This window comes from Nonomuraea cypriaca, from assembly GCF_015645445.1.
GTDB lineage: Bacteria > Actinomycetota > Actinomycetes > Streptosporangiales > Streptosporangiaceae > Nonomuraea > Nonomuraea cypriaca.
The window spans coordinates 1-86,216 of the sequence record NZ_JADOGI010000013.1 but is presented as its reverse complement, the minus strand read 5'-3'; the positions used below and the strand labels follow the sequence as shown (position 1 = coordinate 86,216).

Here is an 86,216-nt window from a genome sequence, read left to right as displayed (position 1 = left end):
CGCCCGCACCGCCCGCGCCGCCGCCGGGGATGCCGGTGCCCAGCCCCGTGCTGGGGCCCGTGGGCGTGGTGTACCCGGTGTTGGGGTGGGCGAGCGAAGGGTCATAGTTCGCGAGGTTCGTGGAGGGGGAGTCCGGGAGATTGGCGGAGGGAGAGGCGGCCGCCGGAATGCTGGGGTTCCCCCCGAGCGTGGGGTCCGTCAGGCCGGAGGGGTTGGCCCCGCCGTACGGGTTGTTGTCCAGCCCGTCGATCCCGGATCCGTCGGGGTACTGCCCGGACGGATAGGTCGCGCCATCCGGAATCTGGCCGCCCGGAATCTGCCCGCCCGGCATGCCCGGCATGGAGCCCGGGTTGAGCCCGGCCCCGTTGTACGCGCCGCCCCCCGGCCCGCCCGTCGGCATGGTCGGGTACGTGCCGCCGCCGTTGCCGGTGTTGAAGTCCGGCATGTCAGGCATGACAGGCATCGGGAGCGCCTGCTGCACCTCGGACGGCAACTGCTGATAGTGCTCGAGGATCTTCTCGTTGACCGCTCTCAGATGGTCGGCCGCCCGGTCGTTGCCCCGGTGGCTGCTGTTGAACGGATTGAGTGCGGCGGCATAGTCGATGTCCCGGTCGGAACGCGAGTCACGATAGGCTGACTCCACGACGTTCTGCTGGGCCCACCTCAGCGTTTCCCCGTACCCGACCAGTGACCTGCCCATGGCGCCGAGCTTCCTGCCCAGCTCGCGGGCGCTGGCGGCCAGACTCCGCAGCTGCAACTGCGTCTCGTACGCCGCCGGCCCCTGATAGTGCTCGGCCAGGGACCCCGCCTTCTCCTTCAGACCGTTGGCGAAGCTGTTCAGCAGCGGCTCGGCCTCTTCGTAGTAACGCCCCGCGAGCCGTACGGCGTCCGGGTTCGTGGCGTCGATCTGATTCTTGATCTCGTCGATGTGGTCGACGAACGTGCTCTCCAGCCACCCCGCGTCGTGCACGGACGTGTCCAGTTGCGTGTCGTTGAGGTGGAGCTGGTGGGTCTGCGTCTCGGGTTCGGCCATGGATGTGCTCCGTCTCAGGCTTGCTGCCGCGCGGCGGCTTCCTCAGTCGCGGACTCGGCGTTCGCCGAGGTCCGCGCGATCTCCAGCAGTCCGTCGAAGGACCGTTCCGCGCTGTCGACCAGCGTCGCGTAGAAGCCGCCGAAGGTGCCCGGCTCACCGACCAGCATCCTGTAGGCCGACATCGCCGCCGTCGCGTACTGCATCGCGGCCGGCCACTCCCCCATCTGGTTCTGGCTCACCGCGCAGAACTGCTGGAGGTCGGGCAGGGAGCCGGCGCCCTCGAGGGGCTCGGCCTGGGGCGCGTCGCCGCCCGGCGCGGTCGCGAACTGCGTCGCCGGGATGCCCGTCGAGGTGGTGAGCATCTTGAGCAGCTCGTGCATCTCCCCCGCGACGCGGCGTATCTCGGGGCGATCGGCGTACGGGTCCTCGGTCTCATCGTTGTCCGAGGCACCGGGCCAGTCGCCTTCGGTCTGGAGTGCCATGTCGCCTCCTTCAGCTGCCGATCACCGGCGTCGTGGCGCTCTCCTCCGGGTCCCACATGTCGCGGTCCTCCCTGAGGTACGTCGAGCGCTCCTGGTCCTGTCCTTCCTCACCGGCGGCCCCGCCGGCGCCCATCGGCATGAACGGCATGCCACCCATGCCGCCCACGCCCGCCCGGCCCACCGGTGCGACCCCGCCGCCGCTCACCTGGCTGTACGAGCCACCCCCGCCGATCACCGCCGGCGCGTTCGCCTGCGGTGTGGCGTAGCCGGGGTGGGGCTGCGCCGTGGGCGTGGTCCCGACGGGATAGGTCGGCAGGCCCGCCGACTCGGTGCTTCGCGGATCGAAGGTCTCACCCGGTGTCCGCGTCTGCCCGTCGCCGCTGGGGCTGTCGCCGATCACCGGCGGAGCCGTGGCATCCCGGTCGTTCCCGGACGGCGACCCGTCCTGGTCCCCCGAGTCGCCGGGCCCAGGGTTGTCCGTACCGGGAGTGCCGGAAGGGCCCGGGCCCTCCTGGTCCGGCCGCCCACCGGAGTCCGGGCCCGACCCGCCGGTGCCGCCAGGACCACCGGACGAGCCGTACGAGCCGGAGCCGGACGAGCCCGAGCCAGGCCCGCCGCCGTTCCAGTAGTCCCCCTGCCGATAGGACGACTGGTCGCCGAGCGGCATGCCGCGCACGGGCGCGGGCTCCGTGGCCGGCGACACCTCGGGGAGATCGACGGTCACACCGGCGGGGAGGGAGTCGTACAGGCTGATGATGCGGCGGTTGAGCTTCTCCAGCGCCTGCCTGGCGGCGGCGTCCTTCGCGCCCGGGTCCGCGCCGGGCGAGGGAGAGGGCTCGGCGGTCGACGAGTCGATCGTCGGCGGCGCGTACGTCCCGGTCGCCGACGGCGACGGCTCGGGACGCGGCGAACCCCCCGACTGCTCCTCCCCCGCTGCGCGTACCTCGGCGATGGCCGTCGGCAGGTAGTCACGCCCGTAGAGGGTGAGCGCCTGGCTCATCTGGTCCATCGCCTCCGCCAGGTTGGCGCCGCTCGCGTTGAGCATCCGCAGCGCCTTCTGGACCTGGGCGGAACTGCTCGACCTCCACCCGTCACGCAGGTTCGTCCCGATGTCGGGCAGGGCGTCGGCCACCGACCTGATGGCGGACGCCACGTTCCCGTACGTCTCGCCCCTGCGGTGCACCTCGGTCGGCGAGGTGGCCGCCAGCCACGCCTGGATCTCCTCGCGCGAGGCGGCGATGCATGTCTCCGTCGGCTGGGCGGAGGAATCGCGGATCTCAACTGTCCGCTCGGCCACGACTTCTCACTTCCCGGCGTCGCCCTGGACGGGATTGGTGTTCTCGTAGACGTCGGCGCTGTCCCTGATGGCCTGGATGACCTGCCGGCAGCACTCGACGTACTCCCGGTAGAGGCCCGCGAGCTGCTGCCCGCGCCCCAGGTAGTACGGGCCGTACGTGCTCGTGTCGGGCACCAGGGTGCTCACGCTCCGCGCGAACGCGCTCGCGGCGGGCCACTCCCCGATGTGCTGCTCGTCGAGCGAGAAGTCCCCGGTGACGGCCTCGACCGAACCCGTGCTGCCCGGACCCTGTGTGGGGACCAGGGCGGTCTCCAGGGCCTCGGCGACCGAGCGCATCTTGCTCACGTCGTAGAAGAGCTCGTCGTCGCTGTCATCGAGCCCCGGCCACGGTTGCGGATCGAGCCCCGCCATGTTCCCCCTCCACGGTCCCCCCGTTCACGTTTTCCCCGTTCACGCGTTTCGGCCACCGCGCCGCGGTGGCCGAGAAGCAAGGCGTCCCGTACGGGTCAGCCGTCGGCCCAGATGGACTTGTTGCGGTTCTCGGCCATCCGGTAGTTCTCGTTCGCGATCCGCAGGGCCGTGCGCAGCTCGTCCAGTTGCGTACGCATCTGGTCGGCCGCGGCCTGCCAGCGCTGCTCGTGCTGCCTGAAGTACTCCTCCGCGCCACCGGGGCCCTCCCAGTGACCGGTCAGTTCGTTCTTCAGCTTGACCAGCAGCTCGTCGGTGGCCCGCTCGAACGAGCCAAGGATCTTGACGTAGTCGCCTTCTGCCATCTCCATCTGGCCGAAGTTGACCTTGGTGAAGTCGAGCTCAGCGGACATCGAGGTCCCCCCTCCTACTTGACGTCGACGTTGAGTAGCGATTCGACGCGGCCCACACCGGCCTGGACGTCCTGGTCTGCCGCGCTGTAGACGACCGAGTTGACGCCCATCTTGTCCGCGATGCCCTCCAGGTCGGTCCGCACGGCCCGCATGGAGTTGTCCCAGGTGGTCATGGCCGTCCTGAACTTGGCCGCCGCCGGGCCGAGCCAGCCGGTCGTGAGCAGGCCGTTCGCGGTGGTCTCGACAGAAACCCGCAGACCCTCGACGTACTGTGCCGTGTCGACCACATGGCCAGATGCCTTGGAGATCTGGGACGGGCTCGCCCCAAAGAATTCGGACACTTGTCGCCTCCGTGCATTTTGGTTTGGCTCATCTATATAAGCACCATTTGACTCACGAGTAACAGGCGTTCCGTATGACACGCCTCATTGACCGGCGGCTAGCCGCCCAGACCGCGTACCCAGGCGTACACGTCCAGGACTCCGAGTGCCAGCGGCACCAGCGCGACGATCAGCAGCCACTCCACGATGTCGGCCGCCCGGCCCCAGAACGGCGACGGCCGCCCGTTGGGCAACCAGACGCCCATGCCGACGACCACCATCGCGGTCCACAGCAGGCCGAGCACGGCGGCGACGGCGGCCACCCCGCCGACCTGGGTCGCGATCTCGACGGCCACCGCGACCAGCCCGGCGAACCCCGCGAGCAGCAGCCACAGCCGCTGCCCGACCCCCTGGAACACCCGCGCCCGCATGAGCTGCGTGAACGACAGGACCAGGGACATCGCCACCGCGATCCACCGGCCCTCGGCCACGAGCAGCGCGTTCGCCCCGATCCCGGCCAGCGTGATCCCGATGACCATGCCGGTCGCGTACCGCTGCGCAGCACCCGTGCGCTCCAGCACGGAGTCGCTGTCGAGCTGCTGGTTGTCGCCGCGCAACTCCTCGGCGTTGGCCGGCATCGGCGGCAGCGGCACCCTGGCCAGCTTGAACGACAGCACAGGGACGAGCGGACCGAGCGCCATCACGACGGCCACGCACACGGCCGCCACACCCGCCGCGGACGCCCCTGTGACCATCACCACGGCCGCGCCCACGGCCCCCGCCATGGAGGCGATGGCCGTGCCGAGGAATCCCGGCACGCCGTCGGCGATGGCCGTGCCACCGAGCGTGGCCACGAGCGCGGTGCAGGCCAGCGCCCCGAGCAGCTGCGCCGCCCCCAGGTCCGCCAGGCCGCCGCCCGCCGCGGGTGCGAGCAGCCCGGCCAAAAACGCGTACGGCAGCGCGGCGTAACCCACCAGAGCACCCGCGCCCGAGTCCCCGACGGCCCTGGACATGGCCATGCCGACCCCGGCGAGCACCACCGCCAGCGCGCCCGCCACGATCGCGGTGACCATCGGGGTCAGCCCGCCGGTCGCCAGCACCACGGCCCCGGCCACGAGCAGCCCGGAGGCCGCCCCGCCGCCGAGCGCGCGCGTGTGCCTGGCCTCCCACTTGCCCCTGCCCTCGCGCACGCCCGTGGCCACCACGTCAGCCACGTCGTCGTATCTGGCGGGCGGCAGCGCCACCTCACGCGGCCGCAGGTAGAGGATCTCCCCGTCGAGCACGCCCAGCGCTCCCAGGCTCTGCCCCAGGTCGAAAGGCGCCCCGCCGAGCCGCTGCAGCGTCCAGCCTGGAGCCGCGATCGCGTCGCCGCCCAGCTCTCCCATGGCCCGCAACAACCCGGGCAGCACGTGCGGCAGCGGGATGTCCGCCGGAAGCGCCAGGTCGGCCCTCCTACGGGGGCCCACCACCGTGACATGGCACAACGGCGGTAGCGGAGCGGGCATCTGGTGCAGCCCGCCCTGCTGTGCGGGCGGGATTTCGGACAACGAAGTCACAGCCACAACATAGCGGGGAGGAGTTAACTCATCCCTCAACTGGGGCGTATGGCCCATCTGGTAAGAATGTGCTTTTCGAGCATCAGAAGGGCCTGTCAAAGGGTGAGCAACGTCGTCGTTCGGCGCCCCGAGCGCCGCCCCAGCCCTCAGCCGCCGCGCGGCGAGATCCTGCTGGAGTCACCTCCGGAGATCCCCGAAGTGCAGTCGCAGGGCATGATGGCGGTGCTCACGTATCTGCCGATGGTGGCCGGCGCCGCCGCGATGGGCCTGATGTTCACCGCCGGCGGCACCAACGCCAACCCCATCATGTACGTCGCCAGCGGCCTGTTCGCGTTCTCCATGGTCGGCATGACGATCGGCCAGATGGGCCGCCAGTCGGGCGAGCGCAGGAACCGGCTGAACGGCTCCCGCCGCGACTACTTCCGCTACCTCGCCCAGACCCGCAGGAAGGTGCGCAAGGCCGCGGTCCAGCAGCGCGAGGCGCTCGAATGGAGCGGCCCCGCCCCCGACACGCTCTGGTGGACCGCCATGGGACCGCGCCTGTGGGAGCGCCGCCCCCGCGACGAGGACTTCAGCACCGTACGCCTCGGCACCGGCGTCCAGAAGCTGGCCGTCCAGCTCATCCCGCCGGAATCCAAACCGGTCGAGGACCTGGACGCGCTGGCGGCGGGGGCGCTGCGCAGGTTCATCAGGACGCATTCGACGGTCTCCGGCCTGCCCGTGGCCGTCGCGCTGCACTCGTTCGCCCGGATCAGGCTGGACGGGGACCCGGTCCTGGTCCGCGACCTGGTCAGGGCGATGGTGGCGCAGATGGTGGTGTTCCACTCGCCGGACGACATGCGGATCATGGTGTGCGCGAGCAGGGAGTGGATGTCCCACTGGGAGTGGGTCAAGTGGCTGCCGCACGCGCTGCATCCCGAGGAGACCGACGGCGCGGGGCAGGTCAGGCTCATGGCCGAGAACCTCGCGCAGCTCGACCGGCTCGTCGGCGGTGAGCTGAAGGAGCGGGCCAGGTTCAGGCCGGGGGCCTCCGCGGACGCGCTGCCGTACCACGTGCTCATCCTGGACGGCGGGCACGTGCCGCAGGACTCGCAGCTCGGCGCCGACGCCATCGACGGCGTGACCGTCATCGACCTGTCGGACTCGTCGGGCGTGGTCGAGGAGCGCGGCACGCTGCGGCTGCGGATCACGTCCGAGGGGTTCCACATGGTCAAGCTGGACCACGCGGGCAAGGAGAGCACGACCAGGCTCGGCGACCCCGACGCGCTCGACTATCTCAGGGCCGAGGGGCTGGCCCGTCAGCTCGCGCCGCTGCGGGCGTCGACGGCCAAGAGCGGCGACACGCAGGACGTGCTGTCGGCGAACACGACCCTGACCGACCTGCTCGGCGTCGGCGATCCGACCATGCTGGACACCGCGCAGACCTGGCGGTCCAGGGCGGGCAGGAACCGGCTGCGCGTCCCCATCGGCCTCGGCGCCGACGGGCGGCTCGTCGAGCTGGACATCAAGGAGTCCGCGCAGGGCGGGATGGGGCCGCACGGCCTGGTCATCGGCGCGACGGGATCGGGCAAGAGCGAGCTGCTGCGCACGCTCGTGCTGGGCCTGGCGGTCACGCACTCCTCGGAGATACTCAACTTCGTGCTCGTCGACTTCAAGGGCGGCGCGACGTTCCTCGGCCTCGACGGCCTCTCGCACGTCTCGGCGGTCATCACCAACCTGGAGGACGAGCTGCCGCTGGTCGACCGCATGCATGACGCGCTGCACGGCGAGATGGTACGCCGCCAGGAGCTGCTGCGGTCGGCGGGCAACTACGCCTCGCTGCGCGACTACGAGCGCGCCCGCGAGCAGGGCGCCAACCTGCGGCCGATGCCGACGCTGTTCGTGGTCCTGGACGAGTTCAGCGAGCTGCTGACGGCCAAGCCGGAGTTCATCGACCTGTTCGTGATGATCGGGCGGCTCGGGCGCTCGCTCGGGGTGCACCTGCTGCTGGCCTCGCAGCGGCTGGAGGAGGGGCGGCTGCGCGGTCTGGACACGCACCTGTCGTACCGGATCGGCCTGCGGACGTTCTCGGCCATGGAGAGCCGGGTCGTGCTGGGGGTGGCCGACGCGTACGAGCTGCCGTCCTCGCCGGGCAACGGCTACCTCAAGTTCGACACGAGCGGGATGACCAGGTTCAAGGCCGCGTACGTCTCCGGCGCCTTCCAGCCCCACTCCCGGCAGGTGGCGGGCACACCGGCCACCATCAGGGAGGTCGTCCCTTACGGGCCCGAGTTCGTCCCCGTGCCGCTCGTCGAGGAGCCCCCGGGCGCGAGCGCGGCGCAGGAGCCGGGCAGGTCGCAGCAGAGCCTGCTCGACATCGTCGTGGGCCGCCTGGCCGGCCAGGGCCCCGCCGCGCACCGCATCTGGCTGCCGCCGCTGGCCGCGCCCCCCACGCTCGCGCACCTGCTGCCGCCGCTGTCGATCACGCCTGACCTGGGGCTGACGACTCCCGGGTGGCCGGGGCGCGGCAGGTTGCAGGCCGTGGTGGGGATCATCGACCGGCCGTTCGAGCAGCGGCGGGATCCGTACTGGCTGGATCTGTCCGGGTCGGCGGGGCACGTGGGCGTGGCGGGCGGGCCGCAGAGCGGCAAGAGCAACGTGCTGCGTACGCTGATCACCAGCATGGCGCTCACCCACACGCCGCGCGAGGTGCAGTTCTACTGCCTGGACTTCGGCGGCGGCACGCTCGCGTCCCTGGAGGGGCTGCCGCACGTCGGCGCCGTGGCCAGCAGGCTCAACGGCGACCGGGTACGCCGTACGGTGGCCGAGATCGCGACGATCATGCAGCAGCGGGAGCGGCAGTTCACCGAGAACGGCGTCGACTCCATGGTCACCTACCGCAGGCGGGTGGCCGACGGCTCGCTCCAGGGCGACGGCTGGGGCGACATCTTCCTCGTGGTGGACGGCTGGCTGACGATCAGGCAGGACTTCGAGGCCCTGGAGCCGGTCATCACCGACCTGGCGGCGCGCGGCCTCGGCTACGGCATCCACGTGGTCGCGGCGACGAACAAGTGGTCGGAGTTCCGGCCGGGCATCCGCGACCTGTTCGGCACCAGGGTCGAGCTCAAGCTCGGCGACGCGTACGAGTCCGAGATCAACAGGAAGAAGTCCCTGGCCGTGCCCGAAGGCGTGCCAGGACGCGGCCTGACCAAGGACGGCCTGCACTTCCTGACCGCGCTGCCGAGGATCGACGGCGTGCAGGACGCCGACGACCTGGCCTCCGGCGTGCAGGGGCTGGTGAGGGCCGTCAGGGACTCCTGGCAGGGCCCGCCGGCCAGGCGCGTCAGGCTGCTGCCTTCCTTGCTGCCCGCCGCGTCGCTGCCCACGGCGGAGGAGACCGGCAGGAGCCGCATCGCGATCGCCGTGGACGAGGCCACGCTCTCGCCCGTCCTGATCGACTTCGACGCCGACCCGCACTTCGTCGTCGTGGGCGACACCGAGAGCGGCAAGAGCAACCTGCTCAAGGTCATCGCCGAGAACGTCGTCGCCAGGTACACGCCTCCCGAGGCGATGCTGATCGTCATCGACTACCGCCGCTCGCTCCTCGACACGGCCGTCAGCGAGCACCGCATCGGCTACGCGGCCTCCAGCTCCGCGGCCCTCGAACTGATCAACGACGCCCGCAACGCGCTGCTCAAGCGGCTGCCACCGGCCGACCTCACCCCCGAGCAACTCCGGGCGCGCGACTGGTGGAAGGGCTCCGACCTGTACGTCGTGGTCGACGACTACGACCTCGTGGCCACCTCGAACAACCCGCTGCTGCCCCTGGTCGAGCTGCTCCCGCAGGCCCGCGACATCGGCCTGCACCTGGTCATGTCCAGGGCGATGGGCGGCCTGGGGCGGGCCATGTTCGACCCGGTGATCCAGCGGATCAAGGACATGGCCAGCCCGGCGGTCATCCTGTCCGGCAACAAGGACGAGGGCTTCCTGTTCGGCAACGTACGCGCCCAGCCGCAGCCGCCGGGACGCGGACTCATCGTGGACAGGAAGTTCGGCTCACGACTGGCGCAGACGGCGTTCTGGCCGCCTCCTCCGGAGGGCTGACGGCTCCGGGGGGTTGACGGCTCCGGGGGGTTGACGGCTCCGGGGGGTTGACGGCTCCGGATGGGACGGCGGGACCGAGTCCCGCCGTCCCATCCATCCCGTCCCGTCAGCCGCAGTTGGCCCAGCCGGCGCTGGTGCTGCCGGAACCCGCGCTCCCCGAGTACCGCACGCACTTGCCCTTGGCGGTCAGCGTCACCGGACCTGCGTAGTACTCGTAGCTGCCCGAGTCCGTCTTGCTGGAGCCGCCCTGAACCTCCAGCGTGGCCTTGACCGGAGTCTTCTTGCCGACGTCCGCGCCCGACTTGAGGGTGACCACGCAGTTCTGACTGCTGCTGTTGTTCCAGAGCTGGTACGTCGTGCCGCCGTCGAACGAGCTCTGCCGCTGGACGCTGAAGCCGCTGCCGCACACCTGCGTCGCGCTGTAAGGGTTCTTCTTGGCGACGGGCTGCGAGGTCGTCTTGACGGGCGTGGGCTTCGGCGTGTCCTTCTTCGTCGGCGTCGGCTTCGGGGTGTCCTTGGTGGGGGTGGGGGCCGGTTCCTCGGTGGGCTTCGTCGGCGTGGGGGTCGGCGTGGGCTGGACCGTCCTGGTCACCGTCGCCTTGGGCTTGGGCGTCTTGGACTTTCGCGGGCCCTGGGTCGGCGTGGCGGTGGCGGCGGGCGGGGTGTTCGTGGGGACCGCGACGGGCTGCGTCGGGAGCGCCGACGGCGTCGGCACCGACGTGAGCACCGGCACCTCAGGCGAGGTGCTGGAACCGTCGGTCGGGAGCGTCATCGGGCCCACGCCGCTGTCGTCGGGGCTGGGCGTGGTGGCCCACGGCGCGGTCACCTCGGCCTGCGGCTGCGTGGGCGGTACGGTCACCGCGCCCTGAGCCGAGGAGGCGTCACCCTCCCGCGCCGCCGCCTCCCCGGTGCTCGCCGCGACCGGAGAGAGTTGCACCTTGGACGAATACTCGCTCGCGCCCCACAGTCCGAGTCCCGACAGGAGCACGACCGCGGTCACACCCGCCGCCAGGCCGATGGGGAACGGTTTACGCGCCGGCCCATCGTTCTGCCTGGGTATGGTCGGGGGTTGGGACGGGTTCTGCGGCGCGGCCGGAGGCGGTCCCCAGACCTGCGGGACGGGCGCGGGCCCCTGCGGGTACATGGGAACCTGCGGAGGCACCGGACCCTGCGGGTGCATCGGCCCTTGCCCCATGGGACCGGGCTGCGCGGGCCCCTGGTTCATCGGTCCCTGATACATCGGACCGGACTGCATGGGGCCCTCCTGCATGGGGCCTTGATGCATCGGAGCCTGGTTCATCGGGCCGGACTGCATCGAACCGCGCTGTATGGGGCCGGGCTGCGTCGGGCCCTGGTTCGTCGGGGCGGGGTGTCCGGGGGGCTGCCACGTCGGCGCGGGAGGGATCGGCGTAACCTCGACCGCCAGTTGGATGGGCAGGATCGCGGGCGGCGCCTGGCCCGCGGGGGACGCAGGCGCGGGCGGGGGCACCGGCACGCCCTCGATCGGCGACGCCGGCTCGGCCGCGCCGCTCCCGCCCTTGGCGGCGTCGCTCCCACTCTTGGCCGTGTCGCTCCCGCCGAGCAGTCGCAGCAGCGCCGTGGACGTCGTCGGCCGTCCGGCCACGTCCTTGGTCAGCGCGGACAGCACCACCTGCCGCAGCGGTTCCGGCAGCTCGCCGACCACGGGCTCGCCGTTCAGCACCGCCTGGGGGTCCTGTCCGAACGGCGCGGCGCCGGTCGCGGCGAACACCACGGTCGCGGCCCAGGCGAACACGTCCGCGTGGGGGCCGTACCGCAGCCGGTTGATCTGCTCGGGCGCCTGGTAGCCGGCCTCGCCCGCCGGATCGCCGATCTCGATGTCGGTGACCCTGAGTCCCTCACCGGTGAGGATGACGTTCGACGGCGTGAGGCCGCGGTGCGCGAACCCGCCGAGGTGCACCGCGGTCAACGCGGTCAGCATCCCGACCGCGACCCGCTCCAGCGCGTCGCCGGTCAGTGGCCCGTCCGCGGCGACCGCCTCGGCCAGCGAGCGGCCCTCCACGTGCTCCCTGACGACGTACGCGAGGCCGTTCTCGACGCCGGCGTCCATCGTGCGGGCCACGTACGAGCTCGACACCTGCGCGACGCCCTTGAGCCTGGCCACGAAGTCCGGATCCGCGACCGGGTCGACCCTCAGCGTCTTGATCGCGACGCGAGGCCCGCCTTCGGCGTCTTGTCCGAGCGGAACACCGAGGTGGACCCCCAGGTAGACAACGCCACGCGGTCCCTCGCCGAGCCGGCCGACGACCTCGTGGCCGCCGATCCGTTCGGGCTGTGAGGAGTTCGTCTCCGCCATGACCGTCCTTCCGGGATTCCGTCACGATCAGAGGACATTTAACCAAATATGCCTCATACGCATCAGTAGTTTCGGTTCGGACACCCTGACAAGCAGCCGTCAATCCGCGCCGGATTCGCCGGACTGACCAGCGCGCCAGCCCCTCCTGCGTCCCATCGGCAGGAACACCCAGGCGGCGATCACCACCCCGGTCAGCCCGAACCCGGCCGCCGCGACGACCGTCGCGACCTCCATCGACCGCTGGTCAGGAGGCACGGCCTTGCGCACCACGGTGGCAGGGAGCGGCGGCGGCACCGGCGGCGCGACCGCGACCTGCTCGGACGGCAGCACCATCGTGACCGCCAGCAGCGGATTGACCATGCCGGCGCCCGTGCCAGAGCCGGTGGCGCCGTCCGCGGTCAGCGTGATGCGCCGGCGTACCCGGAGTTGGTCGAGGTCGGGGTGGCGGGCGCGTACGAGGGCCGCGACGCCCGCCACGTACGGCGCCGCGTAGCTCGTGCCGTCCAGCTTGCTCTGGTAGCCCTTGCCCGTCCACGTGGAGCTGATCTCCTGCCCTGGAGCCAGCACGGCGACCGCGACCGGGTTGGAGAACGTCGAGCGCCCCCCGTCCGGCGTCGCCGAGCCCACGGCGAGCACGCCGTCGTAGGCGGCGGGATAGGAAGGGGTGGACGTGCCGTCGTCCTGGGTCCGGTTGCCCGCGGCCGCGACGATCACGATGTCCTGGCTGAGCGCGTCGTCGACGGCGGATCTGAGCTCGGGATGGTCGTCCGTCTCGACGGAGACGTTGATCACGTCGGCGCCCTCGTCCGCGGCGGTCCTGATGGCCTTGGCCAGCAGGGACACATCGCCCTGCGTGGAGTTGGACTGCTTGATCGACAGGAGTCTCACACCGGGCGCGACGCCGTAGAAGGGAAAGTCGTCGCGTGGCTGGCCTGCGATGATACCGGCCACCGCGGTGCCGTGGCCGACGCAGTCGCGATAGCCGGTGTTGGTCAGGTCGGCCTTGCCCGCCAGGCGGATCTGCGGATGGGTCTCGTCCACGCCGCTGTCGACGACGGCGACGGTGACGCCGGCGCCCGTCGTCAGGTCCCATACGCTCTTGACGTCGAGCCGCCGCTGGGCCCAGCTCTCGGCGATCGCGGGGCTGGCCTTCTTGGGCGCGCACCGCTCGGGCGCGACCGCCGCTGCCGCCACCGGTACGGCCGTGAACTGCAGGGCCAACACGCTTGCCACGAGGGCGCGACCGATCATGGCGAAAAAGCGTAGCTTGTCGGGATCCAACGGAAAGAAGCCCCGGCACCTGGCCAGGGCCTCCTCCGTTGATCACTGTGTGGCGGACTCGATGTTCTGCCGGTAGGTGCCGATGACCCGGGAAGCCTCCTGAAGCTCCTCGGTCATGCGCTGGAAGGCCGTGCGGTAGTTCTGCCAGGCCTGCTGGAAACGCTGGGCGCCGGGGCCCGTCCACGCGGTGCCGACTTTCGCCGCCTCGCGGTCGAGTGCGGTCATCGTGGTGCGGACCGCCTCGGACTGCTGCGTGAACTGGGTGGACATCTGCTGCATTTCCGTGGGGTCGCCGCCGAGCATACTCTGGCTCATGCATACCTCCTGGACCGTGTGAAAGCGCCCTCACCCTAAGGGCGGGCACCACTCGTCGTCCGGGTTATGCCGAGCGGCTATAGGGGGCGACGGGGTCGCCTATGGTCCGTCCCGCCATGGCGGTCCCGCCGAGGTGGCGGATAACGTTCTGTTCTTGGCTTCCGTGGGAGCCGGGCGCCTGGCTGGGCAGGTGCTTCAGGTGCACGTCCAGCTCTTTTCATGGGAAAGGACGAACGTCGGTGCGGAAGGTTCTGATCGCCAACCGCGGCGAGATCGCCGTACGTGTGGCCCGTGCGTGCAAGGACGCCGGGATCGGCAGTGTCGCGGTCTACGCCGACCAGGACCTCGACGCCCTGCACGTCAAGGTCGCCGACGAGGCGTACGCGCTGGGCGGCCAGTCCCCCGCGGAGACCTATCTCGACATCGGCGGGCTGCTCGACGTCGCCCGGCGGGCCGGGGCGGACGCCGTACATCCTGGATACGGCTTCCTGGCCGAGAACGCGGACTTCGCGCAGGCCGTCATCGACGCGGGCCTCATCTGGATCGGCCCGCCGCCCGCCGCGATCGCCGCGCTCGGCGACAAGGTGCGGGCCAGGCACATCGCGCAGAAGGTCGGCGCACCGCTGGTCGCGGGCACCAAGGACCCGGTCTCCGGGGCGGCGGAGGTGGTGGCGTTCGCGGAGGAGCACGGGCTGCCGATCGCGATCAAGGCCGCGTACGGCGGCGGCGGGCGCGGCATCAAGGTCGCCCGCCGGCTCGAAGAGGTCTCTGACCTGTACGACTCGGCGGTGCGCGAGGCGGTGGCCGCGTTCGGGCGGGGCGAGTGCTTCGTCGAGCGCTACCTCGACCGGCCGCGGCACGTCGAGACGCAGTGCCTGGCCGACCGGCAGGGCAACGTGGTCGTGGTCAGCACCCGGGACTGCTCGCTGCAGCGCCGCCACCAGAAGCTGGTGGAGGAGGCGCCGGCGCCGTTCCTGTCCGAGGAGCAGGTCTCCGTGCTCTACACGAGTTCGAAGGCGATTCTGCGGGAGGCGGGTTACGTCGGAGCGGGGACCTGCGAGTTCCTCGTCGGGCAGGACGGGACGATCTCGTTCCTGGAGGTCAACACCCGGCTGCAGGTCGAGCACCCGGTCACCGAGGAGGTCTCGGGGATCGACCTGGTGCGGGAGATGTTCAGGATCGCCGACGGGGAGCCGCTGGGCTACGACGACCCCTCGCTGCGCGGCCACTCGTTCGAGTTCCGGATCAACGCCGAGGACGCGGGGCGTAACTTCCTGCCCGCGCCCGGCACGCTGACCGTCCTGCGCCCGCCGTCGGGCCCCGGCGTGCGACTCGACGCGGGGTACGAACCCGGCGCGACCGTGCCGCAGAGCTTCGACTCGCTGGTGGCCAAACTGATCGTGACCGGGCGGACGCGGCAGGAGGCGCTGGAGAGGTCGCGCCGGGCGCTGGCGGAGTTCGAGATCGGCGGCATGCCCACCGTGCTGCCGTTCCATCGGCTGGTCGTCGCCGATCCGGCGTTCGTGTCGTCGCCGTTCTCCGTGCACACGCGGTGGATCGAGACCGAGTGGGACAACACGGTGGAGCCGTACTCGGGCGACCTCGAGTCCGGGGAGGCCGCGGCGCGCGAGACGGTCACCGTCGAGGTCGGGGGCAAGCGGCTGGAAGTGGTCCTGCCCGCCGGGCTCGGCACATCCTCCGCTACGCCCAGCGCGAACAAGGCGCCCCGGCGGAGCGCCGGCGGGGCCAAGAAGTCCGCGGCGGGCAGTGACGCTCTGGTCAGCCCGATGCAGGGGACGATCGTCAAGGTCGTGGCCTCGGACGGGGACACCGTCACCGAGGGCGACACGGTGGTGGTGCTGGAGGCCATGAAGATGGAGCAACCACTGGCCGCACACAAGTCGGGGACGGTCAAGGGGCTGGTGGCGTCCGTGGGCCAGACGGTGACGTCGGGCGCGACGATCTGCGAGATCAAGGACACCTGACCCGACCCCCTTTCGAACCTGGAGCTCCAGACGTCCGGTTGCGGGGGCTCCGGGTGGCCGTTCGACGAACGACAACCCCAGGATGAGCGCCGACTTTGCGCGCTCGTGACGTCCCGGACAGGTAACGTGCCAGTGAGGAACTTTGCCGACCGCCCGTTCGTCCTCATGGGCGAAGGAGGCTTGCTGCCAATGACCCATTCGCTGCGCCGAGCAGGGGCCGCGATCGCGGCTCTGATCGCCGGTCTAATCGTCGTTCTTGCGCTGTCCCCTGCCGCCAACGCGGCGGCTCCCCCTGATGCTCAGACGGTCGTGTCCCACTGGAAGGACAAGCAGGACCCGCTCTACGTCGAGTCGGGCTCGCCACTGACGTCGGACCAGCAAAACGAGATCCGTGACGCGCTGAAGGGGGCCGACAGCAACGTCTACGCTGTGGCGCTGCCCGACGGCACGGTCGACAACTCCAGCATCGCGTCCTACATGACGGCGATCGGCTCCGCCCTGACCACCGCGGGCCGCCCCCGGGCCACGGTCGCCGTGCTCGACGGCCAGAGGCTGTACGCCGACTCGAGCGCGATCCGCCGGGTCTCGCCCGGTGAGCTCGCCAACCTCGCCGTCACCGCCAACCCGGGTGACGTCGTGGCCGGCATGAAGGACTTCACCAACCGCGTGGACCTCGCCGTAGCCGGGAAGCGCACGGCGCTCGACCCGGGCAGCCAGGCCAACCCCGGCGCCGGCGGCACCGCCGCGCTGGTCGGCCTGGGCGTGCTGGCGCTGGTCGGCGGAGGCGGCTACTTCCTCTACTCCAGCAACAAGAAGAAGAAGCGGGCCATCCAGGACGCCAAGGACCTCGCCGCGGTCAAGCAGACCGTCGACGAGGACGTCACCAAGCTGGGCGAGGAGATCACCGCTGTCGACGCCGACGTGACGCTCTCCGGCGAGGGCGGCAAGCACATCGACGAGTGGCAGACGGCACTCGACTCCTACGAGAAGGCCAAGACGCAACTGGCGACCGTGGAGCGCGCCGACCAGGTCCGCGAGGTCACCCAGACCCTCGAGGACGGCCGCTACGCGCTGGCCGTGGTCAAGGCCAAGGTCAGCAACGACCCGATCCCCGAGCGGCGCGCCCCCTGCTTCTTCAACCCGCAGCACGGCCCCTCGCTGCGCGACGTCCGCTGGGCCCCGCCCGGCGGCGCGGCGCGCGACGTACCGGCCTGCAAGATGGACGCCGAGGCGGTGGAGCGCGGCTTCGACCCGCAGATGCGCGAGGTCATGGTCGACGGCCAGCGCCGCCCCTACTACGACGCGGGCCCGGCCTACCAGCCGTACGCCTACGGCTACTACGGCGGCTTCGGCGACATCATGACCGGCATGTTCATCGGCACCATGATGGGCAGCATGCTCAGCGGCGGCATGGGCATGGGCATGATGGGCGGTGGCTACGGGGACGCGAGCGGCGGTGACTTCGGCGGCGGCGACGGCGGCGGCTGGGGTGACTTCGGCGGCGGCGGCGACTTCGGTGGAGGCGACTTCGGCGGCGGCGACTGGTAACCCCTGACCCAAACGAGAAGCGCTCCCCGGATCTCCGCGGGAGCGCTTTTCGCATTTCCGGAACGTCGGCGGCACCCCCGTTCCGAGGACATGGCGCTCCACCCCTGTATAACGTCCGTGTTCAGCGGACGAGGAGTAATCGGATATGAGCGAGCGCAAAGCGTGGTCGGAGAAGCGCGCCGAGATCATGAGCCGCCCCGCCGCCGGAGCCGCCTACGAGGCTGCCCGCATTCGATTCGAACTCGGTGAGGCCGTACGACTCCGCCGCGAGGAACTCGGTCTTACCCAGACCGAGCCGGCTGAACGGGCAGGCCTCAAGCAACCTGCGGTCGCCCTTTTCGAAGCGGGCGGCACCATGCCCACCATCCCCATACTGGAACGCCTCGCCGATGCACTCGAGGTCCGGCTCAGCGTCCAGTTCCAGCCGCTTCGCGAAGCCGTATGACCTCCCCCTTGCGTGGACACGGACGAGCAGCCAGTGGAGGAAACCGCCCACAGGTGAGGCCTTGGCGGACGACTGGCCGAGCCTGTAGCTGACGCGCGGATGCCGATGAGGCGGCTCACTGTCGTTCTGGGACCTTGAACGACGCGCCGTCGAAGGTCCCGGACAGTGCGGGCCGCTCGTGCGGGAGGAACGCCTCCCACGCCAGCTCGACCCGATACGCCCGCCCGTCCGGGGAACCGAGTGCCCGGACGCTGAGCGAGGCGTTGGCGTCGCCCGCCGGCGTGAGCGTGATCTGCCCGCTCACCGACACCCCGGGCACGAAGGCGGCCTCGTCCAGCGTGATGGACCCGTTCCCGAAGCCGACGCGCCCGCCCCGCAGCCCCGGCTGGTCCGTCAACCGGCCGTGGAGGAGGTTGTAGGGGTTACGGCGGGCGACCGCGTCGGCGGCGGTGGCGAAGGCGGCCGCGAGCACCCGCCGCCGCCCCGTGTCCAGCCCTGCGGCGGGCACCGGCGCGACCTCGCCCAGGGACCGGGGGAACGCCCCGAGTGCGCAGTAGTTCTCCGCCGTGCACCGCACCCGTGGCACCCGATGATCGGTCACGAACGACCGCAGCGCCGCGGCCACGCAAGCGCCGGCCCGGCCGGGTCCCCAGGCGAGGCTGTGCCCGCCGAAGGGGACCCGTACGAAAGTCGCGCCGGGAAAGGCCCGCATCGCGGCGCGCACGCTCGCGGGCGGATGCGTGTCGAAGTCGCCGCCGACCACCATGACCGGCACGTCGGGCAGGTCCGCGTCCGGCGGCAGCACCGGGCTGTGCCGCGGCGTCGGCCAGTTCACGCAGAATTCCAGGCCATTGCGCACATCCAGCCCCAGGTCGGCAGGCGTGTACGGGGCCAGCGGCCGCTCCCGCTGGTAATACCGCTCGAGCTGGTCCAGCCGCTCGGCCGGGTCCGCTTCCCGGTCGTAGGGGAAGCTTCCGTCACCGCATCGGTAGGCCAGGTAGCCGGCCCACTCCGCGCCCTCGATCGGCTGGCTGGGAGCGCCGGCCGACACGCGGGCCAGCCGCCGCAGCGGCTCGGAATCGCCCGCAAGATACGCGGTGGCGGCGGCGTTCACCTCCCTGCCGAACACCGGCTCGTTCACCCCCTCCACGCTCCTGAGCGCGATGAGGGGCACCTCGGGGTCGGGGTGCTCGCGCAGCTCCGCCAACAGCCGCGCGTAGGTGCGGCGCGCGTCACCCGGCAGTGCGCGGCAGGCCCGCGACCGGTCGCAGACCAGGTCGAGCAGGTCAGGGCGGGATCGCAGGGCCACAGCGCGTACCCGTCCGCCGAGGTGACCGACGTGCTGTCCAGGAACGCCGCGGCCAGGCTCTCCGAGTGGCGGGCGGCGTACGCCTGAGCGTACGCGGTGCCGTAGGAGTTGCCGTAGAAGGTGACCGGGCCTGCGCCGAGCGTCCGGCGTACCGCATCCATGTCGCGCACCGCCTGGTCGGCGGTGAAGAAGCGAGCGCGCGAGCCGAGGTGGGCCGCGCAGGCCGCGATCGTGTCCGGCTCGGAGAGGTTCAGGCCCGGGCAGAGCAGCGGAGAGGACTTGCCCAGGCCGCGCGGATCGACGACGAGGAGGTTCTGATGTTGGAGCACAGGGCCGAGCGCCTGCTGGATGCGCGGCAACTGGGGCAACGCGGGCAGGGGGCCGCCGGGGTTGGCGAGGATCGTGCCGGTCGCGTGTTCCGTGGCCGGGATCCAGGCGAAGGCGACCTCGATGCGCTCGGAGGAGGGGTTCCTCCAGTCCAGTGGCACCGCCAGCGTGCCGTCGCACCGGGCCACGGCGCGGGCGCACTCGTGAAGCTCCTCCGGTAAGGAGCTGGTCTGGGCAGGTGGAGCGGCGGACAGGAGCGTTCCGGACAGGGCAAGGCTCGCGACCGCGGCTGTGAGGGTATTCATCACCATGTCTCCACCCCTGCCCGCGAAATCCGGCGGATCCTCCACCGGAGGAAATTCGACCGCGGCCGTTCAGACCGATTCTCGGGTCAGGTTTTCGCACAGGGTCCAGATCGCGTCCTGGTTGCACCGGTCGAGGGCGCTGGCCGGCCAGTCCGTACGGCGGCACTTCATGCTGAAGTACGCCCCGTTCACGCCCTCGAGTTCGGCGCTGGAGGCCAGATGGACGCTGGAGCGGGCGGGCTTGCTCAGATCCCCGAAGAGGCGCGGCGCGGCGACCCGCAGCAGCGGGACGATCGGACGGTACACATAGGGGAATCCGGCCATCGTCATCGACTGGTTCATCGGCGTGTGGCCGTGTCCCGGGTAGGCGACGTTGACCGTGACGCCGCTGCCGGCCACCTTCTCGGCGAAGCGCAGGCTCATCGCCATCAGCATGGTCTTGGTGTGGTTGTACTGAGTCAGCTTCTCGGCCGTAAACCGTAAACGACCGAGCTTGCAGCTCCTCGCCGTCGATGGCTTCGACGGTCTGGTCCGCGTCAGGCAGCGTGACTCACTGCCCAGCCCGCCACACCACGCGCGGCGATGTTACGGGCTGCGTTGACGTCGGCATGCTCAGCGAAGCCGCACGACGTACAGAGGAAGGTTTCCTGGTCGGGCCGGTTGGCCCGTTCGGTATGCCCGCAGGCCGAACATTGCTGGCTGGTATAGGCCGGATCGACGTGGATGAGAGCGATCCCGGCCCGTCGGGCCTTGTAGGCGATGAAGCTCCCGAGCTGGTGGAAGCTCCATGAGTGCAGGGTGACCCGCTGGGGCTTGCGGAGCCGTACCCGGTCGCGGATGCCCTGGAGGTCTTCCAGGGCGATCCCTTGGCCGGTGCGTTCTGCCTCGGTCACGATCTGCTTGGCGATGGTGTGGTTGGTGTCGGCCGCGAACCGCGCTTCCCTGCGGCGGCGTTTCTTCAGCAGCCGTCTGGCGCTCTTGGTCCGTTTGGCCTGCAACCGGCGGCGCAGTTCGCGGTTGCGGTGGCGGACCGCGTTCAGGCCCTTGCCGCTGTGCCGGGTACCGTCGCCGGTGGTGGCGATGTTGGCGATGCCCAGATCGACGCCGAGGAAGCCTTCCGGTTCGGTCACCGGCACGTCGGGGACCTCGCAGGTCGCATACAGATACCAGCCGCCGTCTCGGGCAACCAGATCCGACTCGCCCTTGCGACGGGCGGCCAAGGTCTTGAGCTGCTCAGGCGAGCCGGTGAACGCGACATTCTTCAACCGCCCGCAGGTGGTCCAGATCGACACTGTTCGCGCCTGCATCTGCCAGGACAGGCACCGATCGTCGTAGGGCTGGGCCGCGTCCGGCCGGAAGGTGATCGGCCTGCTCTCGGCCCTGGTCCTCCGCTTGGCCCCTGGCGCGCCCAGGTTTCCGGCCCTGAGGTTGGCGTGGAACGTGCGGTAGGCATCGGCGACCTTTTTGATCACATGCTGGGCGGCCTGCGCGGCCAGCCCGCACTCGGCCTTGATTCGATCGTAGGTGTGTTCGCGCAAGTCGTAGTTGCGGAAGCACCGCTGGTCGAAGGCAACCGCGGAGACCAGGTCGGCGGCCGTGTTGACGGCGTGCAGGGTCGCCTCCAGCGCCGCTGCCTGCTCGGGCGTCGGCAGGAGTTTCACCTGCACCACCAGCTTCACAATCGAACACACTATCATTCGGTCCATGTCACCGCGATGGGAACCGAATCCCGATATCCGGAGAGGCCGGAGGGTCGTCCACAGTCTCCACGCCCACTTGGTCTTCACACCGAAGTACCGCCGCGAGGTGTTCACCGACGAGATCCTGCGCCGCTGCGAAGACATCATGATCGAGGTGTGCGACAACTTCGGCGCCGTCCTGGTCGAATTCAACGGCGAGCACGACCACGTCCACCTGCTGGTCCACTACCCGCCCAAAGTCGCCCTGTCGGTCCTGGTCAACTCGCTCAAAGGCGTCTCGGCCCGGCTCCTTCGCAAAGAGTTCGGCCCGCACCTCCGCCCATATCTGTGGGGCGGGCACTTCTGGTCTCCGTCTTACTTCGCCGCGTCCTGCGGCGGCGCCCCGCTGTCGATCATCAAGGAGTACATCGAGAACCAGAAACGGCCAGGCTGAGCAGCTCACGTGGACCAACTGTCACGGCACCACTCGGGCCTGGAGGCCCTCCCGCGCTGCGCACCCGGCTCCTGGGGAAACGCGACGAGGCCCGCACTCGCATCATTCAGGCGTTGACAGATCGCGGGGTGTCTCCGCTGGAGGCCGATCTGGCGGCGGCGGCCGCCGGGGCGGCCCTGGACACGATGGCGCGCGAATGGCTGCGCACCGATGGCCCCGCCGACCGTCTGGCCCTGGCAGACCGGATCTTCACCATGCTCCGCCCGGCCTTCCTGAGCTGAGCCGCAGACCGAGAGACCGGCCGCTGCAACAGGCCGGAAGGTGCCGGACACTTACCGAGGTGTCCGGCACTTTTCCGCTAGGAGACTCTGTGACCCACCAAGATCGCTTCGAGGAGATCTATGACAGGCACAGGGATTCCTGGTTCAGCCACCAGAGCCGCCCGTGAACTGCGTGCACTGGCGACTACCTCAGCTGTGGGCGAATAAACAACTTGCTCTGGGAATTCAGCTGGCTTCACGAAGCGGCTGGAACTGCACGCTGAGCCGTACCTCCAGCGCCTCAGCGACGCGTTCCAGCATGGGGATGGTGGGCATGGTGCCGCCTGCTTCGAAGCGAGCGACCGCAGGTTGCTGGAGGCCTGCGCGTTCCGCCAACTCTGACTGGGTTAGACCCAGTTCCTCGCGGCGGAGTCGTACGGCCTCACCGAGTTCGAAACGAATGCGGGCAGCCTCGTAGGCGGCTCCGGCACCGGGGCGGCTCATGATCTCGGCGCGCTTCTCCGACCACGCTTTGCGCTCACCCATGTCGATCATTCCTCATCCGCTGTGTGACCGTCAGCGATGCATCGCTGCATGGCCCGCACAGCTCGTTCGATCTCAGCTGTCTCCCGCATTCGCTGCTTACGAAAGACCGTGAGAAGGATGATGCGTCTGCCCGAAGCGATCCAGTACGTGATGCGCACTGCTTCGCCGCAGAGATGGAATCGGAGTTCCCTGAGCTTGCCGCGTAACTGCCTGGTGTACGGCTCGTCGAGAAGCACTCCGCGCTCAGCCGGCAAGTCGACGTAGAAGACGGCGATCTCCTGGTTGTCCTGCCTGAGCGAATCGAACCACTCGTTGACCTCAGGCTCCAACTCCACCTCTCCCCAATTCATAACACGGACGTTATATGGAGGGCAAGTGTCGTGTCCGGCGAACGGTAATCGTTGCGCTACTTAACGTAATTGCCATCAAGCACAGCCCGTCGCCTCGTGGCCCGTCTCATGCTTGCGGGGCTTCCCGTCTCAGCCTCCGGCGCCCTGTGGGACGTGTTCATCGACTGTAAGCCGGCGGAACTCGGCCCGCGACCCGGGGGTGTGGGGGCTTGCCCCACAGAACGCGGCCCGGAGGGGGCGCGAAGCGCCTCTTGTGGAGGCCATCGTTCCGACATCGGTCCGGGCGCCGGCCCCATGCCCGATCCGCGAAAGGCCGCCACTCCTCAGTGGTACGACAGCTTCACCGGCTGACCGAGGCGACCAGACGACACTAACGGCTGAGTTGGCGATCGCCATCGCGTGGCGGATGCATCATCCGTTCACGTCGAGCTAGCGAGCCTTCCCCGCAGGATGCGGTCGTAGAGACTTCTCGCGGCTGCGGTCAACATCCACGCGGACTCGTACGTGGTGGGCCCGGCACGATCCGTCCGGCGCACGAACCCCTGACCGCCGGCAGCGCACAGTTCGAAGAGGATCTGACGGCACTCGCAGGAGTGCGCCACCACACGGATCCGCCGCACCCGGCGGCTTGGTTCGTACCAGATGATCTCGACACAGCCGGGCTGCGGAGATCCGGAATGTGGACCATGGAATTCGGGGATCCTCGTCATGTCAAACGGTTCTCCCCTCGAAGACGTCGACGAGGTTCCTGAGGGCTGTATCGACGCGGGCCATGACGAGTTCGTGGACGTAGTCGCTTCCCGGCGGCAGTCACTGTCCTGATCGTCCTGTCTCGCCCTATTTCGCATCAAAAGGACTCGTTCATCCCATATCTCACAAGAGTCTGACAGAGAGGGGCCACGCACGACGGCGACCTCGACGCAGTTGCCGCCGTTGTTGCCACTCTGAACGCTCTTATGCCAGTTGGCGGTGTTGAAATTCATGGAGCCGTGACCGTTCCTCGGGTGCGAGTACCCGTCGACGTCGACTGTGACGGCGGGGAGTAGCTGGTCCAGCAGACATCAGTCGGCGTACGTCCGGGAGCGTCGGGGTGGACCGTTGTGTGGGCGAACGTGCCCACAGCGGAGGTTTGAGTGCGCCGCGACGGACGGGGCGCGGAAGGATCTTCCAGGTCACCGTGCTGGAGGCCGCTGTCACCTCGAATGAGGGCTCCAACTCATTGCTTGTCGGAGCCCTTACGTCTCACCTATCGTTACCGGCGTGTCGCAGTAGGTTGCGGAAGGGTTTGCGATGGCGTGGGCGATATTTTTTGTGGTTCTCACGGGGATTCTTCTCGTCTACCTGTTCGGCACGCTCACGTGGTTATCGGCTTTCATGGTCGTGCTGATCGTTCTCGCGCCCTTCTTCATCTTTGAGATGGCGAAGTTCGCCCTGCTGTTCACCAGGTTCTCCCCTATCTCGCGCAGGCTCGAGAAGCGGGCGAAGCGCCGGATCACGCGACTGGCCTGGAAGCAGCGCGGGTCCACGCGAGGTATCGAGGCGACGCTCATGGAGGTAGGCCCTGGGGATCGGGATTTCGGGCTAGGGGAGCTTCGGGGGCGGCAGGAGGTGTCCCTAGACGAGTCCAATTTGGAGAAATTTCCCGACATAGTGCACGAAAGGCTCTTTTTCATCTGCACGTCCGCCGACATCGAAGGCTGGCGGGTCGCGCGTGGGAGAGGGTTCCGCGTGATGACGTTCGACTTGCGCGACGTCGAGTCGCTCACCACGGTCGGCGGGTACTCGTTCACGGCGACCAGTCCCTTCAGCGGGGTGGAGATCAAGTTCCGCACCGAGTGGTTCCTGCGGTTCCGCGTGTACGAAACCGCCGACGCGGCCACATTCGTCGACGAGGTGATGGCCATTCGCGCCAGGCTCATCCCAGACGCGTGACGCCCGCCGCCTGTAGTGCGCACGTAGGGTTGGCGGATGAGCGTTTCGGTGGAGTGGGACGGCCTGGCGTGGCACTCCGCCGAATGACCGACGTGATCCGCCCATAGAAGCGCCGATGGTCCGTCGTGGACCGCGCGTAAGATCGCCGGATGTATGACGTGACGTACCTTGCTCAAGGGCCTCGGGTGGGGCTGCGGTGGCTTTTGCAACGGGACTGCGCGGAGTTCCTGGCGTTGAACGCGGAGAGCGCGGAGTTGCTCGGCCGGTGGATGCCCGGACGGCCCGTCACCACCACCGAAGACTTCGAGGCGTACGTCGCGCGGTTCGACGAGCCGGCGCATGAGGGGTTCGTGTTCTGCCGGCGCGACACCGGGGCGATCGTCGGGCGGGCCAACGTCAACAACATCGTCCGTGGCACCCATCAGGCGGGGACCGTCGGCTACTCCGCGTACGCGTCCACGATCGGCCGTGGCTACATGACCGAGGGGCTGCGGCTGCTCGTCCGGTACGCCTTCGACCACCTGGAGCTGCATCGCCTCGAAGCCAACATCCAGCCCGCGAACATCCCCTCGATCAACCTCATCAAGCGCGTCGGCTTCCAGCGCGAGGGCTGCTCACCCAATTTCCAGTTCATCAACGGCGCCTGGCGGGACCACGAGCGCTGGGCCATCACGGTCGAGATGACCAAGGACCCGGGTGGCGCATGACCCAGACGGTGCCCCGAGTGATGGCCTCCTTGAAGGCGGCGGAGGCGCGGCCGGTGAGCACGGCGTCGGTCGGGGTGTCGTCGGGCCGGGTGAACTGGGTGACGCCGTCGTGGCGGCCCAGGCTGATGTTCTGCCACACGTAACGGAACCTGGCCGGGCGCGGCTCCCGCCCGGTGAGCAGGTCGGCCACGGCCTCGCCGGCGTACAGGCCCATGGGCAGCCCGGTCTGACAGGCCATGCGGGTCGGCCGGCCAGACCGGTCCGCCGTGGCCGCGTCGCCGATGCCGAACACCTCCGGATGCGACACCGACCGCAGCGCGCCGTCAACGATCATGCGGCCGTGCTCGTCGGTGGCCAGGCCGGCCGTGGCGGCCAGGCCGGGGACGCGGAATCCGGCGGCCCACACCACGGTCTCGGTACGCAGGTCCTCGCCGTTCTCCAGTAGCAGGCCGTCGGGGCCGGTCTTGGCGACCGGCGCGTGCTCGCGTACCGCGATCCCCATGCGGGCGAAGGCGCGGTGGAGGTGGCGGCGGGCTCGTACGGACAGCCCCGCGCCGATCAGCCCGGACGACACCAGCCGCACCCGCAGGCTCGGACGGGCGGCGGCGAACTCGGTCGCGGCCTCGATCCCGGTCAGCCCTCCCCCGACGACGTCGACCGAGCCGGTCTCCGCCAGGCGCGACCGCAGCCGGGCGGCCTCGTCCGCGGTCGCCACCGTGTACGCGTGCTCGCGCACCCCCGGCACCGCGTCCAGCTCCGCGGCGCTGCCCAGGGCGTAGACCAGCGCGTCATAGGAGAGGGTGTACGGCGGCGCGTCCAGGCGTACCGTCCGCGCCCGGGGATCCAGGCCGATCACCCGGGCGAGCACCAGCTCCACCCCGGTGCCGTCGAGCAGGCCCGCGAGCGGTAGGCGGGGCAGCCGCTGCCCGGCGGCGAGCTGGTGGAGGCGTACCCGCTCCACGAACCGGTCGGACGCGTTGACCAGCGTCACCCGGGCGTCGGTGCGGCGCAGCCGCCGGGCGGCGCGCTTGGCCGCGCCCAGTCCCGCGTATCCGGCGCCCAGCACCACGATGTGGTTCGTCATGGTTCCTCCTCGTCGAAGTCCCCACTTGAACCGGCGACCCCGGCGATCCGTGACAGGCCGGGCCTGTGACAGTGATCACATGAGCTGCGCGGTGGCGAACGCGAGCTTGGCCGGGTTCACGACGATGTGGAACGCGGTGACGCGGTCGTCGTGGATCTCGACGACCACGACGGCCCACAGCGTCCCGCCGTCGTGGACGACCGCGGCGGGCGCGCCGTTGATCTCCGCGAACTCGACGGTCATCCAGGCCGTCTCCGCCCGGGTGCTCAGGCCGCGCAGGTAACGCACCACCCGCTCCCGGCCGAGTACGGGTCGTCGCGCGGCGGTCGTGCCGCCGCCGTCCGCCCAGGCGACCACGGCCGGCCGGGTTGACCTCGACTTTAGTTGAGGTAGCAGGCTGGTGCCATGAGCGAAGACAAGGTGATCATTTACGAGGAGTCCGGAGCGGACCCCTGGACCGACGTCATGGTGATCGAGAACGGCGGCGGGCGGACGCGGGTGCGGGCCGTGAACGAGCCCGGGCAGATGATCGATCTCGTCACACGACTGAGCGCCGAGGGCGTAAATCTCGTGGAGCTGTGCGGCGGGTTCGGCGCGGTGTGGCATGCGGAGGCCGGCCGGGCCGCCGGTGACGACGTGCGGATCGGGGCGATCTACTACGGGTTCGAGTCGCTGAGCGGCGTGGCGTCGTACAAGGCGAGGTTCGAGGCCGGGGAGGCGCTGTCGGAGGCGTTCGTCATCGTGCATGAAGGGGCCGATCCCGGCAGGGATCGGGTGGTGCGCACGAAGGCGGGCGGCGGGCGGACCACGTTCGTCGGCGTGCCGGACGAGGGTGCCGCAGCCGAGGTGGCCGGGAAGATGGCCGGCGGGCTGCAGCTGATCGAGCTGTACGGCGGGCCGGGACCGGAAGCGGCAGAACCGGTCATCCGGGCCGTGGACGCGAGCGTGCCCGTGGGCGTCACCGGCTACCGGCGCTGACCCGGCTACCGGTCGGTGGGGAGGAGCGTTCCGAGCGGGCCCAGGTCGAGGTTGAGGTCGGCGGGGGTCAGGCCGAAGCGGTCGCACAGGTCGTCCATCGCCTCCTCCAGCCGCATCAGGGTCACGCCGAGCGTCTCGATCTGCTCGTCGGACAGATCGCCCTGGTCCATGCGGCGTACGGACTGGCGCTCGACGAGCTGGCGGAGGAGCTCGACCAGGGTCAGCACGAGGCGGGTCAGGTCGCGCTCGACGGTCTCCGCGTCGGCCGCGATCCGCCATCGCGGCGACTCCGCCCGTCCAGGCGGACCCAGCGGATCCGGCTGCTCCCCTGGGTCCGGCCGGCCCAAAGGATCCGGCCGTTCCCGTGGGTCCGGCGGGCCCAAAGGATCCGGCCGCTCCCGTGGGTCCGGGGAGTCCAGCGGATCGGGCCGTCCAGGCGGGGTCAGCGGATCTGGCTGGTCTTGCGGGTTCAAGGGGTCGAGTGGGTTCGGGGTCACGTGGTGCCCTCCAGCCCGTCCAGCGAGAGCCCGTCCGCCGACAGCCCGTCCAGCGAAAGTCCGTCCAGTGACAGCCCGTCCGCCGAGAGTTCGTCCACCGACGCGATGAGGGCGCGCAGCGAGATGCGTACGAGGTCCACGTCCGCGATCGACAGGACGAGGTCGCCGGTCAGGACGACGCCGCCTGTCAGCAGCCGGTCCAGCAGGTCGACGAGAGCTACGCGTTCGGCTGGCAACCGTTCCTGGGCCACCACGTCCCGTCTCAAGACGTCTCCAGGATCGTGAACGAGTACGGCGCCCAGGGACCGGTGAGCCGCAGGTCGACGCCGTCCCCGCCGAGGGTGCTCGCCATCGCGGCGAACTCCTCGTCCCTGCCCTCGTCCACGAGGTAGGCGCCGTTCAGCAGCATCCAGTCGTCGCGGCCGGACAACTGCGGGTCCTGGGCGCGGTGGCGGCGGCTGGCGGCGGCGAGGGAGGACAGCGCGGCGTGGATCTCCTCGGCCCGCGTGACGGCCAGCCGCCGCGCCTGCTCCCTGCCCCGCAGACTCGCCTGCCGGCGCTTGAGGTACGCCGTCCCCGGCATGCCCCCACCACGCTCCGGCCCTCCTACAAGCTCACCACCGCCACCGCGGTCGGCCCGCCCGGCGCGGTCTCCACTGCGGTCGGTCCGCCCGACGAGCTCACCACCGCCATCCGGCCGCCCGGCGCGCTCACCGCCAAGGTCGGTCCGCCCGGCGCGGGCGGGGCCGGGGGCAAGAGTCGTGGCGGGGCCGGCGCGGCGGTCGGTGGTGGGGCCGTCGCCGTTCAGTGGGAGTGGGGCCGCGGCCGGGTCCGCGTATGCCTTGACGCCCCATTCCTTGCGCCCCGTGACGTGGGAGAGCACCGCGAGGAAGTCGTCGTTGCGCCGGTCCAGCAGGGCGCGCACCTGGTCGTCGCCGTCGTAGACCGTGACGAGCCGGACCGGGGCCGTCGGGGTCGCCGCCGCCACGGCCTCCACGACGCGGTGGTGCGCGCGGGCCGTCCCCGCCAGCCAGTCAAGGTCCTCCAGCGAGCGGCGCAGCGGCACCGCGCCGAACTCCGTCAGTGGCACGCTGCTCACGTACGCGACGAGGCCGGCCCGGCTGATCGTGCGTACGTCCGTCTCCGCCACGCCGGCCGGGCACCCGGGGACGTGGTCCCTGGCGACCGCGTAGACGTACGTGCCGTAGTCACTCATGCGGCTCCCTCCTCCCTTCGACCGCGGCGAGGCGGCGGCGCAGTCTGCGGTTCTCGTCGACCAGCTCGCGGTCCCTGCCGCTGAGCCACGGGTCGTGCTCCCACCAGTCGATGCCCAGTTCCCTGGCGGTGTCCACGGAGGCGATCAGGAGGCGCAGCTTGATCGTGAGCAGCTCGATGTCCAGCAGGTTCACCCGGATGTCGCCGGCGATCACCACGCCGCGATCGAGTACGCGCTCCAGGATGTCGCCGAGGTTGGCCGGCTCGCGACCCATCGGGCCCGCACCGTAGGCCTGGCGAACGATGGGCGAGGACGTCCTGTCCATCAGTACGCCTCTCCCTGGTCGGCGTTGGCCCGTCGGTATCGCCTGATTCTCCGATATGACAGCAAGCTGCCCTCCGTATCCAGCTCGACCTCGTACAGTGCGAGAAGATCGCCTGATGATGGGATGCGGCGGTCCTCGACGGCCTCCACCCCGACCACCCAGCCCTCCTCGGTGGGCTGGACCGCTGTGACGCCTTCGATGTCCCTGGCGGTCAGGTCGGCGATGTGCCGCAGCCCGGCCTCTCCGGCCGTCGCGGCGCTCAGCTCGCGAGCCCGCCGCTCGACCGGCTCAGGGCCGCTCCGCTCGACGGGCTCGGGGCGGCTCCGCTCGACGGACTCCCGGCCGCGCCGCTCGACGGGTTCAGGGCCGCGCCGCTCGGCGGCGGGACGTCTGGCGGCCATCGGGTCACCTCCGTCCCGTCGTGGTCATCCCCTGGAGCACCCGCGCCACCGCCCGGCTCTCCTCCTCCTCGGTGATCTCCCCGGCCCGCCTGGCCGCCTCGATCTCCTCCAGCTGGTGCCGGATCGAGGTCGGGTCGTGCAGCTCGAGCTCGGCCTGCTCCTGGATGCGTTCGGCGAGCCAGACCAGCCCGCGCACCGGCGCGAGCGGCAGGCCGAGGATCAGTCCCAGCGGGCCCACCGTCACGCCCCTCCCGTCTGCGCGGTGACGAAGTCGTACGGCGCGAGCGGCCCGAACAGGCGGAGATCCACCCGCCCCGTCCAGCGCTCGGCGAGCTCGTTCGCCACCCGCTCCAGCTCCTGCTGCTCGCCGGTCCTGGCGAGCAGCGCCACGTGGACGGCGTCCCGCTCGTGCGTCGGCTCGCGGATGACCGCCGAGGTGAAGTGCCCGGACAACAGGTCGAGCACCAGGTTCGTGTCGGCGTCGCGCTTGACCTCGATCGAGGCGGCGATGATCTCGCCGATCCTGATCCGCTCGTTCCTGGTGGCGTCCTCCGGCCGGTTGCGGATGGCCTCACGCAGGCGCGCGACCTCCCGGTTCTCCCCGAGCACCTCCGCGATCACGGCCTGCTCGACGTAACGGCCCCTGAGGATGTACTCGGCCTGTCCCTTCAGCTCGTCCAGCGCCGCGCGGAACTCGTCGTGGTACGGCTTGAGCAGCTCCTCCACGATCGCGTCCGGATCGGACATCACCGCTCCGAAGCGGAACGGGAGCACGGGCGCCTGGGCGGCGGTCGCGTCGAGCAGCCGTTCGTGCGCCAGGTAGTCGCCGGGCTGCCCCAGGGGCTGGTCGACGTCGACGTCGCTGATGAGGGCGGCGATCTCGCCATGGCGTACGAGCTGAACCTCGCCGGCCGGATCACCGAGCCCGCGATCCTCCGGGGCCGCCTTGAGATCGGCGGGCACGACGCCGTAGACGTACGAGGCCAGGTTCTGGCCGCGGCGGGTCGCCTGCTTGGGCACGGAGGCACTGGAAACCTTGGTGGATCGTCCCATCTCGCTTACTCTTCCCTCTGCTTCCTGGGTGCCTTCTGGCGCGTCTCCGCGGCCTGGTCGGCGAGATCGGTGAGCTTCTCGTCGGCCGCCTCCAGCACTCCCTGGACCACCTTCTTCGTCTTGTCCACGCTCGGAGTGCCCTTCGTCTGCTCCAGGACTTCGGGCAGGCCCTGCTCACCGGTCTCGGACATGTCCAGCCGGTTGGCGGCCTCGGCGAAACGCAGGTAGGTGTCCACACTGGCCACGACGACGCGGGCGTCGATCGTCAGAATCTCGATGCCGACGAGCGAGACCCTGACATAGGCATCGATCACGAGACCCTTGTCGAGGATCGTGTCGATGACGTCGGCCAAGCCTGTCGGTGACGGACGCCCGGCCACCTGACTGGTAGCCGCCGGTTGCACACTCATACAGTTCCCTCCTTCGCCTTCGGCTGCCTGCCCGAGGAAAAGGACACTGAACCACATACGGCTAAATAACCGACAGAATTAGCGCACCCTGAGTTCTCGAATGATTACCTTCCGCAAACTTGGGTGTTTCCGGGTCAGGTGCTGGAGCGGACGGCGAGGAGCGGGGTGAGGAGGGTGGAGTCCGGCACCGTACGGCCCTCCAGCTTGTCCATGACCAGCCGCACGGCCTCCCTGCCCACCTCCTCCGCCGGGATCAGCACCGAGGTGAGCGGCGGACCTGCGCGCTCGGCCACGTCGTCGGGGCAGATCGCGATCACGGCCACGTCGCGCGGCACCCGGCGGCCCAGCTGGCGCAGTGCCGCCAGCACGTGGCCGACCGCCGCCTCGTTGTGCACGACCAGGCCGGACAGGGAGGGGCGGTCGAGGAGCAGGTCGCGTACGGTCTCGTACACCTCGTCGAACGTCTCCTCGCAGGGCAGCGCCACGCCCCCCAGCCCGTGCGCGTCCACCGCCGCGACGAACCCCTCCCGGGTGCGCCGGGCGAATCCGGTCCCGCGCTCGTACACCACGGACGGGGCCCCGAGCAGCGCGATCTCCTCGTGACCGCGCTCGGCCAGGTGCTCGACGCAGCGCGCGCCGGCGGCCGCGAAGTCGAGGTCCACGCAGGTCAGCCCGGCGGGCTCGGCGGGGAAGCCGATGAGGACGCTGGGCTCGGCCAGCTCGCGCAGCAGCGGCACGCGGCGGTCGTCCAGTTCGACGTCCATGAGGACCAGCGCGTCCACCAGGGCGCTCGCGGCCACCCGCCGGATGCCCGCGGTGCCCTCGTCGGCGGTCAGCAGCAGCACGTCGTGGTCGAAGCGGCGGGCGGCGGTGACGACCGCGCTGGCGAAGCGCATCAGGACGGGCACGTGCATGCCCGCGCGCAGCGGCAGCACCAGCGCGATCACGTTGGAGCGCTTGCTGGCCAGGGCGCGGGCGCCGGCGTTGGGGTGGTAGCCGAGCGCGCTGACGCTGTCGAGCACCCGCCGCCTGGTCTCGGCCGAGATCGTCCGCTTGCCGCTGAGCACGTACGAGACCGTGCTGACGGCCACGCCCGCGTGCCTGGCGACGTCGGAGATCGTGACCGTGCGCCCGCTCAAGCGCCGGCTCCGAAGTCGAGCGCGGCCAGCGTCACACCGTCGTTCTCGAACACCACGTAGAGATCATGTACGCCGTCCACGGCCGCGAGCGAGGCCGTGCCGGTGTGGTAGGCGTAGCGCTCGGTCCTGGGCACCGGGAAGGCGCCGATGACCTGGCCGTAGAGCGGGTCGCCGAGGCGGACGGTGATCATGCCGCCCTCCGCGCTGCCCGCCGTGGCCACGCAGGTCATGCTGCCGGTCAGGTCCACCTGCCTGAACAGGATCCAGGCGCCCTCCGCGCAGGACCGGACGGCGTCGCCGTCCACCTTGGTCTCGTCCACGAACGTGATCGCGTCGTACTCGTCGTGCTCGGCGCCGCGCAGCAGGCCGGAGCGGGGCGGGATGGTCTCGCCCTCGACGTCGAAGCGGGCGCGCAGGCGCAGGTCGGTGGCGCTGCGGCCGGCCATGAGCTGATGCGGCGCGCTCTCCACGACGAACCTGCTCCTCGTCACGTCCCAGAACGCCAGCTCGGAGACGGGCAGCGTCAGCGTGACCGTACGGCTCTCGCCGGGCGCGAGGCGTACCTTCTCGAAGCCGCGCAGGCGGCGTAGCGGCTGCTTGACGCGGGAGCGCTGCTGGTGGGTGTAGAACTGGACGACTTCGACGCCGTCCCGCGATCCCGTGTTCGTGACCGTTACCTCGGCGTGCAGCACGCCGTCGGCCAGGCGTACGCGCAGGTCGGCGTACTCGAACGTGGTGTAGCTGAGGCCGTGGCCGAAGGGGTGCAGCGGGAGGCCGCGGAAGTACAGGTAGGTGGCGTCGGAGGCGATGATGTCGTAGTCGAGCAGGTCGGGCAGCTCCTGCTCGGAGCGGTACCACGTCTGGGTGAGGCGGCCCTCGGGGTCGGCGTCGCCGAAGAGGATCTCGGCCAGGGCGTGGCCGTACTCCTGGCCGCCGTGCGCGGACCACACCACGGCGGGCAGGTCGTCGTCGGTCCAGGTGAGCGGGTAGCCGCTGGTGAGCACCAGGACGGTACGCGGGTTCGCCGCGCGCACCGCCCCCACCACGGCGTCCTGGGCGGCGGCGAGGGCCAGCGTCATGCGGTCCTCGGTCTCCCGGCCGTTCACGAGGGGATGGTCGCCGGCCACCACGACCGCCACGTCGGCGCCCGCGGCTGCCCTGGCGGCCTGCTCGGTGCCGCTCCTGACCACGTCCATGGCCAGCCACACGGCCTGGTCGGCGTCGTCCACCAGGCGCAGCACGCCGTCCTCGCCCGCGCCGACGTAGCGGCCGGTGGAGATGTGCCGCAGGGCAAGCGTGCCGCGCGGACGCTCCTCCATCCGGAACGTCTGCCGCACCTCCCACCCGTTCGGCCCCGGCTGGTCGTTCACCAGCGTCAGGTCGTCCGCGGACACGAACCGCCCGGTCACCACCGCCCGCAGCGCATAGGCACCGCCGCCCCAGTCGAACAGGTCGAACGCGCCCGCCTCGGACGCCCCCACGCGCAGCGGCCCGCCCGCCGGGTCGGCCGCCACGGGACCGGCCTCGGAGGTCAGCGTCACTCGGTCCACGGCCTCACAGAAGATCGTCTCGCAACGCTCGGCCAGCCCGGCGCGGGCGGTGACGGCGTAGGGCAAGGTGCCGCTGTACCAGTCCTCCATCAGCGCGTCGCCGAGTTGCCCGATCACCGCGACCCTGGTGACGCTCTCGTCGAGCGGCAGCAGCCCGTCGTTCCTCAGCAGCACGAACGAGCGCCGCGCCGCCTCCCTGGCCAGCGCCTGGTGCTCGGGGCAGTTGACCACGCCGTCGGTGATGTCGTCGTACGGCGTCGCCGGGTCGAACTCGCCCAGCCTGAACCTGAGCGACAACGCGTGCCGCACGGCCGTGTCGACGTCGGACTCGGCCAGCAGGCCCTGGGTGAGCGCCGTGCGCAGGTGGCCGAGGGTGGCCTCAGAGCGGTCGTCGTCCTGGGTGAAGCTGTCCAGCCCGGCCTTGACCGCGTGCGCGTACGCCTCGGGCAGCGTCTCGTGGTAGCCCTGCAACGCGGTCAGGTTGGCCGGCGCGTACGCGTCGCTGACGACGAGGAGGTCGGGCGCCCAGGCGCGCAAGACCTGCCCGATCAGCGGGCTGAGGTGCGCGGGCCGCCCGTTGACCAGGTTGTACGACGGCATCACGGCCACCGCCGCGCCCTGCTCGACGGCCGGTCTGAAGGCGGGCAGCTCGTACTCCCACAGCACCCTCGGCGGCAGCCCGCTGGAGGTCGTGCAGCGGTCGGTCTCGTTGTTGTAGGCGAGGAAGTGCTTGAGCGTCGGAGCCGTCTTGAGAACGCCGGGAGCGCTCCCACGAAGCCCGTGGGCGTAGGCCGTGGCCATGAGGCCGGTGAGCCACGGGTCCTCCGAGTAGCCCTCCTCGTTCCGCCCCCACCGGGGGTCGCGCAGTGGGTTGACCACGGGCGCCCACACGTTGAGACCCGCGCCCGCCGGGTCCTTGTGGTGGAAGGCGAGCACCTCGTCGCTGGTGGCCTCGCCCACCCTGCGCACCAGCTCCGGGTCCCACGTCGAGGCCAGCCCGACGGCCTGCGGGAACACGGTGGCCGGGCCGAGCCAGGCCAGGCCGTGCAGGGCCTCGGTGCCGGTGCGGAACGCGCCGAGGCCCAGCCGCTCGACCGGCGCCTGGTACTGGTGCAGCAGGCCGATCTTCTCGTCGAGTGTGAGCCTGCTCATCAGGTCGTCGATCCGGTCGGGAAGCGGGACCGCTGGGTCGCGGAAGGATTCGTGCATCATCATCCCTCTGAGAGTGTCGAAGCGCTTCGACGACCGGCCTGGGGAAGTTACGCGGACATTTCGGTGGGTTGACTGAAGGGTGCACTTCCTCGTGACCAAGGTCAAGGGATTCGCGACAATCCTCCCGGCAATCTTCCCGAGTCGACGGAGTCGAGCACCCTCGCGGCGCCTCCGAGCGCGGCCGCGTCGTGGCCCAGCGTCGAGGCCACGACCTGGCATCCGCCCGCTCCGGCGGCGATGACGCGCTCGTCCAGCTCGTCGCGGACCGCGGGGAGCAGCCAGGGCGCGAGCGGGACGTAGTGGTCGCCGAGGATCACCACCTCGGGGTTGAGCAGGTTGGCGAGGATGGCCACGCCCCTGCCCAGGTTGCGGCCGGCCGACTCGAACCTGGCCAGGGTGCGGGCGTCGCCGGCCCGCGCGAGGCGTACGGTCTCCTCGATCTCGAGCTGGACCTCGGCGGGCTCGGGGGTCCTGCCCAGCACGGCGCCGATGCCGGCCATGGCCTCCAGGCAGCCGCGCCGGCCGCAGTGGCACGCGGGGCCCACGGGGTCGAGCTGCACGTGGCCGATCTCGCCGCTGTAGCCGAGGCCGCCGCGGCGCAGCCGCCCGTCCAGGATGATCCCGGCGCCGACGCCCGGCTCGCCGGTGAGGTAGATCAGGTCGCCGGCGCCGGCGTGGGCGCCGAAACGCTGCTCGGCCAGGGCCGCGAGGTTGGCGTCGTTGTCGACCTGGATGGGGAAGCCGGGGTCGCGCAGCGCCTTGGTCAGGTCGCCGGCGAGGTCGGCGTCGTGCCAGCCGAGGCTGGGCGCGTGGCGTACGGCGCCCTGCGCGTCGACCAGGCCTGGCACGGCCACGGCCAGGCCGAGGACCTGGCGCTCCTCCTTGGCCATGCGGTTGACCACGCGCCTGACGATCGCGCCGATGCCGGCCACGCCCTGGTTGACGGAGTCGCCGCCGGAGAACGCGCGTCGCCAGGTCAGCAGCCGCTCCCCCGCGAGGTCGGTGGCCACGGCCGACACGGAGTCCGCGTCGATCTGGACCCCGATCGCCGCGTACGGTGAGCCGTCCAGGACCAGCATCGTGGCGGGCCTCCCCACCCGGTTCTCGGTCAACCCCGTCTCACGCACCAGCCGCCGGTCGATGAGGTCCGCGACCAGGCTCGACACCGTCGCCTTGTTGAGCCCCGTGGAGGCGGCGATGCCGGCCCGCGAGCAGGGCGCGTGCTCGCGGACGAACCGGAGCACGACCGCGAGGTTCGTGGCCCGGACGTCGGCGAAGTCGGCCGGCTGCGGGCCGGTCGTAGAAGTGATCAATATCAGCCCCGTTCCCGCCAAGAGATGATCCCAGCATGCCGCATCGCGGGCTCCCTTCACCAACCTCGGCCGGACCGCCGCCGGGCCGTCTTGTCCGGTCGGCGCCATAGCGGCAGTCCGCATCGCGGATTTCGCATCGGCACCAACCTGTGACCATGCCGGTCCCTTGTGGCTGCGGTCACAGTCTACTAATTTGTTTGGTCGCAATACCAACTAACTATAAAGGCCCCTTGGGGGGCTTCGCCCCCCAAGCACCCCCAGAAAAGACAACCAACACCCAACACCAAGACCCACACCTCGGGGGCTTCGCCCCCTACTCGGAGAAGGGAGCGAGCCATGCCGATCAACACGACTCGCCGCGGGTTCCTCGGCCTCGTCGGTGCGAGCGTTCTGGTAGCGGGCTGCGCTGAGAAGAGGACCGTGTCCAAGGGCACCGCCGTGGCTGCCGACAAGCTGAAGAGCCTGGTGCCGACGCGGGTCCCGTTCGAGATCCCCGGGCTCAGCCCGGACCTGCCCGGCAGCGAGTTCGTCCAGCCCGGCTTCCTCACGCGTCCGGCCACGATGGTGCAGGCCATCACCACCAAGCCGCTGACCAGCGGCAAGGAGGTGACCGCGATGACGCCGCTGTGGGGCACCGTGCCACCGGGCCTGGGCGACAACTCCTACTACGACACCGTCAACAAGCGTCTCGGGGGCGCCGTCCGGTTCAACATCTCTGACGGCAACACGTACGGGCAGAAACTGAGCACCCTGCTGGCCAGCGGCGACGTGCCCGAGATGCTCCAGGTGCCCGAATGGGAGCTCATCAAGCTCGCCCGCTTCACCCAGGCGGCCAACACGCTCTTCGCCGACCTGTCGCCCTACCTGGCCGGGGACAAGGCCAAGGAGTTCCCGATGCTGGCCAACTACGACACCGCGGCCTGGCAGTACGGCGTCTTCGGCGGCGTCCTGCACGGCATCCCCTGGCAGAACGACCCGTTCCCGTTCGCCACGTTCGTCCGCCAGGACATCCTCGCTGAGCTGGGCCTGGAGCACCCCAAGAGCGCCGAGGACCTGGTCGCGCTCGGCAAGGCCATCACCGACGCGAAGAAGCAGCGCTGGGCGTTCGGCGGCGGCATGGACCAGGAGCTCCAGCGGGCCTTCGGCGCGCCGCGCGAGTGGCGCAAGAAGAGCGACGGCACGCTCGAGTACAAGTACGAGACCCCCGAGTGGATCGCGTCGATCGAGTTCCTCACCAAGCTCTTCGACGCCGGCTACATCCACCCCGACGTCGTGGCCAACAAGGACGCCGACAACAAGGGCATCTTCGGCAGCGGCCAGATGGTCATCTACCGGGACGGACTCGGCTCCTGGCACGAGAACCTGGGCCGCTTCCAGCCCGACAACCCCGACTTCGATCAGCAAATCGTCGCCCCCTACCCGGCCAAGCCAGGCGGCACGCCCATCATGTGGCGCAACGACCCCGCCAGCATGTTCTGCTTCATCAAGAAGGGACTCGGCGACGCCCGCACCCGCGAACTGCTGGCGCTGGCCAACTGGTGCTCGGCGCCGTTCGGCACGCAGGAGTACGAACTGGTCAACAACGGCGTCGAGGGCGAGCACTACGACGTCGAGGACGGCAAGGTCAAGCAGACCGCGCTGGGGCGCAAGGAGGTCGCGCCGACGTACCTGTTCCTGGCCGGCCGCCCGAACGCCAACGCGATGAGCCAGTACGAGGGCCTCGTCCAGGGCCTGTGGGACTGGTCGACCACCGCCTCGAAGCTCCTGGAGAACGACCCGTTCGTGGGGATCCGGGTGGAGCGGCCGGCCAAGATGGCGGGCCTGGTCACGCCCACCGAGGACAAGATGCAGGAGATCTTCCGCGGCAAGCGTCCCGTGTCCGAGTGGCCCAGCATCGTCAAGGACTGGCAGGAGCAGGGCGGGAACGAGGCGCGGGAGTTCTACATGAAGGTCGCGCGGGAGAACGGCCGACTGTGAGGAGCTTTTCATGACCCCGGGGAGCCTCTCATGGGTCTCGTGACGGCCAGGAGACCGATCCGGCGCGGCACGCCCCCGCCGGGAACGGCCCCCGGCCCGGCCGGGCCCTCCTGGCGGGCCAAGCTGCGCAGGGACTGGCCGCTGCTGGTGATGAACCTGCCGATGCTGCTGGTGGTCGCCGGATTCTGGTGGGTCCCGGCGCTCGGCAACGTCATCGCCTTCCAGGACTACGACCCGTACGTCGACGGCATCCTGGGCAGCCCGATCATCGGCTTCACCAACTTCGCGCTGCTCTTCGAGGACCAGCAGTTCCTCCGGGCGATGGCGAACACCCTGTCCATCACCGCCTTCCAGCTCGTCTTCTACTTCCCCGTGCCGATCATGCTGGCGCTGCTGCTGAACAGCATCGTCTCCGCCAAGTTGCGGGCGTTCGTACAGGGTGTCGTCTACCTGCCGTTCTTCTTCTCCTGGGTGCTGGTCGTGGCCATCTTCCAGCAGATGTTCGGGGGCGCGGGACTGCTGGCCCAGCTCCTGCGCGAGCGCGGGTACGAGGCCCTCGACTGGATGACGAACTCCGACACGTTCATCCTGCTCATCACCTCCCAGACGATCTGGAAGGACGCCGGCTGGGGCGCGATCATCTTCCTGGCCGCCCTCAGCACCATCGACCCGAACCTGTACGAGGCCGCGGCCGTGGACGGCGCCCGCCGATGGCGCCGCATGTGGCACATCACGCTGCCCGGCCTGCGCCCGGTGATCGTCCTGCTGCTCATCCTGCGGCTCGGCGACTCGCTGAACGTCGGCTTCGAACAGTTCATGCTGCAACGCAGCGCCGTCGGCAGCGAGGCTTCCGAGGTGTTCGACACGTTCGTCTACTGGTCCGGCCTGCGTACCGGCGACCTCGGGTACGGCGCGGCGGCCGGGCTGTTCAAGGGCCTGGTCGGGCTGCTGCTCATCCTGGCGGCCAACCGGGTCGCGCACGCGCTCGGCGAGCGAGGGGTGTATTCGAAATCATGACCGTCCTGACCTCCAGGCTTCGTCCCAGGAAGCCCGCCGGGCTCGCGCCGTGGGAGGAGCGGCCGTCGCCGGCCGGGCGGCTCGGCAAGGGCACGCTGATCACCCTGATCGTGCTGATCGTGCTGGGGCCGCTCTACACGATCGTGCTGACCAGCCTCAGCTCCGCGGCCACCGTCAACCGGGTGGGCGGGCTGGTGCTGGTGCCCGACGGGATCACGTTCGAGGCGTACCGGCAGATCTTCTCCGACACCGTGGTCAGCCGGGCGGTGCTGGTGAGCACCGGGGTGACCGTGGCCGGGACGCTGGTCAGCGTCACGGTGAGCGTGCTGGGGGCGTACTCGCTGACGCGGCCGGGATCGTTCCTGCACCGGCCGCTGCTGTTCAGCGTCCTGCTGATGTTCGTGTTCTTCCCCGGCATCATCCCCGTCTACCTGATGGTGAGTGGGCTCGGGTTGAAGGACAGCTACTGGTCGCTGATCCTGCCGACGGCCGTCTCCGCGTTCAACGTGGTGGTGCTGCGGTCGTTCTTCATGAACATCCCACGGGAGATCATGGACAGCGCGCGCATCGACGGGGCCGGGGAGTTCCGGATCCTGTGGCGCATCATCCTGCCCATGTCGAAGGCCGTCACCGCGGTCGTCGCGCTGTTCTACGCGGTCGGCTACTGGAACGCGTGGTTCAACGCCATGCTCTACATGGACGACACGCGCAGGTGGCCGCTGGCGCTGATCCTGCGGCAGTACGTCGTCGACTCCAACCCCCTGCCCGCCGCAACGGCGGGGGTGACCGGCGACGCGCCGCCGACCCTGGCGATCAAGATGGCCATCGTGGTGATCGCCGTGATCCCCGCCCTCCTCTTCTACCCCTTCGTCCAGCGCCACTTCACCAAGGGCGTCATCGTGGGGGCCATCAAGGGCTGACTGCCGGGGGCTCGCCGGGGTAGTCGCCGTGACATGCACACACTCGTGAACGGCCTGATCGCGGGCGCCGCCGGCACCAGTGCGCTCAATATCGCCACTTACCTCGACATGGTGATCCGGGCGCGCGGGGCCAGCACCACGCCCCAGCGGGCCGTGTCCAAGCTGGCCGACCGCGCCCACCTCGACCTCGGGGAGGAGGAGCACGCCTCCAACCGCAGGGACGCCCTCGGCTCCCTCCTCGGCTACGCGACCGGCGCGGGCGCGGCCGTCTGCTACGGCCTGCTCACGGCCGGGCGGCGCCCGTCGTGCCCGGTCGGGGTGCTCACGCTCACGGCCCTGGCCATGACCGGCTCGAACGGCCCGCTGATGGCCATGGGTGTGACCGACCCCCGCCAGTGGCCGCCCTCCTCCTGGCTCTCCGACGCCCTCCCCCACCTGGCGTACGGGGTCACGGCGTACGCGGCGTACGAACTGCTGCGCCCCTGACAGGCCGCTATCGATTCGGCCGGCGCAGGCGCGTCACGCCGGATACCGTGCTGAGGAGAAGCGGGAGGATCAATGATGAGCCGTGGACGGCCGGCGACGTGGGCGAGGGCCCCCCGCAATCGCGGGGGGCCCTCGTGCTGCGTGTGGTCGATGCGCAGGGCGCTATTCGCCGGCGCAGGTGAGGGTGGTGGGTGGGGTGTGGGTGCCGGTGTAGGTGCCGTTGAAGCCGAACGACGTCGACGCGTTCGGGGCAAGGTTGCCGTTGTACGACACGTTCACGACGCTCACGTCGGCGCCCGTCTGGGTCCGGGTGCCGCTCCAGATCTGGCTGATCTGCTGGTTGCCCGACCAGGTCCAGGTGACCTTCCAGCCGGTGATCGGCGAGGCGCCGGTGTTCTGGACCGCCACCTCGGCCCCGAAGCCGCCCGGCCACTGACTGCCCGGCTTGTACGTGGCCGTGCAGCCGGTGCCCGTCGTCGGCGTGACGGTGGGGGTCACCGTGGGGGTCACCGTCGGGGTGACGGTGGGGGTGACCGTGACGGGTGGGCCGGTGCGGTCGCCGTAGATGATGCCGCGGCCGTTCGTGCCCAGGTAGACGCGCCCGTACACGCGCGGGTCGCCGGTGAGCGCCTCGCCCATGTTGCCGTACTGGTGCTTGTCGTCGTTGACGCGGACCCAGGTCGTCCCGGCGTCGTCCGAGCGGTACAGGCCGGTGACGCCGTCGATCGCGGCGACGGTGAAGATCGCCATGTACGTCCCCCCGGGCGCCGCCTTGCCGAAGCCGACGTTCACCGACTCGGTGATCCCGGAGACCTTGGTGAACGAGGCGCCGCTGTTGGTGGAGTGCCACAGGCCGCCCTCGCCGGCCAGCCACAGGTCGCCCTCCCGGCCGGGCACCGCCTTGAACTTGCCGCCGGCGGGCAGGCCGGTCGCCGCGGTGGCGGTGAAGGTGGCGCCGCCGTTGGTGCTGACGTACAGGCGGCCGCCGCTGAGGCCGTAGAACTTGGACGCGTTCACCCGGTCGGACTCCACGATCGCGTCCGTGGGCAGGCCGGACGCCTGCTGCCACGAGTTGCCGTAGCCGACCGAGTAGACCGGGGTCACGCCCCTGGGCGCCCACACGAAGCGGGAGCCGTCGGCCGCCGCCGCGACCGTGCCGCCCTCGTTGACGCCGCCCGGCTCCGTGCCCTGGAACCAGTTCGCGCCGCCGTCCGTGGAGAAGGCGACGTGGCTGTCGTTCGGGCGGTCGGCGTCGGTGAAGTTGCCCGCCCTGACCATGATCGAGGGGGACTTCTCCGCGTAGTCGAGGCTGGTGGTGGAGGTGAAGTTCGGCGCCGTGAACATCATCGGCGGTACGGCGTCCAGGTTCGCGTGCCGGAACCCGCCGATGTCACCCAGGCCGCTGACCAGGGGCGCGCCGCTCGGCGGGCTGATCAGGTCGAGCACGGCCGTCTCCTCCAGGCCCTTGGCCATGGGCTTGATGGTGAACTGGGTGCCCGAGTCCCACTTGGTGAGGTCCTCGGTGCCGTAGATCGTGGCGCCGGTGCCGTACATCATCCGGTTGGAGTCGAACGGGTCGATCTCCAGCGACTCGGTCATCCAGCCGAGCTTCGGCGTGACCTCGGGGAGTTGCGGATTGCCGCCGAACGTCAGCCACGGGTTCTCGGTGATGTCCATCTTGTAGCGGAAGGTGCGGTTCGGGTACGAGCCGAAGTCCCACACGCGGGTCCAGGTGGCACCGGAGTCCGTCGACCTGAAGAAGATCACGTCCGGCCACCAGGAGATCTGGGTGGCGACCATGAGCGTGCCCGGATGCTGCCGGTCAACGGTCAGGCCGCTGTAGCCGAAGTAGTCGTCGGCGCTGGAGGACGGGATGGGGCTGATCTGCGTCCAGGCTCCGGTCGCGGTGGCGTAGCGCCACACGTCGCCCTTGCCACCGTCGTACGGCCCGCCGGTGTCGCTCGTGGCGATGTACAGGTAGCCGTTGACCGGGTCGAGCACGCCCTTGTGCGGCAGGTAGCCGGTGGGCTGGCCGGCCACGCGCTGCCAGGTGGCGCCCGCGTCCGTGGTGCGGTAGACGCTGTTCGCCTTGTCGGCGACGCCCACGTAGATGGTCTTGGTGGCGGTGCCCTTGGCGGACGAGCGCGGGTCGTACGTCACCCAGATCACGCCCGGCTCGTGGCTGAGGTAGCCGGTGGAGTCGTTCGGGTCCTGGGCGTAGTCGCCGACATTGGGGAAGCTCGTCACCTTCGCCCAGGTCGCGCCGTAGTCGGTGCTGCGCCACAGGCCGTTGCCGTTGGGGGCGCCGAAGTAGAGGACGTTGTTCTTGTTCGGGTCGACGGACAGCGCCTCGCCCATGCCGCGGCCGGGCATGTTGCCGCCCAGCTTGAACGGCAGCGGCGCGACCTGCCAGGTGTCGCCCTTGTCGGTCGAACGCAGGATCGCGCCGTTGTTGGGGTCCCAGTCGTTGGTGTACATGCCGGCGGCGGCGTACACGCGGTTGGTCTCCACCGGGTCGGTGGCGAGGCTGATCACCCCGTTGTAGCCCCATTTGTCCCAGCCGGCCCAGTCGAGCAAGGGGGTCCAGGACTTGGTGGACTGGCTCCACCGGTACGCCCCGCCGATGTCGGTACGGGCGTAGATCAGGTTCCGCTCCGTCTGGTTGAAGATGATGCCGGGCACGAAACCGCCGCCGTCGATCCGCACGTTCTTGTACGCGTACGGGTCCGAGGCCACGGCCGAGACCGGCGACATCCGCACGACCGCAGCCACGAGCAGGACGGCGACGGTCGCGAGCATGACGAACAATCTTCTTCGCATGCGCGGCTCTTCCTTTCCAGGCACGCCGGCAGGCGAGCCAAAGGCGTCAGATGACCGCTATGCACGAGCAGAATGCAGGACCCTGACCGTCACCGCGCCTTCGCGCATGAGCTCATCAAGAAGGCTCACACACGCGCGCGGCCGAGGTCAATAGTTTGGACGCACAACGAATTAACTCACGCGCTCCGAGGACCTTCTGACGGCGCCCATGAGCGCCACCGCGATGTAGACGACCTGCTCGGGGATCCGCTGCCACAAGGGCGACCACTCCCCGACCTCTTCCATCGCGGCGTAGATGTTCGCCGGCAGCAGCACCACGAACAGCAGCGCCAGGCAGATCGCCGCGACCCGCCTGGTGGCCGGGAGCACCAGGCCCACGGCCCCGGCCAGCTCGAGCACCCCAGACAGGTAGACCATGAACGCGGGGAACGGCACGAACGGCGGCACCATGGCCGCCATGTCGGCGCGGTTGGGCATGAAGGTCACGCCGGCCGGCACGAAGTGGGCACTGGCGGTCATCACCATCATGACCGCCAGCCCATGGACGGCGCTCACCCGCCACGTGCCGAACCGGCCCACGCCGAGCGCGCCCAGCGAACGGAACACCAGCGTGGCGACGAGCAACACGATGAGCGTCATACGCCCCTCCTTGGATAATGGCGCTATCTACGTATAGATAACACCACTATCCAATGGGCGCAACCGGATGGCTAGCCGCGCGGTGCGGTGATGCGGACCCGGGAGCCCCAGCCCGAGTAGCGGGTCTCCGTGCTGAACCGGCTGTCGCCGGCGTCGACGCCCTCGAGGACATGGATGGCCGCCAGATGGGCGGCGACCAGCCTCTGGGGCAGGTTGCGGGCGTCGAGCGTGAGCCTGTACGAGATGACCGCCGTGTCGCCCCTGCTCAACGGCATCGCGGCCCGGAACCACGGCGACACCTTCGCGAGGTCGCTGTAGGAGATCTTCCCGGAGTACGTGCGGCCGTTCCGCTCGCCCTTGAGCAGGGCCTTGAGGGTGGCCGGCTCGGCCGGATTCACCACCTGGGAGTAGACGCCGCTGAAGCCGCCGGGCATGGGCATGAGGTCCTTGCCCCACTTCTTGCCCTTGGGCACCGAGCCGACCATCGGGTCCGTGGAGTAGACCTTCCCGCCGACCCAGATCGAGCGCCCCGAGCTCACGGGACGCATGTCGTCGAAGAGGCCGCCGGTGTGCTTCTTGTGGTCGGTGGTGATGTCGGACGCGACGACGCCCGACTTGTCGAACTGCAGCTTGCCCTTACGCCGCAGGAACGTCGTCTTCTTCGAGTCCTCCAGTAAGGAGGTGACGTCGGTGAACGTCACCCCCTTGCCCGTCCCCAGCTTGGCCTTCAACGCCTTGACCGGGTCCGCCACGGCGGCCTGGGCTGGGGCAGCGGCCAGGAGCACGGCCATGGCCGCAGCGACGATCATCCGCTTCATCGGGATCCCTTCGATGTCCGAGCAGTTCGCAGAGTCTGCCGGACACCGATCACGGCAAGATCACTGAGTCAGCGCGAAGTCCCTGATCCGCAGGTCGCCCTTGAACACGACGTACAGGCTGCCCTTGCCGGCCTTGACGGTGGCGCTCGTCGTGCCCCACTGGTAGATCCCGCCGGTGGCGGGCACCCGCGCGGTGCCGAGCAGCGGGCCGGTCGGCGAGCCGGCGCGCAGCTCGATCGCGCCGCCGCTCACCGACGACACCCCGGCCGTGAGGCGGGAGCCGTAGGAGGCGCCGGTGAACGCGATCCAGTCCCCCGCCGAGCCCTCGACGACGTCGCCGCCGGTCTTGGTCTCGTCCGCGAACACCACGCCCGAATAGTCGTCGAAGTCCATCGCCCGCGTGGTCCTGGTCAGGTCCCGTGTGGGGATGGTCTCGCCGTGGACGCGCAGGGTGGTCCGCTGGCGGATCCGCTCGGACGAGGAGCCGACGAGGACGTCGTGGGTGGCGTCCTCCACGACCCACCTGTTCCTGGTGTGGTCCCAGACGGCCAGGTCCGACCGCTTCAAGGGAAATGCCACGGTACGCGACTCACCCGGGTCCAACGTGACCCGCTCGAACCCGCGCAACCGCTTGACCGGCTGCTCGAAACGGGAGTCGCGCTGGTGGGTGTAGAGCTGGACCACCTCGTCGCCCCTGACCCTGCCGGTGTTGGTGACCTTCACGCTCACCTCGTCGCCGCGCGCCCGGAGCCCCTGGTAGCCGAACGTGGTGTAGCTCAGCCCGTGCCCGAACGGGTAGAGCGGCTTGTCCTTTCCGTACAGGTACGTCATCCCGGTCTTGGTCAGGTCGTAGTCCAGGATGCTCGGCAGGTCGTCCGTGGCCGGCCAGGTCTGGGTGAGCCGGCCGCCCGGGTTGACGTCCCCGAAGAGCACGTCGGCGACGGCGTGACCCGTCTCGGAGCCCGCGTGCGTGGTCCACAGCAGGTTCGGCGCGTCCACGACGACCGGGTAACTGGTCTCCAGGACGACGACGGTCTTCGGGTTGGCCTTGCGCACGGCCTCGATCAGCCGCCGTTGCCCGTCACCGAGCTGGAGGTTGCCGCGGTCGTGGAACTCGCGCCCGGCCACGAACGGGTGGCTGCCCACGACCACGATCGCGACCTCGGCCTCGGCGGCCTGGGCGGCGGCCGCGGCGACGCCGTCCGAGACGACCTCCTTGCCGAACCTGGCCGCCTCGGCCTTGGGCGCCAGGCCGAGCGTTCCGTCGGCGGAGACGCTGACGTACGGGTCGGGGAGGGCGTACCAGCTCTCGACGTTCTCGTAGCCGGCGTACCTGATCAGGTAGCTGCCGTCGGGCTGGCGTTCCAGGGCGAACTGCTGCTGGACGTACCAGTTGTTCGGCTCGTCGTCGTCGGTGTCGAGCGAGCGCCAGTCGCCGCCGAGCAGTTTGCCGTTGCCCGCGTTGCGCAGCGTGGACACGCCGGCGGTCCAGTCGGTCAGGTCCCACTGGGAGGCGGCAGTGGGGGCGGTGTCGATCAGCGCGGCGTTGTCGTCGGGGCCCGTGCCGGTGGCGGTGACGTACTTGCCGGAGTCGAGGTGCTTGAGCGCGATCCGCTCCAGGCCCTCGCCGGTGGTGACGTCGCCGACGCGTTCCTTGACGCCGGCGAGCGGCGTCACCTGGTAGGGCATCTCCCCGGAGTACCAGTCGCGGTACAGCTTGCCGGCCAGCGGTCCCACCACGGCCGCCGACCTGGGCTCGGCCAGCGGCAGCAGCCCGGAGTCGCGCAGCAGCACCGCCGCCTTGCCCGCGGTCTCACGGTTGAGCTCCTGGTTCGCCGGACTGTTGATCACCTCGTCGGTGATCTTCCGGTACGGCCCGCCGTCGGGGTCGAAGTGCCCCAGCCGGGTCCGTACGGACAGGACGTTACGCACCGCCTGGTTCACGTCGGCCACGGTGATGAGGCCCTGGTCCAGCGCGGCCGTGAGCTGCTCGGCCAGGGGCCCGCTCCGGCCGTCGTCGATCGTGAAGCTGTCCTGCCCGCTCTTCAGCACGGCGGCGAACGCCTCGGGCTTGGTGTCGTAGTACTTCTCCAGGTCGGTGAGCGCGTGCGGCCCCCAGGCGTCGCTGACGTTGTAGAGCGTCCTGTCCGTCCACGACCTGACCACCGCGTCCAGGTCGGGGTTGACGTGGTTGGGCCGCCCGTTGACCAGGTTGTACGACGCCATCACCCCGGTCGCGGCGCCGGCCGAGATCGCCGCCCTGAAGGGCGCCTCGTAGTACTCGTGCTTGAGACGCGGCGTCAGGTTGGAGGAGGTGAGACTGCGGTCGGCCTCGTTGTTGTAGGCCAGATAGTGCTTCAGCACGGGCGCCGTCTTCAGATAGAAGGGGTCGTCGCCCTGCAGGCCCTTGCCGTACGCCGTCGAGACGGCCCCGGTCAGGTACGGATCCTCCGCATAGCCCTCCTCGTTGCGGCCCGCCCGCGGGTCGCGCAACAGGTCCACCACGGGCGCCCACACCTGCAGCCCCCACAGCACCGGATCGACGGCGTTGTACCCGCGCGTCTCGTCACCGACGGCCGAGCCCACCTTCTTGATCAGCGCCGGGTCCCAGGTGCTGGCCAGCCCGACCGCCTGCGGGAACACCGTGCCGCTGGCCAGCTTCTGGCCCCAGCCGTCGTCGCGGTGGTTGGACCAGGCGACGCCGTGCAGCGCCTCGGTGCCGTTCTTGTGGTACGCGATCCCGAGCCGCGGGATCGCCTGCTGCGACTGGTGCAGCAGGCCGAGCTTCTCCGGCAGCGTGAGCCGGCCGAGCAGGTCGCTCACCCGCCGTTCCAGCGGCAGCCGCGGATTCTGGAACGGGAAGTCCGCGGCCTGCGCGGACGGCACGGCGAGCAGCGAGCCCGCCAGCATGAAGACGGCCGGCAACGGAACTCTTAATCGCATGAAGGTTCTCCATCACTTGATGGCGCCGACCGTCACACCCCGGGTCAGCGTGCGTTGGAAGATCAGGAAGAAGGCGACCGCCGGCACGATGCCGAGCAGGGCCGAGGCGCTGGACATGGTGGCGTCCATGTACTTCTCGCCCTGCAGGACGGCCAGCGCTACGGGCACCGTCTGGGTGTCGTTGGAGATCAGGAAGATCAGCGGCAGGAAGAACTCGTTCCAGGTCCAGATGAAGAAGAAGATCAGCAGGACGTTCAGTGTGGGCCGGCTGATCGGCACCACGATGCGCCACAGCGACCGCCACCGCCCCGCGCCGTCGATCGCCGCCGCCTCCAGGATCTCCTTCGGGAACTGGCCCAGGACCGCGCTCAGCAGGTACGTCCCGAACGCCGCCTGGATCACCGTCATCACGATGATCACCGCGAGCTGCGTGTCGTACAGGCCGACGGCCTTGGCCAGGTAGTAGAGCGGGTACGCCAGCGCCTCCTGCGGCAGCGTGTTGGCCACCAGGAACAACACCAGGATCGACAACCGGCCGCGCACCCGGCCGATGCCCAGCGCGTACGCGTTGAGCACCGACAGCACGACGGCGAGCACCGCCACGGACGCGCTGATCAGGAAGCTGTTCCAGAGCTTCGTGCCGAACGCGACCCGGTTCCAGAAGTCGACGATCCCCTGGAGGTAGAGCCCGTCGGGCAGGCTCAGCGGGCCCTGCGTGCTGTACTCGGCGGGCGACTTGACCGCGTTGAGCGCCACGATCACGAACGGCACCACCATCACGACCGCCAGCACGACCAGCGCGAACAGCACCGCCCACCGCCCAGGCCCCCTCATTCCGCACGCTCCTGGACCCGCAGGAACAGGAACGTCACCACGATGATGATCAGCGCGAGGACCGTGGCGATCGCGGAGCCGTACCCGACGTTGCTCTTCTGGAAGAAGTTCAGGTACGAGAAGTACGACGGCACCATCGTCGCGTTCCCCGGCCCGCCGCGCGTCAGCACGAAGATCGGCCCGAACACCTTCAGCGCGGCGATCGTGCACGTCAGCAGCACCACGAAGATCTCCGGGCGGATCTGCGGGATCGTGATGTGCCAGAACCTGCGCCACCACGAGGCCCCGTCGATCTCGGCCGCCTCGTGGTAGGCCGGGTCCACGCGCTGCAACCCGGCCATGAAGATCACCACCGGGTAGCCGAGCTGGAACCACACCATGACCGCCATGACCGTGGCCAGCGCCAGGTCGGGATCGCCCAGCCAGTCGAGCTCCAGCCCGAGAGCCTGGTTGATCGCGCCGTACGACGGGTGCAGCAGCCAGCCCCACACCACGCCGGCCACCGCCACCGGCAGCACCTGCGGCAGGTAGTACATCGCCCGCAACGCCGACGCCGTACGCGGCCCGAACCGCCTGCCGATGTAGTCGAACAACGCGGCGGCCAGCACGAGGCCGATCGCGGTCGGCACGATCGCCATGGCCACGATCAGGGCCACGTTGTGCTGGAACGACTCCCAGAACCGCTCGTCCCCCAGCAGCCGCGCGTAGTTGTCGAGCCCGATCCACCTGGGCGTGCCCACCCCCGACCAGCGGGTGAAGCTGGCGCCCACGTTCATCAGGAACGGCACCACGATGACGCCGGTGAACAGCAGCAGGCTGGGGATCAGGTAGAGCCAGTACCCCTTCCTCATGGAGCTAGTTACCGATGTCGGCAAGGTTGTCCTCGTACGGGCTCGCGATCTCGTCCAGCACCTCGGCGGAGGTCTTGCTGCCGTTGATGAGGTTCTGGACCCCGGCGACCAGCACGTCGTAGTAGCCGGGCGCGGGCCAGTCGGGGTAGAACGCCAGCCCGTCCGACGTCGTGAGCTTGTTGAACGTCTCGATGAGCTCCTTGCTCTTCGCGTCGGTGATCGCGGCCGGGTCGGCGGCCACGGGGACGCCGCCGGAGTTGCCGAGCAGGTTCTGGATGTCCTTGCTCATAGTGATGTCGATGAAGTCGTAGGCCAGGTCCTTGTTCTCCGACTTCTCCGGCACGACCCAGACGTTGCCGCTCGAACCCGGCGACATGGTGGCACCGGGGAACAGGAAGTGGCCCCACTCGAAGTCCTTGACCGTCGAGGCGATCCGGCCGTACCACCAGCTCCCGCTGATCATGACGGGGAAGTCGCCGTTCATGAACGCCACGCCCATGTCCTCAGCCCCGAGCCCGGCCGAGTTCTTGGCGATGTAGCCCTTCTTCACCCAGTCGGCGAACGTGTCGGCGCCGTAGGTGAACTCGGGACCGCGGAAGTCCACCTTGCCTTTGTAGGACTGGAACGCCTCGAGCCACGGCTTCTGCGCCTTGGTCAGCGCGAGCTGGTAGAAGATCTGCTGGGCCGGGTATTCGGCGCCGGCGTTCGCGATCGGCGTCACCCCGGCCTTGACGAACGTGTCCAGCCCGGCCGTGAACTCCTCGAAGGTCGTCGGCACCTTGACGCCATGCTTGTCGAACAGGTCCTTGTTGTAATAGACCATGACGAACTCGCCGTAGTTCGGGATGCCGTACCAGTTGCCGGTGCCCATGACGCCCCGGTCGTCATATTTGGCGGTGGTCTGCAGGCCGCCGGGCAGCAGCTTGTCCCAGCCGCGCTGGGTGGCCTCCTCCGTCAGGTCGGTGAGCAGACCCTGCTTGGACAGCAGCCCGGCGGTGGCGTTGCCCTTGTTGTACTCCATGAGGTCGGGCGCCTCGTCGGAGTTGAGCACCATGCTCGCCGTCTTCTGGATCTGCTCGAAGCCCTTCTCCTCGAACGCGACGGTCACGTTCGGGTGCGACGCCTCGAACTTCTTGATCGCCTCGGCCCACGCCTTGCCCATGGCGCTGTCGGCCGTTTCGTAGTGCCACAGCTTCAGCACGCGCGGCTGCCCGCTGTCGGCGGGGCTGTCCGCGCCGGAGCCGCAGGCCGACAGGGCCAGCGCGACGGCGGCCAGCACCGCCGCGCCTCTCAACTTCACCATGATCCCTCCAGGGAGTGTTACGAGATGACGGCCCGCGCGGGGGCGCCGGCCACCGGGGCGAGCTCGACCCCGGTGACGCGCTTCGGGCCGGTGACGGCGACACGCAGCACGTCGCCGTCCCTGGTGGCGACGGCGACCGTCACGCCGTCCGCGTCGTGGATTTCGGCCGTGCCGTCGCCGCCCCCGAAGGCGACGAGGGTGATCTCCGCCGGCACGTCGACCGTATCGCCGGGCTCGGTGACCGGGATGAGCGCGCCATGGCGGACGAAGAGGGGGATCTGGTCGAGCGGCTTGGCGACCCGCACGTAGCGGGAGCCCGTGAGCACCTCGCCCGTCCAGTAGTCGACCCACTCACCGCGCGGCAGGTACACCTGGCGGACGCCCTCGGGGGCCGTCATCGGGGCCACGAGCAGGTCGCGGCCGAGCAGATACTGCAGGTCGGCCTGCCAGGCCACCGGGTCGTCCGGGTAGCCGACGCACAGCGCCCGCATCATCGGCGCGCCGGTGCGCGCCGCCTCGACGGCGGCCGAGTAGATGTACGGCATCAGGCGGTAACGCAGCTTCAACGCCTCGACGGCCGGCTCCTCGACGGCGGGGAACTCCCACGGCTCGCGGGTGGTCGTGCCGTGCAGGCGCAGCAGCGGAGACAGCGCGCCGAACTGGGTCCAGCGCACGTACAGGTCGTCGGAGGGCCGGCCGGTGAAGCCGCCCGCGTCATGGCTCCAGAACGGCACGCCGGACAGGCCGTGCGCGAGCCCGCCCCTGATCGTGCTGCCCATGGCGGCGTAGCTGGTGTAGGTGTCGCCGCTCCACTGGGCGCTGTGCCGCTGCCCCCCGAGGTACGACGACCGCGCCCACACCAGGTCGTGACCGTGGACCTCGCGGGTGACGGCGGCGACCGCGTCGTTGAACAGCAGGGTGTAGACGTTGTGCAGGTCGGCGCCGGACATGCCGTTGAACGCCACCGCGTCGCTCGGCACGCCCTCGGCGAAGTCGGTCTTGAAGGCGGCGACGCCCTGCCGCAGCAGTCCGCGCAGCAGGTCCTGGAACCAGGCCAGCGCCGCCGGGTTGGTGAAGTCGACGATGCCGCAGCGGGGGAACGACCCGTGCCAGCAGTCGGCGACGTACGCCTCCCCATCCTGGTTTTTCAGGAAATATCCGGCTTTAGCGCCCTGCTCGAATGTCGGGCTTAAGTGGGAAATATAGGGATTCATCCACAGACAGACCTTGAACCCCATCCCCTCCAGCTCGGCCAGCATGCCTTCCGGGTCGGGGAAGTTCACCGGGTCCCACCGCAGGTCCGACCAGTGCCCGTCGGTCTGCCAGTACGTGTCCAGGTGCAGCACGTCGCACGGAATGCCGCGTTCCCTGATCGTCCGCGCCCTGGCCAGCACCCGTTCCTGGCTGTCCACGCAGAACCCGGAGGAGATCCAGGTCCCGAACGCCCACTTCGGCGGCAGCGCGGGCCGGCTGGTCAGCAGGTCGTAACGGTCCAGCACCTCGGACGGCGTCGGCCCGGCGAGCACGTAGTAGTCCATCACGTCGTCGGGCACCAGGATCTGCACGACGCTGTGCGTGGACTGGCACACGTCGAACTCCGTGGGCGCGCCGCTGTCGACAAGCACGCCGTACCCCTTGCTGGACACGTACAGGGGGATGTTCTTGTACGCCCGCTGCGACTCGGCGCCGAAGGCGTCGAAGTTCCACATGACCGGCCGCTGCCCGCGCTTGTCCAGCCGGGTGAAGGACTCGCCGAACCCGGCGAACGCCTCGTCGGGGGCGGCGGCGAAGCTCTCGTGGTAGGCGACGGGGGCGCCCCCGGACGCGGACCGCCCGAACGGCAGGGTACGCAGCCTGCCGCTGATGTCGGTGTGCCCGCGATCCTGCTCGACCAGCGTGGCGCCGGACGCGTCGGTGAACCGCAGATGCCAGGGCGCCAGGCTGATCTCCGCCCTCAGCGACCCGGCGTCGATCACGATCGGCTCCCCCGGCGCGATCCCGGCACGCGCCCCCGGATACGTGCCGGGGGTCACCAGCGAGATGGCCCTCTCGGAGCGCGGCCTGGCGTTCACGTCCTCAGACAGCCGTACCCGGATGACGCCCTCGCCCGCCACGCCGACCTGGACGACCAGCGTCTCCTCGGCTGTGGTGACCGCCTTGAGCAGCACCTCTGCGCCGTCCGCCGCGACCAGCTCGGCCGTGGTCAGCGCCGACGGTCCACCCTCACCTCGTGCGCGAACCGGCAGCTCGGGCGGGTCGGCGACGAAGTACTCGTGCGCGACCAGCGGGGGGCGATAGGGCATGGACACTCCTTCGGACGGCTGCGCAAACTCAGTGAGTTAGTTTGCTGTCCATACCAACAAACGTCAACGTCCCGCACCCGCGCCCGGACACGAAAAAGGGCCCGCCACGCCGTGTGGGGGCCCCGAGAGGGAGAAGATCAGATCGACACGCCGGGCTGCATGAGCCGGCGGGCGGCCTCCGTGATGGAGCCGGACAGCGACGGGTAGACGGCGAACGTGTGCGCGAGCTGGTCGACCGTGAGCCGCTGCTGGACGGCCACAGAAACCGCCAGGATCAGCTCGGACGCGCGCGACGCCACCACCACGCCGCCCAGCACGATCCCGGTGTGCGGTCGGCAGAACAACTTGACGAAACCGTCGTTGAAGCCCTGCATCTTGGCCCGCGCGTTGGTGGCCAGCGGCAGCTTGACCACGTTGGCCTCGATCTCGCCCGCCTCGATGGCCCGCTGGGCGACGCCCACGGCGGCGATCTCCGGGTCGGTGAAGATGTTGGAGGCCACCGTGGCCAGCCGGAGCGGCTGGACGGCCTCCCCGAGCGCGTGCCAGACGGCGATGCGGCCCTGCATGGCCGCCACCGAGGCCAGCATGAGCACCCCCGTGCAGTCGCCGGCCGCGTAGACGCCGGGCGCGGACGTGCGGGAGACCTTGTCGACCTTGACGAAACCCCCCTGGTCGAGCTGGATCCCGGCCTCCTCCAGACCGATGCCGGTGGTGTTGGGCATCATGCCGACCGTCATCAGCGCGTGCGAGCCCTCCGCCGTGCGGCCGTCCTCCAGGGTCACGACCACGCCGTCCCGCGTGCGCTTGACGGAGGCGGCGCGCGAGCGGCCCATGACGTTCATCCCGCGGCGGCGGTAGACCTCTTCGAGCACCTCGGCGCCGTCGGCGTCCTCGTTGGGCATCATCCTGTCGCGGCTGGACACCAGCGTGACCTCGGACCCGAGCGAGCGGTAGGCGCCGGCGAACTCCGCGCCCGTCACGCCGGAACCGACGACGATCAGGTGCTCGGGCAGCTCGTCCAGGTCGTAGAGCTGGCGCCAGTTGAGTATGCGCTCGCCGTCGGGCTCGGCCCCGCGCAGCACGCGCGGCGTCGCGCCGGTGGCCACGATGACGACGTCGGCCCTGAGTGTGCGGTCGCCCGCCCGCACCACCTGCGGATCCACCAGCCGCCCGCGCGCCCTGATGATCTCGACGCCCTCGGCCTCGACCCGGGTGGCGATGTCCGCGGACTGGGCCTGGGCCAGCTCCTTCACCCGCTTGTTGACCAGCGGCAGATCGACCCCGACCACACCCGCGTCACCGTCTGGCCCGCCGGAGAACGACACGCCCAGCGACGCCGCGTCGAGCAGCGCCTGCTTGCGGACCGAGGTCGCGATCAGCGTCTTGGACGGCACGCAGTCGGTGAGGACACAGGCGCCCCCGGGACCGTCCTGCTCGACCATCGTGACCTGCGCGCCTAGCTGGGCGGCCACCAGCGCCGCCTCGTAGCCGCCGGGTCCGCCACCGATGATCACGATCGTCGTCACGTAACCCATTGTCCCGCACGAGCCGAGCGAAGCTGCAACCGCCCCGATGACCAGCTTGATCAAAAACAGCAGGTGAGAAGGACACGTCGTTTCCCCGGAACCTGATGAACCGAGCCGGCGGCCCAGCGTGGCAGGATGGCGCGGGTAGCTGGATGACGAGCGGCACCCGGTGAGAGGGGTGGATCGTGGCGTGGCTTTCGGATTCGGGGAAGCCGAATGACCTCAGGCTCTATGCCGCTTATGGCTCCAACATGGATCCGGAGCAGATGGCCATGCGCGCCCCGCACTCGCCGATCTGGGGTGTCGGCTGGCTGCCCGGCTGGCGGCTGACCTTCGGCGGGCACGACCCGGCCTGGGAAGGCGCGCTCGCCACCATCGTGGAGGAGCCTGACGACCACGTGTTCGTCGTGCTCTACGACGTGCCCGACTGGGAGGAGACCTCGCTCGACCAGTGGGAGGGCGCGGTGCGGGGGGCGTACCACAAGGTTCGGCTGCGGGTGCAGACCCTGGAGGGCGAGGTCGTGGCGTGGTTCTACGTGCTCGACGGCTACGAGGGCGGCCTGCCGTCGGCCCGCTACCTGGGCAGCCTGGCCGAGGCGGCCGAGCGGGCGGGCGCCCCCGACGACTACGTCAAGGAGTTGCGGGAGCGCCCCTGCGTCTCGACGGGGTAGTCAGCGCAGCGGCTGGTCCTTGGTCTCGCGCAACACGAAGACGTAGACCAGCGTGGAGATGAGCGCGAGCGCCGACATGTACCACGGGAAGAGCTCGGGGTTGCCGGCCTCCTGTAGCGCGGTGCCGATCAGCGGCGCGGTGCCGCCGAAGAGCGCCACGGTCAGCGAGTACGGGAACCCGGCCCCGGCCGCCCGCACCCTGGTCGGGAAGAGCTCGGAGTTCACCGCGGCCGAGATGGAGGTGAAGCAGCCGAGGAACACCATGCCGACCATCTGCACGGTGAGCAGACTCCAGTACGACGTGGTCAGCAGCCCGAGCAGCGGCACCGGCAGGATCAGGAACCCGAGCCCGAACGCGATCAGCATGGGCCGCCGCCCGATCCGGTCCGACAGCATGCCGAGCAGCGGCTGCAGGATCATGAAGAAGACCAGCGAGACCGTGCCCGCCTGGAGCGACAGCGCCGGGTCGAAGTCCACGGTGATCTGCGCGTAGGTGGGCAGGAAGCTGGTCCACGTGTAGTACGCGACGGTGCCCGCGATCGTGATGCCGACGATCGTCAGCGCCGACCTCGGATGGTGCTTCATGAACTCGAACATCTTGGGCCGCTCGGCCCGTCCCTGCTGGATCTCCCCCGCCACGGCCGACGTCTCGTCGGCGCCCTTGCGGATCCACAGGCCCACGAGGCTGAGCACGGCGCCCGCGATGAACGGGATGCGCCAGCCGTAGGCGTCCATGTCGGGCTTGACCAGGGTGGTGGCGAGCAGCGCGGCCAGTCCGGAGGCCAGGAGCTGGCCGATGGTGGTGCTGACGTACTGGAAGCTCGAGAACAGCCCGCGGCGGCCGGGCGGCGCCGACTCCACCAGGAACGTGGTCGCGGCGGCGAACTCGCCGCCCACGGACAGGCCCTGGATCAGCCTGGCCAGCGTCAGGATGATCGGCGCAAGCAGGCCCACGGCCGCGTAGCTGGGGGTCAGGCCCACGAGCAGGGACCCGAATCCCATCAGCACGATCGTGAACGTCATCGCGGCCTTGCGGCCGTACCGGTCGGCGAACGCGCCGACCAGCAGGCCGCCCAGCGGCCGCATGAAGAAGCCCACCGCGAAGACGCCGAACGAGCTCAGCAGCGGTACCAGAGGGTTGCCCGCACTGGGCGGGAAGATCTGCGCGGAGAAGTACGTCGCCAGAAACGTGTACGCATACCAGTCGTACCATTCCACGACGTTGCCGATGCTGGCCGCCATCAGCTGGCGAACACGGCTCTTGGGGATGCCGAGTGGGGATTGCGCCAGGGGGGAAGTCGCCACGTGGGCTCCTTTGCTGACATGAGCGGTGATGGCTTATCGTGCATTCAGACGACCAAAACAGTCAAATATGGCAGCAAATATTTACATTCCCGACACAGAAATGGTGGCAGGTGGATGGTATCGACCGGCGCCTCGTCGCGGCGCTGCAAGTCAGCCCGCGCGCCTCGTGGGGTGAGATCGGCCGGGCCGTGGGCGAGCACGAGCGCACGGTCGCCCGCCGCCTGCAACGGCTGATCGCGGACGGCGTGGTGCGGGTCACGGCCATCTACGACGACCTGCGCACGGGGCACGGACGTCCCGTCCACCTGCACGTCCAGGTGCGTCCTGGCGCGGTGGGCGAGGTGGCGCGGGCGCTGGCCGAGCGGCCCGACACGCGCTCGGTCTACGCGCTGACCGGGGCCACGGACGTGGGCTGCGAGCTGGTCGCCCCCTCGCGCGAGGAGCTGCACCACATCCTGTCCACTCAGGTCTGCGGGATAGACGGCGTGTTGCAGACGCAGACCCAGGTCGTGCTCCACACGTTCACGACCGTGGCCGAGTGGCACGCGCCGTTCCTCAGTGACGGAGAGGTGGCCGAACTGCGGCCCGCGCCGCCGCCCGAGCACCTGCCGGAGGTGGCCGAGGGGCCCGCGCCGCCGCCCGAGGTGGCCGAGTCGCGGCCCGCGCCGCCGCCTGAGTGTCTGCCCGACGAGGAGGGGCTGTCGCCTCTTGAGCAGGAGATCGCCGAACTGCTCGCCGCAGACGGCCGGATCGCCTTCACCGCGGTCGCCGAGCGGCTGGACCTCTCCGTGCCGACCGCGCGCCGGCGGGTGACCTCGCTGATCGAGCGCCGGCTGCTGCTGCCGCGCGCCGAGGTGGAGCCCGCGCTGCTCGGCCTGGAGGTGGAGGCCATGCTGTGGCTGAAGGTCCGCCCGGACGGGCTTGACCTGGTGGGCCGGCGCCTGGCGGCCCACCCGAACGTACGTTACTGCGCCGCCACCTCGGGCAACCATTCCCTCATCGTGCAGGTCGTGGCGGCCCACGAGGCGGACCTCTACCGTTTCCTCACCGGCGTCGCCGGCCGGCACGACGAGATCACCGACGTCGACCTCACCCTCATCACCCGCGCCTACAAGCGCGGCCACCTCCACAAGTCCGGACTGCTCACGCTGGCTCACCAATGGGAGAAAACGCCATGACACCTGCCGAGAAGGAAGTCGCCGACCTCTGCGTGGAACTGATCCGCGTCGACAGCAGCAACTACGGGGACGGCAGCGGCCCCGGCGAGCGGGCCGCGGCGGAGGTCGTCATGGCGCGGCTCGCCGAGGTCGGGATCGAGGCCGAGTACGTCGAGAGCGAGCCGGGCCGCGGCAACGTGGTCACCAGGATCGAGGGCACGGACCCGTCACTGCCCGCGCTGCTCGTCCACGGGCACCTGGACGTGGTGCCGGCCAACGCCGCCGACTGGTCGGTGGACCCGTTCGCGGGCGAGGTGCGCGACGGCTACATCTGGGGCCGCGGCGCGGTGGACATGAAGGACATGGACGCGATGATGCTGGCGCTGCTGCGCCAGATGAAGCGCGAGGGGCGCAGGCCGCGCCGCGACCTCGTGTTCGCATGGCTGGCCGACGAGGAGGCCGGCGGCGTGTACGGCGCCAAATACCTCACCGCCCACCACCCCGGCCTGTTCGAGGGCGTCACCGAGGCGATCAGCGAGGTCGGCGGTTACTCGCTGGAGGTGGACCCGTCGCTGCGGCTCTACCTCATCGAGACCGCCCAGAAGGGCCTGTCCTGGATGAAGCTGATCGCCGACGGCACGGCGGGCCACGGCTCGATGCTCAACTCGGACAACGCCGTCACCGAGATCGCCAGGGCGGTGGCCAGGATCGGCGAGTACGACTGGCCGCTGACGTACACGCCGACGGTACGCCGCTTCCTCACCGAGGTCGCCGACGCCTTCGGGATCCCGTTCGACGAGGCGGACCCCGCGCCGGTCCTCGACAAGATCGGGCCGCTCATCCGCTTCGTCGGCGCGACGCTGCACAACACCACCAACCCCACCCAACTCGACGCCGGCTACAAGTCGAACGTGATCCCCGGCCAGGCCACGGCGGTGATCGACGGGCGGTTCCTGCCCGGGTTCGAGGAGGAGTTCTTCAAGACCGTCGACTCGCTGATGGGGCCGCGCGTCCGGCGGGAGTTCGTGCACCACGACATCGCGCTGGAGACGACGTTCGACGGGGCGCTGGTCGAGTCCATGATCGCGGCGCTCAAGGCCGAGGATCCGGCGGCGCGGGCGATCCCGTACTGCATGTCGGGCGGCACCGACAACAAGACGTTCTTCGCGGACCTGGGGGTGCGCGGGCTCGGGTTCGTGCCGCTGCGACTGCCCGCGGACATGGACTTCTCGTCGATGTTCCACGGCGTGGACGAGCGGGTGCCGGTGGAGGCGCTGCAGTTCGGCGTACGAGTGCTGGACAGGCTGCTCCTAAACTACTGATTCGTGAGCAACGACCCTTACACCCTGGCCTCCGAGGCGGCGGCGGCGCTCAAGACCGCCGCCGGTCTCGACACCTTCGACGTCGCGCTCGTCATGGGGTCGGGGTGGGTGCCCGCCGCCGACGCGATCGGCGAGACGGTGACCGAGATCCCGTTCACCGACCTGCCCGGCTTCCGCGCCCCCGCCGTGGCCGGGCACGGCGGCAGGATCCGCGTCGTCCGCACGCCGGGCGGGCGGCACGCGGTGGTGTTCCTCGGGCGTACGCATCTGTACGAAGGGCTCGGGGTGGACGCGGTCGTGCACGGCGTACGCACGGCGGCCGCGGCCGGGGTCCGCACGGTCGTGCTGACCAACGCGGCCGGCGGCCTGCGCCCCGAGACGCAGAACGTCGGCGATCCGGTCCTGATCAGCGACCACATCAACCTGACCGGCGCCAACCCGATCACCGGGACCACGTTCATCGACCTCACCGAGGTCTACTCACGCCGCCTGCGCGACCTGGTACGCGAGATCGACCCGGCCCTGGCCGAGGGGGTCTACGTGGCCTTCCGCGGGCCGACGTACGAGACGCCGGCCGAGATCCGGATGCTGCGCACGCTCGGCGGCGACATGATCGGCATGTCCACCGTGCTGGAGGCGATCGCCGCCCGCGAGGCGGGCCTCGACGTGCTCGGCGTCTCCCTCGTCACCAACCCGGGCGCGGGCCTGTCCGGTGAGCCGCTCAACCACGAGGAGGTCCTGGAGGTCGGCCGCGCCACCGCCACCCGCATGGGCGAACTTCTCGCCAAGGTGGTCGACCGGCTGTGACTCTCTCGGACCCTGGACAAGATGATCGAGCGGCTGTGAACCTCTCCGACCCGGCTCTGAACCTCTTGGACAAGGCGGTCGAGCGGCTGTGACTCTCTCGGACCCGGCTCTCTTGGACGAGGCCCGGCGGTGGCTGGCCCAGGACCCCGACCCCGGCACCCGCGCCGAGCTGTCCGCCCTGCTCGAACGCGAGGACCTCGCGGCGCTGCGCGACCGGTTCGGCGCCCGGCTGGAGTTCGGCACGGCCGGGCTGCGCGGTGAGCTGGGCGCGGGCCCCAACCGGATGAACCGCGTCACCGTCATGCGCGCCGCCGCCGGGCTGGCCCGCGTGCTCGGTCCTGGCAAGCACGTGGTCATCGGCTACGACGCCCGCCACAAGTCCGACGTGTTCGCCCGTGACACGGCCGCCGTCCTGACCGGCGCCGGGCTGCGCGCCTCCCTCCTGCCGCGCCCCCTGCCCACCCCGGTCCTGGCCTTCGCCGTACGCCACCTGGGCGCGGACGCCGGCGTGACCGTGACCGCCAGCCACAACCCGCCGCGCGACAACGGCTACAAGGTCTACTGGGGCGACGGCTCCCAGATCGTGCCCCCGATCGACACGGAGATCTCGACCGCCATCGCCGCAGTCGGCCCCGTCGACCAACTCCCCCTCGGCCCCTCCGGCCCCTCCGGCCCCTCCGGCACCTTCGGCCCCTCCGGCACCTCCGGCACCTCGGGCACCTCAGTGAGCGCGCCGGGCACCACCGACGCCTCCTCAGCGGGCACGTCGGGCACGGTGGTGTTGGGCGAGGAGATCGTTGACGCCTACCTCAGCGCCGTGACGTCCCTTCCCCTGAGCGAGGCCCGTGACCTCCGGATCGCGTACACACCCCTGCACGGGGTGGGCGCGGACACACTGACCAGAGCCTTCCAGGCGGCCGGCTTCGAGCCGCCGGTCGCCGTCGCCGAGCAACGCGACCCCGACCCCGACTTCCCCACGGTGTCCTTCCCCAACCCGGAGGAACCGGGCGCGATGGACCTGGCCATCGCCCTGGCCGCCAAACTGAACGCCGACCTGGTCCTCGCCAACGACCCGGACGCCGACCGGTGCGCGGTGGGGGTGCCCCTGCCGGACGGCTCCTGCCGCATGCTCACCGGGGACGAACTCGGGGGCCTGCTGGCCGAGCATGTGATCACCCACACGACCGGGGACCGCATGGTGGCCACCACCATCGTCTCCTCGACCCTGCTCGGCAAGATCGCCAAAGCACACGGCGTACGGTATGGCGAGACCCTGACCGGCTTCAAGTGGATCATCAAAGCGGGCCCCGGCCTGGTGTTCGGCTACGAGGAGGCGATCGGCTACAGCGTCGGCTCGGACGCCGGCCTCCCGGTCCGCGACAAGGACGGGATCGGCGCGGCCCTGACGATCGCCGCCATCGCGGCCACGGCCAAACGCTCCGGCCGCGCCCTGCTGGACCTGCTGGACGACCAGGCAAGGCGCTACGGCCTGCACGCCACCTCCCAGCTCTCCTTCCGGGTGGCCGACCTGTCCCTGATCACCTCCACCATGTCCCGGCTGCGCGCCGCCCCTCCCGCGACGCTCGGAGGACGGCAGGTGGTCCGGGCGGACGACCTGGCGAAGGGCGACGGGGGCCTCCCGCCGACGGACGGCCTGCGCTACCGCCTGTCCGGCGACGCCCGCGTGGTCGTACGCCCATCGGGCACGGAGCCCAAGCTGAAGTGCTACCTGGAGGTCGTCGTACCGGTGGCCGACGAGGTGGCGCACGCCCGTACACATGCCACGGCGGACCTCGAAGCCCTGAAGGCCGACCTGACCACCCACCTCGGCCTCTGACGCACTCCTGGGCCCCAAGCACGGCCCTCGCGAGAGGCGCTTCGCGCACGAAAGCTCAGACAGCGCTGTGGGTCGTCCCCACCACACTTCCGGCATCCCCAACTGGTCCTCACGATCGACGCAACTCGACCCTGCCCCCAAATCTCCAGCTCGGTCAGATGTCGAATTCGCCATTCCGGGCGCCCTACGTTTCTCGACTTCCCGAGCATTCTCACTGCCATCGGCTGCGTTTATTGGCACATCTACAGCCGTCGCCAGCGAGATCCATCCCACTTTCCACTCCACCGGGCGGCGCGCCGGCGCAGGATAGCTGCACACTCGTCAAAGGAACTCACACTTCGAGAAACTGCGAACTATCAGGTCGACGTCCCGGCACACGGCCGCCCCAGCGACCCGCTTGACTCTTTCGAATTTCCATTTGTCATGGCATCGGTGAGCTGGGGACGGTATGGTACTCCGTGCGTCATGGCGGCTCGGGCCGTGTGGCGGCCCGCAGCGGACACCGTCCATAAACGCCATCCACTGTCTCATTCACCAGGAGATTAAATTTGGAAACCAGAAGTGGGGAAACATTGAAAGCTCGCTATACCGCGAAGGCCGCCGCGATGCTGGCGACCGTTGCCGCCGCCGGCATGCTGGCGGCCCCGTCAGCACAGGCGCAGACCTATCAGCAGAAGAGCGCACCGCAGAACTGCGTCATCGTGATCGACAAAGCCGGCAAGGTGAAGTCGCAGCGATGCTCAAGCGATCCTGCGGAACTCGAAGCAATCTCTGCAGCGTCCACACCGATCATCCAGCTCTTCGACCTTCCCCATTTCGGCGGAGTCGCCACCATCATTCGCGGTGAGGGCAACGTCGGCGGCGGCGACGGTTGTGACTACGCCGGATATCGGATCTCGCATCTCGGGAGCTGGGTCAACCGCACCTCTTCATTCATAACCCGGCACGGATGCAATGCGGTCAACCTGCACAACCTGCCCAACTACGGGGACCACGGGCATGGTTTCCGCAACCCCGGCGCGGCCACCATCTCCGTGCCGGTCATGCCTGCGGGCTTCGACAACAACGTCGAGTCCATCGCGCTCTGGCGGATGTGACCTCCGCTCCGCCTGGTGAGGCCCATATCCGGGTGACGGCTTGGCCCGGGTGACGTTCGGGTGGCGACGCCCACCGGGCGATCGACACGACCGCAGGCTCCCGCCCCTCGACGGGAGCCTGCGGCCACGCGGGACCGGGTGTTCTCCGTCCCGCACCCATGAGACCCCCGTCTCCTTGCGTGCTCCCTTCACCGCGCTTTACGCGAGGCGCCGCACGACGTCGGGAAGGCGCTCGACCTGCCTGCCGCCGAGGCTTTCGATGCACTCCTGGCCCCCAAGTACGGCCATCGCCAGGGGCCGCTTCGTTCCGATTCGTCCAAGACCGAGCCGTCGGACGCCTGGTAGCTTCCGGGCAAGCAAGCCTTGATTCCGCGAAGGCAGGAGGTCGTGGCCATGACGAGCATCAAAGACGATCACGACGAGCAAGGTCGGCAATCGCAGTGGGAAGCGGCATGGGAAGTGCTGGCACCCGTGACCGATCTGATCACACCGATGGCGGTGCGGGTCGCGGCCTCGCTGGGGCTGACCGACCTGATGGCCGGCGATGCGGTGCCCGTCGAGGAGTTGGCACGCCGGTCCGGCACCAACGCGGACGCGCTGGGCCGGCTGCTGCGCCACCTGGTCTGCCGGGGTGTCTTCACCGAACCGGAGCCGGGCAGGTTCGCGGTCAACGGGCCCGCCGCGCTGCTGGCGTCCGGCCATCCTTCCGGGATGCGGGCACAGCTCGACCTGGGTGGCTTCGGCGGGCAGATGGACCTGGCATTCGTCGGGTTGCTGCACACGGTCCGCACCGGGCAACCCGCGTGGGAGACGGTCTTCGGCGCCTCGTTCTGGCACCATCTCGCCGCGACTCCGGAGATGAGCGTGTCGTTCGACGCGATGATGGCCGGCGGAGCGGACTACGTCACCGATGCGGCCGAGGGGTACGACTGGTCCGGTGTGCGGCATGTGGTCGACGTCGGCGGTGGCACCGGCGCCCTGCTCGCCGAAGTGCTGCGCACCCACCCGGACATCCGGGCCACGCTCGTGGACCTGCCGGACACAGTGGACCGAGGCCGGCAGTACCTGGTCGAGCGCGGGTTGGACGCGCGGTGCGAGTTCGCCGGCCAGAGTTTCTTCGATCCGCTGCCCGCCGGGGGCGACGCGTACGTGCTCAGGCGTGTGGCGCACGACTGGGGCGACGACGACGCCGTGCGGATCCTGCGCCGGTGCGCCGACGCGGCCGGGCAGCACGGACGGGTCGTCCTGATCGAGTCACACGGCACTTCCGGTGACGACCCGGCCATGTTCGCCGAGATGAACCTGCGCATGCTCGTGCTCAGCGGCGGCCGCGAGCGCACCACCGAGGACTACGTCGCCCTCGCCGCCAAGGCCGGGCTCGCCGTCGCCGACGTTCACAGCACCCCGCTCGGACACGTCATCCTCGACTGCGCTCCGCTGGGCCCTTGACAGTTTGAGGAGTCTCCTGGCTTGACCTCAACAGATGTTGAGGTTCGAGAGTGTTCACATACGGGTGCGGACGTCGGCACCCCAGTGAACAGGAGCGCCTCGCCATGCGTGAAAACAGCCCTGCCGAAACCCATGAACAGCTGCGGCTGGCTGTGATCGTCGGCAGCGTACGGAAGGTCGGCTTCGGCTCAAGCGTGGCGAGCTGGTTCGCGGGCCAGGCGGGTGAGCGTACCGATATGACGCTTGATGTCGTGTGTCTCGCCGAGATCTCGCTCCCGCTGGCGATGCCGGACCCCAGCGGCCCACCGGCCGCCGAGGGTGACCGCGCCCTGGCCGAGCTCACCCCGCGCCTGGCCGTGGCCGACGCCTTCGTCGTGATCACCCCTGAGTACAACCACAGCTTCCCCGCCGTGTTGAAGAACGCCATCGACCTGCACAGGAAGGAGTGGCAGGCCAAGCCGGTCGGGTTCGTCTCCTACGGAGGCATCTCCGGCGGCCTGCGCGCGGTCGAGCAGCTCCGGCTGGTCTTCGCCGAACTGCACGCGGTCACCATCCGGGACACCGTGAGCTTCCACAACGCCTGGAACGGGCCCGACGACCAGGCCGGCTGCGCGACCGCCGCGAAGACCCTGCTCGACCAGCTCGCCTGGTGGGCCTGGGCACTACGGAAAGCCAAGGCCGTACGGCCGTACGGCGCTTGAGGGCCCGCGAGCCACCAGCAGCGCGGCATGCCGTCCGCCGACTCCCTGAACGGGCGCGGTCTCGAAATAGTGCGCGCCCTTGCCGTACAGACGGGCTACCGCATTACACACGAGGCTCCGGAGGCAGGGGGAAAGATCGTGGCGCTGCGGGAGACGGCGTATAGCGGCGTGGAGTTGTCCGCACCCGGCAGCTTGGACCGGTGGACGATGAGCTCGCTCAGGTCGTGACCCCCGCCCTGCTGCGCGAGCTTGACGAGCAGGTGGAGCGGGTGGGGGAGGTGCTGGAGGGACGACCGCGCCTCACCATCGGCCCTGTGCCGGTGGGAGCTCTCACCAGGCTCCCTATCGCTCCCTAATATTCCCTACTATAGGGAGCGTTATGGAGCAATACACCATGGAGCAGGCGGCCAGGCGGCTGCGCATCATCGACTCGCAGGTGCGGCAGTGAGCGGCATCTACTCCTCGCCGGAGGGAGCGCGGGCAGTCGAGCACCGCTACCGGGAGTTGCTCGGCCGGTGGCCGGTGCCGAGCGAGCACGTGCGCGTGCCCACCGGGCAGGGCGAGACGTTCGTGCTGGTGTCTGGGCCGCAAGGCGCGCCGGCGGTGGTGCTCCTGCACGGGTCGGGGGCCAACAGCGCCATGTGGATGGGTGACGTCGCCGCTTGGGCGCGCCGGTTCCGGGTGTACGCGGTCGACGTGATCGGCGAGCCGGGGCTGAGCGCGCCGTCGCGGCCGTCGCTCGGCTCGGACGCGTACGCCGGATGGCTCGACGACGTGCTGGACGGGCTGGGCGTGCAGCGGGCCGCGATGGTGGGCGTTTCGCTGGGCGGGTGGCTGGCGGTCGACTACGCCACCCGGAGGACCCGGCGGGCCGAACGGCTCGCGCTGCTCTGCCCCAGCGGCATCGGCCGTCAGCGGTGGCTGCCGCTGCTGGGCGCGCTGCCGCTGATGGCGCTGGGCGACCGGGGCCGCCGCCGCGCCATGCGCCGCATCCTGGGCCCCGCCGCGGATGACGTCGGCGGTGACCTCGGCGCGTTCGCGTTGCTGATCAACAAGAGCTTCCGGCCGCGCCGCGGCACAATGCCGGTCTTCGGTGACGAGGCGTTGCGCGGGCTGGCCATACCGGTCCTGGCGATCGTCGGAGGTCGCGACGCCCTGCTCGACTCCCGGGACACGTGCCACCGCCTCGAACGACACGTCCCGCACGCCGACGTACGCCTCCTGCCCGACGCCGGGCACCTGCTCCCCGCCTGCACCCGAGAGATCATGGGCTTCCTGGAGACCGCTCATGCATGACGACAACGTCCACGTGCCGGCGCCCGACGGCCCGCTGTTGCGCGACGAGCGCGACCTCATCGGCGAGGCCTGAGGCACGGCTGGACCGCCGTGCCCGCAGAGGCCAGAGCCGTCCATGACCGCTCTATGCGCCGCAGCACGAGATCGCCGCGCCCGCGATCGATCTCCGGCATACCAGGCTCGACGAAGGACAGCCAGAACCGCAGGTGCGTGTCCGCCACGTGGTAGCGGCGTTCCCTCGAAGGACGGGTGGACAGCGGCACCTCCGCGAAGACAACCACGTTTGGTTGTACCAGATTTGGGACAACCAAACGTGGTTGCTTCGGGAAAGCCGCCGCCGAGGGGTTCTACGCGAGGCGGAACTGCAGATCCGTGTCCCAGTTGGCGGGGTCGGGCTCGATGGACGGGTCGGTGTTGTAGAGCTCCAGGCGGCAGCCCCAGTGCTCGGTCCCGTCCTTCTCCGTCATGTCCCAGGTCAGGCCCTGTTCCGCGCCCCACTTCACCAGCCCGTCGATGACGCCGAAGAGCTGGTCGGGGTGGCCGTGGTGGGAGACGGTGGCGTAGCGGCCGGCGGGCAGGGTGCCGGCGAAGATGTCGCCCTCGCCCTCCACCGGCGCGGTGACCGGCACTCCTGCCTCCACCACCAGCCGGTCTTCCGGCATGTTGATGGCGTCGTACCTCAGGAACGGGGCGCCGGCGGGGGTCGCGCCGCGTTCGGCGAGCCAGCCGAACAGCTCGCCGATGCGGTCGGCGACCACGCCGAAGGTGGTCATGGTGATGGTCGCGCGCACCCCGGCGTACGGACGCTCGGGCAACTCGATGATCTCTGGCATGTGATGTTCTCCTTCAACACGGACTTCAACCTTCAGTACGGAATGCGGGCGGCAAACTCATCGGCAGGCCGAAAAGCGGGAAGAGACCCGGGTCCAGGAAGGTCGTGGTGTCCTTGATGAGGCCATCGGCGATGTCCAGGACATCCAGGGCGAAGGGCTTGCCGTCGGCGTACTGGGCGAAGGCCGGGGAGCCGTTGGCCCGCACGGGCACGAGGCGGGCGCCGGCGCAGGGCGAGTCCGCGGCGAGCAGGACCGCGCGGATGCTCGCGCGCCCACGCAGCCACCACGTGAACGGCGGCATCGACATCGTCGCGTCCTCGTGCAGCAGCGCCACGAGCGTCTCGACGTCGTAGCGTTCGAATGCCGACACGTAGCGGGCCAGCAGGCTCTCGTCCACCTCCGCGGCCGGCGGGACCGGGGCGGGGAGCCTGGCCCGGGCGCGTTGCAGGGTGCTGTTGACCGACGTCACGGTGGTGGACAGGAGGGCGGCGGTCTCCGCGGCGGTCCACTTCAGCACGTCGCGCAGGATGAGTACGGCCCGTTGCCGGGGCGGGAGGTTCTGCAGGGCGGTCACGAAGGCGAGGCGGATCGTTTCCTTCGCCACGGCCTGGTCCGCCGGGTCGAGGGCACGGTCGTCGGGGATGGGATGGATCCATCTGTCCGGCGGGAGCGGCGGGCCCAGCTCGGCGCCGGGGGTCGCGGGAGAGGTGAGGTCCATGGCGCGGGCGCGGCGCTGCGGGCCTCTGAGCATGTCCAGGCAGATGTTCGTGGCCAGGTGGAACAGCCACGGGCGCAGCGGGCCGCGCCCGGTGTCGAAGGTACGCCACGCCCGCACGAACGTCTCCTGCACCGCGTCCTCCGCCTCGAATCCGGAGCCGAGCATGCGGTAGCAGTAGCCGGTCAGCTCCACCCGGTGCCGTTCCAGGTCCATCATGAGAGCGGCGTCACCTCGATCTGGAGCTCGGTCACCCATTCGTCCGGATTGTCCGGGCAGTGCAGGGAAATCTCCCTGGCCAGGTCGAGCGAGCGGTAGCCGTTCGCCTCGATCCAGTGGGCCAGCGCCTGGAACGTCTGCCCCACCTTCTCCATCGACCCGTGGTGGATGATCGTGGCCGCCGTCTCGACGGCGGGCAGGTCCACCACGTCGAAGTCGTGGTCGCCGTATGCCACCGCGGCCGGCAGGCAGGCGTGCACCATCACGGAGCCGTCGTCCTCCAGCCGGTAGTAGGCGACCCCGGGGCCCGTGACCTGCACCGAGGCCGCGTCCACCCGCCGGCAGAGCTCCTGGAACAGCGGCTGGATGACCGGGCTGATGTGCTCCGGCTCGTAGCCGGCCGCGCGGGCGCTGAGCTCCGCGACCCGGACCTGGTCCACCGGCTTGAGTACGACCTCGGCCGTGTCCATGTGCCCCTCCCTCTCGATCGTACGGAGTCGCGCCTCGACGCCCCGCAGCCTGGCCAGGTCCGCGCTGATCTGGGCCTCCAGTTGCGCGCGGCGCAGGCGTACCATGCCGTGCAGCTCCTCGGCGCCGACCTTCTCGTCGAGGATCGCCCGGACCTGCTCCAGTGTGAAGCCGAGGTCCTTGATCGCGACGATGCGGTTGAGCCTGGACAACTGCGCGGCCTGGTAGGACCGGTAGCCGGTGACCGGATCCACGTGCGCGGGGCGTAGCAGGCCGATGGCGTCGTAGTGGCGCAGCATGCGCACGGACACGAGCCCCAGCCTGGCGAAATCTCCGATGCTGAACATGTCGCCTCCCGGTCTAAGGCCTCACACGGTGTCAGGGTCAACCGCCGTCACTTCATGAGACGGCCTTCTGGAGGGCTCGACGGAAGTCGGCCGCGGAGGTGACGGTGATGCGGGGATGGTCGATCAGCGCTTCGTCGATGACGTCGGCGAGGCGACGGGGGATCGACGGGTCGCGTCGCCGGATGGGACGGCCGCTTGCTGGAGCACGGCCACGACGGGATCGGTGTTCGGCGGGAAATCGCGTGGCGTGGTGCCGGTCAGCATGCGGTACAGCGTGGCCGCGGTGGCCCAGACGTCGACCTCCGGCTTGGCGTACTTGTAGTCGACGAGCTGGGTGCGCGACATGTAGGCGACTGTGCCCGCCGCGGTCCCGGTGTGGGTGAGGCCGGACAGTCCGGCCTGGTCGAAGGCCTTGGCCAGGCCGAAGTCGCTGATCTTGGCAGTGTGGGGTCCTCCGGCGCCGGTGAGCAGCACGTTGGTGGGTTTGATGTCCCGGTGCACCAGTCCTCGCGGGCCGTCCTGAGGGAGTTCGGCGGTGTGGGCGTAGTGCAGGCCGTCGAGCATCTGAAGGGCGATGGAGACGGCCTCGTCCGGCGGCAGCGTGCCGCCGCGTGCGTCGAGCAGCTGCTGGAGGCTGCCGCCCGCGCAGAACTCACAGACCAGGTAGAAGCTGGCGCCGTAGGAACCGCCGTCATGGAACCTCACGATGTTGGGATGTCGCAGGACGCGGTTGGCAGCTATTTCGCGCAGGAAGGCCGTCCTGGCGTGGGGTTCGACCGCGACCTGGGCCAGCAGCACCTTCAAGGCCACCATCTCTCCCGTGTCCCGGCACCGGGCGAGGTGGACCACACCCTGCCCGCCCCGGCCGAGCTCGCCGACGACCTCGTAGCGGCGCAGGTCCGCCAGAGCCTCGTCTTCGCCCGCGCGGGACATCAGCCCCTGGACGAGGTCCTGCGGATTGTTCCTGCAGGAGGCGGCAGTGGTGCCGCGACACCTGCCTGTCGTCTTCTGGAAGCCTCGGCGAACAGTCGGAAGCGCGGCCGGCCACACAGGTCGTACGCTCCTCGAAGGAGAACTCGGCTCCTTTTGACGGGCCCGTCAGCACCGACAGCGTGACGGCGGCTCTCGCGGTTTCGCTCACGGCGCGCTCCGGGGGAAGTCGTACTCCCAATCCAGTTCCCAGACGTGGGTGACGCCATGGTTGTCGAGCGACGTGACGATGCGGCCGTTGCCGCTGATCGCGACGTCGTCGATGCTGCCGGAATGGCCCTCTAACGTGCGTAGGCAGGCGCCGGTGCCGAGGTCCCAGATCCGTACCAGGTTGTCGAAACCGCCGTTGACCGCGAAGCGCCCGTCAGAGCTGACGACGACGGCCCCGGTGAACAGGCCCGCTTCGCCGCCGACCGGTCGGCCGGTGCCCAGATCCCAGATCCGTGTCAAGCCGATGCCCACCGAGATGCCGGTCCTGCCGTCAGCGGAGCCGGCGACCTTCATGACGAAATGCTCATGGCCCGGCATCGTTTGGCGGCAGCGCCCGGTATCCACATCCCAGACGTGCACGGTCCCGTCCTCATGGCCCGACAGCAGCACGTTGCCGGCGCTGCTCAGGTCCAGGGCGCCGTTCCATCCTCCGCGGTGGTGTTCCGGCAGCACACGCAGGCAACGCCCGGCCGGGACGTCCCAGATTCGCGGGGCCCCGTCCTTCCCGTGGGAGACGGCATACCGTCCGTCGGCGCTGGTCCGCAGCAGATGGACGGGGCCTGTGTGGCCCTTGAGCTCCCGCAGGCACTCGCCGGTCTCCACGTCCCAGACGCGGATGGTCGCGTCCTCTCCGGTGGAGAACGCCAGGTGGCCGTCGGCGCTCAGTACCACCTCGTTCACCGCGCCGGTGTGGCCCCGCAGCACGTGGCGGCAACGCCCCGACTCCATCTCCCAGACCCGCACGGTGGCGTCCTCGCCCGCGGACACCATGATCCGGTCATCCGCGCTCAGAGCACAGACCGGGATGCGTCCGGTATGTCCCTGCCAGGTGCGGTGTCGCCGGCCACTGCCCAGGTCCCACACGTGGATGGTTCCGTCCGTGTCGGTGGTCAGCGCCCGCAAGCCGTCGCTGCTCAATGTGCGGGGCAGAGCGTGGTAATCCATGGCGGAGGCACCCAGGATGGGTGGGATGTCGCGGAGCCACACGTCGGACAGTGTGGTACGCCGTCCAGCCGATGCGACGTCCTGCCAACGGTCGAGCAGGACGCGATGCCGACGGTAACCGGGGACGGTCCGTGCCCGCCGTATCTCCTCGGCCGCGGTGGCGAACCGGCCTTCGGCCATCAGCTTCCCCGTACGGTCGAGGGCACGGCTCACCACCTCGCCCTCCCGGAGCCGGTCGGTGGCGGCGCGTGAGAGCGGATAGCTCCACGGGGCGGCCGGGCCCGGTGAAGGAAGCTCGATGAGCGTGACCTTCGCGGCACCGTCGCCGGTGAGTGCGAAGCGGCCATCGGCGCTCACGGCGACGTCCTTGCAGCGCTGCTGCCAGGTCCGCAGACATCGCCCTGTGGTCAGATCCCACAACTCGAGGGATTCCGAGGCGACGCAGACCGCGCGGCTCCCGTCGGCGTTCACCGCGAACTGGTAACCCGCACCACCGGGCCGGGTGACAGCGCACCGTTCCCTGCCGTCCGGCAGGTCCCACACCTGCACGCGTGCTTTGTGACCGAGCTCTTCCTGGGCCACGACCGTCCGGCCGTCGGCGCTGATCTTCGCCTTGAAGTAGCCTCCTTCGAAGGTTCGCAACACCTTGCCGGTACGCGTGTCCCACACGTGCGCGCCACCGTTCGGAGGGTTGACCGACACCGCCACCCGGCCGTCCCCGCTGACCGCCGACAAGTTGGCCAGACGTTCGCCGCCTGGGCCGGTCGTCACCGTTTCCACGCAGCGTCCGGTGGAGGTGTCCCAGACGCGGACGGTTCCGTTGCTCCATTCGCTCGACACGCTGATCACTGCTCGGCGGCCGTCCGCGGTCATCGAGACAGGGTGGGCACGGAGATCCGGGATGTCCTCGACCTGATCCACAAGGGTGCGGACCAGCCGGCCGGTGCGCAGGTCCCAGATCCGCGCGGGGCCGCGGATTTCGACAATGATCGCCTGGCCGGCCTTGGCGTCGATCACCAATCCGTTGACACCGTACTTGTCGTCCGTCACCGTCATGACGCGAAGGCAGTGGTGGCCGACGAGGTCCCACACCCGGATCGTGCCATCCCGGCCGGCGGAGACACCGGTCTGGCCGTCTGCGCTGATGGCGACCCACGTCACCCAGTCGGTGTGACCGGTGAGCACGCCAGGTGGGCCGGCTTGGGGGGTGCTCTCGGCCAGGTCCAGCGCGGTGACGATCTCAGGGCTACCTGGCGCGAGGCGAAGGGCGGCCCGCAACAGGTTACGCGCGGACTCCGTGTCACCGCGCTCCAGGTGCACGAGTCCCAGCAGGTAATCGCCCATCCAGTCCCCGGGATGAGTCGTGCGGACCCCCTCCAGATCATTGATCACCTGAGCGTCGGTCGACACCCCGGCACGCCACAGGTGCAGGCCACGGTTGTACGTCACGTGCGGGTTGTGCGGATCGATCTCGGCCGCCCGCCTCCACAGCGACTCGGCCTCACCGGTCCGCCCCAAGTCCAGCAGGGACAGGGCCTGATTGGACAGTTCGTCCGCGAGCCGCACCGCCGTCCTGGGCCGCTGCCGCGGGTACGGCTGCCCGATGACCTCGGCGTAGATCTCGGTCAGCTCGGCGGCCAGCGCGCCCATGTCCTTCGGCCGCTCCGCCTGGTCCCACGTGAAACAGCGCCGCATCAGCGACACCAGGCCGTCAGGCATGACCGGAACGGACGCGTCCCGCCCCTCGGCCGACGGCCCCGCCGAGACGAAGGCGGCGAACACCTCGGCCGCGGTCTGCCCGTACCGGCACGGCGGATGCCCGGCGAACATCTCCAGCACGGTCAACGCCCAGGACCACGTGTCGGTCGCCCGAGTGAGGTCCGCCCTCGGCCGGCCGGAGTCCTCGCTCCACGCCGCGGCCTCCGCCTGCTCAGGAGAACAGTAGGCGGGGGTCATCCCGCCGTACCCGGCCAGCACGCTCGCCCCTTGGGGGACGACGGTGCCCTCTCCCGCCGCCGCGCGTGCCCTGGCCAGACCAAAATCGGTGATCTTGGCCGTACCGTCGCCTGCCAGCAGCACGTTGGCGGGCTTGACGTCCTGGTGGACGATGCCGTGCCGGTGCGCGTGCCGCAGGCCCCACGCGGTCTGGACGGCGATGTCGAGGATGCGGCGCAGCGCCTCGCGGGGCCCGCCGGCGTAGAGGTGACCATCGCGTACGGCCTCGGCCAGGCTCCCCCCGTCCAGCCACTCCGCGAACACCCTGGGCACGCCGTCCAGCCTGCGTACGTACACACAGTTCACCGTGTGCGGGTGCTCACCCAGGCCCACCCAGGTAGCCGCCTCGGCCTCGAAGTCGCGCACCCCTTCGCCCGTGGCCACCAACTCGGGCCGGGGCGTCTTGACGGCCAACTCCACGTTCCACCCACGGTGCAGCACCCGGTGCACCAGCCCCATCCCACCGCTGCGGACCACGTCCCGGACCTCGTACAGACCCAGGACGACTTCGCCGACCCGCCACACGTCGTCCACCAGGCCCACTCCCGAAGTCCGCAGCCACAGACATCAAGGCCATACCATGCCCGGCCACGCTGTCAACGAGCCGGCTAGGGAACGACGATCGAGGCGACCACCAGCACGACCGCCGCCACCAGCACCGCGATGGAGTCGTAGGACCAGGTCACCCGGGCCGGCGCCGCCGCCTCGTCGCGGCGCCGGGCGGACTCGGCGCGCTCGCGGATCTGGTCGCCCACCCAGTCGGCGTGCGTCTTGCCGGCGAACGCCTCCGCCGCCGCCTGCTCACCCTTGCTCAGCGTGGGCTCGGTCGCGAACCGCCCCCGCTGCCGCTTGGGCATGGCCCGCCGCTGCGCCTTGGCCCGCTCGCGCGCGCTGCTCATCGGCGTCCAGAGCCGCAGCACCTGCTCCTCGCCGTAGCGGACGTTGATGGAGTGGGAGACCGTGACGTCGTCGACCGCGGCCCATGGCAGGAACGTCGTGCGGAACGGATTGCGCCCGAGCAGCCCCTCCTCGGTGAACACCGTCGCCGGCCGGAGCGCGACGGCGTAGACGATCGCGGTCAGCGCCCCGAGCACAGCCAGCGCCACCACCGACGGCTTGCCGTTGAAGTGGACGATCAGGTCCCACACGTTGAAGGCGACGAACACCAGCCACACCCACGCGAGGACGAACGCGGTCTTGGAGCGGTAGGTCTGCTTCACTGTCGCCACTTGAGTTGCGCGAACCCTGGCTTGATCACACCGTTGATCAGCGCCAGCCGCTCGTCGAAGGGGATGAACGCCGACTTCATCGCGTTGACCGCGAACCACTGCAGGTCGTCCCAGTCGTAGCCGAACGCCTCGACCAGCTTGGCGAACTCCAGCGACACGTTGGTCGCGCTCATCAGCCGGTTGTCGGTGTTGACCGTGACCCTGAAGTGCAGCCGCCGCAGCAGCCCGATCGGGTGCTCGGCGATGGACGCCGCGGCCCCGGTCTGCAGGTTGGAGGTGGGGCACATCTCCAGCGGGATCCGCTTGTCCCGAACGTACGCGGCCAGCCGGCCCAGCTTGGCCGACCCGTCGCCGGCCACCGAGATGTCGTCGATGATGCGCACCCCGTGGCCCAGCCGGTCGGCGCCGCACCACTGGATCGCCTGCCAGATCGACGGCAACCCGAACGCCTCGCCCGCGTGGATGGTGAAGTGGGCGTTTTCCCGCTGCAGGTATTCGAACGCGTCGAGGTGGCGCGTGGGCGGGTAGCCCGCCTCGGCCCCCGCGATGTCGAACCCCACCACGCCGACGTCCCGGTAGCGCACCGCAAGCTCGGCGATCTCCATGGACCGCGCCTGGTGCCGCATGGCCGTCAGCAGCGTGCCGACCCTGATGCCGCGCCCCTCCGAGCCCTGCCTGAACCCGTCGAGCACCGCCGTGACCACCTCGTCCAGGCTCAGCCCCGTGGTGGTGTGCTGCTCGGGCGCGAACCGCACCTCCGCGTAGACCACGCCGTCAGCGGCCAGGTCCTGGGCGCACTCGGCGGCCACGCGGACGAGCGACTCGCGCGTCTGCATCACCCCGACCGTGTGCTCGAACGTCTCCAGATAGCGCTCGAGCGATCCGGAATCCGACGCCTCCTCGAACCACTGGCGCAGGTTGCCGGCGTCCTTGGTGGGCAGCCGACCGTAACCGGTCTCCCGTGCCAGCTCGACGATCGTCTCGGCGCGGAGACCGCCGTCGAGGTGATCGTGCAGCAACACCTTGGGAGCCCGCCGGATGTCGTCAAGCGTGGGGCTCATCTCGCCATGATATGAGCAGCACGTCACGCCCCGGATACGGCGCGGCCGAATCCGTCCGGCTCAGTCGCGGCCCGCGGCATCCGGGGAGAAGGCGGGAAGGCATACGGCGACGTAATCCGCCCCCTCGGGGCCCACGCTGTAGCGGACCTTCTCCCCCGGTGACGTCACCACCGACTGCCCCGCCGCGACCTCGGTCGTGCCCTCCGCGTGCTCCACCATCAGCGTGCCACGCAGGACCACGGTGTACTCCGCGAACGACGGCGTCTGAGCCGGCTCCTCCCACCCCGGCGGCGCCACCATGCGAGCGATGGAGATCTCCTCGTCACCACTGCTGACCCGACCGACGTGCTCATCAATGACCTTGCCACCGGGCACAGGAATTCGGGCCGGACCCTCAATTTTTCTCACCACGGTAGCCACGCTAGTGGCTACCAGACCTGCGGTTCCCCGCAGGTCTTCCAAGACAAAAAATTCTTCCGCTGTTTCGGGGTATGCGGGGTGCCCCCGCAGGATGGGTGCCCCCGCAGGTCTTCCAAAGAAAAAACTTCCGCTGTTTCGGGGTATGCGGGGTGCCCCCGCAGGATGGGTGCCCCCGCAGGATGGGTGTGCCCGCAGGTTAGTGGGCCACGTCTAGTATGAGCCTGTTGTCCAGCTCCTTGACCTGGAACGGCGCCTTCTTGGCCAGTGCCAGGCCGATGCCGACGCGGCCCTCGAAGTCGCCCGTCCTGACGACGCTGGTGAGGTTGCCCAGGTCCGCCTGGTAGATGAGACCGTCACCCCAGGTGGGCTCGCCCTCCTCGTCGTGGGCGTTGGCCGGGAAGAGCGTGAGCAGAAGGTACGCACCTGCGTGGACGTCCATCGGCTTACCAGAACCGTCCTCCACGAACTGGTCCACCCATTTGACGTTGTATCCGGGGATGCCGCCCTCGAGGTCGACGACCAGGCGATCGTAGGTGTCGTGGGCGGCGTACCGGACGCCCGTCACGAGTGCGGGCTCGACACCCTCACGCGGCACGTCCACCTCGGCGGTGCTCGTCGGGGTGTCCTTATCATGCGTGGCCGAGCTCGCGGACGGCGTCCCCGGCAGAGCGCTCTGCGTGCCCTGACCACAGGCGCCGAGCACGGCGAGACAGCCGGCCAGGGCGACCACCTGGACGTGCCGCCGTACGGACCCGGACGAGGACCAGCCGCTGGGCGCGGATGATGGGCGCATGCCCGGTAGATGCCCAGCCCACGGGCCTGCGAAGCGGCGTCGCAACGGATCGGCATGCAACCTGGAGCCCTGAGGAGAAGAGGGCCCCGAGCGGGGCCCTCCTCGGTCAGACGGTCTCGTAGACCTGTACATCTTCGGCGGGAACGGCCTTGCGGGCGCGCAGCCCGGTCGCCGAGATCGCCAGCCCGACCAGCGCCAGCACCAGCGACACCACGATCGCCGCGCGCAGCGAGCCGATCGAGAGCGTCTCGCCGCCGCCCGAGGTGAGCACGGCGGTGACCACGGCCAGCACGATCGCGCCGCCCACCTGGCCGGAGGTGTTGAGCAGCCCGGAGGCCAGGCCCTGCTCGTCGTCGTGCACGCCGTTGGTGGCCTGGATGTTCAGCGCGGGGAACGACAGCGCGAACGCGATGCCCAGCAGGATCATGCCGGGGATCACCATCACGCCCAGGCTCGGCGTGCGGTCGATGCCGAGGAAGACGGCGTACCCGCCGGCCAGGGCCGCCGCGCCGATGACGATCAGCTTGCCGGTGCCGAACCTGTCCGCGAAGTCGCCCATCTTGGTCGAGGTGACCGCGACGAGCACGCCGGCGGGCAGGAACGCCATGGCCGTGGCCAGGGCCGACCAGCCCAGGAGGTTCTGGAAGTACTGCATGGCCACGAACTGGAACGCCACGTACGAGCCCATGAGGATCACCAGCCCCAGGTTGGCCCGCACGATGTGGCCGGAGCGCAGGATGCCGAGGCGTACCAGCGGGTGCCTCAGCCGCGACTCGACGAAGACGAACAACGCGAGCATCGCCGCGACGGCCGCCAGCGAGCCGATCGTCCGCACCGAGACCCAGCCTGCCTCCGGCGCCTGCACGACGGTGAAGACCAGCAGCAGCATCGAGGCGCTGATCAGCACCGCGCCCACCAGGTCATGACCGCCCTCGGCGCGCTCCTCCCGGCCGCGCGGCAGCACCCCGAGCGCGGCGACCAGCGCGATGACCGCGACGGGCACCGGCATGAGCAACGTCCACCGCCAGCCGATCTCGGTCAGCAGGCCGGACAGCACCAGTCCGAGCGAGTAACCGCTGGCGCCGGAGGCGGTGAAGACGCTCAGCGCCTTGTTGCGCTCCGGCCCTTCGGGAAACGTGGTCGTGATGATCGACAACGCCGCCGGTGCGGTGAACGCGGCGGCCACGCCCTTCACGAACCGGGCGGCGATCAGCAGCCCGCCGTCGTCCACGACGCCACCGAGCAACGACGCCACGGCGAACACACCCAGCGCGACCAGGAACACCCTGCGCCGCCCGAGCAGATCGGCGGTCCTGCCCCCGAGCAACAGAAGACCGCCGTAGCCCAGCACGTAGCCGCTGACCACCCACTGCAAGGAAGACGTGCTCAAACCAAGGTCGTGCTGGATGGCCGGCAGGGCGACGCCGACCATCGAGACATCCAACGCGTCAAGGAATATCACTGCGCAGAGCACGGCGAGCGCGCCCCAACGGGATGAAGAAGAGGACATGAGCCAGAACAATACATGCCCCCGCATTTAATGCAAGTGCACTTAATGCTGTTGCATGAGATTTAGCGGGATGGTAACCTCCGCGACATGGACGAGCAGTTCGTGATCGACACCTGGCATTACGTCCTGGCCAAACACGCCAAGGCCATGTGCGCGCTGGAGCGCGAACTCGGCGATCGGCACGGGCTGGGACCGAGCGAGTTCGAGGTGCTGGACAGGATCGTCCATCACGACAGGCAGCTGCGGATCCAGGAGCTCTGCGACGAGGTCCATCTGAGCCAGAGCGCCCTGTCGCGCGTGGTGGCCCGCCTGGAGAAGGCCGAGCTCGTCGCGCGCTGCGTCTGCGCTTCCGACCGGCGCGGGGTGTTCGTCGAGATCACCGACGACGGCCGGGCACGGCACGCCGAGGCGCTCCCGACCCAGCGCGCCGTCCTGGCGGACGTCTTCGCCGACGCCCCAGCCCTCGCCACCTAGCCGACACCCGCCATCGCCCCTGAGCCCGCGAAGCGTCGGGGTACGTCGGCGCGCGGGTTACGGCGCGGTGATGCGGTCCATGATCAGCGGCAACCCGTCCTCGGTGGCCGGGCCGACCGCGTAGCCGCCCTCCAGCGCCTCCAGCGCGCGCTCGAATCGCGATGTCTCGTCCGCGTGCAGAGTCAGCAGCGGCTGCCCCGCACGTACCAGATCACCGGGCTTGGCGTGCAGCGTGACACCGGCCCCGAACGACACGGGGTCCTCCTTGCGCGCCCGACCGGCGCCGAGCCGCCAGGCGGCCAGCCCCACCGCGTACGCGTCCAGCCTGGCCAGCACCCCGGCCGACGGCGCCTCGACGGTCATGGTCTCGGCCGCCCGGGGCAGCAGGGCGTCGGGGTCCCCGCCCTGCGCGGTGATCATACGCCGCCACGCGTCCATGGCGGACCCGTCCCGCAGCGCCTTGGCCGGCTCCTTGGCGGCGGAGATCCCGGCGGCCGCCAGCATCTCCTCCGCCAGCCGTACGGTGAGCTCCACCACGTCGGCGGGCCCGCCACCGGCGAGCACCTCGACGGCCTCCTCGACCTCCAGCGCGTTGCCCACGGCCCGCCCAAGCGGCCGGTCCATCGCCGTCAGCAGCGCCACCGTGCGCACCCCGGCGTCCGTCCCGAGCGCCACCATGGTCTCGGCCAGCTCCCGAGCCGTCTCGGGCGTCTTCATGAACGCCCCCGAGCCCACCTTCACGTCGAGTACGAGGGACCCGGTGCCCTCGGCGATCTTCTTCGACATGATCGACGACGCGATCAGCGGGATCGACTCGACGGTGCCGGTGACGTCGCGCAGGGCGTACAGCTTCTTGTCGGCGGGCGCGAGCCCGGACCCGGCGGCGCAGACGACCGCGCCCGCCGAGCGCAGGACGTGCAGCATCTCGTCGTTGGACAACGACGCCCGCCAGCCGGGGATGGACTCCAGCTTGTCGAGGGTGCCGCCGGTGTGCCCGAGGCCGCGGCCCGACAACTGCGGCACGTACGCCCCACAGGCCGCGACCAGCGGAGCCAGCGGCAGAGTGATCTTGTCGCCGACGCCGCCCGTCGAGTGCTTGTCGGCCGTCGGCCGGTCCAGCATCGACCAGTCCATGCGTTCGCCGGAGCGGATCATGGCCTGGGTCCAGGCGGCGATCTCGCGCCGATCCATGCCGTTGAGCAGGATGGCCATGGCCAGCGCGGACATCTGCTCGTCGGCCACCTCGCCCCGCGTGTACGCGTCGATCACCCAGTCGATCTGCGCCGGGGTCAGCTCCCTGCCGTCGCGCTTGGCGCGGATGACCTCGATGGCGTCCATCACGTGCTCCTGCTGATGTCGCCGGGACCGAACGCGTGCGGCAGGATCTCGGCCATCGGCTTCGGCCCGTCAACGGTCTCGACCAGCAGGTCGTCGCCGCCGAACTCGTACAGGAGCTGGCGGCAGCGCCCGCACGGCATCAGCAGCTCGCCGTGGCCGTCCACGCAGGTGAAGGCCACCAGCCGGCCGCCGCCCGACACCTGCAGCGCCGACACCAGCCCGCACTCGGCGCACAGGCCGAGGCCGTAGGAGGCGTTCTCGACGTTGCAGCCGGTGACCACCCGGCCGTCGTCGACGAGCGCCGCCGCCCCCACGGGAAACTTGGAATACGGCGCGTACGCGTACCGCATGGCGTCCGCCGCTGCGGCCCGCAACTGGTCCCAGTCAATACTCAATGCTCTCTCACTCAACGCTCTGTCACTCAACGCTCTGTCACTCAATGCTCTGTCACTCAATGCTCTTCCCCCCGGCGATAGCTCACGCCGTCCGCCTTGGGCATCCGCAGCCGCTGCGAAGCCACCAGGAGCACGAGCAGTGTGAGCACGTGTGGCGTGATGAAGACGAATTCGTTCGGCAGCCGCTCGACGGTCAGCCAGAGCCAGAACAGCACGACCATGCCCGCGGTGGCGCCGGCCATCAGGGTGTAATCCCTGGTGCTCCTGACCACCATCTCGGCCGGCTGACTGGACGACAGCATCCGGCGGATCCTGATCGCCAGATAGCAGAGCAACAGCACCGCGCCGAACAGGAGGAACGATGTGACCGCCCCCGAGCTGCGCAGTTGCAGGCCGTCGGCGTAACCGAACAGCGACGCGCCGGCCGCGAGACCGCCGGGGCGCCAGTTTCCGAAGATCATGGCTGCCAGGCCGATGAAGCCACGACCCGCCGTCTGACCCTCGACGTACTTCGTGGAGACGAAGACCAGGAACACGCCGCCAAGGCCGGCGAACGCGCCGGAGATGACGACGGCGACGTACTTGATCAGGTAGACGTTCACGCCCAGCGACTCGGCCGCCCACGGGTTCTCGCCCGCGGAGCGCAGCCGCAGGCCGAAGGCCGTGCGCCAGAGCACGAAGAACGTCAGCGGGAGCATCAGCACGGCGAGGACGACCAGGATGTTCACGTCGTGCGTGAGCCCGCGCAGGATGCCCGCCAGGTCGGAGAGCAGGAACCAGTGGGTCTGTTCCAGGCTGCCCAGCCAGTCGGGCCCGGACGAGAGCAGCGGCAGGCTGATCTCGGGGGCCTCCGACGACAGCGGCGGCGAGGTGGTGATGCCGGCGCCCGCCTGGTTCGCCGCGCTGCCCTCCTTGAACAGCACCTCCGACAGGAAGCGCGTGACGCCGGGGCCGAGCAGGTTGATGGCCACACCGCTGATGATGTGGTCGACGCCGAACGACACGGTGGCGATGGCGTGGATGAGGCCGCCGAGCGCCCCGCCGACCAGACCGGCGAGCAACGCGGCCACGGGACCCCACTGGTATCCGGCCCAGCCGGCGAACCAGGTGCCCATGACCATCATGCCTTCGAGGCCGATGTTCACCACGCCCGCGCGCTCGGCCCACAGGCCGCCGAGCCCGGCCAGGCCGATGGGCACCGACAGCAGCAGCGCGGCGGCGAACGTGCCGGAGGAGGTGATGTCGTTCTGCCCGGACACGATGCGTACCAGCGACATGAGCACGATCAGGAGCGCGACCGCGATGAGCGTCAGGTGGTATTTGCGCACCCGGGTGGTGGGGACGACGGTCATGCTGCCACCTCAACGTTCCTGCCGAGCTCCTGCGCGGCCCGCCGCTCCTCGCGGCGTAGCGCGAGCCTGCTGGTGATCTCGTTGGCGATGACCACGAGGATGACGATCGCACCCTGCATGATCATGATGACCGACGGGGGCACGTTGGCGAACTGCAACGGCCCCTGCGCGCGTTCGAGGAAGCCGAACAGCAGCGCGGCGATCGCGATCCCGAGGGGTTTGTTCCTGCCCAGCAGGGCCACCGCGATGCCGAGGAAGCCCAGTCCCGGTGTGAAGTTGGAGCCGAAGCTGTGCCGGTCACCGAGGATCTCGGGGATCCCGATGAGGCCGGCGATGGCGCCGGACATCACCATCGCCGAGATGACCATCCTCTTCGGACCGACTCCCGAGGCCAGGGCGGCCGAGGGGTTGAGCCCGCTGGCCCTGACGTTGAACCCGAACCGGGTGCGCTCCAGGATCACCCAGACCGCCACGCCCAGCACGATCGCCACGCTCAGGAAACCCCACAGCCCGCCGCCGCGCGGCGCGGGCAACCCGAACATCTCGAACAGGACGTTGAGGTTGGGGAACCAGCCCGACTCCGGCAGCGGCGGCGTGCTGGTGGTGAGCTGCCCTTCTGCCCGCTCGCCTGCGAAGGGCCCGCGTACGAGGTAGGCCGCCAGATTGATGGCGATATAGTTGAGCATGATCGTGGAGATGACCTCGTTCACCCCCCTGCCGACCTTCATCAGCGCGGGGATCAGCGCGTAGAGGCCGCCCACGGCCATCGCCACCACGATGATGACCAGGATCTGGATCGGCGCGGGCGCGGTGAACTGCGAGCCGACGAAGGCCGCGCAGATGGCCGCGATGCGGTACTGGCCCTCCACGCCGATGTTGAAGAGGTTCATCCGGAAGCCGACCGCCACCGCCAGGCCGGCGATGAACAGCGGCACAGAACGGTTGATCATGGTGGCGACGCCGGTGACCACGGCCCGCTCGTTGGCGCCGAAGTCGAAGAAGGCGGCGAACGCGGCCTGCGGGCTGGCCCCCGCCGTGATGATCGCCACGCTGGAGATCACGACCGCCAGGATGATGGCGGCCAGCGCGCCTGCGACCGTCAGCAGCGCCCGATAGAGCCCTGCGGGCATCACGTCTCCTCAGTGCCGGTGATGGCACCGGTCATGTAGCCGCCCAACCGCTCGGGCGTGATGTCGGAAGGGTCGAGCTCGGCCACGAGCCGCCCGCGCAGGATCACCCGCAACGTGTCGGACAACCCGATCAGCTCGTCCAGGTCGGCGGAGACCAGCAGCACGGCCAGCCCGGCGGCCCTGGCGGCGCGCAGGTGGTCCCAGATGGCCGCCTGCGCGCCCACGTCCACGCCGCGGGTGGGGTGCGCGGCGATGAGGAACCTGGGCTCGCCGCTCATCTCGCGGCCCACGATCAGTTTCTGCTGGTTGCCACCTGACAGGGCCAGGGCCAGGGTGTCGACGCTCGGTGTGCGGACGTCGTACGCCTTGACGATGCGTTCGGTGTCGGCCTTGGCGGCCCGTCTGTCGACCCAGATGCCCCGGCGGACCGGCGGTCTGGTCTGGTGACCGAGCACGCGGTTCTCCCAGAGCGAGCCCTCCAGCAGCAGGCCCTGGCGGTGCCGGTCCTCCGGGATGTAGCCCATGCCGGCCTCGCGGCGCCGCAGCGTGGACCAGGGGCTGATGTCCTCGCCGCGCAGCGAGATCTCGCCGTGGGCGGGGCGCATGCCCATGATCGCCTCGATCAGCTCGGTCTGGCCGTTGCCCTCGACCCCCGCGATGCCGAGGATCTCGCCCGCGCGGATCTCGAACGACACGTCCTCCAGCAGCAGCCGCTCGCCCTCGGCGCGCAGCCGGTCGACGTAGAGCCCGACGGAGGTGCCCTTGGGCACCGGACGGTAGCCGCTCGCCTCCATGGTCAGCCCGGACACCTTGAGCGTCACGGTGTCGGTCACCGTGGACTCGCGGGTCTCGGGCTTGGGCAGCTCGCTGCCGACCATGAGCTCGGCGAGCTGCCGCGCGGTGACCTCGCGAGGGTCGACGCTGGCGACCGTGGTGCCGCGCCGGATCACGGTGATCGCGTCGGCGATGCTGAGCACCTCGTCCAGCTTGTGCGAGATGAAGATGACCGTGAGGCCCTCGGCCTTGAGCTCGCGCAGGTTGTCGAAGAGCTCCTCGACCTCCTGCGGTACGAGCACCGCGGTCGGCTCGTCAAGGATGAGGATGCGCGCCCCGCGATACAGGACCTTGAGGATCTCCACCCGCTGACGGTCGCCGACGCCGAGGTCCTCCACGAGCCTGTCGGGATCGACGCGCAGCCCGTGGGTGGTGGCCAGCTCCGTGATTCGGGCGCGGGCCCCCGCCGTGTCGAGCGCGCCGTGCTTCCTCGGCTCCGCGCCGAGGACGATGTTCTCCAGCACGGTGAAGTTGTCGGCCAGCATGAAGTGCTGGTGGACCATGCCGATGCCGGCGTCGATGGCGTCGCTCGGCGTGCGGAAGCCGACCTCACTGCCGTTGATCCTGATCGTGCCCTCGTCCGGCTTCTGCATGCCGTAGAGGATCTTCATCAGGGTGGATTTGCCCGCGCCGTTCTCCCCGACTATGGCGTGCACCGTGCCGGGTTGGACGGTGATCCTGATGTCGTGGTTCGCGACGACGCCTGGAAAGCGCTTGGTGATGCCCTCCAGCTCAACGGCGGGTTTCGCCGTGGCGAGGGTGTCCGAGCTCATCGGGGGTCACTCACCGTTCCTCGTGCGTCGGTTTCGCTCCGAGCTCATCTGCCTCTCCCAGAGCCCGGCGAAATAGACCGAAGGCCCGAAGTTGTCGGACTCCGGGCCCTCAGCGGATGTTCTTACCCAGGTTACGGCTTGGCTGGAACCGTGATTTTGCCGTCGATGATGTCCTTCTTGACCGCGTCGAGCTTCTCCTTGAGATCATCGATCCCACCACCGGTGGTGGACAGCCCCACGCCGTCGACCTTGAGGTCGTAGACGACGTTGGTGCCACCCTTGGCACCACCCTGGATGCTCTTGACGTACTCGAACACGCCGACGTCGACGCGCTTGAGCATGGACGTCATGATGACCGGCTGCAGCGCGGCGTCCTTGACGGTCTCATACTGGTCGGAGTCGACGCCGATGGCCAGTTTCCCGGCCGCGGCCGCCGCCTGGAACACGCCGAGGCCGGAGTCGCCTGAGGCGTGGTAGACGATCTCGGCGCCGTCCTGGTACATCTTCTCGGCGGCCAGCTTGCCCTTGTCGGGCGAGCGGAAGCCGCTGGACTCGCCGTCGGGGCTCAGGTACGTGACGTCGACCGTGGCGTCCGGCTTCACCGACTTGACGCCCGCGACGTAACCGGCCTCGAACTTCTTGATCAGCTCGCTCTCGACGCCGCCGACGAAGCCCAGGTGGTCGGACTCGGCCTTGGTGGCGGCGGCGACGCCGGCGAGGTAGGACCCCTGCTCCTCGGCGAACAGCAGCCCGGTGACGTTGGGCGCGTTGGAGGCCGAGTCGACGATGGCGAACTCGATCTCGGGGTATTCGGTGGCGACCTTCTTGATGTCCTCGCCGTAGAGGAAGCCCACCCCGATGATGGGGTTGTAGCCGGCGTCGGCGAGTTGGCGCAGCAGCTCGCCGCGGTTGGAGCCGTCGGCTGCCGGGCTGAGCTCCTTGATGTCGGCGCCGAGGTCCGTCTTGGCCTTCTCGAGCCCCGCGTAGGCGGCGTCGTTGAACGACTTGTCGCCGCGTCCGCCGATGTCGAACGCGAGCCCGACCTTGAGTGCGCCCTGCGCCGCGCTGCTCGCGCCGCCGGTCGGCGCCTCGCTGGCCGTGGTGCCCCCACCGCTGCCGCCGCAGGCGGCTACTGCCATGAGCATGACGCCGGCCATCGAGCCGACCGCCATCCTGCTGAATCGCTTGCCGAGCAAGGCGACTCCCTTCCATTTCCCCGCCGTCGAACTTCATCGCAGGCGCGAAGAAACGTACGGCACCTGCACGGAAGATAGTTGCTTGACCAGGGCCAACCAAACTGGCGCACAGGGTCGCAACCGCTCCGTTATCGACACAAGTCGCGTCTGTGACCTGAGCTTCGCTTCAGGGTCTCGTCTCGTACGTGGAAAGTTTTGCCCAACTTTGGGGCGCCATCACCTCTTGCCGAGAGCTCGATCTTGGCAGAGATTCCGACCATTGGTGCAACTCTCGTATCGGAGCCCGCATGCAGCCCTGGAAGGCATTGGCCGTACCACTGGCCACGCTACTCCTAGCGACCCTGACCGCCACCCCACCCGCC

At 69.8% G+C, this 86,216-nt stretch carries 80 protein-coding genes and 1 pseudogene; 24 read left to right on the top strand and 57 right to left on the bottom strand.

The features are described from left to right. The 7 genes and pseudogenes from ITP53_RS06810 to eccD all read right to left on the bottom strand — a co-directional run. Positions 1-1,033, bottom strand: a pseudogene (locus ITP53_RS06810) (hypothetical protein); the annotation flags it as partial. 14 nt (positions 1,034-1,047) lie between these two features. Next, positions 1,048-1,515 (bottom strand): hypothetical protein, encoded by a 468-nt coding sequence (locus ITP53_RS06805; protein ID WP_195894427.1) that lies wholly within the window; start codon positions 1,513-1,515, stop codon positions 1,048-1,050. A gap of 10 nt (positions 1,516-1,525) precedes the next feature. Then, positions 1,526-2,812, bottom strand: a complete 1,287-nt coding sequence (locus tag ITP53_RS06800; protein ID WP_195894426.1) for a hypothetical protein — start codon at positions 2,810-2,812, stop codon at positions 1,526-1,528. A 6-nt stretch (positions 2,813-2,818) separates the two neighbouring features. Further along, the gene (locus tag ITP53_RS06795; protein WP_195894425.1) at positions 2,819-3,223 is read right to left on the bottom strand and encodes a hypothetical protein; all 405 of its coding nucleotides are present in this window, start codon (positions 3,221-3,223) and stop codon (positions 2,819-2,821) included. Between the two features lie 95 nt (positions 3,224-3,318). After that, entirely contained in the window at positions 3,319-3,633 is a 315-nt protein-coding gene (locus ITP53_RS06790) for a WXG100 family type VII secretion target (protein WP_195894424.1), read from the bottom strand. Positions 3,634-3,647: 14 nt separating this feature from the next. Then, entirely contained in the window at positions 3,648-3,974 is a 327-nt protein-coding gene (locus tag ITP53_RS06785; protein ID WP_195894423.1) for a WXG100 family type VII secretion target, read from the bottom strand. 98 nt (positions 3,975-4,072) lie between these two features. After that, positions 4,073-5,509, bottom strand: coding sequence for a type VII secretion integral membrane protein EccD (gene eccD / locus ITP53_RS06780; RefSeq protein WP_328814175.1), 1,437 nt, complete (start codon positions 5,507-5,509; stop codon positions 4,073-4,075). A 102-nt stretch (positions 5,510-5,611) separates the two neighbouring features. Here eccD and eccCa point away from each other — a divergent pair, with 102 nt between their 5' ends. Continuing rightward, positions 5,612-9,592, top strand: a complete 3,981-nt coding sequence (gene eccCa, locus ITP53_RS06775) for a type VII secretion protein EccCa (RefSeq protein WP_195894422.1) — start codon at positions 5,612-5,614, stop codon at positions 9,590-9,592. Between the two features lie 106 nt (positions 9,593-9,698). Here the strand turns inward: eccCa and ITP53_RS59085 are convergent, their stop codons facing one another. From ITP53_RS59085 to ITP53_RS06760, 3 genes are all read right to left on the bottom strand, one after another. Then, positions 9,699-11,927, bottom strand: coding sequence for a serine/threonine protein kinase (locus ITP53_RS59085; RefSeq protein ID WP_195894421.1), 2,229 nt, complete (start codon positions 11,925-11,927; stop codon positions 9,699-9,701). Positions 11,928-12,026: 99 nt separating this feature from the next. Continuing rightward, positions 12,027-13,178, bottom strand: a complete 1,152-nt coding sequence (mycP, locus tag ITP53_RS06765) for a type VII secretion-associated serine protease mycosin (protein WP_195894420.1) — start codon at positions 13,176-13,178, stop codon at positions 12,027-12,029. A 72-nt stretch (positions 13,179-13,250) separates the two neighbouring features. Beyond that, the gene (locus ITP53_RS06760) at positions 13,251-13,523 is read right to left on the bottom strand and encodes a WXG100 family type VII secretion target (RefSeq protein ID WP_195894419.1); all 273 of its coding nucleotides are present in this window, start codon (positions 13,521-13,523) and stop codon (positions 13,251-13,253) included. A 239-nt stretch (positions 13,524-13,762) separates the two neighbouring features. Between ITP53_RS06760 and ITP53_RS06755 the strand changes: the two genes are divergently transcribed. From ITP53_RS06755 to ITP53_RS06745, 3 genes are all read left to right on the top strand, one after another. Then, positions 13,763-15,508 (top strand): acetyl/propionyl/methylcrotonyl-CoA carboxylase subunit alpha, encoded by a 1,746-nt coding sequence (locus ITP53_RS06755; RefSeq protein WP_195894418.1) that lies wholly within the window; start codon positions 13,763-13,765, stop codon positions 15,506-15,508. A gap of 189 nt (positions 15,509-15,697) precedes the next feature. Continuing rightward, a complete protein-coding gene (locus ITP53_RS06750) occupies positions 15,698-17,056 on the top strand; it encodes a hypothetical protein (RefSeq protein WP_236050527.1) in 1,359 nt (452 codons plus the stop codon). 145 nt (positions 17,057-17,201) lie between these two features. Continuing rightward, positions 17,202-17,501, top strand: a complete 300-nt coding sequence (locus ITP53_RS06745; protein ID WP_195894417.1) for a helix-turn-helix domain-containing protein — start codon at positions 17,202-17,204, stop codon at positions 17,499-17,501. A 115-nt stretch (positions 17,502-17,616) separates the two neighbouring features. On the opposite strand, the gene ITP53_RS06740 is transcribed toward ITP53_RS06745, so the two are convergent. The 4 genes from ITP53_RS06740 to ITP53_RS06725 all read right to left on the bottom strand — a co-directional run bounded on the left by ITP53_RS06740 (position 17,617) and on the right by ITP53_RS06725 (position 21,139). Further along, positions 17,617-18,708 carry an alpha/beta hydrolase gene (locus ITP53_RS06740; protein ID WP_195894416.1) on the bottom strand — a complete coding sequence of 364 codons (1,092 nt, stop codon included), beginning with the start codon at positions 18,706-18,708 and terminating at the stop codon, positions 17,617-17,619. Continuing rightward, complete coding sequence (locus ITP53_RS06735; protein ID WP_195894415.1) at positions 18,639-19,442, bottom strand: alpha/beta fold hydrolase; 804 nt, start codon at positions 19,440-19,442, stop codon at positions 18,639-18,641. The genes ITP53_RS06740 and ITP53_RS06735 overlap by 70 nt, the downstream gene beginning before the upstream one ends. A gap of 69 nt (positions 19,443-19,511) precedes the next feature. Continuing rightward, a complete protein-coding gene (locus ITP53_RS06730; RefSeq protein WP_195894414.1) occupies positions 19,512-19,865 on the bottom strand; it encodes a Rossmann-fold NAD(P)-binding domain-containing protein in 354 nt (117 codons plus the stop codon). 113 nt (positions 19,866-19,978) lie between these two features. Next, positions 19,979-21,139: an RNA-guided endonuclease InsQ/TnpB family protein gene (locus ITP53_RS06725; protein ID WP_195894437.1), complete on the bottom strand. Its 1,161-nt coding sequence runs from the start codon at positions 21,137-21,139 to the stop codon at positions 19,979-19,981. Between the two features lie 7 nt (positions 21,140-21,146). Between ITP53_RS06725 and tnpA the strand changes: the two genes are divergently transcribed. Beyond that, on the top strand, positions 21,147-21,575 hold the full coding sequence (gene tnpA / locus ITP53_RS06720) for an IS200/IS605 family transposase (RefSeq protein WP_195894413.1): 429 nt from the start codon (positions 21,147-21,149) through the stop codon (positions 21,573-21,575). Positions 21,576-21,688: 113 nt separating this feature from the next. After that, entirely contained in the window at positions 21,689-21,856 is a 168-nt protein-coding gene (locus tag ITP53_RS06715) for a hypothetical protein (RefSeq protein WP_195894412.1), read from the top strand. Positions 21,857-22,081: 225 nt separating this feature from the next. Here the strand turns inward: ITP53_RS06715 and ITP53_RS06710 are convergent, their stop codons facing one another. The 3 genes from ITP53_RS06710 to ITP53_RS60980 form a co-directional block, all read right to left on the bottom strand. Then, entirely contained in the window at positions 22,082-22,381 is a 300-nt protein-coding gene (locus ITP53_RS06710; RefSeq protein ID WP_195894436.1) for a helix-turn-helix domain-containing protein, read from the bottom strand. Between the two features lie 5 nt (positions 22,382-22,386). After that, positions 22,387-22,731 (bottom strand): type II toxin-antitoxin system RelE/ParE family toxin, encoded by a 345-nt coding sequence (locus ITP53_RS06705; RefSeq protein WP_195894411.1) that lies wholly within the window; start codon positions 22,729-22,731, stop codon positions 22,387-22,389. Between the two features lie 419 nt (positions 22,732-23,150). Next, a complete protein-coding gene (locus ITP53_RS60980) occupies positions 23,151-23,714 on the bottom strand; it encodes a DUF397 domain-containing protein (protein WP_195894410.1) in 564 nt (187 codons plus the stop codon). A 307-nt stretch (positions 23,715-24,021) separates the two neighbouring features. On the opposite strand from ITP53_RS60980, the gene ITP53_RS06695 reads away from it, so the two are divergent. Continuing rightward, positions 24,022-24,663, top strand: a complete 642-nt coding sequence (locus tag ITP53_RS06695) for a hypothetical protein (protein WP_195894409.1) — start codon at positions 24,022-24,024, stop codon at positions 24,661-24,663. Between the two features lie 149 nt (positions 24,664-24,812). Next, entirely contained in the window at positions 24,813-25,370 is a 558-nt protein-coding gene (locus ITP53_RS06690) for a GNAT family N-acetyltransferase (protein WP_195894408.1), read from the top strand. On the opposite strand, the gene ITP53_RS06685 is transcribed toward ITP53_RS06690, so the two are convergent. Next, positions 25,333-26,454, bottom strand: a complete 1,122-nt coding sequence (locus tag ITP53_RS06685) for an NAD(P)/FAD-dependent oxidoreductase (RefSeq protein ID WP_195894407.1) — start codon at positions 26,452-26,454, stop codon at positions 25,333-25,335. The two genes, ITP53_RS06690 and ITP53_RS06685, sit on opposite strands and share 38 nt — an antisense overlap. A gap of 75 nt (positions 26,455-26,529) precedes the next feature. Further along, on the bottom strand, positions 26,530-26,811 hold the full coding sequence (locus ITP53_RS06680) for a sigma-70 family RNA polymerase sigma factor family protein (protein ID WP_195894406.1): 282 nt from the start codon (positions 26,809-26,811) through the stop codon (positions 26,530-26,532). Between the two features lie 48 nt (positions 26,812-26,859). Here ITP53_RS06680 and ITP53_RS55865 point away from each other — a divergent pair, with 48 nt between their 5' ends. After that, positions 26,860-27,432, top strand: coding sequence for a DUF6506 family protein (locus ITP53_RS55865; protein ID WP_207755594.1), 573 nt, complete (start codon positions 26,860-26,862; stop codon positions 27,430-27,432). 5 nt (positions 27,433-27,437) lie between these two features. Here the strand turns inward: ITP53_RS55865 and ITP53_RS06670 are convergent, their stop codons facing one another. The 11 genes from ITP53_RS06670 to ITP53_RS06615 all read right to left on the bottom strand — a co-directional run bounded on the left by ITP53_RS06670 (position 27,438) and on the right by ITP53_RS06615 (position 36,548). Then, the gene (locus ITP53_RS06670) at positions 27,438-27,779 is read right to left on the bottom strand and encodes a gas vesicle protein K (protein WP_236050526.1); all 342 of its coding nucleotides are present in this window, start codon (positions 27,777-27,779) and stop codon (positions 27,438-27,440) included. 146 nt (positions 27,780-27,925) lie between these two features. Next, entirely contained in the window at positions 27,926-28,195 is a 270-nt protein-coding gene (locus ITP53_RS06665; protein ID WP_195894405.1) for a gas vesicle protein, read from the bottom strand. Beyond that, positions 28,192-29,145: a GvpL/GvpF family gas vesicle protein gene (locus ITP53_RS57070; protein ID WP_236050525.1), complete on the bottom strand. Its 954-nt coding sequence runs from the start codon at positions 29,143-29,145 to the stop codon at positions 28,192-28,194. The genes ITP53_RS06665 and ITP53_RS57070 overlap by 4 nt, the downstream gene beginning before the upstream one ends. Then, entirely contained in the window at positions 29,138-29,470 is a 333-nt protein-coding gene (locus tag ITP53_RS06650; RefSeq protein ID WP_236050524.1) for a gas vesicle protein, read from the bottom strand. Before ITP53_RS06650 ends, ITP53_RS57070 begins: the two co-directional genes overlap by 8 nt. Continuing rightward, entirely contained in the window at positions 29,470-29,871 is a 402-nt protein-coding gene (gene gvpO, locus ITP53_RS06645; protein WP_195894404.1) for a gas vesicle protein GvpO, read from the bottom strand. Before gvpO ends, ITP53_RS06650 begins: the two co-directional genes overlap by 1 nt. 4 nt (positions 29,872-29,875) lie before the next feature. Continuing rightward, on the bottom strand, positions 29,876-30,115 hold the full coding sequence (locus ITP53_RS06640) for a gas vesicle protein GvpG (protein ID WP_328814165.1): 240 nt from the start codon (positions 30,113-30,115) through the stop codon (positions 29,876-29,878). After that, positions 30,112-30,891 carry a GvpL/GvpF family gas vesicle protein gene (locus tag ITP53_RS06635; RefSeq protein WP_328814163.1) on the bottom strand — a complete coding sequence of 260 codons (780 nt, stop codon included), beginning with the start codon at positions 30,889-30,891 and terminating at the stop codon, positions 30,112-30,114. The genes ITP53_RS06640 and ITP53_RS06635 overlap by 4 nt, the downstream gene beginning before the upstream one ends. A 38-nt stretch (positions 30,892-30,929) precedes the next feature. Then, entirely contained in the window at positions 30,930-31,334 is a 405-nt protein-coding gene (gvpJ, locus tag ITP53_RS06630) for a gas vesicle protein GvpJ (RefSeq protein ID WP_195894402.1), read from the bottom strand. Between the two features lie 134 nt (positions 31,335-31,468). Next, entirely contained in the window at positions 31,469-32,473 is a 1,005-nt protein-coding gene (locus ITP53_RS06625) for a LacI family DNA-binding transcriptional regulator (RefSeq protein ID WP_195894401.1), read from the bottom strand. Next, positions 32,470-35,232 carry a glycoside hydrolase family 3 protein gene (locus ITP53_RS06620; protein ID WP_195894430.1) on the bottom strand — a complete coding sequence of 921 codons (2,763 nt, stop codon included), beginning with the start codon at positions 35,230-35,232 and terminating at the stop codon, positions 32,470-32,472. Before ITP53_RS06620 ends, ITP53_RS06625 begins: the two co-directional genes overlap by 4 nt. A 104-nt stretch (positions 35,233-35,336) precedes the next feature. Further along, a complete protein-coding gene (locus ITP53_RS06615; protein ID WP_195894400.1) occupies positions 35,337-36,548 on the bottom strand; it encodes an ROK family transcriptional regulator in 1,212 nt (403 codons plus the stop codon). A gap of 336 nt (positions 36,549-36,884) precedes the next feature. Here ITP53_RS06615 and ITP53_RS06610 point away from each other — a divergent pair, with 336 nt between their 5' ends. The 4 genes from ITP53_RS06610 to ITP53_RS06595 are packed head-to-tail and all read left to right on the top strand — an operon-like array spanning position 36,885 to position 40,948. Beyond that, entirely contained in the window at positions 36,885-38,525 is a 1,641-nt protein-coding gene (locus ITP53_RS06610) for an extracellular solute-binding protein (RefSeq protein WP_195894399.1), read from the top strand. Positions 38,526-38,555: 30 nt separating this feature from the next. Then, complete coding sequence (locus ITP53_RS06605; protein WP_195894398.1) at positions 38,556-39,542, top strand: ABC transporter permease; 987 nt, start codon at positions 38,556-38,558, stop codon at positions 39,540-39,542. After that, positions 39,539-40,462, top strand: coding sequence for a carbohydrate ABC transporter permease (locus tag ITP53_RS06600; protein ID WP_195894397.1), 924 nt, complete (start codon positions 39,539-39,541; stop codon positions 40,460-40,462). The genes ITP53_RS06605 and ITP53_RS06600 overlap by 4 nt, the downstream gene beginning before the upstream one ends. 33 nt (positions 40,463-40,495) lie before the next feature. Next, positions 40,496-40,948 (top strand): hypothetical protein, encoded by a 453-nt coding sequence (locus ITP53_RS06595; RefSeq protein ID WP_195894396.1) that lies wholly within the window; start codon positions 40,496-40,498, stop codon positions 40,946-40,948. A gap of 162 nt (positions 40,949-41,110) precedes the next feature. Here the strand turns inward: ITP53_RS06595 and ITP53_RS06590 are convergent, their stop codons facing one another. The 9 genes from ITP53_RS06590 to ITP53_RS06550 form a co-directional block, all read right to left on the bottom strand. Then, entirely contained in the window at positions 41,111-43,768 is a 2,658-nt protein-coding gene (locus tag ITP53_RS06590; protein ID WP_195894395.1) for a cellulose binding domain-containing protein, read from the bottom strand. 171 nt (positions 43,769-43,939) lie between these two features. Then, entirely contained in the window at positions 43,940-44,407 is a 468-nt protein-coding gene (locus ITP53_RS06585; protein ID WP_195894394.1) for a DoxX family protein, read from the bottom strand. 71 nt (positions 44,408-44,478) lie between these two features. Further along, positions 44,479-45,225, bottom strand: coding sequence for a hypothetical protein (locus ITP53_RS06580; protein ID WP_195894393.1), 747 nt, complete (start codon positions 45,223-45,225; stop codon positions 44,479-44,481). A 60-nt stretch (positions 45,226-45,285) separates the two neighbouring features. Then, a complete protein-coding gene (locus ITP53_RS06575) occupies positions 45,286-48,168 on the bottom strand; it encodes a glycoside hydrolase family 3 protein (protein ID WP_195894392.1) in 2,883 nt (960 codons plus the stop codon). Between the two features lie 12 nt (positions 48,169-48,180). After that, positions 48,181-49,002: a carbohydrate ABC transporter permease gene (locus ITP53_RS06570; protein WP_195894391.1), complete on the bottom strand. Its 822-nt coding sequence runs from the start codon at positions 49,000-49,002 to the stop codon at positions 48,181-48,183. Further along, positions 48,999-49,853, bottom strand: a complete 855-nt coding sequence (locus ITP53_RS06565; protein WP_195894390.1) for a carbohydrate ABC transporter permease — start codon at positions 49,851-49,853, stop codon at positions 48,999-49,001. Before ITP53_RS06565 ends, ITP53_RS06570 begins: the two co-directional genes overlap by 4 nt. Positions 49,854-49,857: 4 nt before the next feature. Further along, positions 49,858-51,156 carry an ABC transporter substrate-binding protein gene (locus ITP53_RS06560; RefSeq protein ID WP_195894389.1) on the bottom strand — a complete coding sequence of 433 codons (1,299 nt, stop codon included), beginning with the start codon at positions 51,154-51,156 and terminating at the stop codon, positions 49,858-49,860. Positions 51,157-51,173: 17 nt separating this feature from the next. Next, positions 51,174-53,459 (bottom strand): TIM-barrel domain-containing protein, encoded by a 2,286-nt coding sequence (locus tag ITP53_RS06555; RefSeq protein WP_195894388.1) that lies wholly within the window; start codon positions 53,457-53,459, stop codon positions 51,174-51,176. 137 nt (positions 53,460-53,596) lie between these two features. Further along, positions 53,597-54,985, bottom strand: coding sequence for an NAD(P)H-quinone dehydrogenase (locus ITP53_RS06550; RefSeq protein WP_195894387.1), 1,389 nt, complete (start codon positions 54,983-54,985; stop codon positions 53,597-53,599). A gap of 185 nt (positions 54,986-55,170) precedes the next feature. On the opposite strand from ITP53_RS06550, the gene ITP53_RS06545 reads away from it, so the two are divergent. Next, positions 55,171-55,656 (top strand): gamma-glutamylcyclotransferase, encoded by a 486-nt coding sequence (locus ITP53_RS06545; protein WP_328814155.1) that lies wholly within the window; start codon positions 55,171-55,173, stop codon positions 55,654-55,656. On the opposite strand, the gene ITP53_RS06540 is transcribed toward ITP53_RS06545, so the two are convergent. Then, positions 55,657-56,961: an MFS transporter gene (locus ITP53_RS06540; protein WP_328814153.1), complete on the bottom strand. Its 1,305-nt coding sequence runs from the start codon at positions 56,959-56,961 to the stop codon at positions 55,657-55,659. Between the two features lie 110 nt (positions 56,962-57,071). Between ITP53_RS06540 and ITP53_RS60115 the strand changes: the two genes are divergently transcribed. The 9 genes from ITP53_RS60115 to ITP53_RS06495 all read left to right on the top strand — a co-directional run bounded on the left by ITP53_RS60115 (position 57,072) and on the right by ITP53_RS06495 (position 66,627). Next, entirely contained in the window at positions 57,072-58,139 is a 1,068-nt protein-coding gene (locus tag ITP53_RS60115) for an Lrp/AsnC family transcriptional regulator (RefSeq protein WP_195894385.1), read from the top strand. Continuing rightward, complete coding sequence (locus ITP53_RS06530) at positions 58,136-59,440, top strand: M20/M25/M40 family metallo-hydrolase (RefSeq protein ID WP_207755592.1); 1,305 nt, start codon at positions 58,136-58,138, stop codon at positions 59,438-59,440. Before ITP53_RS60115 ends, ITP53_RS06530 begins: the two co-directional genes overlap by 4 nt. Positions 59,441-59,443: 3 nt before the next feature. After that, on the top strand, positions 59,444-60,247 hold the full coding sequence (locus ITP53_RS06525; protein ID WP_195894383.1) for a purine-nucleoside phosphorylase: 804 nt from the start codon (positions 59,444-59,446) through the stop codon (positions 60,245-60,247). 88 nt (positions 60,248-60,335) lie between these two features. Then, on the top strand, positions 60,336-62,084 hold the full coding sequence (locus ITP53_RS06520) for a phospho-sugar mutase (protein WP_195894382.1): 1,749 nt from the start codon (positions 60,336-60,338) through the stop codon (positions 62,082-62,084). 548 nt (positions 62,085-62,632) lie between these two features. Next, a complete protein-coding gene (locus ITP53_RS06515) occupies positions 62,633-63,181 on the top strand; it encodes a hypothetical protein (protein WP_195894381.1) in 549 nt (182 codons plus the stop codon). A 393-nt stretch (positions 63,182-63,574) separates the two neighbouring features. Next, positions 63,575-64,630 (top strand): methyltransferase, encoded by a 1,056-nt coding sequence (locus tag ITP53_RS06510; protein WP_207755591.1) that lies wholly within the window; start codon positions 63,575-63,577, stop codon positions 64,628-64,630. Between the two features lie 104 nt (positions 64,631-64,734). After that, complete coding sequence (locus tag ITP53_RS06505; RefSeq protein ID WP_195894380.1) at positions 64,735-65,331, top strand: NADPH-dependent FMN reductase; 597 nt, start codon at positions 64,735-64,737, stop codon at positions 65,329-65,331. Positions 65,332-65,531: 200 nt separating this feature from the next. Beyond that, positions 65,532-65,687, top strand: a complete 156-nt coding sequence (locus tag ITP53_RS06500) for a hypothetical protein (protein ID WP_195894440.1) — start codon at positions 65,532-65,534, stop codon at positions 65,685-65,687. A gap of 88 nt (positions 65,688-65,775) precedes the next feature. After that, on the top strand, positions 65,776-66,627 hold the full coding sequence (locus ITP53_RS06495; protein WP_195894379.1) for an alpha/beta fold hydrolase: 852 nt from the start codon (positions 65,776-65,778) through the stop codon (positions 66,625-66,627). A 56-nt stretch (positions 66,628-66,683) separates the two neighbouring features. Here the strand turns inward: ITP53_RS06495 and ITP53_RS06490 are convergent, their stop codons facing one another. From ITP53_RS06490 to ITP53_RS06440, 11 genes are all read right to left on the bottom strand, one after another. Further along, positions 66,684-66,908 (bottom strand): hypothetical protein, encoded by a 225-nt coding sequence (locus ITP53_RS06490; protein ID WP_195894378.1) that lies wholly within the window; start codon positions 66,906-66,908, stop codon positions 66,684-66,686. A 66-nt stretch (positions 66,909-66,974) separates the two neighbouring features. Then, entirely contained in the window at positions 66,975-67,460 is a 486-nt protein-coding gene (locus ITP53_RS06485) for a GyrI-like domain-containing protein (protein ID WP_195894377.1), read from the bottom strand. A gap of 25 nt (positions 67,461-67,485) precedes the next feature. Next, a complete protein-coding gene (locus ITP53_RS06480) occupies positions 67,486-68,394 on the bottom strand; it encodes a sigma-70 family RNA polymerase sigma factor (RefSeq protein WP_328814146.1) in 909 nt (302 codons plus the stop codon). Further along, the gene (locus ITP53_RS06475) at positions 68,391-69,209 is read right to left on the bottom strand and encodes a MerR family transcriptional regulator (RefSeq protein ID WP_195894375.1); all 819 of its coding nucleotides are present in this window, start codon (positions 69,207-69,209) and stop codon (positions 68,391-68,393) included. The genes ITP53_RS06480 and ITP53_RS06475 overlap by 4 nt, the downstream gene beginning before the upstream one ends. Positions 69,210-69,332: 123 nt before the next feature. Then, positions 69,333-70,142 carry a serine/threonine-protein kinase gene (locus ITP53_RS06470; protein WP_236050523.1) on the bottom strand — a complete coding sequence of 270 codons (810 nt, stop codon included), beginning with the start codon at positions 70,140-70,142 and terminating at the stop codon, positions 69,333-69,335. Positions 70,143-70,346: 204 nt separating this feature from the next. Beyond that, positions 70,347-73,883 (bottom strand): protein kinase domain-containing protein, encoded by a 3,537-nt coding sequence (locus ITP53_RS06465; RefSeq protein ID WP_195894374.1) that lies wholly within the window; start codon positions 73,881-73,883, stop codon positions 70,347-70,349. A 74-nt stretch (positions 73,884-73,957) separates the two neighbouring features. Next, complete coding sequence (locus ITP53_RS06460) at positions 73,958-74,569, bottom strand: PH domain-containing protein (RefSeq protein WP_195894373.1); 612 nt, start codon at positions 74,567-74,569, stop codon at positions 73,958-73,960. Continuing rightward, complete coding sequence (locus tag ITP53_RS06455) at positions 74,566-75,639, bottom strand: adenosine deaminase (protein ID WP_195894372.1); 1,074 nt, start codon at positions 75,637-75,639, stop codon at positions 74,566-74,568. The genes ITP53_RS06460 and ITP53_RS06455 overlap by 4 nt, the downstream gene beginning before the upstream one ends. Before the next feature lie 60 nt (positions 75,640-75,699). Next, entirely contained in the window at positions 75,700-76,050 is a 351-nt protein-coding gene (locus tag ITP53_RS06450) for a cupin domain-containing protein (RefSeq protein ID WP_195894371.1), read from the bottom strand. Positions 76,051-76,255: 205 nt separating this feature from the next. Continuing rightward, positions 76,256-76,852 carry an AMIN-like domain-containing (lipo)protein gene (locus tag ITP53_RS06445; protein ID WP_195894370.1) on the bottom strand — a complete coding sequence of 199 codons (597 nt, stop codon included), beginning with the start codon at positions 76,850-76,852 and terminating at the stop codon, positions 76,256-76,258. A 106-nt stretch (positions 76,853-76,958) separates the two neighbouring features. Further along, complete coding sequence (locus ITP53_RS06440; protein WP_236050521.1) at positions 76,959-78,362, bottom strand: MFS transporter; 1,404 nt, start codon at positions 78,360-78,362, stop codon at positions 76,959-76,961. A gap of 87 nt (positions 78,363-78,449) precedes the next feature. Between ITP53_RS06440 and ITP53_RS06435 the strand changes: the two genes are divergently transcribed. Continuing rightward, positions 78,450-78,836, top strand: a complete 387-nt coding sequence (locus ITP53_RS06435) for a MarR family winged helix-turn-helix transcriptional regulator (protein WP_195894368.1) — start codon at positions 78,450-78,452, stop codon at positions 78,834-78,836. Positions 78,837-78,893: 57 nt separating this feature from the next. Here the strand turns inward: ITP53_RS06435 and ITP53_RS06430 are convergent, their stop codons facing one another. From ITP53_RS06430 to ITP53_RS06405, 6 genes are all read right to left on the bottom strand, one after another. Further along, a complete protein-coding gene (locus tag ITP53_RS06430; RefSeq protein WP_195894367.1) occupies positions 78,894-80,174 on the bottom strand; it encodes a thymidine phosphorylase in 1,281 nt (426 codons plus the stop codon). Next, positions 80,174-80,569 (bottom strand): cytidine deaminase, encoded by a 396-nt coding sequence (locus ITP53_RS06425; RefSeq protein ID WP_195894366.1) that lies wholly within the window; start codon positions 80,567-80,569, stop codon positions 80,174-80,176. The genes ITP53_RS06430 and ITP53_RS06425 overlap by 1 nt, the downstream gene beginning before the upstream one ends. 56 nt (positions 80,570-80,625) lie before the next feature. Beyond that, entirely contained in the window at positions 80,626-81,921 is a 1,296-nt protein-coding gene (locus ITP53_RS06420) for an ABC transporter permease (protein WP_195894365.1), read from the bottom strand. Beyond that, positions 81,918-83,051, bottom strand: a complete 1,134-nt coding sequence (locus ITP53_RS06415) for an ABC transporter permease (protein ID WP_195894364.1) — start codon at positions 83,049-83,051, stop codon at positions 81,918-81,920. The genes ITP53_RS06420 and ITP53_RS06415 overlap by 4 nt, the downstream gene beginning before the upstream one ends. Beyond that, positions 83,051-84,658 (bottom strand): ABC transporter ATP-binding protein, encoded by a 1,608-nt coding sequence (locus ITP53_RS06410; protein ID WP_195894363.1) that lies wholly within the window; start codon positions 84,656-84,658, stop codon positions 83,051-83,053. Before ITP53_RS06410 ends, ITP53_RS06415 begins: the two co-directional genes overlap by 1 nt. A 131-nt stretch (positions 84,659-84,789) precedes the next feature. After that, positions 84,790-85,854, bottom strand: coding sequence for a BMP family lipoprotein (locus ITP53_RS06405; RefSeq protein ID WP_195894362.1), 1,065 nt, complete (start codon positions 85,852-85,854; stop codon positions 84,790-84,792). Positions 85,855-86,216: the final 362 nt, after the last annotated feature.

Excerpts from the sequence above, each read along its gene's own strand:
- ITP53_RS06805 (WP_195894427.1), bottom strand. The coding sequence starts at position 1,515 with ATGGCACTCCAGACCGAAGGCGACTGGCCCGGTGCCTCGGACAACGAT.
- ITP53_RS06795 (WP_195894425.1), bottom strand. The coding sequence starts at position 3,223 with ATGGCGGGGCTCGATCCGCAACCGTGGCCGGGGCTCGATGACAGCGAC.
- ITP53_RS06790 (WP_195894424.1), bottom strand. The coding sequence starts at position 3,633 with ATGTCCGCTGAGCTCGACTTCACCAAGGTCAACTTCGGCCAGATGGAG.
- ITP53_RS59085 (WP_195894421.1), bottom strand. The coding sequence starts at position 11,927 with ATGGCGGAGACGAACTCCTCACAGCCCGAACGGATCGGCGGCCACGAG.
- mycP (WP_195894420.1), bottom strand. The coding sequence starts at position 13,178 with ATGATCGGTCGCGCCCTCGTGGCAAGCGTGTTGGCCCTGCAGTTCACG.
- ITP53_RS06760 (WP_195894419.1), bottom strand. The coding sequence starts at position 13,523 with ATGAGCCAGAGTATGCTCGGCGGCGACCCCACGGAAATGCAGCAGATG.
- ITP53_RS06750 (WP_236050527.1), top strand. The coding sequence starts at position 15,698 with ATGACCCATTCGCTGCGCCGAGCAGGGGCCGCGATCGCGGCTCTGATC.
- ITP53_RS06745 (WP_195894417.1), top strand. The coding sequence starts at position 17,202 with ATGAGCGAGCGCAAAGCGTGGTCGGAGAAGCGCGCCGAGATCATGAGC.
- ITP53_RS06735 (WP_195894415.1), bottom strand. The coding sequence starts at position 19,442 with ATGAATACCCTCACAGCCGCGGTCGCGAGCCTTGCCCTGTCCGGAACG.
- ITP53_RS06730 (WP_195894414.1), bottom strand. The coding sequence starts at position 19,865 with ATGAGCCTGCGCTTCGCCGAGAAGGTGGCCGGCAGCGGCGTCACGGTC.
- ITP53_RS06725 (WP_195894437.1), bottom strand. The coding sequence starts at position 21,139 with ATGATAGTGTGTTCGATTGTGAAGCTGGTGGTGCAGGTGAAACTCCTG.
- tnpA (WP_195894413.1), top strand. The coding sequence starts at position 21,147 with ATGTCACCGCGATGGGAACCGAATCCCGATATCCGGAGAGGCCGGAGG.
- ITP53_RS06710 (WP_195894436.1), bottom strand. The coding sequence starts at position 22,381 with ATGGGTGAGCGCAAAGCGTGGTCGGAGAAGCGCGCCGAGATCATGAGC.
- ITP53_RS06705 (WP_195894411.1), bottom strand. The coding sequence starts at position 22,731 with ATGAATTGGGGAGAGGTGGAGTTGGAGCCTGAGGTCAACGAGTGGTTC.
- ITP53_RS60980 (WP_195894410.1), bottom strand. The coding sequence starts at position 23,714 with ATGAATTTCAACACCGCCAACTGGCATAAGAGCGTTCAGAGTGGCAAC.
- ITP53_RS06695 (WP_195894409.1), top strand. The coding sequence starts at position 24,022 with ATGGCGTGGGCGATATTTTTTGTGGTTCTCACGGGGATTCTTCTCGTC.
- ITP53_RS06690 (WP_195894408.1), top strand. The coding sequence starts at position 24,813 with ATGTATGACGTGACGTACCTTGCTCAAGGGCCTCGGGTGGGGCTGCGG.
- ITP53_RS06685 (WP_195894407.1), bottom strand. The coding sequence starts at position 26,454 with ATGACGAACCACATCGTGGTGCTGGGCGCCGGATACGCGGGACTGGGC.
- ITP53_RS55865 (WP_207755594.1), top strand. The coding sequence starts at position 26,860 with ATGAGCGAAGACAAGGTGATCATTTACGAGGAGTCCGGAGCGGACCCC.
- ITP53_RS57070 (WP_236050525.1), bottom strand. The coding sequence starts at position 29,145 with ATGAGTGACTACGGCACGTACGTCTACGCGGTCGCCAGGGACCACGTC.
- ITP53_RS06650 (WP_236050524.1), bottom strand. The coding sequence starts at position 29,470 with ATGGACAGGACGTCCTCGCCCATCGTTCGCCAGGCCTACGGTGCGGGC.
- gvpO (WP_195894404.1), bottom strand. The coding sequence starts at position 29,871 with ATGGCCGCCAGACGTCCCGCCGCCGAGCGGCGCGGCCCTGAACCCGTC.
- gvpJ (WP_195894402.1), bottom strand. The coding sequence starts at position 31,334 with ATGAGTGTGCAACCGGCGGCTACCAGTCAGGTGGCCGGGCGTCCGTCA.
- ITP53_RS06620 (WP_195894430.1), bottom strand. The coding sequence starts at position 35,232 with ATGCACGAATCCTTCCGCGACCCAGCGGTCCCGCTTCCCGACCGGATC.
- ITP53_RS06610 (WP_195894399.1), top strand. The coding sequence starts at position 36,885 with ATGCCGATCAACACGACTCGCCGCGGGTTCCTCGGCCTCGTCGGTGCG.
- ITP53_RS06605 (WP_195894398.1), top strand. The coding sequence starts at position 38,556 with ATGGGTCTCGTGACGGCCAGGAGACCGATCCGGCGCGGCACGCCCCCG.
- ITP53_RS06600 (WP_195894397.1), top strand. The coding sequence starts at position 39,539 with ATGACCGTCCTGACCTCCAGGCTTCGTCCCAGGAAGCCCGCCGGGCTC.
- ITP53_RS06595 (WP_195894396.1), top strand. The coding sequence starts at position 40,496 with ATGCACACACTCGTGAACGGCCTGATCGCGGGCGCCGCCGGCACCAGT.
- ITP53_RS06590 (WP_195894395.1), bottom strand. The coding sequence starts at position 43,768 with ATGCGAAGAAGATTGTTCGTCATGCTCGCGACCGTCGCCGTCCTGCTC.
- ITP53_RS06585 (WP_195894394.1), bottom strand. The coding sequence starts at position 44,407 with ATGACGCTCATCGTGTTGCTCGTCGCCACGCTGGTGTTCCGTTCGCTG.
- ITP53_RS06580 (WP_195894393.1), bottom strand. The coding sequence starts at position 45,225 with ATGAAGCGGATGATCGTCGCTGCGGCCATGGCCGTGCTCCTGGCCGCT.
- ITP53_RS06575 (WP_195894392.1), bottom strand. The coding sequence starts at position 48,168 with ATGCGATTAAGAGTTCCGTTGCCGGCCGTCTTCATGCTGGCGGGCTCG.
- ITP53_RS06570 (WP_195894391.1), bottom strand. The coding sequence starts at position 49,002 with ATGAGGGGGCCTGGGCGGTGGGCGGTGCTGTTCGCGCTGGTCGTGCTG.
- ITP53_RS06565 (WP_195894390.1), bottom strand. The coding sequence starts at position 49,853 with ATGAGGAAGGGGTACTGGCTCTACCTGATCCCCAGCCTGCTGCTGTTC.
- ITP53_RS06560 (WP_195894389.1), bottom strand. The coding sequence starts at position 51,156 with ATGGTGAAGTTGAGAGGCGCGGCGGTGCTGGCCGCCGTCGCGCTGGCC.
- ITP53_RS06555 (WP_195894388.1), bottom strand. The coding sequence starts at position 53,459 with ATGCCCTATCGCCCCCCGCTGGTCGCGCACGAGTACTTCGTCGCCGAC.
- ITP53_RS06530 (WP_207755592.1), top strand. The coding sequence starts at position 58,136 with ATGACACCTGCCGAGAAGGAAGTCGCCGACCTCTGCGTGGAACTGATC.
- ITP53_RS06510 (WP_207755591.1), top strand. The coding sequence starts at position 63,575 with ATGACGAGCATCAAAGACGATCACGACGAGCAAGGTCGGCAATCGCAG.
- ITP53_RS06505 (WP_195894380.1), top strand. The coding sequence starts at position 64,735 with ATGCGTGAAAACAGCCCTGCCGAAACCCATGAACAGCTGCGGCTGGCT.
- ITP53_RS06485 (WP_195894377.1), bottom strand. The coding sequence starts at position 67,460 with ATGCCAGAGATCATCGAGTTGCCCGAGCGTCCGTACGCCGGGGTGCGC.
- ITP53_RS06480 (WP_328814146.1), bottom strand. The coding sequence starts at position 68,394 with ATGATGGACCTGGAACGGCACCGGGTGGAGCTGACCGGCTACTGCTAC.
- ITP53_RS06475 (WP_195894375.1), bottom strand. The coding sequence starts at position 69,209 with ATGTTCAGCATCGGAGATTTCGCCAGGCTGGGGCTCGTGTCCGTGCGC.
- ITP53_RS06470 (WP_236050523.1), bottom strand. The coding sequence starts at position 70,142 with ATGTCCCGCGCGGGCGAAGACGAGGCTCTGGCGGACCTGCGCCGCTAC.
- ITP53_RS06455 (WP_195894372.1), bottom strand. The coding sequence starts at position 75,639 with ATGAGCCCCACGCTTGACGACATCCGGCGGGCTCCCAAGGTGTTGCTG.
- ITP53_RS06445 (WP_195894370.1), bottom strand. The coding sequence starts at position 76,852 with ATGCGCCCATCATCCGCGCCCAGCGGCTGGTCCTCGTCCGGGTCCGTA.
- ITP53_RS06440 (WP_236050521.1), bottom strand. The coding sequence starts at position 78,362 with ATGTCCTCTTCTTCATCCCGTTGGGGCGCGCTCGCCGTGCTCTGCGCA.
- ITP53_RS06435 (WP_195894368.1), top strand. The coding sequence starts at position 78,450 with ATGGACGAGCAGTTCGTGATCGACACCTGGCATTACGTCCTGGCCAAA.
- ITP53_RS06430 (WP_195894367.1), bottom strand. The coding sequence starts at position 80,174 with ATGGACGCCATCGAGGTCATCCGCGCCAAGCGCGACGGCAGGGAGCTG.
- ITP53_RS06420 (WP_195894365.1), bottom strand. The coding sequence starts at position 81,921 with ATGACCGTCGTCCCCACCACCCGGGTGCGCAAATACCACCTGACGCTC.
- ITP53_RS06415 (WP_195894364.1), bottom strand. The coding sequence starts at position 83,051 with ATGCCCGCAGGGCTCTATCGGGCGCTGCTGACGGTCGCAGGCGCGCTG.
- ITP53_RS06410 (WP_195894363.1), bottom strand. The coding sequence starts at position 84,658 with ATGAGCTCGGACACCCTCGCCACGGCGAAACCCGCCGTTGAGCTGGAG.